Annotated in this window: 110 protein-coding genes, 1 tRNA gene and 1 riboswitch (2 of these 112 running past the window's edge); of the genes, 69 read left to right on the top strand and 42 right to left on the bottom strand. The window is 71.7% G+C overall.

Annotation, left to right across the window (positions count from 1 at the left end; translation table 11 throughout):
• From ACWCO8_RS27515 to ACWCO8_RS27500, 4 genes are all read left to right on the top strand, one after another.
• Positions 1-348, top strand: the 3' portion of a protein-coding gene (locus tag ACWCO8_RS27515; RefSeq protein WP_451034511.1) for a TetR/AcrR family transcriptional regulator. It extends 273 nt beyond the left edge of the window; the window shows 348 of its 621 coding nt (coding positions 274-621); its start codon lies beyond the left edge, outside the window; it ends in the stop codon at positions 346-348.
• Positions 349-409: 61 nt separating this feature from the next.
• The gene (locus tag ACWCO8_RS27510; RefSeq protein WP_451034510.1) at positions 410-856 is read left to right on the top strand and encodes a helix-turn-helix domain-containing protein; all 447 of its coding nucleotides are present in this window, start codon (positions 410-412) and stop codon (positions 854-856) included.
• Between the two features lie 29 nt (positions 857-885).
• Positions 886-1,467, top strand: coding sequence for a hypothetical protein (locus ACWCO8_RS27505; RefSeq protein ID WP_451034509.1), 582 nt, complete (start codon positions 886-888; stop codon positions 1,465-1,467).
• A gap of 86 nt (positions 1,468-1,553) precedes the next feature.
• Positions 1,554-1,895 (top strand): DUF2516 family protein, encoded by a 342-nt coding sequence (locus ACWCO8_RS27500; RefSeq protein WP_362007673.1) that lies wholly within the window; start codon positions 1,554-1,556, stop codon positions 1,893-1,895.
• A gap of 37 nt (positions 1,896-1,932) precedes the next feature.
• Here the strand turns inward: ACWCO8_RS27500 and ACWCO8_RS27495 are convergent, their stop codons facing one another.
• The 3 genes from ACWCO8_RS27495 to ACWCO8_RS27485 form a co-directional block, all read right to left on the bottom strand.
• Positions 1,933-3,204: a PP2C family protein-serine/threonine phosphatase gene (locus ACWCO8_RS27495; RefSeq protein ID WP_451034508.1), complete on the bottom strand. Its 1,272-nt coding sequence runs from the start codon at positions 3,202-3,204 to the stop codon at positions 1,933-1,935.
• A 322-nt stretch (positions 3,205-3,526) separates the two neighbouring features.
• Positions 3,527-4,594: an NlpC/P60 family protein gene (locus tag ACWCO8_RS27490; RefSeq protein ID WP_451034507.1), complete on the bottom strand. Its 1,068-nt coding sequence runs from the start codon at positions 4,592-4,594 to the stop codon at positions 3,527-3,529.
• 237 nt (positions 4,595-4,831) lie between these two features.
• Entirely contained in the window at positions 4,832-5,638 is an 807-nt protein-coding gene (locus tag ACWCO8_RS27485; protein ID WP_451034506.1) for a class I SAM-dependent methyltransferase, read from the bottom strand.
• 241 nt (positions 5,639-5,879) lie between these two features.
• Here ACWCO8_RS27485 and mshA point away from each other — a divergent pair, with 241 nt between their 5' ends.
• The 3 genes from mshA to ACWCO8_RS27470 all read left to right on the top strand — a co-directional run bounded on the left by mshA (position 5,880) and on the right by ACWCO8_RS27470 (position 9,514).
• Positions 5,880-7,223 (top strand): D-inositol-3-phosphate glycosyltransferase, encoded by a 1,344-nt coding sequence (gene mshA, locus ACWCO8_RS27480; protein ID WP_451034505.1) that lies wholly within the window; start codon positions 5,880-5,882, stop codon positions 7,221-7,223.
• The gene (locus ACWCO8_RS27475; RefSeq protein WP_451034504.1) at positions 7,216-7,722 is read left to right on the top strand and encodes a YbjN domain-containing protein; all 507 of its coding nucleotides are present in this window, start codon (positions 7,216-7,218) and stop codon (positions 7,720-7,722) included. The genes mshA and ACWCO8_RS27475 overlap by 8 nt, the downstream gene beginning before the upstream one ends.
• Before the next feature lie 121 nt (positions 7,723-7,843).
• Positions 7,844-9,514, top strand: coding sequence for a glycosyl hydrolase family 28-related protein (locus tag ACWCO8_RS27470; RefSeq protein WP_451034503.1), 1,671 nt, complete (start codon positions 7,844-7,846; stop codon positions 9,512-9,514).
• On the opposite strand, the gene ACWCO8_RS27465 is transcribed toward ACWCO8_RS27470, so the two are convergent.
• Positions 9,504-10,850, bottom strand: coding sequence for an MDR family MFS transporter (locus ACWCO8_RS27465; RefSeq protein ID WP_451034502.1), 1,347 nt, complete (start codon positions 10,848-10,850; stop codon positions 9,504-9,506). The genes ACWCO8_RS27470 and ACWCO8_RS27465 overlap by 11 nt on opposite strands.
• A 157-nt stretch (positions 10,851-11,007) precedes the next feature.
• Between ACWCO8_RS27465 and ACWCO8_RS27460 the strand changes: the two genes are divergently transcribed.
• The 4 genes from ACWCO8_RS27460 to ACWCO8_RS27445 all read left to right on the top strand — a co-directional run bounded on the left by ACWCO8_RS27460 (position 11,008) and on the right by ACWCO8_RS27445 (position 15,380).
• Positions 11,008-11,766, top strand: coding sequence for a phosphoglyceromutase (locus ACWCO8_RS27460; protein ID WP_362007654.1), 759 nt, complete (start codon positions 11,008-11,010; stop codon positions 11,764-11,766).
• A gap of 178 nt (positions 11,767-11,944) precedes the next feature.
• Entirely contained in the window at positions 11,945-14,173 is a 2,229-nt protein-coding gene (locus ACWCO8_RS27455; protein WP_451034501.1) for an FG-GAP-like repeat-containing protein, read from the top strand.
• Positions 14,174-14,466: 293 nt separating this feature from the next.
• Positions 14,467-14,847 carry a VOC family protein gene (locus ACWCO8_RS27450; protein ID WP_451034500.1) on the top strand — a complete coding sequence of 127 codons (381 nt, stop codon included), beginning with the start codon at positions 14,467-14,469 and terminating at the stop codon, positions 14,845-14,847.
• Between the two features lie 35 nt (positions 14,848-14,882).
• Positions 14,883-15,380 carry a GNAT family N-acetyltransferase gene (locus ACWCO8_RS27445; protein WP_451034499.1) on the top strand — a complete coding sequence of 166 codons (498 nt, stop codon included), beginning with the start codon at positions 14,883-14,885 and terminating at the stop codon, positions 15,378-15,380.
• Positions 15,381-15,461: 81 nt separating this feature from the next.
• Here the strand turns inward: ACWCO8_RS27445 and ACWCO8_RS27440 are convergent, their stop codons facing one another.
• Entirely contained in the window at positions 15,462-15,614 is a 153-nt protein-coding gene (locus ACWCO8_RS27440) for a hypothetical protein (RefSeq protein WP_362007645.1), read from the bottom strand.
• 113 nt (positions 15,615-15,727) lie between these two features.
• Complete coding sequence (gene phoU, locus ACWCO8_RS27435; RefSeq protein ID WP_362007643.1) at positions 15,728-16,408, bottom strand: phosphate signaling complex protein PhoU; 681 nt, start codon at positions 16,406-16,408, stop codon at positions 15,728-15,730.
• Positions 16,409-16,671: 263 nt separating this feature from the next.
• On the opposite strand from phoU, the gene ACWCO8_RS27430 reads away from it, so the two are divergent.
• Both ACWCO8_RS27430 and ACWCO8_RS27425 read left to right on the top strand, forming a co-directional pair.
• Positions 16,672-17,907: a sensor histidine kinase gene (locus ACWCO8_RS27430; protein WP_451034498.1), complete on the top strand. Its 1,236-nt coding sequence runs from the start codon at positions 16,672-16,674 to the stop codon at positions 17,905-17,907.
• Positions 17,904-18,584, top strand: a complete 681-nt coding sequence (locus tag ACWCO8_RS27425; protein WP_017242433.1) for a response regulator transcription factor — start codon at positions 17,904-17,906, stop codon at positions 18,582-18,584. Before ACWCO8_RS27430 ends, ACWCO8_RS27425 begins: the two co-directional genes overlap by 4 nt.
• A gap of 78 nt (positions 18,585-18,662) precedes the next feature.
• Here the strand turns inward: ACWCO8_RS27425 and ACWCO8_RS27420 are convergent, their stop codons facing one another.
• A complete protein-coding gene (locus ACWCO8_RS27420) occupies positions 18,663-19,343 on the bottom strand; it encodes a DUF461 domain-containing protein (protein WP_451034497.1) in 681 nt (226 codons plus the stop codon).
• Positions 19,344-20,039: 696 nt separating this feature from the next.
• Between ACWCO8_RS27420 and ACWCO8_RS27415 the strand changes: the two genes are divergently transcribed.
• The 6 genes from ACWCO8_RS27415 (at position 20,040) to ACWCO8_RS27390 (ending at position 26,479) form a co-directional block, all read left to right on the top strand.
• Complete coding sequence (locus tag ACWCO8_RS27415) at positions 20,040-20,522, top strand: CarD family transcriptional regulator (RefSeq protein WP_003953493.1); 483 nt, start codon at positions 20,040-20,042, stop codon at positions 20,520-20,522.
• Between the two features lie 391 nt (positions 20,523-20,913).
• The gene (gene ispD, locus ACWCO8_RS27410) at positions 20,914-21,663 is read left to right on the top strand and encodes a 2-C-methyl-D-erythritol 4-phosphate cytidylyltransferase (RefSeq protein ID WP_362007636.1); all 750 of its coding nucleotides are present in this window, start codon (positions 20,914-20,916) and stop codon (positions 21,661-21,663) included.
• Positions 21,653-22,156, top strand: coding sequence for a 2-C-methyl-D-erythritol 2,4-cyclodiphosphate synthase (gene ispF, locus ACWCO8_RS27405; protein WP_451034496.1), 504 nt, complete (start codon positions 21,653-21,655; stop codon positions 22,154-22,156). The genes ispD and ispF overlap by 11 nt, the downstream gene beginning before the upstream one ends.
• A gap of 121 nt (positions 22,157-22,277) precedes the next feature.
• The gene (gene cysS / locus ACWCO8_RS27400) at positions 22,278-23,675 is read left to right on the top strand and encodes a cysteine--tRNA ligase (protein WP_362007631.1); all 1,398 of its coding nucleotides are present in this window, start codon (positions 22,278-22,280) and stop codon (positions 23,673-23,675) included.
• A gap of 76 nt (positions 23,676-23,751) precedes the next feature.
• Positions 23,752-24,711, top strand: a complete 960-nt coding sequence (rlmB, locus tag ACWCO8_RS27395; RefSeq protein WP_362007628.1) for a 23S rRNA (guanosine(2251)-2'-O)-methyltransferase RlmB — start codon at positions 23,752-23,754, stop codon at positions 24,709-24,711.
• A gap of 187 nt (positions 24,712-24,898) precedes the next feature.
• Positions 24,899-26,479 (top strand): DoxX family membrane protein, encoded by a 1,581-nt coding sequence (locus ACWCO8_RS27390; protein WP_451034495.1) that lies wholly within the window; start codon positions 24,899-24,901, stop codon positions 26,477-26,479.
• A gap of 78 nt (positions 26,480-26,557) precedes the next feature.
• Here ACWCO8_RS27390 and ACWCO8_RS27385 read toward each other — a convergent pair whose 3' ends face one another.
• From ACWCO8_RS27385 to ACWCO8_RS27375, 3 genes are all read right to left on the bottom strand, one after another.
• Positions 26,558-27,277, bottom strand: coding sequence for a nucleotidyltransferase family protein (locus ACWCO8_RS27385; RefSeq protein WP_362007623.1), 720 nt, complete (start codon positions 27,275-27,277; stop codon positions 26,558-26,560).
• Positions 27,278-27,327: 50 nt separating this feature from the next.
• Positions 27,328-27,741: a hypothetical protein gene (locus ACWCO8_RS27380; protein ID WP_362007620.1), complete on the bottom strand. Its 414-nt coding sequence runs from the start codon at positions 27,739-27,741 to the stop codon at positions 27,328-27,330.
• A 203-nt stretch (positions 27,742-27,944) separates the two neighbouring features.
• Entirely contained in the window at positions 27,945-29,042 is a 1,098-nt protein-coding gene (locus tag ACWCO8_RS27375) for an ABC transporter ATP-binding protein (protein WP_362007617.1), read from the bottom strand.
• Positions 29,043-29,224: 182 nt separating this feature from the next.
• On the opposite strand from ACWCO8_RS27375, the gene ACWCO8_RS27370 reads away from it, so the two are divergent.
• Together ACWCO8_RS27370 and ACWCO8_RS27365 are read left to right on the top strand one after the other, a co-directional pair.
• Positions 29,225-29,298: transfer RNA gene (locus ACWCO8_RS27370), tRNA-Thr, on the top strand.
• A gap of 102 nt (positions 29,299-29,400) precedes the next feature.
• A complete protein-coding gene (locus ACWCO8_RS27365) occupies positions 29,401-29,871 on the top strand; it encodes a hypothetical protein (protein WP_451034494.1) in 471 nt (156 codons plus the stop codon).
• 169 nt (positions 29,872-30,040) lie between these two features.
• On the opposite strand, the gene ACWCO8_RS27360 is transcribed toward ACWCO8_RS27365, so the two are convergent.
• On the bottom strand, positions 30,041-30,433 hold the full coding sequence (locus ACWCO8_RS27360) for an SMI1/KNR4 family protein (RefSeq protein ID WP_451034493.1): 393 nt from the start codon (positions 30,431-30,433) through the stop codon (positions 30,041-30,043).
• Between the two features lie 158 nt (positions 30,434-30,591).
• On the opposite strand from ACWCO8_RS27360, the gene ACWCO8_RS27355 reads away from it, so the two are divergent.
• Positions 30,592-31,596 carry an HNH endonuclease gene (locus ACWCO8_RS27355; RefSeq protein ID WP_451034492.1) on the top strand — a complete coding sequence of 335 codons (1,005 nt, stop codon included), beginning with the start codon at positions 30,592-30,594 and terminating at the stop codon, positions 31,594-31,596.
• 21 nt (positions 31,597-31,617) lie between these two features.
• Here the strand turns inward: ACWCO8_RS27355 and ACWCO8_RS27350 are convergent, their stop codons facing one another.
• Positions 31,618-33,027: an NAD(P)/FAD-dependent oxidoreductase gene (locus tag ACWCO8_RS27350; RefSeq protein WP_451034491.1), complete on the bottom strand. Its 1,410-nt coding sequence runs from the start codon at positions 33,025-33,027 to the stop codon at positions 31,618-31,620.
• Between the two features lie 140 nt (positions 33,028-33,167).
• Between ACWCO8_RS27350 and ACWCO8_RS27345 the strand changes: the two genes are divergently transcribed.
• From ACWCO8_RS27345 to ACWCO8_RS27335, 3 genes are all read left to right on the top strand, one after another.
• The gene (locus tag ACWCO8_RS27345; RefSeq protein ID WP_451034490.1) at positions 33,168-33,857 is read left to right on the top strand and encodes a DsbA family protein; all 690 of its coding nucleotides are present in this window, start codon (positions 33,168-33,170) and stop codon (positions 33,855-33,857) included.
• Between the two features lie 52 nt (positions 33,858-33,909).
• Entirely contained in the window at positions 33,910-34,830 is a 921-nt protein-coding gene (locus tag ACWCO8_RS27340) for an aminoglycoside phosphotransferase family protein (protein WP_451034489.1), read from the top strand.
• Positions 34,831-34,920: 90 nt separating this feature from the next.
• Entirely contained in the window at positions 34,921-35,397 is a 477-nt protein-coding gene (locus tag ACWCO8_RS27335) for an N-acetyltransferase family protein (RefSeq protein WP_451034488.1), read from the top strand.
• A gap of 417 nt (positions 35,398-35,814) precedes the next feature.
• Here the strand turns inward: ACWCO8_RS27335 and ACWCO8_RS27330 are convergent, their stop codons facing one another.
• Both ACWCO8_RS27330 and ACWCO8_RS27325 read right to left on the bottom strand, forming a co-directional pair.
• A complete protein-coding gene (locus tag ACWCO8_RS27330) occupies positions 35,815-36,813 on the bottom strand; it encodes a zinc-binding dehydrogenase (protein ID WP_451034487.1) in 999 nt (332 codons plus the stop codon).
• A 56-nt stretch (positions 36,814-36,869) separates the two neighbouring features.
• Positions 36,870-38,036 carry an FAD-dependent oxidoreductase gene (locus ACWCO8_RS27325; RefSeq protein ID WP_451034486.1) on the bottom strand — a complete coding sequence of 389 codons (1,167 nt, stop codon included), beginning with the start codon at positions 38,034-38,036 and terminating at the stop codon, positions 36,870-36,872.
• Positions 38,037-38,145: 109 nt separating this feature from the next.
• On the opposite strand from ACWCO8_RS27325, the gene ACWCO8_RS27320 reads away from it, so the two are divergent.
• Entirely contained in the window at positions 38,146-38,823 is a 678-nt protein-coding gene (locus ACWCO8_RS27320) for a pentapeptide repeat-containing protein (RefSeq protein WP_451034485.1), read from the top strand.
• A 39-nt stretch (positions 38,824-38,862) separates the two neighbouring features.
• Here ACWCO8_RS27320 and ACWCO8_RS27315 read toward each other — a convergent pair whose 3' ends face one another.
• The 4 genes from ACWCO8_RS27315 to ACWCO8_RS27300 all read right to left on the bottom strand — a co-directional run bounded on the left by ACWCO8_RS27315 (position 38,863) and on the right by ACWCO8_RS27300 (position 42,478).
• The gene (locus ACWCO8_RS27315) at positions 38,863-39,363 is read right to left on the bottom strand and encodes a hypothetical protein (protein ID WP_362007896.1); all 501 of its coding nucleotides are present in this window, start codon (positions 39,361-39,363) and stop codon (positions 38,863-38,865) included.
• Positions 39,364-39,401: 38 nt separating this feature from the next.
• The gene (locus ACWCO8_RS27310) at positions 39,402-40,646 is read right to left on the bottom strand and encodes an FAD-dependent monooxygenase (protein WP_451034484.1); all 1,245 of its coding nucleotides are present in this window, start codon (positions 40,644-40,646) and stop codon (positions 39,402-39,404) included.
• A gap of 75 nt (positions 40,647-40,721) precedes the next feature.
• Positions 40,722-41,348 (bottom strand): response regulator, encoded by a 627-nt coding sequence (locus tag ACWCO8_RS27305; protein WP_451034483.1) that lies wholly within the window; start codon positions 41,346-41,348, stop codon positions 40,722-40,724.
• On the bottom strand, positions 41,345-42,478 hold the full coding sequence (locus ACWCO8_RS27300; protein ID WP_362007893.1) for a sensor histidine kinase: 1,134 nt from the start codon (positions 42,476-42,478) through the stop codon (positions 41,345-41,347). Before ACWCO8_RS27300 ends, ACWCO8_RS27305 begins: the two co-directional genes overlap by 4 nt.
• Before the next feature lie 373 nt (positions 42,479-42,851).
• On the opposite strand from ACWCO8_RS27300, the gene ACWCO8_RS27295 reads away from it, so the two are divergent.
• The gene (locus ACWCO8_RS27295) at positions 42,852-43,394 is read left to right on the top strand and encodes a GlcG/HbpS family heme-binding protein (RefSeq protein WP_451034482.1); all 543 of its coding nucleotides are present in this window, start codon (positions 42,852-42,854) and stop codon (positions 43,392-43,394) included.
• Positions 43,395-43,499: 105 nt separating this feature from the next.
• Complete coding sequence (locus tag ACWCO8_RS27290) at positions 43,500-44,930, top strand: M1 family metallopeptidase (protein ID WP_451034481.1); 1,431 nt, start codon at positions 43,500-43,502, stop codon at positions 44,928-44,930.
• A 9-nt stretch (positions 44,931-44,939) separates the two neighbouring features.
• On the opposite strand, the gene ACWCO8_RS27285 is transcribed toward ACWCO8_RS27290, so the two are convergent.
• Both ACWCO8_RS27285 and ACWCO8_RS27280 read right to left on the bottom strand, forming a co-directional pair.
• Positions 44,940-45,596, bottom strand: a complete 657-nt coding sequence (locus ACWCO8_RS27285; RefSeq protein WP_451034480.1) for a DUF4232 domain-containing protein — start codon at positions 45,594-45,596, stop codon at positions 44,940-44,942.
• Positions 45,597-45,868: 272 nt separating this feature from the next.
• Positions 45,869-46,444: a TerD family protein gene (locus ACWCO8_RS27280; RefSeq protein ID WP_451034479.1), complete on the bottom strand. Its 576-nt coding sequence runs from the start codon at positions 46,442-46,444 to the stop codon at positions 45,869-45,871.
• Positions 46,445-46,585: 141 nt separating this feature from the next.
• Between ACWCO8_RS27280 and arfB the strand changes: the two genes are divergently transcribed.
• Positions 46,586-47,014: an alternative ribosome rescue aminoacyl-tRNA hydrolase ArfB gene (gene arfB / locus ACWCO8_RS27275; protein WP_451034478.1), complete on the top strand. Its 429-nt coding sequence runs from the start codon at positions 46,586-46,588 to the stop codon at positions 47,012-47,014.
• 40 nt (positions 47,015-47,054) lie between these two features.
• Here arfB and ACWCO8_RS27270 read toward each other — a convergent pair whose 3' ends face one another.
• Complete coding sequence (locus tag ACWCO8_RS27270; protein ID WP_362007574.1) at positions 47,055-47,621, bottom strand: flavin reductase family protein; 567 nt, start codon at positions 47,619-47,621, stop codon at positions 47,055-47,057.
• 316 nt (positions 47,622-47,937) lie between these two features.
• Here ACWCO8_RS27270 and cdgB point away from each other — a divergent pair, with 316 nt between their 5' ends.
• Together cdgB and ACWCO8_RS27260 are read left to right on the top strand one after the other, a co-directional pair.
• The gene (gene cdgB, locus ACWCO8_RS27265) at positions 47,938-49,560 is read left to right on the top strand and encodes a diguanylate cyclase CdgB (protein ID WP_451034477.1); all 1,623 of its coding nucleotides are present in this window, start codon (positions 47,938-47,940) and stop codon (positions 49,558-49,560) included.
• A 108-nt stretch (positions 49,561-49,668) separates the two neighbouring features.
• Positions 49,669-50,676 (top strand): CBM35 domain-containing protein, encoded by a 1,008-nt coding sequence (locus ACWCO8_RS27260; protein WP_451034476.1) that lies wholly within the window; start codon positions 49,669-49,671, stop codon positions 50,674-50,676.
• A gap of 79 nt (positions 50,677-50,755) precedes the next feature.
• Here ACWCO8_RS27260 and ACWCO8_RS27255 read toward each other — a convergent pair whose 3' ends face one another.
• The 3 genes from ACWCO8_RS27255 to ACWCO8_RS27245 form a co-directional block, all read right to left on the bottom strand.
• A complete protein-coding gene (locus ACWCO8_RS27255) occupies positions 50,756-51,682 on the bottom strand; it encodes a 1-phosphofructokinase family hexose kinase (protein WP_451034475.1) in 927 nt (308 codons plus the stop codon).
• A 106-nt stretch (positions 51,683-51,788) separates the two neighbouring features.
• A complete protein-coding gene (gene nagA / locus ACWCO8_RS27250; protein ID WP_451034474.1) occupies positions 51,789-52,934 on the bottom strand; it encodes an N-acetylglucosamine-6-phosphate deacetylase in 1,146 nt (381 codons plus the stop codon).
• Positions 52,934-53,872, bottom strand: coding sequence for an ROK family protein (locus ACWCO8_RS27245; RefSeq protein ID WP_451034473.1), 939 nt, complete (start codon positions 53,870-53,872; stop codon positions 52,934-52,936). The genes nagA and ACWCO8_RS27245 overlap by 1 nt, the downstream gene beginning before the upstream one ends.
• A gap of 218 nt (positions 53,873-54,090) precedes the next feature.
• Here ACWCO8_RS27245 and ACWCO8_RS27240 point away from each other — a divergent pair, with 218 nt between their 5' ends.
• Genes ACWCO8_RS27240 through otsB form a run of 3 tightly spaced genes read left to right on the top strand, consistent with a single transcriptional unit; the run spans position 54,091 to position 56,522 of the window.
• Positions 54,091-55,362: an ABC transporter substrate-binding protein gene (locus ACWCO8_RS27240; protein WP_451034472.1), complete on the top strand. Its 1,272-nt coding sequence runs from the start codon at positions 54,091-54,093 to the stop codon at positions 55,360-55,362.
• A gap of 12 nt (positions 55,363-55,374) precedes the next feature.
• On the top strand, positions 55,375-55,647 hold the full coding sequence (locus tag ACWCO8_RS27235) for a DUF3263 domain-containing protein (RefSeq protein ID WP_451034471.1): 273 nt from the start codon (positions 55,375-55,377) through the stop codon (positions 55,645-55,647).
• Between the two features lie 23 nt (positions 55,648-55,670).
• Complete coding sequence (otsB, locus tag ACWCO8_RS27230) at positions 55,671-56,522, top strand: trehalose-phosphatase (protein ID WP_451034470.1); 852 nt, start codon at positions 55,671-55,673, stop codon at positions 56,520-56,522.
• 35 nt (positions 56,523-56,557) lie between these two features.
• Here the strand turns inward: otsB and ACWCO8_RS27225 are convergent, their stop codons facing one another.
• The 3 genes from ACWCO8_RS27225 to ACWCO8_RS27215 form a co-directional block, all read right to left on the bottom strand.
• On the bottom strand, positions 56,558-58,000 hold the full coding sequence (locus ACWCO8_RS27225) for an alpha,alpha-trehalose-phosphate synthase (UDP-forming) (RefSeq protein WP_451034469.1): 1,443 nt from the start codon (positions 57,998-58,000) through the stop codon (positions 56,558-56,560).
• Between the two features lie 77 nt (positions 58,001-58,077).
• Positions 58,078-59,904 (bottom strand): DUF11 domain-containing protein, encoded by a 1,827-nt coding sequence (locus tag ACWCO8_RS27220; RefSeq protein ID WP_451034468.1) that lies wholly within the window; start codon positions 59,902-59,904, stop codon positions 58,078-58,080.
• Positions 59,905-59,941: 37 nt separating this feature from the next.
• Positions 59,942-60,883, bottom strand: a complete 942-nt coding sequence (locus tag ACWCO8_RS27215) for a glucosyl-3-phosphoglycerate synthase (protein ID WP_362007544.1) — start codon at positions 60,881-60,883, stop codon at positions 59,942-59,944.
• Between the two features lie 120 nt (positions 60,884-61,003).
• Positions 61,004-61,163, top strand: a riboswitch (SAM riboswitch).
• Positions 61,164-61,180: 17 nt separating this feature from the next.
• Between ACWCO8_RS27215 and thrC the strand changes: the two genes are divergently transcribed.
• From thrC to ACWCO8_RS27180, 7 genes are all read left to right on the top strand, one after another.
• Positions 61,181-62,488 carry a threonine synthase gene (thrC, locus tag ACWCO8_RS27210; protein ID WP_451034467.1) on the top strand — a complete coding sequence of 436 codons (1,308 nt, stop codon included), beginning with the start codon at positions 61,181-61,183 and terminating at the stop codon, positions 62,486-62,488.
• Positions 62,489-62,522: 34 nt separating this feature from the next.
• Positions 62,523-62,801 carry a MoaD/ThiS family protein gene (locus ACWCO8_RS27205; protein WP_361960523.1) on the top strand — a complete coding sequence of 93 codons (279 nt, stop codon included), beginning with the start codon at positions 62,523-62,525 and terminating at the stop codon, positions 62,799-62,801.
• Between the two features lie 418 nt (positions 62,802-63,219).
• Positions 63,220-63,423, top strand: coding sequence for a cold-shock protein (locus ACWCO8_RS27200; protein WP_005315736.1), 204 nt, complete (start codon positions 63,220-63,222; stop codon positions 63,421-63,423).
• A gap of 323 nt (positions 63,424-63,746) precedes the next feature.
• Positions 63,747-65,375, top strand: a complete 1,629-nt coding sequence (gene groL / locus ACWCO8_RS27195; protein ID WP_362007539.1) for a chaperonin GroEL — start codon at positions 63,747-63,749, stop codon at positions 65,373-65,375.
• Positions 65,376-65,574: 199 nt separating this feature from the next.
• Positions 65,575-66,042, top strand: coding sequence for an SRPBCC family protein (locus ACWCO8_RS27190; protein WP_362007536.1), 468 nt, complete (start codon positions 65,575-65,577; stop codon positions 66,040-66,042).
• Positions 66,039-66,587, top strand: coding sequence for a GNAT family N-acetyltransferase (locus tag ACWCO8_RS27185; RefSeq protein ID WP_362007534.1), 549 nt, complete (start codon positions 66,039-66,041; stop codon positions 66,585-66,587). The genes ACWCO8_RS27190 and ACWCO8_RS27185 overlap by 4 nt, the downstream gene beginning before the upstream one ends.
• Positions 66,588-66,623: 36 nt before the next feature.
• Positions 66,624-67,547: a hypothetical protein gene (locus ACWCO8_RS27180; RefSeq protein WP_451034466.1), complete on the top strand. Its 924-nt coding sequence runs from the start codon at positions 66,624-66,626 to the stop codon at positions 67,545-67,547.
• On the opposite strand, the gene ACWCO8_RS27175 is transcribed toward ACWCO8_RS27180, so the two are convergent.
• Entirely contained in the window at positions 67,464-68,411 is a 948-nt protein-coding gene (locus tag ACWCO8_RS27175) for a helix-turn-helix domain-containing protein (RefSeq protein ID WP_451034465.1), read from the bottom strand. The genes ACWCO8_RS27180 and ACWCO8_RS27175 overlap by 84 nt on opposite strands.
• Positions 68,412-68,471: 60 nt before the next feature.
• Here ACWCO8_RS27175 and ACWCO8_RS27170 point away from each other — a divergent pair, with 60 nt between their 5' ends.
• Positions 68,472-68,930, top strand: a complete 459-nt coding sequence (locus ACWCO8_RS27170) for a DUF2000 family protein (protein WP_451034464.1) — start codon at positions 68,472-68,474, stop codon at positions 68,928-68,930.
• Here the strand turns inward: ACWCO8_RS27170 and ACWCO8_RS27165 are convergent.
• A complete protein-coding gene (locus ACWCO8_RS27165; protein ID WP_451034463.1) occupies positions 68,905-69,981 on the bottom strand; it encodes a GlxA family transcriptional regulator in 1,077 nt (358 codons plus the stop codon). The genes ACWCO8_RS27170 and ACWCO8_RS27165 overlap by 26 nt on opposite strands.
• Positions 69,982-70,123: 142 nt before the next feature.
• On the opposite strand from ACWCO8_RS27165, the gene ACWCO8_RS27160 reads away from it, so the two are divergent.
• On the top strand, positions 70,124-70,738 hold the full coding sequence (locus ACWCO8_RS27160) for a cysteine hydrolase family protein (protein WP_451034462.1): 615 nt from the start codon (positions 70,124-70,126) through the stop codon (positions 70,736-70,738).
• 20 nt (positions 70,739-70,758) lie between these two features.
• On the opposite strand, the gene ACWCO8_RS27155 is transcribed toward ACWCO8_RS27160, so the two are convergent.
• On the bottom strand, positions 70,759-71,355 hold the full coding sequence (locus ACWCO8_RS27155) for a hypothetical protein (protein ID WP_451034461.1): 597 nt from the start codon (positions 71,353-71,355) through the stop codon (positions 70,759-70,761).
• 135 nt (positions 71,356-71,490) lie between these two features.
• On the opposite strand from ACWCO8_RS27155, the gene ACWCO8_RS27150 reads away from it, so the two are divergent.
• Complete coding sequence (locus tag ACWCO8_RS27150; RefSeq protein ID WP_451034460.1) at positions 71,491-72,966, top strand: alpha/beta hydrolase; 1,476 nt, start codon at positions 71,491-71,493, stop codon at positions 72,964-72,966.
• 4 nt (positions 72,967-72,970) lie between these two features.
• Here ACWCO8_RS27150 and ACWCO8_RS27145 read toward each other — a convergent pair whose 3' ends face one another.
• The 4 genes from ACWCO8_RS27145 to ACWCO8_RS27130 form a co-directional block, all read right to left on the bottom strand.
• Positions 72,971-73,261: a deoxyxylulose-5-phosphate synthase gene (locus ACWCO8_RS27145; RefSeq protein WP_451034459.1), complete on the bottom strand. Its 291-nt coding sequence runs from the start codon at positions 73,259-73,261 to the stop codon at positions 72,971-72,973.
• 96 nt (positions 73,262-73,357) lie between these two features.
• Positions 73,358-74,842 (bottom strand): PTS transporter subunit EIIC, encoded by a 1,485-nt coding sequence (locus ACWCO8_RS27140; RefSeq protein ID WP_451034458.1) that lies wholly within the window; start codon positions 74,840-74,842, stop codon positions 73,358-73,360.
• Between the two features lie 42 nt (positions 74,843-74,884).
• Positions 74,885-75,817, bottom strand: a complete 933-nt coding sequence (gene murQ, locus ACWCO8_RS27135; protein ID WP_451034457.1) for an N-acetylmuramic acid 6-phosphate etherase — start codon at positions 75,815-75,817, stop codon at positions 74,885-74,887.
• Positions 75,818-75,852: 35 nt separating this feature from the next.
• A complete protein-coding gene (locus ACWCO8_RS27130; RefSeq protein ID WP_362007885.1) occupies positions 75,853-76,701 on the bottom strand; it encodes a MurR/RpiR family transcriptional regulator in 849 nt (282 codons plus the stop codon).
• 248 nt (positions 76,702-76,949) lie between these two features.
• Between ACWCO8_RS27130 and ACWCO8_RS27125 the strand changes: the two genes are divergently transcribed.
• Together ACWCO8_RS27125 and ACWCO8_RS27120 are read left to right on the top strand one after the other, a co-directional pair.
• Entirely contained in the window at positions 76,950-77,306 is a 357-nt protein-coding gene (locus tag ACWCO8_RS27125; RefSeq protein WP_451034456.1) for a hypothetical protein, read from the top strand.
• Positions 77,303-77,587 (top strand): DUF4031 domain-containing protein, encoded by a 285-nt coding sequence (locus ACWCO8_RS27120; protein ID WP_362007484.1) that lies wholly within the window; start codon positions 77,303-77,305, stop codon positions 77,585-77,587. The genes ACWCO8_RS27125 and ACWCO8_RS27120 overlap by 4 nt, the downstream gene beginning before the upstream one ends.
• 82 nt (positions 77,588-77,669) lie before the next feature.
• Here ACWCO8_RS27120 and ACWCO8_RS27115 read toward each other — a convergent pair whose 3' ends face one another.
• From ACWCO8_RS27115 to ACWCO8_RS27100, 4 genes are all read right to left on the bottom strand, one after another.
• Positions 77,670-78,701 carry a hypothetical protein gene (locus tag ACWCO8_RS27115; RefSeq protein ID WP_451034455.1) on the bottom strand — a complete coding sequence of 344 codons (1,032 nt, stop codon included), beginning with the start codon at positions 78,699-78,701 and terminating at the stop codon, positions 77,670-77,672.
• Positions 78,702-78,743: 42 nt separating this feature from the next.
• Entirely contained in the window at positions 78,744-79,955 is a 1,212-nt protein-coding gene (locus tag ACWCO8_RS27110; protein WP_451034575.1) for a Cmx/CmrA family chloramphenicol efflux MFS transporter, read from the bottom strand.
• A 213-nt stretch (positions 79,956-80,168) separates the two neighbouring features.
• On the bottom strand, positions 80,169-82,370 hold the full coding sequence (locus tag ACWCO8_RS27105) for an FG-GAP repeat domain-containing protein (protein WP_451034454.1): 2,202 nt from the start codon (positions 82,368-82,370) through the stop codon (positions 80,169-80,171).
• 185 nt (positions 82,371-82,555) lie between these two features.
• Complete coding sequence (locus ACWCO8_RS27100; RefSeq protein ID WP_451034453.1) at positions 82,556-83,206, bottom strand: HD domain-containing protein; 651 nt, start codon at positions 83,204-83,206, stop codon at positions 82,556-82,558.
• A 110-nt stretch (positions 83,207-83,316) separates the two neighbouring features.
• On the opposite strand from ACWCO8_RS27100, the gene ACWCO8_RS27095 reads away from it, so the two are divergent.
• The 19 genes from ACWCO8_RS27095 (at position 83,317) to ACWCO8_RS27005 (ending at position 103,490) form a co-directional block, all read left to right on the top strand.
• Positions 83,317-84,756, top strand: a complete 1,440-nt coding sequence (locus ACWCO8_RS27095; protein WP_451034452.1) for an MFS transporter — start codon at positions 83,317-83,319, stop codon at positions 84,754-84,756.
• Between the two features lie 82 nt (positions 84,757-84,838).
• Positions 84,839-86,047 (top strand): trans-sulfuration enzyme family protein, encoded by a 1,209-nt coding sequence (locus tag ACWCO8_RS27090; RefSeq protein ID WP_451034451.1) that lies wholly within the window; start codon positions 84,839-84,841, stop codon positions 86,045-86,047.
• 91 nt (positions 86,048-86,138) lie between these two features.
• Positions 86,139-86,654, top strand: a complete 516-nt coding sequence (locus ACWCO8_RS27085) for a MaoC family dehydratase (RefSeq protein ID WP_451034450.1) — start codon at positions 86,139-86,141, stop codon at positions 86,652-86,654.
• Between the two features lie 50 nt (positions 86,655-86,704).
• Positions 86,705-87,547 (top strand): class I SAM-dependent methyltransferase, encoded by an 843-nt coding sequence (locus tag ACWCO8_RS27080; protein WP_451034449.1) that lies wholly within the window; start codon positions 86,705-86,707, stop codon positions 87,545-87,547.
• Positions 87,544-88,587, top strand: coding sequence for a methyltransferase domain-containing protein (locus tag ACWCO8_RS27075; RefSeq protein WP_451034448.1), 1,044 nt, complete (start codon positions 87,544-87,546; stop codon positions 88,585-88,587). Before ACWCO8_RS27080 ends, ACWCO8_RS27075 begins: the two co-directional genes overlap by 4 nt.
• A 45-nt stretch (positions 88,588-88,632) precedes the next feature.
• Positions 88,633-89,526 (top strand): diiron oxygenase, encoded by an 894-nt coding sequence (locus ACWCO8_RS27070; protein ID WP_451034447.1) that lies wholly within the window; start codon positions 88,633-88,635, stop codon positions 89,524-89,526.
• A gap of 92 nt (positions 89,527-89,618) precedes the next feature.
• On the top strand, positions 89,619-90,485 hold the full coding sequence (locus tag ACWCO8_RS27065; protein WP_451034446.1) for a hypothetical protein: 867 nt from the start codon (positions 89,619-89,621) through the stop codon (positions 90,483-90,485).
• A gap of 1 nt (position 90,486) precedes the next feature.
• Entirely contained in the window at positions 90,487-90,921 is a 435-nt protein-coding gene (gene acpS, locus ACWCO8_RS27060) for a holo-ACP synthase (RefSeq protein WP_362007459.1), read from the top strand.
• Between the two features lie 13 nt (positions 90,922-90,934).
• Positions 90,935-91,180, top strand: a complete 246-nt coding sequence (locus tag ACWCO8_RS27055) for an acyl carrier protein (RefSeq protein ID WP_362007457.1) — start codon at positions 90,935-90,937, stop codon at positions 91,178-91,180.
• Positions 91,177-92,361: a methionine adenosyltransferase gene (gene metK / locus ACWCO8_RS27050; RefSeq protein ID WP_451034445.1), complete on the top strand. Its 1,185-nt coding sequence runs from the start codon at positions 91,177-91,179 to the stop codon at positions 92,359-92,361. The genes ACWCO8_RS27055 and metK overlap by 4 nt, the downstream gene beginning before the upstream one ends.
• Positions 92,362-92,364: 3 nt before the next feature.
• Positions 92,365-93,354 carry a carbohydrate kinase family protein gene (locus tag ACWCO8_RS27045; protein ID WP_451034444.1) on the top strand — a complete coding sequence of 330 codons (990 nt, stop codon included), beginning with the start codon at positions 92,365-92,367 and terminating at the stop codon, positions 93,352-93,354.
• Entirely contained in the window at positions 93,354-96,812 is a 3,459-nt protein-coding gene (gene metH / locus ACWCO8_RS27040) for a methionine synthase (RefSeq protein WP_451034443.1), read from the top strand. Before ACWCO8_RS27045 ends, metH begins: the two co-directional genes overlap by 1 nt.
• A 61-nt stretch (positions 96,813-96,873) precedes the next feature.
• Positions 96,874-98,274 (top strand): adenosylhomocysteinase, encoded by a 1,401-nt coding sequence (gene ahcY / locus ACWCO8_RS27035; RefSeq protein ID WP_451034442.1) that lies wholly within the window; start codon positions 96,874-96,876, stop codon positions 98,272-98,274.
• Positions 98,274-98,930: a maleylpyruvate isomerase family mycothiol-dependent enzyme gene (locus ACWCO8_RS27030; protein WP_451034441.1), complete on the top strand. Its 657-nt coding sequence runs from the start codon at positions 98,274-98,276 to the stop codon at positions 98,928-98,930. Before ahcY ends, ACWCO8_RS27030 begins: the two co-directional genes overlap by 1 nt.
• 87 nt (positions 98,931-99,017) lie before the next feature.
• Complete coding sequence (locus ACWCO8_RS27025; RefSeq protein ID WP_451034440.1) at positions 99,018-99,296, top strand: hypothetical protein; 279 nt, start codon at positions 99,018-99,020, stop codon at positions 99,294-99,296.
• Between the two features lie 58 nt (positions 99,297-99,354).
• Complete coding sequence (locus tag ACWCO8_RS27020) at positions 99,355-99,687, top strand: DUF2087 domain-containing protein (RefSeq protein ID WP_451034439.1); 333 nt, start codon at positions 99,355-99,357, stop codon at positions 99,685-99,687.
• Positions 99,684-100,307 (top strand): LysE/ArgO family amino acid transporter, encoded by a 624-nt coding sequence (locus ACWCO8_RS27015; protein ID WP_451034438.1) that lies wholly within the window; start codon positions 99,684-99,686, stop codon positions 100,305-100,307. The genes ACWCO8_RS27020 and ACWCO8_RS27015 overlap by 4 nt, the downstream gene beginning before the upstream one ends.
• Before the next feature lie 61 nt (positions 100,308-100,368).
• Positions 100,369-102,333 (top strand): WD40 repeat domain-containing serine/threonine protein kinase, encoded by a 1,965-nt coding sequence (locus tag ACWCO8_RS27010; protein ID WP_451034437.1) that lies wholly within the window; start codon positions 100,369-100,371, stop codon positions 102,331-102,333.
• Between the two features lie 116 nt (positions 102,334-102,449).
• Complete coding sequence (locus tag ACWCO8_RS27005) at positions 102,450-103,490, top strand: protein-glutamine glutaminase family protein (protein ID WP_451034436.1); 1,041 nt, start codon at positions 102,450-102,452, stop codon at positions 103,488-103,490.
• 16 nt (positions 103,491-103,506) lie between these two features.
• On the opposite strand, the gene ACWCO8_RS27000 is transcribed toward ACWCO8_RS27005, so the two are convergent.
• From ACWCO8_RS27000 to ACWCO8_RS26985, 4 genes are all read right to left on the bottom strand, one after another.
• Positions 103,507-103,791, bottom strand: a complete 285-nt coding sequence (locus ACWCO8_RS27000) for a hypothetical protein (RefSeq protein ID WP_451034435.1) — start codon at positions 103,789-103,791, stop codon at positions 103,507-103,509.
• A complete protein-coding gene (locus tag ACWCO8_RS26995) occupies positions 103,788-104,093 on the bottom strand; it encodes a hypothetical protein (protein WP_451034434.1) in 306 nt (101 codons plus the stop codon). Before ACWCO8_RS26995 ends, ACWCO8_RS27000 begins: the two co-directional genes overlap by 4 nt.
• Before the next feature lie 27 nt (positions 104,094-104,120).
• The gene (locus ACWCO8_RS26990; protein ID WP_451034433.1) at positions 104,121-104,957 is read right to left on the bottom strand and encodes a hypothetical protein; all 837 of its coding nucleotides are present in this window, start codon (positions 104,955-104,957) and stop codon (positions 104,121-104,123) included.
• A 115-nt stretch (positions 104,958-105,072) separates the two neighbouring features.
• A complete protein-coding gene (locus ACWCO8_RS26985) occupies positions 105,073-105,798 on the bottom strand; it encodes a PIG-L deacetylase family protein (RefSeq protein WP_451034432.1) in 726 nt (241 codons plus the stop codon).
• 144 nt (positions 105,799-105,942) lie between these two features.
• Here ACWCO8_RS26985 and asnB point away from each other — a divergent pair, with 144 nt between their 5' ends.
• The 4 genes from asnB to ACWCO8_RS26965 form a co-directional block, all read left to right on the top strand.
• Complete coding sequence (gene asnB / locus ACWCO8_RS26980) at positions 105,943-107,751, top strand: asparagine synthase (glutamine-hydrolyzing) (protein ID WP_451034431.1); 1,809 nt, start codon at positions 105,943-105,945, stop codon at positions 107,749-107,751.
• Complete coding sequence (locus tag ACWCO8_RS26975; RefSeq protein ID WP_451034430.1) at positions 107,748-108,683, top strand: PrpF domain-containing protein; 936 nt, start codon at positions 107,748-107,750, stop codon at positions 108,681-108,683. The genes asnB and ACWCO8_RS26975 overlap by 4 nt, the downstream gene beginning before the upstream one ends.
• Before the next feature lie 92 nt (positions 108,684-108,775).
• A complete protein-coding gene (locus ACWCO8_RS26970) occupies positions 108,776-109,522 on the top strand; it encodes an SDR family oxidoreductase (protein ID WP_451034429.1) in 747 nt (248 codons plus the stop codon).
• Positions 109,523-109,590: 68 nt separating this feature from the next.
• A protein-coding gene (locus ACWCO8_RS26965) for a class I tRNA ligase family protein (RefSeq protein WP_451034428.1) crosses the window boundary here: on the top strand, positions 109,591-110,307 show its 5' end (the start). 849 nt of this gene lie beyond the right edge of the window; 717 of the gene's 1,566 nt are visible here — the first part of the coding sequence; its start codon is at positions 109,591-109,593; its stop codon lies beyond the right edge, outside the window.

Raw genomic sequence — 110,307 nt, 5'->3', positions numbered from 1 at the left:
TACCGGCGCGGCTGCGACGCCCCCGACGCGCTGCCTCGCCTGTCACTGCAGATCACCCTGCTGGACATGGCCCTGCACGACCCGGACCTGGGCGCACAACTCGCCACGTCCGTCCGCGCGCAGGAGAGCCACCTGGCCGCACTGTTCGCCGGGCGCCCGCACAACGGCGGCGTCGTGACGCCCCACCAGTCCCACCTCCTGGCCACCGCCCTCAGGGCCCTGTTCGTCGGCCTCAGCCAGGGCGTCCTCCTCGGCCTCGCCGCCGGCGCGGACGAACAGTACTTCGCCACCGCAGCCCGCGCCTTGGCCTCCGACGCGTCCCTCGTCGAGCCCGACGGAGGCGTATGAAGCGCGACACTATTGCAAGCGGGTGCTTGCAATAGTTAGCGCGGGGTGGCATCTTCGCAGCATGGCATCACTCAACGTCGGCAATCTTGGCGAGTACCTCCGTGAGCAGCGGCGCACCGCGCAGCTGTCGTTGCGGCAGCTCGCGGAGGCCGCCGGGGTGTCCAATCCCTATCTGAGCCAGATCGAGCGCGGCCTGCGCAAGCCGAGCGCCGAGGTGTTGCAGCAGGTCGCCAAGGCGCTGCGGATCTCCGCCGAGACGCTGTACGTGCGGGCCGGGATCCTCGACGAGAAGGAGCGGGACGAGCTGGAGACGCGCGCCGTCATCCTGGCCGATCCCTCGATCAACGAGCGGCAGAAGCAGGTGCTGCTCCAGATCTACGACTCCTTCCGCAAGGAGAACGCCGCAGAGGCGGCGGAGGCCGCGGAGGCGGCCACCGATCAGGCGGTCGCCGGTCAGGTGGCCTCAGGGGACGACGCCGGTGCCGATGCCAAACCCACCGCGAGTTAGTACGTACACATTCCGGAGGACCACCCACCATGGCCATCATCGAAGAACTGCGTACCCCCCTCTACTTCGCCGCCGGCACCGCCGACCTCGCCGTCCAGCAGGCCAAGAAGGTCCCCGGCCTGATCGAGCAGATCGCCGCCGAGGCGCCCGCGCGCATCGACGCCGTGCGCAACACCGACCCCAAGGTCGTGCAGGAGAAGGTGACCGACCGGGCCAAGGAGGCCCAGGCCACCGTCCAGTCGAAGTTCGCCGAGGTCGTCGGCAACCTCGACACCGACCTGAAGAAGCTCGGCGAGACCGCCCAGGACCTCGCCCTGCGGGGCGTCGGCGTCGCCGCCGAGTACGCGGTCAAGGCGCGCGAGAAGTACGAGGAGATCGCCGAGCACGGCGAGGAGGCCGTCAAGGCCTGGCGCGGTGAGGTGGCCGAGGAGATCACCGAGATCGCCGTCGTCGTCGAGCCCGAGCCCGAGACGAAGGCCGAGACGAAGGCCGAGACGGAGACGAAGGCCGAGGTGCCGGCCCAGGACGCCGCCGCCAAGAAGGCCCCCGCGCGGAAGACCTCCGTCCGCAAGCCGGCCGCCAAGAAGACCGCCGGCGCCACGGAGAAGTAGGCCCGGGCACCAAACAGGGTGTCCGGTGCGTTGTACCGGGTACCTTGGCCGCGAGGCGGTTCATCCACTGACGAGGCGGTTCAGATATGTTGCGCGACGGATTCGACCTGGGTATCACGCTGGTGGTCGGGCTGTTCTTCCTCGTCTTCGCCGTCGTCACCTTCGTCTTCGCCGCGATGGCGCGCGAGGACGCCTACCGCGCGGCCGACAAGCAGACCAAGAAGTTCTGGCTGATCATCCTCGGCATCAACCTGGTGCTGAACCTGGTTCTGGACATGCTCTTCCTGCAGATCGCCGGTGTCATCGCCGCGATCGTCTTCATGGTCGACGTCCGGCCGGCCCTCAAGCAGGTCTCCGGCGGAGGCGGCGGGCGGCGCGGCGGGTCCAGCAGTGACGGGCCCTACGGGCCGTACAACGGCGGCCGGTAGCAGCCGGGAACGGAATGCGGAGCCAAAGGGTCCGGGGTCATCCCCGGGCCCTTTCCAGTGCCAGGACCGCCACGTCGTCCGTCAGCTCGCCGCCGTTCAGCGACCGCACCTCGGTCACCGCCGCCTCCAGCAGGTCCTCGCCCCGCAGGCCCTCCGCCAGCTGCCGGTTGATCATCTCGACCATCCCGTCCTGCCCGAGCCGCGGCGAGCCCGGGCCCGCCGAGCGGCCCTCGATCAGGCCGTCCGTGTACATCAGCAGGCTCCACGCCCCGCCCAGCTCCACCTGGCGGCGCGGCCAGCGGGCGCGCGGCAGCAGGCCGAGCGCCGGGCCGCCGTCCTCGTACGGCAGCAGCCGCGCCGGGCGGCCCCTGCGGGCGATCAGCGGTGCGGGGTGGCCGGCCAGGCAGAGGCCCGCCCGGCGGCCGTCCGGGGCGATGTCGACCGTGCAGAGCGTCGCGAAGATCTCCTCGCTCTCCCGCTCGTGCTCCAGGACCTGCTGGAGCGTGGAGAGCAGCTCGTCCCCGCACAGCCCCGCGAACGTCAGCGCCCGCCACGCGATGCGCAGCTCCACGCCGAGCGCGGCCTCGTCCGGGCCGTGCCCGCAGACGTCGCCGATCATCGCGTGGACCGTGCCGTCCGGCGTACGGACGGTGTCGTAGAAGTCGCCGCCGAGCAGGGCGCGGGAGCGGCCCGGCCGGTAGCGGGCGGCGAAGCGCAGGTCGGAGCCCTCCAGGAGCGGGGTGGGCAGCAGCCCGCGCTCCAGGCGGGCGTTCTCCTGGGCCCGCAGCCGCGACTCGGTCAGCTTCACCTGGACCGCGTCGGCGCGCTTGCGCTCGACCGCGTACCGGATCGCCCGGCTCAGCAGCCGGCCGTCGAGTTCCTCGCGGAAGAGGTGGTCCTGCGCCCCGACCCGTACCGCCTCCGCCGCCAGCTCCGCGTCGGCCGAGGCCGCGAGGGCCAGGACGGCGTGGCGCGGGGCGAGCCGCAGGATCTGGCGCAGGGGCGCGAGCGGGTCGTCACCGGACGCGCGGGGGCCGGGCAGGGCCAGGTCGACCAGGACGCAGTGGACGTCGTCGGTGAGCAGCCGCTCGGCCTCGGTCAGGTTGCGGGCGGTACGGATGCGGACGCGGGTCCCGTCCCGGTCGTCGAGCATCTCGGGTACGGCGAGGGCGCCCGCGGGGTCGTCCTCGACGACCAGCAGGGTGAGATCGGTGCCGGAGCCGGTGCCGGTCGCCGTGGTCGCAGCGGTGGCAACAGCGCCGGGCGCCGCCGCAGAGACGTTTCTCTGGCGCGGTACGGGTACGGACATCGGTCGCGGTTTCCTTCCCTCCCCCCGAGGGCGCGGCGGGGCGACGAACGACGTCCCGCCAGACGGGGACCATAGCGGTAGCGCACGGGGGAGCGGAATGGTGATCAGGGTACGAGCGCCGAAGAGCCGTTGGCATATGCCGCGCATGGGGAGGATGTTGCCCTCCGGGTCATGACGAACATCACGCCACCGAGGTGAGCGCGGTCACTCGGAGCGCGGCACTCCGCGCCCGTCGCTCCGGGCGGGTGACTTCGCGCCTGTCACCCCGAGCGCCCGTCACTCCGAGCACCCGTCACCCCGAGCGCCCGTCACCCCGAGCGCCTCACTCCGGGCGGACCACGCCCAGGATCTCCATCGAGCCCGCGCCGGCGAGTGTGACGTCCCGGCCCGGGCGCGGGGCGTGCACCATCGCGCCGTTTCCGACGTACATGCCGATGTGGCTGGCGTCCTTGAAGTAGACGATCAGGTCACCGGGGCGCATGTCCTTGATGTCCACCTTGGGCAGCAACCGCCACTGCTCCTGCGAGGTGCGCGGAATGTTCCGGCCGGCCGTGCCCCAGGCGCGCTGGGTCAGGCCCGAGCAGTCGTACGAGTCCGGGCCCTCGGCCCCCCAGACGTACGGCTTGCCGATCTGCGACGTCGCGAACTCCACCGCCCGCTTGCCCTGCGGTGTCGCCGTGGTGTTCAGGCCCTTGAGGACGCCGGTGTTCACCCAGGCGGTCTGCTGGCGGTACTGCTCCTGCTCCTCCAGGCGCCGCAGCCGCTCCAGCTCCTCGGCCGCCAGCGTGGACTCCAGCTTCTTCGCCGCGGCTATTTTGTCGTTGATGTCCTTCTTGGCCGCCGCCTGCTTGACGCGGTTGGCCTCCAGCTTGGTCCAGTTGGTGCCCGCGTCCTTGGCGTACACGGTCAACTGGGCCTGGGTCCGGACCATTTCGGCCAGCAGGTCCTTGGTGGCCTTCTGGCCCTCCTTGAACCGGCCGGCGTTGTCCAGGAAGAGCTGCGGGTCGTCGGTGAGGACGAACTGGGCGCCGTCGGGCAGACCGCCGTTGCGGTACTGGGCGCGGGCCGCGGCGCCCGCCTGGGCCTTGAGCGCGTCGACCTTCTCGTTGCCGGCCACGATCATCTGGGCCAGCCGCACGATCTCGGCGGACTGCTCCTTGGTCTGCTCCTCGGCGAGGTTGTACGCGTCGGTGGCGGCGGCCGCCTGCCGGTACAGGCCCTCGATCTCCTTGCGTACCTCTTCGAGGGTCTTCTTCGGCGCGGCGGGCGCGGTGGGCGTTCCTGGAGGCAGCGGAGCCGCCGAGGCTCCGACCGTCAGCGCGGGTGAGACGAGCACCGTCAGGGCGCAGACCACGGTGATCGCGGCGTTCACACAGCGGCGTCGGTTCACAAGCTCCCCCTCGTACGGCCCGCACCCGTAACTCGTATGTCGTACATCGCCAGTACATCGCGCAGCCGGTATCTGATTTACCGTCAGTAACTTGGTGGCGACCTTGGCGATAGTGCCACGCGTGACCTCAAAGCGACAGGGGATACCGGGCCCTGTCGGGTCACTCTCCCCCAGACGGGACGGGTGGGAAGGGAGTTGCGTTCCCGATCGACCAGGAATTCACCGGCAATTGGTCCTTCAGCGGGGCGCCAGTGCCTCCCAGCGGACCGTCACCTCGCCCTGGCGCCAGCGCCGGTGCCCGTCGGCCAGGGGCCAGTCCGCCGCCAGGTCGCGCGCGGCCCGGATCCAGCGCTGCCGCGCGCCCAGCGAGGCGTACGGGGCGGCGGCCGCCCACGCCCGGTCGAAGTCCCGCAGGAACGCGTGGACCGGCTCGCCCGGCACGTTGCGGTGGATCAGCGCCTTCGGCAGCCGTTCCGCCAGGTCGGAGGGGCGGTCGAGCGAGCCGAGCCGGGTCGCGAAGGTGACCGTCCTCGGCCCGGACCGGTCGAGCGCCACCCACACATGACGGCGCCCGATCTCGTCACAGGTCCCCTCGACGAGCAGCCCGCCGGGCGCGAGCCGCGCGCACAGCCGCGCCCACACCGCGGCGACCTCGTCCTCGTCGTACTGCCGCAGCACGTTCGCGGCCCGGATCAGCGCGACCTCGCCCGGCACCGGGACCTCGAAGCCGCCGTGCAGGAAGGTGAGGCCCGGGCGCTCGTACGGCTGGGCGGCGGCGACCCGGGCCGGCTCGATCTCGATGCCGACGACCTCGGTCCGCGGATCGGCCGTCCGCAGCCGCGTCAGGAGCTCCACGGCGGTCCAGGGGGCGGCCCCGTACCCCAGGTCGACGGCGACGGGGGGCTCGGCGGAGCGGCGCAGGGCAGCGCCGTGCGTGGCGGCGATCCAGCGGTCCATACGGCGCAGCCGGTTCGGGTTCGTGGTCCCGCGGGTGGCCGTGCCGACGGGGCGGGCTGCGGCGGGGCGGGTGGTGCGCGGGGCCATGGAACGAGGGTACGGGCCCGGTGCTGGGCGGCGGTGCCGCGAGGGCCGGTGGCGGGCGGGGATGCTACGCGGGCCGGTGGCGGGCGAGCCCGCGAGGACGGCACCGCGGCGGTGCCACGCCGTCCGGCAGGGCAATGAATTGGCAAAGAGGAAATGGATGGCGCGATTCCGGCGTTGTCGCCCGTGGAAGGTGCCGCGCGCGCCCCCCTTGTCGTGCCCACTCAGTGGAAGGACCGTCGACGTGAGCCAGTACGTGTCCCGGCTCGCCGGCTCCCTGGCGTCGCCGCCCCGGCTTCGGCTCCCCGGACGTCACCGGACCCCGCGCCGGGTGGCCATGCTCAGCGTCCACACCTCGCCCCTCCACCAGCCGGGCACCGGCGACGCCGGCGGCATGAACGTGTACATCGTGGAGCTGGCCAGGCGCCTCGCCGCGATCAACATCGAGGTCGAGATCTTCACCCGGGCCACCACCGGCGGCCTCGCCCCGGTCGTCGAGCTCGCGCCGGGTGTTCTCGTACGCCATGTGGACGCGGGGCCGTACGAGGGCCTCGCCAAGGAGGAGCTGCCGGCCCAGCTCTGCGCCTTCACGCACGGCGTGATGCAGGCCTGGGCGGGCCACCGCCCCGGCCACTACGACCTGGTCCACTCCCACTACTGGCTCTCCGGCCACGTCGGCTGGCTCGCCGCCGAGCGCTGGGGTGTCCCGCTCGTCCACGCCATGCACACCATGGCCAAGGTCAAGAACGCGGCGCTCGCGGAGGGCGACACGCCCGAGCCCTCGGCCCGGGTGATCGGCGAGACGCAGATCGTCGACGCCGCCGACCGGCTGATCGCCAACACCGCGGAGGAGGCCGACGAGCTCGTCCGCTTCTACGACGCGGACCCGGCGAAGGTCGCCGTCGTCCACCCCGGCGTGAACCTGGACCACTTCCGCCCGGCGGACGGCCGGGCCGCAGCCCGCGCCCGCCTCGGGCTGCCCCCCGACGCCTTCATCCCGGTCTTCGCGGGACGGATCCAGCCCCTGAAGGCCCCCGACATCCTGCTGCGGGCCGCGGCCCGGCTCCTGGACCGCGATCCCTCGCTGCGCTCGCGCATGGTCGTGCCGATCGTCGGTGGGCCCAGCGGCAGCGGCCTCGCCAAGCCGGAGGGGCTGCAGAAGCTCGCCGCCCGGCTCGGCATCGCGGACGTCGTCCGCTTCCACCCGCCGGTCGGCCAGGACCGCCTCGCGGACTGGTTCCGGGCGGCGTCGGTGCTGGTCATGCCGTCGTACAGCGAGTCCTTCGGCTTGGTCGCCATCGAGGCGCAGGCGGCCGGGACCCCGGTCGTCGCGGCGGCGGTCGGCGGCCTTCCGGTCGCCGTACGGGACGACGTCACCGGCTTCCTGGTCCAGGGTCACGACCCGGCCGACTACGCCCGCGCGCTCGGCCGCTTCCTCGCCGACCCGGCGCTGACCGACCGGATGGGCGCGGCGGCGGCCCGGCACGCCGAGTCCTTCGGCTGGGACACGGCGGCCTCGGGCACGGCGGACGTGTACACGGCGGCGATGCACGATCACCGCCGTCGCGTACGCTCGCACCATGGCTGAGCGGGCTGAGCAGGGCGAGGGCGCACGACGGGTCATCGAGGACACGTTCAAGGACGCGGAGCTGGAGTGGGAGTCGCCCGAGCCGGGCTCGTACGTCGTCAAACTCCCCGGCACGCGCAAGCTCTTCACGACGCTCTCCCTCCGGGTGGGCCGGCACTCCCTCTCGCTGAACGCCTTCGTCATCCGTCACCCCGACGAGAACGAGCCGGCCGTCCACCGCTGGCTCCTCGAGCGGAACCTCAAGCTGTACGGCGTGAGTTACGCGGTCGACGGCCTCGGCGACATCTATCTGACCGGCAAGCTTCCGCTGGCCGCCGTCACCCCGGAGGAGCTGGACCGGCTGCTCGGCTCGGTCCTCGAAGCGGCGGACGGATCCTTCAACACCCTTCTGGAGCTGGGTTTCGCGAGCGCGATCCGGCGTGAGTACGAGTGGCGGGTCTCGCGTGGCGAGTCGACCCGGAACCTCGACGCGTTCACTCACCTGACCAAGAAGTCCTGAGTGGCCCAGGGCTAGCCCAGGGCCCGCACGACCCCTTCCGTACCCACCCTGGGCCGTGCCATGCTCACCGCCAACGCAGATCTGAACATCGTTCAGATACATGAATCGTGAGGGTGGGCTCATGGGAATCAGCAGGAGACAGTTCGTGGGCGGCGCCGTGGCCGTCGGGGTGGCCGCGACGACGACGGGATTCACCCCGTCGCGCCCCGCGCCCGCACACCCCGCCCCCGCACGCACCGCCGCCCTCTGGCGCGAGTACGCCGACGCCCCCTACAGCCACCCCCAGATCCCCTACGTGGGCCGCGCGGGCGCCCGCAGGGGCGCCACCCGCCTTGACCGGCCGCCGGTCGTCGCCAACGTCCTCACCTACGGGGCCGTCCCCGACGGCTCCGCCGACTCGGCCGCGGCCATCAACCGGGCGCTCGCCGAGGCGGGGGAGCGCGGCGGCGGCACGGTGCTGATCCCGCCGGGGACGTACCGCATCGACGACTTCCTGCACATCGGCCACAGCGACGTGGTCCTGCGTGGCGCCGGCTCGGGCCGGACGAAGCTCGTCGCGACGAAGAACCTGACCGAGCTGATCGGTCCGTACGGTTCGCGCTACGGCGGCGACAAGTCCTCCTGGTCCTGGGCCGGTGGCCTGATCTGGCTCGCTCCGAAGGCCCGGCACGCCTCCCTCGTCGCGGCGATCCGCGCCAAGGCCTGGCCCTTCGAGGGCTGGACCGGCAACAAGCGCGACGAGTGGGAGACCCTGACCACCGTCCGCCCCGCGCGGCGCGGCGACTGGACGATCACGGTCGACGACCCGTCAGCCGTACGCCGGGGCCGGGTCGTTCTGCTCCGCCTCGCCGACGACGCCGGCCACACGCTCCTGGAGCACATGGCGGGCGGCGGCGCAGGGCCCGAGTCGTACCACTGGGACGACAAGACCAAGCTGACCTCGTACGTGCCCCACGAGTGGCCCGTCCGCGTGGTCTCCGTACGGGGCCGCAAGGTCACTCTGGAGCGCCCGCTCCCGCTCGACGTGCGCCCGGAGTGGGACCCGCGCCTGACGACGCTCGCGGAACCCCTGACCGGATCGGGCGTGGAGGGCCTCACCCTGGAGGCGGTCGAGACCCCGCAGTCGGCGCACCTCCTGGACAAGGGCTACAACGGCGTCACCTTCCAGTGCGCGTACGACTGCTGGGCCGACGACATCGTCGTACGGCACGTGGACAACGGCTTCGGTCTCGTCGCCGCCTCCGCCTGCACCCTGCGCCGCACCCGGGTCGAGGGGCGCGGCTCCCACCACCCGTACTTCTGCCGCGAGGGCGCGCACGACAACCTGATCGAGGACTTCCGCATCGCGGCCCGTACGGTCCCGGCGCCGGCGGGGACGCAGCTCCACGGCATCAACGTGGAGGGGCTCTCCAGCTACAACGTCTGGTCGCGCGGGGTGATGGAGATGGGCGCCTTCGACACGCACCGGGGCATGCCGTTCGCCAACGTACGGACGGAGATCACGGTCGAGAACAACGGCCGGCACGGCGGCGACGCCTCGGCGGGCCCGCTGTACGGCGCCCGGTTCACGCACTGGAACGTGACGGTGACCAACGGCCGGGCGGGCCTGGTCAAGATCGACACGATCGCGCCGTACAGCGCGACGGTGGGGATCAGCGAGGTCACGGAGTTCGACCAGATCGACGTACCGGACTTCACGGGCGAGCTCCACGCGCGCGTGGAGGCGTACGGGACTCCGGGGTCGGTCCGCCCCCGGAACCTGTACGAGGCGCAGCGGGAGCTCAGGCGCTGACGGAGGGGGAGACGGTACTGGTCTTCACGTCGGCCAGAGTGTCGACCGGACTGCCGGCGGTGTGGTCGGCCGGACCGTCGGCAGTGTGGTCGGCCGGACCGTCGGCCGCGACCGGTGCGTCGTCCTCGTCGAGGACCTTGCGGAGCCGGGTCATGTACCCGATCGCGGCGAGGGTTCCGATGACGCCCGTACCCATCCAGAGGAAGTCCGGTCCCGGCCCGTCGACGACCCAGCCGGCGAGGATCGGCGCGAGGAAGCCGGACAGCGCCCAGGACATGCCCATGACGCCCTGGTAGCGGCCGCGGGCGTGTTCGGGGGCGAGCTTGGCGGTGGCGGCGGCGTTCGTCGGGACGTGGACCATCTCGCCGATGGTCCACACGACGACGGTGACGGCGAAGACGAGCGGGGTGCCGGCCAGGGCGGTGGCGCCCGTACCGACGGCGAAGAGCAGCGAGGAGACGGTGAGCAGCATCGCCGGGGAGCGCTTGTCGGTCACCTTGTTGACGAGCAGCTGGAAGGCGACGATCACGACTCCGTTGACGGCGATGACGGCGCCGTACGCGGAGGGTTCGAGTCCCGTGGCCGCCATGGAGAGCGGCAGGCCGACCCAGGGGGCGGTGAAGACGAGGCAGATGAGGAGGTTGAGGAGGACGAGCGTACGGAACGGGGCGTCGCGCAGGACGTCGAGGACGCTGACGCGGTCCTTCTCGACGAGCTCGCCGGCCGGGTTGCGGCGGGCCTCGGGGCGGGTCTCGGGGAGGCGCAGGAAGACGATCAGGGCGCAGAGGGTGACCGCGACGGCCTCGATGACGAAGAGGGTGCGGTAGCCGAGGAAGATCGCGGCGCCACCGCCGAAGGCGGCGACGGCGAAGCCGAGGTTGAGGGCCCAGTAGTTGAGGGCGAAGGCGCGGCGGCGGTCGTGCTCGGGGACCATGTCGGTGATGGTCGCCTGGATGGACGGCCGGACGGCCTGCATGGAGATGCCCATGAGCAGGACCACGGCGGCGACGCCCCATGCGGTGGTGACCAGGGCGAGGGCGGCGGCGCAGGTGGCCGTCACCAGGTGCATGGTGACCATCGTGGGCCGGCGGCCCCACTTGTCGGTGAGGGTGCCGCCGAGCGGCGAACCGGCGACGCCGCCGAGGCCGTGCAGGGCGACGACGAGCCCGGCGAACCAGGCGGAGTGGCCGAGCTCCTGGGTCAGGTACAGCGACAGGAAGGTCAGGACGAAGGCGCCGGTCCGGTTGACGAGGGTGGAGAGCCAGAGCCACCAGAAACCGCGCGGGAGACCGGAGACGGTGGCGCGGGCTGATCGTCGAAACGAGTCGAAGGACATGTGTGGCGGGCTCCCCGTGCCTGTAAGTGTCGCTGTGCAGACACGTAACTTACGAGTCGGGCCTTCCCGGACGCCAGTGAATTGACGGCGACCGTCAACCGTCCACGGACTGTCCACGGTGCGCGTGGGGCCCCTGCCGTCGTTTAGGCTCGGACGCATGGCCGACGCACCGTACAAGCTGATCCTCCTCCGCCACGGCGAGAGCGAGTGGAACGCGAAGAACCTGTTCACCGGCTGGGTGGACGTCAACCTCACCGAGAAGGGCGAGAAGGAGGCGGTCCGCGGCGGTGAGCTGCTCAAGGACGCCGGCCTGCTGCCCGACGTACTGCACACCTCCCTCCAGAAGCGCGCCATCCGCACGGCGCAGCTGGCGCTGGAGTCCGCCGACCGCCACTGGATCCCGGTCCACCGCTCCTGGCGCCTGAACGAGCGGCACTACGGTGCGCTCCAGGGCAAGGACAAGGCGCAGACGCTCGCGGAGTTCGGCGAGGAGCAGTTCATGCTCTGGCGCCGCTCGTACGACACCCCGCCGCCGGCGCTCGAGGACGGCACGGAGTTCTCCCAGTCCGCGGACCCGCGCTACGCGACGATCCCGCCGGAGCTCCGCCCCCGCACGGAGTGCCTGAAGGACGTCGTCGACCGGATGCTCCCGTACTGGTACGACGGCATCGTCCCGGACCTCCTGGACGGCCACACGGTCCTGGTCGCGGCCCACGGCAACAGCCTCCGCGCCCTGGTCAAGCACCTGGACGGCATCTCGGACGAGGCCATCGCGGGCCTGAACATCCCGACGGGCATCCCGCTGGTCTACGAGCTGGACGAGAACTTCAAGCCCCTGAAGCCGGGCGGCACGTACCTCGACCCGGAGGCGGCGGCCGCGGCGATCGAGGCGGTCAAGAACCAGGGCAAGAAGTAGCCCCACGCATGAAGGAGCCCCCTCCCTGCCGGGTTCCGGCGGGGAGGGGGCTTTTTCATGCGGTGGGCCCGCCTGAGGGTCCGAGGGTCCGCCGAAGATCACGTACAACCATTCGAATCGATCATGGGTCTGATCGGGCACGGCATCGCCGTGTCCGATCTTCTCGTGGGGGTTCACCTTGCAGTTCCGTTCCACCGGTACGCGTCTCGCCACGTCCATCACCGCGGTCCTCGCCGTCACGGCGCTGGGCGCCGGCGCGCTGGCGACAGCGCCGACCGCGTTCGCGGCGGCCCCGGTTGCCGTGTCGGGCCCGGTCTCGGACGACCCGGCCGCCGCGCTTCCGGTCTACCCGAAGGGCAGCGACCTGGCTGGCGCGGGCCCCTCTGGCTTCCTCACGTACTCCTTCGCCCTGGACGGCAGCCGGGAGCTGGTCTGGACGCCGTACGACGACAGCGCTCCGACCCGGTTCCAGGATTCCGAGGACGGAGGTTGGTACGTGTCGGGCAGCGACATCGTCAGCCTCCACCGAGGGGCCGACGAGACGCGCGGGCTCACCCTGCGGAACATGGCCGATCCGGCCGCCGCGACCGTGGACTTCGACCTCGGCGCTCTGAACGCCCGCTCCGTGTCCGTGCTGAGCCCGACGAGCGTGCTCGCCCAGCTCACCAAGGAAGACGGCACGTCCGAGCTGCACATCGTGACCAAGGCCGGCGGCACGACGACCACCCGCAAGATCGAGGGTCTGCCCGCGGACGCCGACGAGTACTTCGGTCCTGGGCCCCTGGACGGCTCGGTCGTCGTCGGCTACGCGACGGGGCCGGCCGACAGCCGGACCGGCGGCCGGGCCGTGATCGACCTGGCGACCGCGACGGTGACGGAGACGTACTCTGCCACCGAGTCCTGGTACGCGTACCGCACCCTGGAGTTCTCCCCTTCGCACGTGTTCTGGTACGAGTACGAGGCCGGCACCGGGGGGATCATCCGGTCCGTCGACCGCAGGACGCGCGAGGTGAAGCGGACCGTCCTGGGGGCCCACACCGCCGAGTGGTACACCGCACTCGTGGGCGAGTGGCTGATCTACGGCAACCCCACCACGCGGGTCCGAGCCGTCTCCCTGACCACAGGCGAGATCCGCGACCTCCTGGATTCCGGCTCCGCGGCGGCGGCCGCGGGCAACGACACCGCGGTCGTGTACGGCAAGCACGCCGTCGACGGCGACGGCCTGTTCCGGATCACGGCCGCGCAGGACGGCACGCCGACGGTCACCAAGGTGGCCGCCACGGGCCAGGTGGCCGTGCCGCCCGCTCTGAAGATCGAGCAGGTCGACGTCCCCGACGTCGCTGAACTCGACAAGACCGGCGGCGAGGTGACGCTCGGCTGGACGCTCTCCCGGCCCGACGCCCGCCTGGACCTCACCCTCACGCACGTCGCCACGGGCAAGCAGTTCCGGACGACCGCCGACGCCCCGGCCACCGGCTCCCTGTTCACCTACACGTGGGACGGCACCATCGACGGCGTCGACGCGCCGAACGGCAGGTACGCGATCGAGGTCGAGGCGACGTCGCTCGACGGCGTCGGCGAGCCCGCCCGCCAGGGCTCGGAGATGACGGTCAGCCGCACGCCCAACCCCCACGACTACACCGACAACGGCTCCACCGACGTCCTCGCCCGCGACGCGGTCGGCGTGCTGTGGCGGGACGATCTGCGGGACCGGCCGGGGAGCGGGCAGGTCAAGCCCGCGCTGCGCAGCCGGGTCGGTGGGGGCTGGGAGATGTTCAAGCAGATCGAGGCCGTCGGCGACCTCGCCGGCGACCGGGCCGGCGACCTCGTGGCCATGGACGGCTCCGGTGTGCTCTGGCACTACCTCGGCAAGGGCGACGGCACCTTCGCGCCCCGCGCCAAGGTCGGCGGCGGCTGGGCCATCTACAACCAGCTGACCGGCGGCTCGGACCTCGACGGCGACGGCCGCACCGACCTGCTCGCCGCGGACACCGCCGGGACGCTCTGGTTCTACAAGGGCACGGGCTCCGCCGCCGCCCCCTTCGCCGCCCGCGTCAAGGCCGGCGGCGGCTGGGGCATCTACAACCAGCTCACCGCCGTCGGGAACATCGCCGGCTCCGCCGCCGGGGACCTGATCGCCCGCGACACCGCCGGCGTCCTCTGGCTCTACCAGGGCGACGGCCACGGCAACTTCGCCCCCCGCGTGCGGGTCGGCGGCGGCTGGGAGGTCTTCAGCCAGCTCGTCGGCGCGGGCGACCTCGACAACGACGGGCGCCCGGACCTCATCGCGTACGGAGCGGGCGGCACGTCCGTCTACCGCTCCACGGGCTCCGTCACCGCGCCCTTCACCCGTCAGGCGACGCCGCTGTACGCGGGCGAGGGCACCAAGTTCAACAACATCGCGTAGGACGGCGCGGAAGCGAACGCGCGACGCGCGCGGAATGGCCCCCTCCCCTCGGAGGGGGCCATTCCCCTTCCAAAAGCCCGTTGTTGCGGCGCGGACCATCGCGTAAGGTCACGTTCGTGATCACCGGATCGGCGACTCTTCGCCACACACGGATGGGTCAGCCGGTGGAAGGCTGATCCCGCAGCGGGGGTGCGTACGACACCCCCACCGTTCGGCACGTGGACCTCCTGGGCAGTGCGCCCCACCCGAGTCCACTCATCCCACCCTGCCGAACACAGCGAGGTCTTCCACCCATGGCAGTCAGCTTCAACCACACCATCATCGCGTCCAAGGACAGCACCGAGTCCGCCCGCTTCTTCCGCGAGCTGCTCGAACTCCCCGAGGCCCCGTCCTGGGGGCCGTTCGTCAACGTCCAGCTCGCCGACGGCGTCCTGATCCAGTTCGCCACGCCGCCCGGCGAGATCGAGATCCAGATGCAGCACTACGCGTTCCTGATCGACGACGAGCTCTTCGACCGCGCGTACCAGCGGCTCTGCGACGGTTCCGTCGAGCACTGGGCCGATCCGCAGATGCGGCTCCCCGGCGAGATCAACCACGGGCACGGCGGCCGAGGGGTGTACTTCAAGGACCCCGGCGGTCACGCGATCGAGCTGATCACCCGCCCGTATATCTAGAGCTCTCCGGAGATCCACTCGATAGCCTCCGTGCCATGCCCCACGACACCGCACTCCGGCCGGAGAACGTCCGGCTGGAGAAGATCACCCCCGCCAACGTCGACGCCGCGATCGCCCTGCGCGTCCATCCCCACCAGGAGAAGAACGTCGCCCCGGTCGCGCACTCGCTCGCGGAGGCGTACGCCTTCGGTGCGACCGCCTGGCCCCGGCTCATCCTGGACGGCGACGAGATCGTCGGCTTCCTGATGGCCTTCCTGGACATCCAGTGGGCCCCGGAGAAGGACCCGGACGACCGCCGCAGCGGACTCTGGCGGCTCAACATCGCCGCCGGCCGGCAGGGCAAGGGGTACGGGCGTTTCGCCGTCGAGGCCGTACGCGAGGAGATACGGCGGCGCGGCGACGGCGGGCCGCTGTCGATGTACGTGACCTGGGAGCCGGGCGACGACGGGCCCGAGGGGTTCTACCTCGGGCTCGGCTTCCGTCCGACGGGAGAGACCAGCGGCGCGCAGACCGTCGGCGTCCTCGACGTCTGAGATCTCCGACGCCATGGATCGCACGCGGCCCCGCCCGGATTCCTCCGGGCGGGGCCGCGCACGTTCGTCTGGCTCAGAGCCTCAGGAGCAGCCCCCGCACTGGCACGTCCCGCCGGACTGGCAGCCGCAGCCGCAGCCGGGTCCGCACGCGCAGCCGCTGAGGCCGAGAACGGGCAGGAGCACCGCGTCGTGCGGGATCGCCTGCTGGGTGTCGGTGGTGGCGCTATCAGCCATGGGGTCCCTCCTCGGAGGCGTACGTCGCCTCTCCCCATTGCATGCCCATCCCCCTGGGCGCATCAACGGCGCACAGGAGTGCGAACGCCACCCGTCCGGTCACCCCTCGCGGGCTACGCGCCCTCGACCGGGGCGTCCGACTGCTGCAGCTCGTCCGCGTGCTCGCCCGTCACCAGGTACACGACGCGCTTCGCCACCGACACCGCGTGGTCGGCGAACCGCTCGTAGTAGCGGCCAAGCAGCGTCACGTCGACGGCCGTCTCGATGCCGTGCTTCCAGCGGTCGTCGATCAGGTGCTGGAAGAGCGTCCGGTGCAGCAGGTCCATCTCGTCGTCGTCCTGCTCCAGCTGGAGCGCCAGGTCGACGTCCTTCGTGATGATGACCTCGGCCGCCTTCGCCATCAGGCGCTGCGCCAGCTGGCCCATCTCCAGGATGGTCGCGTGCAGGTCGCGCGGGACCGCGGAGTCCGGGAAGCGCAGCCGCGCCAGCTTCGCCACGTGCTGCGCCAGGTCGCCGGAGCGCTCCAGGTCGGCGCTCATGCGCAGCGACGTCACCACGATCCGCAGGTCCGTGGCCACCGGCTGCTGGCGGGCCAGCAGGGCTATGGCCCGGGCCTCCAGGTCGTGCTGCAGGTCGTCGACCTTCTGGTCCGCGGCGATCACGCTCTCCGCGAGCTTCAGGTCCGCGTCGAGCATCGCCGTGGTGGCGCGCCCGACCGCGGAGCCGACCAGGCGGGCCATCTCGACCAGGCCTTCGCCGATCGAGTCAAGTTCCTCGTGGTACGCGTCCCGCATCGATGTCCCTCTCTCACTGATGTCCGGGGTCCCCGTCGGGCTCGGACCCCCACGCTCCCACGTTCGGGCCCCTACGCGTCCGCAGTCTCCACCCGAAGTGAATGAGCTCTTTCGCCCCGGTGAACTCTGGGCGACGCGGGCCGCCTCTCCGTTCGGTCCAAATGAACCAGTACAGTCCCCACGGTGAACTCTGGGCGACGACTGTTCGAGCAGCCACTCGGACGGCTGGGAGAGAGTCTCTCGTGCCGCATAACCTTGAGGGCATGGACGTGAACGCGGCGGTCGCCGCATTGGCCGCGATCGCCGGGGTGTGCACCGGCGTGATCGCCATGCTGGCGTTCCGCTGGAGCGAGCGCGACCAGGCGCGACCCACCCGGACCTCCCTGCACACCGACGCCGTGCTCCCGCCCGGCGTCGACACCGTGCTCTCCGTGCTGCGCTCCTCCGCGGTCGTGCTCGACGAGAGCGACTCGGTGGTGAAGGCCAGCTCGGCGGCGTACGCCCTCGGTCTGGTCCGCGGCGGAAAGCTGGCCGTCGAGCCCATGCTCAACATGGCCCGCGACACCCGCCGCGACGGAGAGATACGGCAGGTCGAGCTCGACCTGCCCCGGCGCGGCACCGGACGCGGCGAGGCCCTCGCGGTCTCCGCCCGCGTCGCCCCGCTCGGCTCCCGCCTGGTGCTGCTCCTGGTCGAGGACCTGACCGAGGCCCGCCGTATCGAAGCGGTACGGCGCGACTTCGTCGCCAACGTGAGTCATGAGCTCAAGACTCCGACAGGAGCGCTCTCCCTGCTCTCCGAGGCCGTCATGGACGCCTCGGACGACCCCGAGGCGGTCACCCGCTTCGCCGGCCGCATGCAGATAGAGGCGACCCGCCTGACCAACCTCGTACAGGAACTCATCGACCTCTCCCGGGTGCAGAACGACGACCCGCTGGAGGACTCCGAGCCGGTACGGGTGGACGAACTGGTCGCCGAGGCGATCGACCGCTCCCGGCACACGGCCTCCACCAAGCAGATCACCATGGCTTCCGGCGGCACCGCCGACCTGCACGTCTGGGGCAGCCGCGGCCAGCTCGCCGCCGCCCTCGGCAACCTCGTCGAGAACGCCGTCAACTACTCCCCGGCCCGTACGAGGGTGGGCATCGCGGCCCGCCGCGTGGCCGCCCCCGGCGGCGACCTGATCGAGATAGCGGTGACCGACCAGGGCATCGGCATCTCCGAGAAGGACCGAGAGCGGGTCTTCGAGCGCTTCTACCGCGTCGACCCGGCCCGCTCCCGTGCCACCGGAGGTACGGGTCTCGGCCTCGCCATCGTCAAGCACGTGGCCGCCTCGCACGGCGGAGAGGTCACGGTCTGGAGCACCGAAGGCCAGGGCTCCACCTTCACCCTGCGGCTGCCCGAGGCGGGCGCCGTACGGGACCGCCGCTCCTCCGACTCCACCTCCCCCACCCCTGATCTCATGACCGAACCGCTCCCTGCCCCGGAGGTCCTTCCGTGACCCGAGTGCTTGTCGTCGAGGATGAGGAATCCTTCAGCGACGCCCTTTCGTACATGCTCCGCAAGGAAGGCTTCGAGGTCGCGGTCGCCGCGACCGGGCCCGACGGCCTCGACGAGTTCGAGCGCAACGGGGCGGACCTCGTCCTCCTCGACCTGATGCTGCCGGGCCTGCCCGGCACCGAGGTCTGCCGCCAGCTGCGCGGCCGCTCGAACGTCCCGGTCATCATGGTGACCGCCAAGGACAGCGAGATCGACAAGGTCGTCGGGCTGGAAATAGGAGCCGACGACTACGTGACCAAGCCCTTCTCCTCGCGGGAGCTCGTCGCCCGCATCCGCGCGGTCCTGCGCCGCCGCGGTGAGCCGGAGGAGGTCACCCCCGCCGCCCTGGAGGCCGGCCCGGTCCGGATGGACGTGGACCGCCACGTCGTGACGGTCTCCGGCGGCAAGGTCGACCTCCCGCTCAAGGAGTTCGACCTCCTGGAGATGCTGCTGCGCAACGCGGGCCGCGTGCTGACCCGTATGCAGCTGATCGACCGCGTCTGGGGCGCGGACTACGTGGGCGACACCAAGACCCTCGACGTCCACGTCAAGCGCCTCCGCGCCAAGATCGAGCCGGACCCGGGCGCCCCGCGCTACCTGGTGACGGTCCGAGGCCTGGGCTACAAGTTCGAGCCGTAAACCTTGCGTACAGCCGGAGGGGCGGGCCGCTGGAGTGATCCAGTGGCCCGCCCCTCCGGCGTACTCCGTACGTGTGGGTCAGTGGCCGGCCGAGTGGCTGGCCTCGCCCGACGGGGTGCCGGTGCCGGTCGGGGTCGCGGTGCCCGTCGGGGTGGCCGTGGAGCCGGGCTTCGCGCCGTGGCCCGCCTCGCCGGTCGGCGTCGCGGTGGCCGAACCGGTCGGCTTCGCGGCCGGGGGCTGCGGGATCTCGGTCGGGCCGTACTCCTTGAAGTAGCTGGTCGCCGGGACGACGAAGGCCTCCAGGGCCACGTCGCCGGTCTGGCTCAGCTTGAAGACGAGCTCCTGCGCGCCGCCGTCCTTCACGGCCTCGTGGCCGTTCTCGATCGTGGCGGAGGCGTTGCCCTTGCCACCGATGACGACCGAGCCGCCGGCGGCGATGGTGATCGGGCCCGAGCCCGTGGCGGGCTTGAGCTTCACCTGGCCGGAGGAGCCGGGCATGGTGATCGAGTCGAGCGTCTGCGGCGTGCTGCCGTTGTTGAACACCGTCGCCGAGACGACGGCGGGACCCGCCGCGCCGACGGTCGGCTGGGTGATCACCAGGGCGTTCTGGATCTTGACGTCTTCCACCGTGACGGCGGCGTTGTCCGGCCGGACGCCGAGGGTCTGCGCGTTGTTCCCGGCGCCACAGGCGGACAGCGAGGCGATCGAGATCACGATGGCGGTGGCGGCGAGGGCGCCGCGTCGAAGGCTGCGGCTCACGGCGGCGGCATCTCCTAGGACGTACGGAACAGCATGGACGAGTCGGCTGGAGTCGAGCTCAGGACCAACCGGCTAAGGGCGAGCTAAAGGTGCGTCAGCGGGCTTAGGTTACCGAGCCACCCTCTCCCACCCGCACCCGACCCGCCCCTTCAGGCCCCACCCCTCCCGCCACCCTCCCGCCGGCCCCCTCGGCACCCCTCCCCGCGAGCATCCCCGCGGCCGTCCCGAACCCGCTTCGCGATGGCCTGATCACGTCGCATTGACGCGCTGTTCACATAACCGACTTGATCAATTCGGCGATCGTCCTCGGATCGCGCGCGCATCGCGCTCGCATTCCACTGTCCGGCCCACGGAAAAACTCGGTTCACACCTGTGGGTGATCAATTCGAGATTCGGTCCGGGATGCATCCGCATGGGTGGCCGATCCTCGAACGGAGTACGTGAGGTTGTACGCTCCGAACCCCGCAAAACGGGGCATCCCGCCCCCTCCGGAGCCCCCCGGGCGGGCGTGACGCCCGCGTTTCTCTCCGTCCGCGCAGCCGCTCCGACCTGCGAATACCGCCCTCCGGAAGCCCTCCGCAGCACGTCCCCGTCGCTGTTGTCAAGCCCCGAGATATGCCCTGACCTGCGAAAACGCCATTCAGAAGAAGCCGTATCCGTGTTACCCTGGATAGCCACGGAAGGGGTACCTGTCACATGACGTTCAAGGTTGGCGACACCGTGGTCTATCCCCATCACGGGGCCGCGCTGATCGAGGCCATCGAAACTCGCCAGATCAAAGGCGTGGACAAGACCTACTTGGTGCTCAAGGTCGCCCAGGGCGACCTGACGGTTCGTGTGCCGGCGGACAATGCGGAGTTCGTCGGTGTTCGCGATGTAGTCGGTCAGGATGGGCTGGACCGGGTCTTCGAGGTGCTGCGCGCGCCGTACGCCGAGGAGCCCACGAACTGGTCCCGACGCTACAAGGCAAACCTCGAGAAGCTCGCCTCCGGCGATGTCATCAAGGTCGCCGAAGTGGTCCGCGACCTCTGGCGCCGGGAGCGCGAGCGCGGACTCTCCGCAGGTGAGAAGCGCATGCTCGCCAAGGCTCGGCAGATCCTGGTGAGCGAGCTGGCGCTCGCGGAGAACACGAACGAGGACAAGGCCGAGGCTCTCCTCGACGAGGTCCTCGCGTCCTGAATGAAGCGATGCCGCGGTGCCCGTTGGCGTGCTGTGTTTCACACAGCGCTGCCGCCGGGCGCTGCGGCATGTTTCGTCTCAGGAGCCACAAGCCCTGAGCGCCGGTGACGTCCACAGTGCCGATGACGTCCGCGGCGCCGGTGACGTCCGCGTCGTCGAGCAGCGGCGTACGAGGTGACGTCCGTCTCGTGACGCGTCCGTCCACGAAACTCCCGTATCCCCAGCCCCCTCGCGTCCCACGGACCTTGTGCCACGCGCCACGCCCCGACCGTCGTCACGGAAAGGGCCCGGTCAAGGCGGTGCGCCGGCACTCCCCCCAGCCGTCGGCCGGGGGCACCCCCAGGGCCATACCCATGTCCGCCGAGGAAACAAACCTGCCGGAGTGCAAGCGATGACTGACGAAACGCGTCCCACACGGACCGCCGTGGTGATCCCCGCGGCGGGCCGGGGCGTACGCCTCGGCCCGGGCGCCCCCAAGGCGCTCCGCGCGCTGAACGGCACCCCCATGCTCATCCACGCCGTCCGGGCGATGGCCGCCTCGCGCGCCGTCTCCCTCGTCGTCGTGGTCGCTCCTTCGGACGGCGCCGTCGAGGTCAAGAACCTCCTCGACGACCACGCGCTGCCCGAGCGCACCGACTACCTCGTCGTCCCCGGCGGTGACACCCGCCAGGAATCCGTACGCCTCGGTCTCGCGGCGCTCCCCGAGGGCGTCACCACCGTCCTCGTCCACGACGCGGCCCGCCCGCTCGTCCCCGTCGACACCGTCGACTCGGTCATCGAGGCCGTCCGCGACGGGGCCGTCGCCGTCGTCCCCGCCCTGCCGGTGGCCGACACCGTCAAGGAGGTCGAGCCCGCGGCGACGAAGGGCGACCCCGAGAGCGTCGTCGCGACCCCCGAGCGCTCCCGGCTGCGCGCCGTCCAGACCCCGCAGGGCTTCGACTACGAGACCCTCGTCAACGCGCACGCGACCGTCGCCCTCACCGGTGATGGCGCCACGGACGACGCCGGCATGGTCGAGCGGCTCGGCGCGCCCGTCGTGGTCGTGCCCGGCCACGAGGAGGCGTTCAAGGTGACCCGCCCGCTGGACCTCGTACTCGCCGAGGCCGTACTCGCCCGCCGGAGGGCCAACGATGGCTTCTGAGCCGCTGAACCCGCCCCTGATCCCGCGGACCGGCATCGGCACCGACGTCCACGCCTTCGAGAAGGGCCGCGAACTGTGGTGCGCCGGCCTCCTCTGGGAGGACGAGGAGTACGGGCTCGCCGGGCACTCCGACGGTGACGTCGCCGCCCACGCCGCCTGCGACGCGCTCTTCTCCGCCGCCGGCATCGGCGACCTCGGCGCCCACTTCGGCACCTCGCGCCCCGAGTGGTCGGGCGCCTCCGGCGTCACCCTCCTCACCGAGGCCGCCCGGATCGTCCGCGCCGAGGGGTACGAGATCGGCAACGTCGCCGTCCAGGTCATCGGCGTACGGCCCAAGGTCGGCAAGCGCCGCGACGAGGCGCAGAAGGCGCTGAGCGCGGCCGTCGGCGCCCCCGTCTCCGTCTCCGGCACCACGACGGACGGCCTCGGCCTCACCGGCCGCGCGGAGGGCCTGGCCGCCCTCGCGACCGCGCTGGTGTACCGCACCGCCTGACGTACGGCCTGACGTACGGCCCGACGTACCGCTGCCGTACCGCCTGACGTCCGACGAAAATCTCGCCCCGCGACCGGCAATCGGTCGCGGGGCACTACCACACGCCCACTACCCTGGAGTGGTGACTATTCGCCTGTACGACACCAGCGCCCGGCAGATCCGTGACTTCACCCCGCTCACACCGGGCACCGTCTCGATCTACCTCTGTGGTGCCACCGTGCAGGCCGCCCCGCACATCGGGCACATCCGGTCGGGCCTCAACTTCGACATCATGCGCCGCTGGTTCGAGTACCGCGGCTACGACGTCACGTTCGTCCGCAACGTCACCGACATCGACGACAAGATCATCGCCAAGGCCGCCGACCAGGGCCGCCCCTGGTGGTCCATCGGCTACGAGAACGAGCGCGCCTTCAACTCCGGCTACGACGCCCTCGGTTGCCTGCCGCCCACCTACGAGCCCCGCGCCACCGGCCATGTCACCGAGATGGTCGAGATGATGCGCGGGCTCATCGAGCGCGGGCACGCCTACGAGGCCGACGGCAGCGTGTACTTCAACGTCCGCTCGTACCCCGGCTATCTCCAGCTCTCCAACCAGGACATCGACGACCTGCGCCAGCCCGACGAGGGCGTCTCCGGCAAGCGGGACCCGCGCGACTTCGCCATGTGGAAGGCGACCAAGCCCGGCGAGCCCGACTGGGAGACGCCGTGGGGCCGCGGCCGGCCCGGCTGGCACCTGGAGTGCTCGGCGATGGCGCACAAGTACCTGGGCTCCGCCTTCGACATCCACGGCGGCGGCCTCGACCTGATCTTCCCGCACCACGAGAACGAGATCGCCCAGGCCAAGGCGTTCGGCGACGACTTCGCCTCGTACTGGGTGCACAACGCCTGGGTCACCATGAGCGGCGAGAAGATGTCGAAGTCGCTCGGCAACTCGGTGCTCGTCTCCGAGATGGTGAAGAACTGGCGCCCCATCGTCCTGCGCTACTACCTGGGCACCCCGCACTACCGCTCGATGATCGAGTACAGCGAGGAGTCGCTGCGCGAGGCCGAGGCCGCGTTCGCGCGCATCGAGGGATTCATCCAGCGCGTCACCGAGAAGGCGGGCAAGACCGTACCGCCCGCCCCCGAGGTGCCGCCCGCGTTCGCCGAGGCGATGGACGACGACCTGGGCGTCCCGCAGGCGCTCGCGATCATCCACACCACCGTCCGCCAGGGCAACAGCGCGCTCGCCGCCGACGACAAGGACGAGGCCATCGCCCGCCTGGCCGAGGTCCGTGCCATGCTCGGCGTCCTCGGCCTCGACCCCCTCGACCCGCACTGGGCCGAGGAGACCGACCGGGGCGAGGAGCTCCACGGCGTCGTCGACACCCTCGTACGCATGGTGCTCCAGCAGCGCGAGTCGGCCCGCGAGCGCAAGGACTGGGCCACCGCGGACGCGATCCGCGACCAGCTCGCCCAGTCCGGCCTCGCCATCGAGGACAGCCCCGAAGGCCCCCGCTGGACGCTGGGCAGCCGCTGATGATGTGCCGCGCGGGGAGCCGGGCGGCACACTTCACTTACAGACCTATGCACGCAACACCGAGGATTAGGTAGTCATGGCCGGGAACAGCCAACGCAGGAACCGCCGCACGTCCAACAAGAAGGGCGCGACGGTCGGCAGCGGTGGCCAGCGGCGCAAGGGCCTCGAGGGCAAGGGCCCCACGCCGAAGGCCGAGGACCGCAAGGGCCACAAGGCGTTCCGCGTCTCCAACGCCATCGCCCGACAGGCCGCCAAGCGCCGCCCCGCGCCCCGCCGCGGCGGCCCCAAGGGCACCTCGGAGATGGTCGTCGGCCGTAACCCGGTCTTCGAGGCGCTCCGCGACGGCGTGCCCGCGACCACGCTGTACGTCCAGCAGTTCATCGACAACGACGAGCGCGTCCGCGACGTGCTGAAGCTCGCCGGCGACCGGGGCAACATCCACCTGATGGAGGCCCCGCGCCAGGAGCTGGACCGGATGACGAACGGCCTGAACCACCAGGGCCTCGTCCTGCAGGTCCCGCCGTACGAGTACGCGCACCCCGAGGACCTCACGGCGGCCGCCTACGACGCTCACGAGGACCCGCTGATCGTGGCCCTCGACGGCGTCACCGACCCGCGCAACCTCGGCGCGATCGTCCGCTCCGTCTCCGCCTTCGGCGGTCACGGCGTGGTCGTCCCCGAGCGCCGCGCGGCCGGGATGACCGCGGGCGCCTGGAAGTCCTCGGCCGGCACCGCAGCCCGTACGCCGGTCTCCCGCGTCACCAACCTGACGCGCGCCCTGGAGGGCTTCCAGAAGGAGGGCCTCACGGTCGTCGGCCTCGCCGCCGACGGCGAGCACACGGTCGAGGACCTGGAGGCGCTGGACGGCCCGGTCGTCATCGTCATCGGCAGCGAGGGCAAGGGCCTCGGCCGCCTCGTCGGCGAGACCTGCGACTACCGCGTCCGCATCTCGATGCCCGGTGGCGCCGAGTCGCTGAACGCCGGTGTCGCCGCGGGCATCGTCCTCTACGAGGTCGCCCGCCGCCGCGCGAAGTGACGTCGGCACGGCACTCAGGGAAGGGCCCAGCTCGCTGAGCTGGGCCTTTCGCGTACGCCTTCCCGTAGCCGTCCCGTATCCCTCACGTACGTCTTCCCGTACACCGGTACGAATGGCGCGATCTTGACGGGTCTCGGACATTCCGAGCCCGTCAAGGCAGTGTCCAAACCCCCCGTCACTCGGTTAGATGAGTGTGGACACCAGAACGCCCCGGCCGGGGTTCGACGATCAGCCCGCGCTGAGCATGCTCAAGGTGGATTCCGATCCCGCGCAGGTCATCGTGAACCACGCCAGCTTCCGTGTGCGGCTCGCGCCGGCCCAGCAGCCGAAGTTCGCCGCCGCCTCTCGCGGTCCGGCCCTCGCCGGAGTGGCAGCAGCGGCGGGCGGGGCCGCCGGGCGCCGCCGCCCCGTCGTATGGACCGGCAAGTCCTCACCCGGGGCCACCGGACTGCTCCAGGCCGTCCGGGAGTCGTCGGTCTCCACTATGGAGCCCCCCGGGCACCTCGACGCGGGCGCCACGCAGGCCATCCCGCGGATCGACGACACGATGCCGACGCCCGTCGTCCCCGCCGACGCGCCGCTGCTGCCCCCGATGCGCCGCGCCGAAGGCGCCTTCGACCAGCCGTACGAGGCTCCGTACGAGCTGTCGCGCCAGGGCTCGTACGGAGATGCCGGGGGCGGGGACGGGGCGGACGGCGACGAGTTCGGCGCCCGCGCGTCGCAGCGCCACGGCGCCGACCCGGTCCGGCACGCCTACTACCCCGGGCGCCGGATGAACCTCGGCGTCGTCCTCCTCCCGCTCCGCGTCTTCCTCGGCTTCATCTCCATCTACGCGGGCATGGGCAAGCTCTGCGACCCCGTCTACTTCGACGGCGGCGAGCGCGGCTCCATGGTCAAGTGGCTCAACTCGCTGAACCCCTGGGCCCTCGCCGAACCGCTGCGGGACTTCGCCCTGCAGCACCCGGTCGGCGCCGGACTGACCGTCGCCTTCCTCCAGGTCGTCGTCGGCGTCCTCACCGTCCTCGGCCTCTGGCAGCGGGTCGGTGCCGTCATCGGCGCCCTGCTGTCGGCGGCCCTGCTCCTGACGGTCAGCTGGAAGACCGTCCCGGTCTACGACTCGGCCGACATCATCTTCCTGGCCGCCTGGTCCCCGCTGATCATCGCCGGCGCCCCCGTCTACTCCATCGACGGCCGCCTGGCCGGCGAGGCCTGGCGCACGCTCGGCCCGCGCTCGGAGCTGTGGGAGCTGCGCCGCCGGGTCCTGCGCCGCGGCGCGCTGGTCACCTCGGTCGTCGTCGGTCTGACGCTGCTCGTCGGCTCGGTGCTCGGCGGGGCGGTGCGGTCGGCGGAGATGGTCACCGTGCCCGGTCCGAACGACGACCCGATCAACCACCTGCCCGGCCGGACGCTCCCCGCGGAGCCCGGCGAGCGCACCCCGTCCCAGTCCGCCTCCACGCGGCCCAAGCCGTCGGCGACGCAGGGCGCGAGCGGGGAGAGCGAGAAGGACGAGACGGCCGAGCCGACCGAGTCCGCCCGCGAGACCGGCCGGGCGGAGGGGAGCCGGCCGACCTCGACGCAGGGCACCGGCACCCGTACCCCGACCCAGTCGAGGCCGGCGGCCCCGCCGTCGACCAGCTCGGGCCCGACGAGCTCGGGCGGCTCGAACGGCGGCAGCGGCGGCGGCACGGGCACGAGCGAGCCGACGAGCGGCTCGTCGTCGGGCGGCAGCGGGGGGAACAGGAACCCGATCGGCGGCTTGCTGGGCTGAGAGCAGGCGTACGCAGGACAAAGGGCGGCACCGCGAACAAAGGCGGTGCCGCCCTTCGGCGTACGTACTCAGGAGCTCTTACACGGCGCGCTGGGCGGCCAACTCCTTGGCGGCCTCGGTGAGGTCCTTGGCGGTGTCGATGGCGCGCCAGTAGGCCCCCTGGGGCAGCGGGAAGCCGGCGAGGCGGCGCTCGCGGGCGAGGCGGGGGAAGGTGGTGCGCTCGTGGTCGCCCCGGTCGGGGAGCAGCTCGGTGAACGCGGCGGAGAAGACGTACACGCCCGCGTTGATGAGGTACGGCGACGGCGGCGACTCGATGAAGTCGGTGATGTGCCCGAAGGTGTCCGTCTCGACGGCGCCCCACGGGATGCGGGGGCGGGCGAGGGCGAGGGTGGCGGTGGCGTCGCGTTCGGCGTGGAAGGCCGCCATCTCACGCAGGGAGAAGCGGGTCCAGATGTCGCCGTTGGTGGCGTACCAGGGCTGTGCGGGCTCGGGCAGGTGCGCGGCGGCGTACTTGAGGCCGCCGCCACGGCCGAGCGGCTCGGGTTCGACGACGGTCTTCACGCGCAGCGGAAGATCGGCGGAGGCGAGCCAGTCCTGGAGCACCTCGGCGAGATGGCCGCAGGACACGACGGCGTCGGTCACGCCCTCGGCGGCGAGCCAGGACAGCTGATGGCCGATGATCGGGGTCCCGGTGCCGGGGATCTCGACCATCGGCTTGGGGCGGTCGTCGGTGTACGGGCGCAGGCGCGAGCCCTGGCCGCCCGCCAGGACCACGGCCTGCGTCGGGGAGGTTTCCATACCGCGAACGATATGCGCACCGGATGAGGCAGCCGTTCAGCGTCGCGGCGTCAGCTCGCGTACATCACGCCGGTCGCGAACGAGGTGTCGCAGACCGGGCGGGAGTAGGACTGGGCGCGGGTGGGGCCGTAGTGGCGTACGGCGGCCTTGCCGAGGGCGCGGGCGATGGACATGCAGTGCTTGGCGAGGGAGGGCGTGTTCTCGATCTCGCGCTGGAGGTGCGTCAACGCGGTGCCGGGGTCCTTCTCCTGAAGCTCAGCGAGGAGGCGGTCGCGCAGAATATCCTGCGGGGCACGGGACTTGGCGGGGACGGAGACGTCCTCGGAGGATGCGGTGAGCATCTGGGTGTCGGAGCCCTTGCCGGCCCACGGGACGGCGGAGACCGCGAGCGTCCCGGAGAGCACCAGGACGACGGGCAGGACGAGGGCGAGAGAGCGGCCGATACGGCGGGCAGTGTGCGTCACGGAGGCGAGCGTAGCGGCCGGTGATGATATGGCGACATTTAGTCACTCTCGCGGGGGATGGTTCGAGGCGGCTTTTCGAATCGGGTGTTGACGAGGTGCCCGAATTGAGCGCTCTGCCGGGGTATTTGTCGACATACCCGATGACGACGCGAACGGCCCCGTATCTCCAGGAGATGCGGGGCCGTTGGGCGGTTCAGGTGGGGTCAGCCGGAGAGCCGCTCACCGGTGGAGGTGGAGAAGACGTGCAGCTCGTCCGGGCGCGGCACGACGTGGAGCGTGGAGCCCTTCTCCGGGACGGCGCGGCCGCCGACGCGGACGACCAGGTCCTTGTCCTCGCTGCCGACGCGGGCGGAGCCGTAGACGTAACCGTCGGCGCCGAGCTCCTCGACGACGTTGACGGAGACGGCCAGGCCTTCCTTGCTGGTGGCGCCCGAGACGTCGAAGTGCTCGGGGCGGATGCCGACCGTGACGGTCGTGTCGCCCTTGGCGGAGGCGGCGGAGAGCGCGTCGCGGGAGACCGGGACGATGCTGTTGCCGAACTTCACGCCGCCGTCGGTGATCGGGACCTCGACCAGGTTCATGGCGGGGGAGCCGATGAAGCCGGCGACGAAGAGGTTGGCCGGGCGGTCGTACATGTTGCGCGGCGAGTCGACCTGCTGGAGCAGACCGTCCTTGAGGACCGCGACGCGGTCGCCCATGGTGAGGGCCTCGACCTGGTCGTGGGTGACGTACACGGTGGTGATGCCGAGCCGACGCTGGAGGCTCGCGATCTGCGTACGGGTGGACACGCGGAGCTTGGCGTCGAGGTTCGACAGCGGCTCGTCCATGAGGAAGACCTGGGGCTCACGCACGATGGCGCGGCCCATCGCCACACGCTGCCGCTGACCGCCGGAGAGCGCCTTGGGCTTGCGGTCCAGGTACGGGGTGAGGTCGAGGATCTTGGCGGCCTCTTCGACCTTGGCGCGGATCTCGCTCTTGTTGACGCCGGCGATCTTGAGGGCGAAGCCCATGTTGTCGGCGACGGTCATGTGCGGGTAGAGCGCGTAGTTCTGGAACACCATGGCGATGTCCCGGTCCTTGGGCGGCAGGTGCGTGACGTCGCGGTCACCGATGCGGATGGAGCCGCCGTTGACGTCCTCGAGCCCGGCGAGCATGCGCAGGGAGGTGGACTTGCCGCAGCCGGAGGGCCCGACGAGGACGAGGAACTCGCCGTCCTCGATCTCGATCTCGAGCTGGTCGACGGCGGGCTTGTCGGAACCCGGGTAGAGCCGGGTCGCCTTGTCGAACGTGACAGAAGCCATGGTGGCGTGTCCCTTCACCGGCAGGAACGTGCCGGACGATCCGAGTAAAGGAAGGATTGAGGTCTAGTCCACCTAAGTGAACTGAAGGCGACGCTACCTGCCGTGGCGGCATCTGTCAGCACTCCGGCCCCGACGAGATTTCCGACCGGGCGGGGTCCCTGGTTGGTTACACTGCACTCGCTGCCTCCTTAGCTCAGCTGGCCAGAGCACCGCTCTTGTAAAGCGGGGGTCGTCGGTTCGAACCCGACAGGGGGCTCTTGGACGAAGGGCCGGCACGCGGGGGCATCTCCCTGGGGCCGGCCCTTCGGCATGATCGCGTCCCGTGCGACGTACGTGCCGGAAGGTGGGGGATCCAGCCATGGACAAGAACCCACCGCATCACGAGTTCCAGGTCGGCGACGTTCTACGGGTCAGCTGCCCGCCGGCTGAAGGCCGAGTGGCCGAGGTGTCTCGTTTCTACGCCTCGGTCGAGTGGCCATGGGCCGAGATCGATCAACAGTCTGAGGTCAGGTGGAACGGCCGCAGAGCCTTCGCGATGTCGCCCGACTCCCCGGAGTGGACCATGAGCCTGTTCAAGACCGATCCTGAGCCATGGAACCTGCACGTCGGTGACAGCTGCCTCGTAGGCATACCTGAGACGCTGGTGCGAATCGTCGATATCGGCCGCTACGACCCTCCACAGGATGTCGGGTGGCTTCCCCGCCCTCACACGATGCTGGTCGTAGTCCCTGTTGACTGCCCCGACGAGGCTCTCTCCGAGGACGACGGAGACACGATCGACCTCGAATCAGCGGCACCACTGACGTTCGAGCTTGTGTCTCGGAGCTGATCTGGAGCCGGCACTGCCAACGGCATCGGCCATGATTGGCCGTTGCGCCGTGAGCGTCCAACTGTGTGACAACGCTGACGAACAGCGGTGGACGAACGCGAACTCTGCGCCCCGCCAGCGCAGGTGAGACCAGGAGCGGTCAGCCATGGGCGGGCCATCTGTGGCTCGGTCACTCCGCGATTCGGGCGGCGGCCGTTTCCCATGGGGTTGGTTCTGCCGCTTCTTCGTCCTCGTCGGCGTCCTCTTGGTACCACCCGGTTCCGGTAAGCCAGATCTCGAGCCACTCGGACAGGCTCCCGGCGTCGACGAACCAGGCGGCGGCTCCGTCGTCCGTGAGGACGTTCGGATCGAAGAGGAGGACCGTGGCGGTTTCGCCGAGGCAGTCCACCGCGGCGTACATGCCGCAGCCCCAGTCGAGGATCGGCAGCAGGCCCGCCGGCCAGTACGGTGTCTCGCCATTGGCCGAGGCGGACCGTTCGGACTGGTACTCACTCAGGGCCGTGCGCCCCGGCCCGACCAGTGGGAGGAGCTGGTAGTCGGGGCCGTAGCCGCCGTTGGCCACCCTGCCTCGGCGGGAGTGAGCCTCGCCCGGAAGTTCCCCGACCGGCCACTGGACGATCTCTCCGAGCCGCTGCCCGACTACAGTCCGGAAGCCGCAGCAGCCACCAGTGCAGTCCGGTTTCCTGACGCCATGTACATGGCTGCGCCTACCCTTCCTGCATGCATAAAGGTGGGATCAGCCGGGACGGGGTCCTCAAGGCCGCAGCCGAGTATGACGAGTTGGGGCGCGACGCGTTCCTCTCCGCGTACGGGTACAAGCCTGCGACCGGGTACTTCCTCGTGCACGAGGGGCGGACGTACGACTCGAAGGCCATCGCCGGGGTGGCGCACAAGTTCGACCAGGGGCGGGCGTTGAGGTGGGACGAGCTGAGTGGGGGCCGGTCTCACGCCGTCAAGTGGCTTGCCCGGCTCGGCTTCGTGATTCGCTCGTCGAGGGATCCCGACTGGACGCGCGACGAGATCATCCTTGCCTGCGCTCTGGCGATGGACAACGGCTGGAAGCGGCTGGAGTACAACGACCAGCGCGTTGTCGAACTGTCTGCTCTCTTGCAGACCATGCCGATCCACCCCGAGGACGTGCGTACGGAGCGGTTCCGTAACCCCAACGGCGTCGCCCGCAAGACAGTCGACATCACCTCCCGGCACCCGGACTACCAAGGGAAGCCGACGAACGGCAACGCACTCGACGTCGACGTCATGAACGACTTCCTGGCGCGGCCGGCCGAGATGGCCGAGGTGGCGCGGCGCATCTGGCAGGGCCTCGCTTCGGGCGAGCTTCAGGATCTGCCCGCTGAGGCCGAGGACGAGGACGACGACTACAGCGCGCCCGAAGGCAAGTTGCTGATACGCCTCCACAGGAGCCGTGAGCGTGACAAGGCGCTGCGCAAGCGGAAGATCGATGCAGTGCTGCGCCAGGGGCGCCGGCTCGCCTGCGAGGCATGCGACTTCGACTTCGAAGCGACGTACGGCCCGCGCGGCGCCGGCTACATCGAGTGTCACCACGTCGTGCCGCTGCACGAGGCGGGCGAAGGGCGGACGAAGCTCAGTGACCTCGCTCTGATCTGCGCCAACTGCCATCGGATGATCCACCGCCGTGCGCCATGGCCCACACCCGGCGAGCTCCGACGTCTCATCGCGGTCCCCACCGTGCCGGATACGCCCTGACGCCTCCGCCCGCCCTCCGCGTCAGCGGCCCGACAGTCTGTTGGCCAGGGTGGCGATGCGGGACGTTGTTGCTGTGTGGGTGGTGGATTCGGTGTGGTCGGCGTGGCGGAAGGCTGCGTACATGGTTTGGACGCCCAGCCAGCGGAGGGGTTCCGGTTCCCATTTGCGGACCTTGTGGTTGACCCAGGGGAGGGCCGTCAGGTCGGTGGGGCCCGACTGGCCCGAGTCCTGTTGGATCAGGTCGCGCAGGGTGCGGGCCGCCAGGTTCGTCGTGGCGACGCCCGAGCCCACGTAGCCGCCCGCCCAGCCCAGGCCCGTCGAGCGGTCGAGGGTGACCGTCGCGCACCAGTCGCGGGGGACGCCCAGGACGCCCGACCAGGCGTGGTCGATGCCGATGCCCGTGAGGGACGGGAAGAAGCGGGTGAGGATGTCGCGCAGGGCCTCGATCGTCTCGGGCTGCGTGCGGCCGTCGTTGTCCGTTTTGGAGGCGTAGCGGTACGGGACGCCTCTGCCGCCCAGGGCGATGCGGCCGTCCGCCGTGCGCTGGGCGTACATGTACGCGTGCGCCATGTCGCCCAGGGTTTCGCCGCCCTGCCAGCCGATCTCCGCCCACTGGGCGTCGGTGAGCGGTTCCGTCGCGATCATCGAGGAGTTCATCGGGAGCCACGTGCGGCGCTGGCCCGCCAGGGAGGCCGTGAAGCCCTCCGTGCAGCGCAGGACGTACGGCGCGCGGACCGTGCCGTACGGGGTGATCGCGTGCTTCGGCTTGATCTCCGTGACCGGGGTCGACTCGTGGATCGTCACGCCGAGCGCCTCGACCGCCGCCGCGAGGCCCTTGACCAGCTTCACCGGGTGCAGGCTCGCGCCGTGCGGCGTCCAGGACGAGCCGACCGCGCCGGCGACCCGGATGCGGTCCGCCGTCTCCCGGGCGCCGTACAGCTCGCGCTCCTTCTCGCCGAACGCGATCTCCACCGCGTGGAAGGCCTTGAGGCGGCTGAGTTGGGCCGGCGAGTGCGCTACCTCCAGGACACCGCCCTGGTGGATGTCGGCGTCGATGTTCTCGGCCCTGCAGATTTCCATGACCTCTGTGACCGTGGCGTTCATCGCCTGCTGCAGGCGGACCGCCGCCTCGTGGCCGTGGAGCTTGGCGTAGCGGTCGCGGCCCGCGATGCCGTTGTAGAGCCAGCCGCCGTTGCGGCCGGAGGCGCCGTACCCGCAGAACTTGGCCTCCAGGACGGTGATGTTGAGGAACGGCACCGCCTTCTTCAGGTAGTACGCCGTCCACAGGCCGGTGTAGCCGCCGCCGACGATGCATACGTCCGCCGTGGCGTCCCCGGCCAGCGGCTCGCGCGGGGCGGGGGCGCCCTCCTGCGCGTACCAGAACGAGATGCCGCCGTTGATTGTGCTGTTGCCGCTGCTCCTGCTGACCATGGGCGGGAGGGTACTGGATGGGATGGGGGCCTTGGACCCTCGGATCAGGGTCTTTCGGCGTGGTGGGTGGGGTGCGGGGCGCGCCTAGGTTCGAGGGTGCGGATTTCGTTGCCGCCACGCCGTTCCGAAAGGACCCTTTCATGCCCGTACGCAGGACTGTTCGCGTCGCCGTGGCCCTGGCCGCGGCCGGGGCCGTCGCGCTGGCCGGGGCGGGATGTTCGTCCTCCGCCACGTCCGCGTCCGCGTCGGTCGCGGAGAACGGCGCCGAGCCCACGACCGTTGTCGGAGCAGGCCTGACGACCGTCGTCGAGGGGCCGAAGATCATCGTCGGGGAGGCGAAGGCGCCGCACACCGCGACCGTCTATCTCGACCCGCGCTGCAGCTACTGCGCCAAGTTCGAGGAGGGCGGCGCCGTGGCGCTCGCGCAGGCGGCGGCCGAGGGGAAGGTACGGATCGAGTACGTCGTCGCGTCCTTCCTCGACGCGCGCTCGGGCGGTACGGCCTCGGCGCGGGCGGCGAACGCGATGCGGGCGGCGGCGGAGGCCGGGAAGTTCGCCGAGTTCCAGGCCGCGCTGTTCGCGGGCGGCGGCGCGGAGGACCCGCTGAAGGTCGCGGACCGGGTGGACGGGCTGCGGAGCGCCGAGTTCGACCGGGCGGTACGGGAGGACACGTACCACGACTGGGTCGCCTCGGCGGAGAAGGCCTTCGAGGACTCGGGGGTCGGCGGCACGCCGACGGTGTTGCTCGACGGCCAGCAGGTGGGCGTGGGCGGCGACGCGCTGTACGACCAGGACGCGTTCGCGCGGGTGCTGCGGGACGCGGGTGTCTGAGGGCGGGCTTTACTCGGGTGTGCCTCCGCACGCGCGTGTGTAGCTTCGTCCTGTGATCGAGATTCCCGCCGAACTGGCAGCGTCCCAGGCGAAGTACAACGGGGAGGCCGGCCGCGCGTTCGTCGCGGCGCTGCCCGGGCGGGCGCGGGAGTTCCTCGACCGGTGGGGGCTGCGGGTGACCGGGCCCTCGATGTACGGGGTCGCCTCGCTGGTGCTGCCGGTGATCCGGAGCGCGGACGGTACGCGCGCGGCGCTGAAGATGCAGCTCCTCGACGAGGAGAGCGCGGGCGAGGCGGAGGCGCTGCGGATCTGGGACGGCGCCGGGGCCGTACGGCTCCTCGCGGAGGACACAGGGACCGGCACGATGCTGCTGGAGCGGCTCGACGAGGGCCGGCACCTGTCGACGCTGGGGGACGCGCGGGAGGCGGTACGGATCCTCGCGGAGCTGCTGGCCCGCCTGGTCGCCGTACCCGCGCCGGAGGGCCTGCGGGGGCTCGGGGAGATCGCGGCGCGGATGGTGGCGGACACCCCGGACGCGGCGGCCCGGCTCGGCGCGGAGGACGCGGCGCTGCTGCGGGACTGCGCGGCGGCGGTACGGGAGGTCATGGGCGAGCCGGGCGACCGGCTGCTCCACTGGGACCTGCACTACGACAACATCCTCGCGGCGGACCGCGAGCCGTGGCTGGCCATCGACCCGAAGCCGCTGGCCGGGGACCCGGGGTTCGATCTGCTTCCCGCGCTGACGGACCTCTGGGGCGAGGATGCCGACGAGGGCGCGGACCCGGCGGTCGTGACGCGGTGGCGGTTCGACCTGCTGACGGAGCGGCTCGGGCTCGATCGTGAGCGGGCGCTGGCGTGGACGCTGGGGCGGGTGCTGCAGAACGGGCTGTGGGACGTGGAGGACGGCGAGCCGGCCCTCGACCCGGACCAGGTCGTGATCGCCCGGAGCCTGATGACGGGTGGCGGGCGGTAGCCGGACGGGTGATGGCTGGACGGGTGGTAGCCGGACGGGTGGTAGCCGGACGGGTGGTACGAGCACGCTGACGCGGTGCAGGCTGGGGGCATGATTCGTACCGCCACACCTGCCGACGTGCCCGTGATCCACGCGATGGTCCGCGAACTCGCGGAGTACGAGAAGGCCTCGCACGAGGTCCGCGCGACCCCCGAGCAGCTCCACGAGGCCCTCTTCGGCGCGCAGCCGGCCGCCTACGCCCACATCGCGGAGTCCCCCGAGGGCGAACCGGTGGGCTTCGCCCTGTGGTTCCTCAACTTCTCGACCTGGCGCGGAGTCCACGGCATCTACCTGGAGGACCTGTACGTCCGCCCGTCGAGCCGCGGCGGCGGCCACGGGAAGGCCCTGCTGGCCGAGTTGGCCCGGATCTGCGTGGAGCGCGGGTACGAGCGCCTGGAGTGGTCGGTCCTGGACTGGAACGAGCCCGCCCTGGACTTCTACAAGTCGCTCGGCGCGGTGTCCATGGACGAGTGGACGGTGAACCGGCTCACGGACGACGCCCTCCACAGGCTGGGTACGGGCGGGTAGCGCTTTCGCGCCAACTGGCTTGCCTTTAAGGGGAGTTACGGGCCGTCGACGAGTAGCCTGGATCCATGCAACCTCATTGATCCGGGTGTATAGGGGGCCCGGCCCCGGCGGAGGCGAAGGGGGCCTCGCCGGGGCCGGTGTCCCCCTCCTCGTTCGGGGTGGTTTCCCTGCCACCTCGGCGGTGAGCTTCAGCTCGCCGTAGGCCCGGACGAGGAGGTTGCAAGATGGCCGCAAAGGATAAGGAGTCCTGGATCAAGGAGCTGGCCTCACGGTTCGCAGTCGCACTCGCAGTCAAGGCACTGTGGGCCGCGATCATGAGGCTGGCCCTCCGCGACGACGCCTGAGCAGCGCCCATCCGGCCGGTCCCCGGTACCCCTTGCCGAGGGCCGGCCGTCTCCGTCGGCGGCCTCCCCTCCGCTACGGGATGAGCACCACCTTCCCGATCGTCCCCCGGGTCTCCAGCGCCCGGTGGGCTTCCGGCGCGGCGGCCAGGGGGAAGGGGTGGACGGCCGGGCGGAGGGTGCCCTCGGTGGTCGCGGCGAGGGCGGCGCTTTCGAGGTTGCGGATGTCGCCGCCCGCCTTCTGGAGCATCGTCGGGCCGAGGACGGACTCCGAGGTGATGCCCCTGGCCGCGAGCTCCTCCTCCGTGAACGTGAGGGGTTCGCCGTCCTGGAGGCCCGTGCTGGACCAGCCGAAGACCACGTGGTGGCCGCCCTTGCCCAGGAGGTCGACCGCCGCGCGGCCCGTGTCGCCGCCGACCGAGTCGAAGACGACCGTCGCCGTCCTGTCGCCCAGGAACGCGCGGACCCGGTCCGGCCAGTCCGGGAGCTTGTAGTCGACGGCCAGGTCGGCGCCGTTCTCCTGGACCCGGGCCACCTTCTCCGGGCCGCCCGCGAGGCCGATGACCGTGGCGCCCGCGTTCTTCGCGTACTGGACGAGGAGGGTGCCGATGCCGCCCGCCGCCGCGGGGACGATCGCGATCGACTCCGGGCCGAGCTCCGTGAACTGGAGGATCCCGAGCGTTGTACGGCCCGTCCCGATCATCGCGACCGCCTCCGCCTCGCCCACGTGGTCCGCCAGGGCGTGCAGCTTCGCCGCGTCGACGACCGCCTTCTCCGCGTAGCCCCCGGGGGCCATGCCCAGGTGGGCCACCACGCGCCGGCCCAGCCACGACGGGTCCGTCCCCTCGCCCAGCGCGTCCACCGTGCCGGCCACCTCGCGGCCCGGGATCGTGGGCAGCTCGGCCGGGGCCGGGAAGGGGCCGGTGCCGCCCATGCGCAGGACCGTGTCCAGGAGGTGCACGCCCGCGGCGGCGACCGCGATCCGTACCTGGCCGGGGCCGGGGACCGGGTCCTGGACCTCCTCGTACGTGAGGTTCTCGGCCGGGCCGAAGGCGTGGAGTCGGATCGCGTGCATGGTGAACTCCCCGATTTTGGGTGGCTGGTGTGTGGCTACGCGTACAGCCTCTGACCTCAAGTGGACTTGAGGTCAAGCCTTCTCGTCCGCAGCGCCAGCGACACCGCCTCCACCGCGCTCGTGAACGACACCTCCGACAGCACCCCGGGCGCCGCCACCTCGTCCCCCACCAGGTACACCCCGTCGCCCCGGTCGATCGCCGGGCGGTCGCGCCAGGTCGTGCCCGGGCGGTCCACCGCCCCCGTACGGCCCCCGGAGACCGCCTCCCGGCGCCAGACCTCGCGCTCGCGCCAGCCCGGGAAGCCGAGGTCCAGCAGGCGCTCGGCATGCGCCACGCCGTCCGCTTTCGACGCCTCCGGTGCGATCGGGAACTGCGCCTGGATCAGCTGCTCGCCCGCCGGGGCGAGGGACGGGTCCTGCGCGGTGAAGCGTTCTATCCAGCCAGGCGCGTCCAGGTCCGAGACGATGAACGGGTCGCCCTTGCGGGTGCGCAGGGCCAGGTCGAGGAGGACCGTACGGCCGCTCTCCCCGCGCAGGCTCGCGTCCCCCAGCAGCCCCGAGGCCGCCGCCAGCGACGTCGCCACCACCACCGGGCCGTCGGCGACGGGCAGTTCGGTGAGGCGGGAGCTCGTCTCGATCCGTACGCCCAGCTCCCGGGCACGCGCCGCCAGCCGCTCGACCAGCTGGCCCCAGCCGCCGCGGACGTACGTCGCCTCCGGCGGCAGCGCGGCCGCCCGGTGCAGCCGCTCCTGCACGAACCGGGCCGAGAGCGCGCCGGGGTCGTGGTGGAACAGGGCGACCCCGCTGTACGCGGCGGCCTGAGCGGCCGCCTCGGGGCCGGCGACCCGCGTGGCCCAGGTGCGGAAGTCGGTGTCGACGGGGGCCTGTTCGGCCGTACGGAGCGTGTGGCGCAGGAAGCGGAGGGGCGGGGTGCGGCGCAGCGCGCCCGCGTGGTGGAAGCGGAAGCGGGCCGCCTCGCGCGGCGGCAGGGGCGCGAGCGGGCCGACGAGACCGCGCTGCGCGAGCCAGGTCCAGTGCGGGCCGCGGCGGTAGAGCGCGTGCGGCCCCTCGTTGGTGCGGTACGGGCCCTCGGCCGTCCGGGCCCGCCCGCCGAGCGTGGCGTGGGCCTCGTGGAGGGTGACCGTCGCGCCGGCCTCGGCGGCGGTGATCGCCGCGACGAGCCCGGCGAATCCGCCGCCGATGACGGTGATGGTGCGCTGCATCCCGTTGTTCTCCTTCTCCCTCGTGGTGTCGGTGGTACCGGGGAGACGCGCGGAGGGGCCGCGGATGTGACATCGGGCCGTTGTCAGTGGTGCCCGGCACCATGGATCCATGACGACGGGCAGGAAGAAGAAGATCGCGGCAGCGCGACGGGCGGAGGTGCGGCTGCCGCCGCTGGAGGCGTACGAGGGGGGAGAGCTCGCGCCGGACGGGGACTACGACGGGCTGGAGTTCCGGGGGCTCGATCTGGCGGGGCAGAGCGGGACCGGGGCGCGGTTCCTGGACTGTGCGGTGCGGGACTGCGCGCTGGACGAGACGCGGCTGCGCAGCGCGCGCTTCATGGACTCCGTCCTGAGCGGCATCCGGGGCGTCGGGACGGATCTGGCGGGGGCGTCGCTGCGCGACGTGGAGATCGTGGACGCGCGGCTCGGCGGGACGCAGCTGCACGGGTCGGTCCTGGAGCGGGTCCTGGTGCGGGGAGGGAAGATCGACTATCTGAATCTGCGCAAGGCGAAGCTGAAGGACGTCGTCTTCGACGGCTGCGTGCTCGCCGAGCCCGACTTCGGGGGTGCGGTCCTGGAGCGGGTCGAGTTCCGGGACTGCGTGGTCACGGGGGTGGACTTCAGCGGGGTCCGGATGACGGACGTCGACCTGCGGACGGTGCAGCGGATCGAGATCGCGCGGGGCGTGGACGCGCTCGCGGGGGCCGTGATCAGCACGGGGCAGCTGCTGGACCTCGCGCCGCTGTTCGCCGCCCAGTTGGGGGTGCGGGTGGAGGACCAGGGATGAGGGGGAGCGTTACGGGACGCGGGGTTACGGGACGCGACGTTACGGGACACGGGGGAAGCGGGCCTGGAGGTCCCAGATCACCGGGTTGTCGCCCAGGCCCTCGTGCATGTCGGTGAGGTCGGCGACCAGGTCGTGCAGGAAGTCGCGGGCCTCGCGGCGCAGCTCGCGGTGGCCGAAGGTGAGCGGGGGCTCGTCGCCCGGCATCCAGTCGGCCTCCACGTCCACCCAGCCGAAGCGGCGCTCGAAGAGCATCAGGTCCGAGGACTCGGTGAAGTCGAGCTCGGCGTACTGGCGCTTCGAGGAGCGGCTGCCGCGCGGGTCGCGGTCCAGCTGCTCGACGATGTCGCACAGCGCCCACGCGAAGTCGAGCACCGGCACCCATCCCCAGGCTGTGGACACCTCGCGGTCGGACTTGGGGTCGGCCAGGTACACGTCTCCGCAGAACAGGTCGTGGCGGAGCGCGTGGACGTCCGCGCGCCGGTAGTCGGTCTGCGGGGGGTCGGGGAAGCGACGCGAGAGGGAGTAGCCGATGTCGAGCACAGACGATGGTCCCACGCGCCGCGCCGAGTCCCTCCCCCTCAGCCTCGTGAGCGGGCGTGGAGGGTGCGGGCCAGGCGGGGGCCAAGCCAGCGCTTCAGGCGGCGGAGGGGTTCCAGGCCGTCCGCCGCGCGGTCGATCCGGTAGTAGAGCTGTGGCGGGATGTGCGGGAGCAGGGGCGAGTGGCGCTGGCCGAGCAGCGCGAACATCTGGCCCGGGGGCAGGCGCATGTAGCGCGGGAGGTTCTCGTACCAGCGTGCGCTGTAGCGGGCCGCGCTCTGCGCCGAGAGCAGCTCGGCGCGCCGCCGCCTGCCGTAGCGGGTGAGCGCGGCGTCGAGGGCGTCGCCCGGGGTACCGGCCCCGCCACCCGCCCCGCCCGTGCCCCGCAGCGCTTCGGCCAGCGCCAGGGCGTCCTCCAGGGCCAGCGTCGTGCCCGCGCCGATCGAGTAGTGGGTGGTGTGGGCGGCGTCGCCGAGGAGGACCAGGTTGCCGTGGTGCCAGGCGCGGGTCGTCAGGGTGCGGAAGTTCAGCCACTGCGCCGCGTCGTCCTCCTGCGCGCGGCCGATGAGCCGCTGCCCGTCCAGGAGGTCGTGGAACAGCTTCTCCAGCACGTTCAGGCTGTCCGCCTCGCCCATCCGGTCGAGCCCGAGGCCCGTCCACGTCTCCGGGGCGCACTCCACCACGCACGTCGACTGCTCGCCGCTGAACCCGTAGGCGTAGCACCAGATCCAGCCGTGCTCCGTCTCCTTGAAGGCGAAGCTGAAGGAGTCGAAGACCTTCGTCGTGCCGAGCCAGATGTAGTGGTTCCGGCCCGAGGCGATCTCGGCGCCGAAGTGCCCGGCGTACGCCTCGCGCAGCGCGCTGTTGACCCCGTCCGCCGCGACGACCAGGTCCGCGTCCGCCAGCTCCGGGGCGTCCGGGCCCGGGATCCCGTGCTCGAACTCGACCCGTACGCCCAGGGCCTCCGCCCGCTCCGCGAGGAGGTTGAGCATCCGGCGGCGGCCGATGCCGAAGCCCTCGTCGCCCCGGTGGACGGTCCGCTCGTCGCGGACGATCGCGACGCCGTCCGTCCAGGTCACCGAGGCCGCGCCGATCGCGTCCGCCGACTCCGGGTCGCCCGCCCGCAGCTTGTCGAGGAGACCGGCCCAGTAGGTCACGCCCCAGCCGTACGTGGAGCCGGCCGGGTTCCGTTCGTAGACGGTGATCTCGTGGGACGGGTCCTGCCGCTTCATCAGGATCGAGAAGTACAGGCCGCCGGGCCCACCGCCGACGCAGGCGATCTTCACGCGCGCTCCCACTCGACAACGCTCGACACAGCTCGACAACGCTCCATGACGGAGCGGCTACGCAGGGTAGCAGTCTCAGGGGAGGAGGCGCTGTTCCTTCGCCACGGCGACGGCGCCCGCACGTGTGTCCACGCCGAGCTTCGCGTAGATCCGTCCCAGGTGGGTCTTCACGGTCGCCTCGCTGATGAAGAGCGCGCGGGCGATCTCGCGGTTGCCGAGGCCGTGCGCGAGCTGGCCCAGGATGTCCCGCTCGCGGTCGGTCAGCGTGGGGCCCGCCGCGCCGCGCATCCGGTCCATGACCCGGCTGGCGACCGGCGGCGACAGGGTCGTACGGCCCTGGGCGGCGGAGTGGATCGCGGCGAACAGCTCCTCCGGGCGCTCCGCCTTCAGCAGGTACCCGGTCGCGCCCGCCTCGATGGCGCGGGTGACGTCGGCGTCCGTGTCGTACGTCGTGAGGACCAGGACGTGCACGCCGGAGCCCGCCCCCGCGATCCGGCGCGTCGCCTCCACGCCGTCGATCCCGGGGCCGAGCTGGAGGTCCATGAGGACGACGTCCGGGCGGAGCTTGGCGGCCATCGCGACCGCCTCCTCGCCGCTGCCCGCCTCGCCGACGACCTCGATGTCGTCGGCGCTGCCGAGCAGCGCGAGCAGCCCGGCGCGGACGACGGCGTGGTCGTCGCAGAGCAGGATCCGTACCGTCATGGACCGGCCTCCAGGGTCGTGGACAGGGGGATGGCGACGGAGAGGACCGTGCCCTCGCCGGGGGTGGACTCCACGGTCAGCGTGCCGCCGAGCTGCTGGGCCCGCACCCGCATCGCGGGCAGCCCGTGGCCGCGGACACCGCTCTGCGCGCGGTCCGGCGCCGGCGGTTCGAAGCCGCGCCCGTCGTCGGCGATGTCGAGGACGACCTGGTCGTCGAGGTAGGTCAGGGTCACGGCGGCGGACGTGGCGGAGGCGTGCTCGCGGACGTTGGCGAGCGCGCCCTGCGCGATGCGCAGCAGCGCGGACTGCACGCGCTCGGGCAGCGGGACCGGTACGCCGTCGACCCGGAAGGCGGCCGACTCGCGCCCCGCGACCGTGCGCAGCGCCTCCTGGAGGCCGCCGCCCTCGGCGAGGTCGGCGGGGGCGAGGTCGTGGACGAAGCGGCGGGCCTCGGCGAGGTTGCGTTCGGCGATGGACTCGGCCGTACGGACATGGCGGCGGGCGGTCGACGGGTCGCTGTCCCAGGTCCGCTCGGCCGCCTGGAGCAGCATCTGCTGGCTGGACAGGCCCTGCGCGAGGGTGTCGTGGATCTCCATCGAGAGCCGCTGGCGCTCGGCGAGGGTGCCCTCGCGGCGCTCGGTCGCGGCCAGCTCCCGCCGGGTGCGGATCAGGTCGTCGATCAGGGCGCGCTGCCGCTCCGCCTGCCGCTGCGCGTGGACGAAGACGGCGGTGGCGATCGCGGCGACGGCCGGCGGGGCGAAGACCAGGTTCGGGTCGAAGCCGTCGTCCGAGAGCTGGACCTGGGCGATCACCACGAACGCGGTGAGGAGGGCGACGAGGACGAGGGCGGCCCGGGGCGGGAGGGTGCGCAGCCCGGTGTAGAAGAGCGGCACCGCGCACCAGGCGAAGCTCGGCGCGAGGAGGACGAGGACCATCCAGACCGCCACGACCGTGAAGAGCCAGGCGATCCGGCGCGGGGTGGCGCGGGTGCCGAGCACGGGGCCGAGGAGGTAGAGCGCGGCGAGGGCGCCGGAGAGGGCGACGATCCAGGGGCTGCGGTCCTCCCACGGGTGCCGGAGGAGGAAGCGGACCAGGGAGGCGCCGAGGAGGAGGAAGAACGCGAGGTGCATGACCCGCGCCAGCCAGTACGCGTCCGGGTCGGACCGGTGGTCGTCGTCCGCGTCGGACCGGTGGCCGTCGTCGTCCGGGTCGGACCGGCGGCCGTCGTCCGGGGCCGGGTCGTGCGCCGTCACTCGAAACTCCTCTGACCTGGGGCTACGTACCCATCCTGGCCCAGGAGGACCAGAGGGCCATCAACCGATCGGCTGACACCCCCGTCGTCCATCATGCGCGACGGCGGCAGCCGGTCCGTGGACCGTACGGGCCCGGAAACGGCCGGAGGATCGATGGCAGAGCGAAGGAACCGCCGGCCCCCACCGGACGGTACCGACCGCCTCGACCACTGCCCACGCGATACCCCCGGCCTTTCCAGAGGAGCCCGCCATGAACAAGAAGATCGTCTTCGGTGCCGCCACCGCCGCCGTCGTCGCCGCCGGTACCTTCGGCGCCGTCTCCGCGAACGCCTCCGCCCCGGCCGCCGCGCCCGCCGCCGCCGTCAAGGCCGACGCGTCGAACCAGAACCTGCAGCAGTCCACGCACCTGACGATCGAGGCCGCCACCAAGGCCGCGCAGGCCACCCTGGACGCCGCCGAGGACGAGAACCAGCGCGTCTCGGTCGCCGTCGTCGACCGCAACGGCAACACCATCGTGACCCTCCGTGGCGACGGCGCCGGCCCGCAGTCCTACGAGTCGGCCGAGCGCAAGGCGTTCACGGCCGTCTCCTGGAACGCCCCGACCTCCGTGCTCGCCGGCCGCCTCGCCCAGGCCCCGAACCTGAAGGACATCCCCGGCACCCTGTTCCTCGGCGGCGGCGTCCCGGTCACCGCCAAGGGCGCCCCGATCGCCGGCATCGGTGTCGCCGGCGCCCCGAGCGGCGACCTGGACGAGAAGTTCGCGCAGGCCGGCGCCGCGGCGCTCGCCAAGTAGGACTCGGCATGTAAGGCTCGACTCGCGCTTGCGAGTCGTACGACAGGTGCCGCCCGGACCCCCGCCGGGCGGCACCTTCGCCGTACCCCCGCCTAAGATCGATTCGTGGACATACGCAGCCGAACCGCCCTGGCGACCGCCGTCGCCGGGCTGCTCGTGCTCGTCGGCTGCACCGGCGGCACGGTCGGCGCGAGCGGGAGCGGGAGCGGCGGCATCGACATCGGAGGGGTGCAGGGCACGCCCGGCGCGGCCGGGCTGCGCGACCCGTACTTCCCCAAGCTCGGCAACGGCGGCTACGACGTCAGCCACTACGCGCTCGACCTCCGCTACGACCCGAAGCGCGGCCGCCTCGACGCGACCGCCATGATCACGGCCCGCGCGACCCAGAACCTCAGCGCCTTCAACCTCGACCTCGCCGGGCTCACCGTCGACTCCGCCTCCGTCGACGACGCCCCGGCCGCCGTCAACCGCGCCGGGAACGAGCTGACGCTCCGGCCCCGCGTCGACATCGACAAGGGCGAGGAGTTCCGTACGAAGGTCACGTACTCCGGCGTACCCGAGACGATCACCGACCCGGACGGCTCGCGGGAGGGCTGGCTGCGGACCGCCGACGGCGCCCTCGCGCTGGGGCAGCCGACCGGCTCGATGGCCTGGTTCCCCGGCAACCACCACCCCTCCGACAAGGCGGCGTACGACATCACGCTCACCGTCCCGGCCGGCACGCAGGGCGTCGCCAACGGCGTACGGACCTCGGAGCGGACCGCGAACGGCAGGACCACGACGGTCTGGCACGTCGCCGAGCCGATGGCGAGCTACCTCGCGACCGTGGGCATCGGCACGTACACGACGAAGCTGTCGGCGACCCCGTCCGGGCTGCCCGTGCTCACCGCCGCCGACCCGACGGTCGCCGCGCGGAGCGAGAAGCTGCTGAACCGTATCCCCGAGCTCCTCGCCTGGCAGGAGAAGAACTTCGGCCCGTACCCCTTCTCCGCCGCCGGAGCCGTCGTCGAGCGGACCGGCGACGCGGGCTACGCCCTGGAGACCCAGACCCGGCCGGTCTTCCCGATGGACGCCTTCACGCCGGAGATCCTCGCGCACGAGCTGGCGCACCAGTGGTTCGGCAACTCGGTCACGCCCGAGACCTGGCAGGACATCTGGCTGAGCGAGGGCTTCGCGGTGTACGCGGAGTGGCTGTACGCGGAGGACTTCGAGGACGTCCCCGCGCGCACCAGCTTCGAGGCGGCGTTCGAGTCCGACGCCAACTGGGCCTTCCCGCCCGCCGAACCGCCCTCCGCCGAGAACCTCTTCGACCCGCCGATCTACCAGCGGGGCGCGATGGTCATCCACAAGATCCGGGAGCGGGTCAGCGACGAGACGTTCTCCGAGATCCTGGCCGGCTGGCCGGCGACCCGCCGTCACGCCAACGCCTCCACCGCCGACTTCACCGCCTACGTGGAGGACGTGGCGGGCGAAGACCTGGACGACGTGTGGGACGTGTGGCTGTACGGGGACGGGAAGCCGGCGCAGCCGGACTGAGCCCCGGGGCTACGACCCGCTCGCGCCCGACCGGAACAGGATGTCCTCGACCGTGCGCTGGTCGCGGTGCCAGTACGTGGTCTTGGGGTTGGGGCCGACGTTCCCCGAGCCGAGCTCCTTGGGGAACGAGACGTCGAGCATCGCCACGTCGTCGTTGCTGCCGAGGACGCGGTCCTGGTAGCCGATGGAGACCGCCTCCACGGCGACCGTCTGCTCACCGCCCTTGAAGAGGACCAGGCCCGCGTACGCCTTCTGCTTCGGCCCGATCGTGGCGATCGCCTTCGCCTTGGGCCCCGTCGGCGGGATCGGGCCGTCGATCGTGGCGCCGAAGCCGATGCGCGGGTAGTGGTAGAGGGTGCAGGGCTTGTCGGTGAAGTTGGTGGCCGTGATGAGCAGGTGCTGGCCCGAGTCCTGCCGCCAGGCGGAGGTGACGATCGACAGGTCGTTGTCGGTGCAGGCCTGGGCGGTCTTCGTACCGCCGTCACCCGGCTTGCTCGGCGGGGGAGCGGGCGTGGTGGGCGGTGTCGTGGTCGGCGGGGCGGCCGACGAGGGAGTGGCCGGCGGCGCGGCCGACGACGGAGTGGCGGACGCCGTGGGCTTGTCGGCGTCGGCGGGCGGGTCGTCGGACTGACAGGCCGTGGTCGTGAGGAGCGCGGCGGCGGCCACGAACCCGAGCGTGCAGGTCTTCCATCTGGCTGAGCGAGCAGTGCCCATGAGTAGCCCCCGTGTACGTCGCTTGGCTGGATCGTGTGCTCGACCGATCCTCTGCCCTGGCGGCATCGGGGGCATCCGTGGCCCGGGCGACCGTTACGGAGTCAGTACCAGAGGTCGACATTCCGCTCGCGGACGCGGGGCGGGGACGGTGCGCGGACAGGGGAGAGCCCCGGCGCGCCGTGCGCACCGGGGCTCCCTGGGTGATCGTCGGGTCGATCCGTACGTCAGAGGTTGACGCCGAAGTCGCGGGCGATGCCCTCGAGGCCGGAGGCGTAGCCCTGGCCGACCGCGCGGAACTTCCACTCCTGGCCGTTGCGGTACAGCTCGCCGAAGACCATGGCGGTCTCGACGGCGGCGTCCTCGGAGAGGTCGTAGCGGGCGATCTCGGCGCCGCCGGCCTGGTTGATGATGCGGATGTACGCGTTCCGCACCTGGCCGAAGTTCTGCGAGCGGTTGACCGCGTCGTAGATGGAGACCGGGAAGACGATCTTGTCGACGGTGGCCGGGAGGCCCGCGAGGTTGACGTTGATCTGCTCGTCGTCGCCACCGCCCTCGCCCGTGCGGTTGTCGCCGGTGTGGACGATGGTCTGGTCCGGCGTCGACTTGTTGTTGAAGAAGACGAAGTGCGCGTCGGAAGCGACCTTGCCGGCGCCGTCGACGCCGATGGCGGAGGCGTCGAGGTCGAAGTCGGTGCCGGTGGTGGTACGGACGTCCCAGCCGAGGCCCACGGTGACGGCGGTCAGGCCCGGAGCCTCCTTGGTCAGGGAGACGTTGCCGCCCTTGGACAGGCTTACAGCCATGGGAAGTCCCTTTCTTCGTGCTTCATGTGGTCCTGCGTTCGTCACCCGGGATAACGCGGACGATGCCCCGCCGGTTCCATGCTGCGGAATCCATACGAAAACAGGATGACGTGCGGGAGCCCGTCCGGGGAACATGGACGCATGTCCGGTCCCTATCTGATCCGCGGCTCCGTCTCGCTGCCCGAGGCCGAGCTCATGTGGCGTTTCTCGCGGTCGTCGGGGCCGGGTGGGCAGCACGTCAACACCAGCGACTCGCAGGTGGAGCTCCGCTTCGACCTGGCGTCGACCGAGGCGCTGCCCGAGGTCTGGAAGGCGCGCGCGCTCGAACGGCTCGCCTCGCGGCTCGTCGGTGGGGTGGTGACGGTCCGCGCGTCGGAGCACCGCTCGCAGTGGCGCAACCGCGAGACGGCGGCCGTCCGCCTGGCCGCGCTGCTCGCGGAGGCGACGGCCCCGCCGCCGAAGCCCCGGCGGGCGACGAAGATCCCGCGCGGGATCAACGAGCGCCGGCTCCGGGTGAAGAAGCAGCGCTCGGACACGAAGCGGGGCCGCCAGGGCCGCGACTGGGGGTGACCCCCACGCCCCCACGCCCCGGCGGAACGACTGCCCGGGGTCACCCCAGCCGGCGGTACTTCCCCCGGAAGTACGTGAGCGGGTTGTCCTCCGTCGCCGTCGGGACGTTCGCCGTGAGGACCCGGGCCACCACCAGGGTGTGGTCGCCCGCCACCACCCGGTTCTCCGTACGGCATTCGAGCGTCGCGAGCGCGCCCGCGAGCAGCGGGGCGCCACTCTCCTCGCCCCGGATCGTGGGGACGTCCGCGAAGAGCAGACGGTCGCTCACCCGGCCCTTCATCGCGAAGCGGCCCGCGATGTGGCGCTGCTGCTCGGAGAGGACCGAGACCGCCCACACCGGGACCTCGGCGAGCAGGTCGTCCATGCGGGAGCCGTTGCGCAGGCTCACCAGGACCAGCGGCGGGTCCAGGGAGACCGACATGAACGCGGTCGCCGTCATTCCGACGTCCTCACCGCGCGGGCCGTCGTCCGGATCGTGCGCCGTCACCAGGACCACGCCCGCCGCCAGGCGGGACATCGCCGCCCGGAACTCGTCGTTGCTCACCCCCTCAGCATGAGGGATCGCCAGATCCGAGGTGGGGGGCGGGGAAGGCGTCGTCGTCAGCACACCCGCACGCTAGCCCCGGCGCACGCCCCCCTACATCGGACCCCGGGACCAGGCCAAGCACCCCCGCCGGTCCTAGGACCATCGTCCCCGGGATCGTACGGCCGTGTTCGCTTTGCGTTCACGAAGGCGCGGAGGCGCGTTCCGGGCGCCTCCCGAGACTCCACACACCCCTTGTGACTTGAGTCACAGAGTGCAGTATTTGTTGACCCTGTGTACCGGGTGCACAGCTCGCTGTGATTCAGTGGCGGGGACAATGCAGCACGAGAGCCGATGAGAACCCCTGGAGTTGCTGTCGAGGTCTCGGGGAGAGCGAGCGATGGAGACCGAGTCGGAGCCGTACGTCCGTCTTGCGACCCTGCGGCAGCTGCATCAGGTCGTGGCCGACCTCAATACAGCCCGCAGCCTGGCGGACACTTTGCAGACCGTTGCCGACGGCATCGTCGCCGGTCTCAACTACGAGCTGGCCTGCGTCAACCTCGTCCGCCCCGACGGTGACCTGGTCGTCGCCGCCTTCGCCGGCAGCCCCGCAGCCGAAGCGCTGATCACCGGCCGGGTCGGCTCCCGCGCCTCCTGGGAACGCCGCCTCTCGATGGGCGTCGCCTGGGGTGACCTGCGGTTCATCCCGCACACCGAGGGCTGGGTCCTCATCGAGGACGACGTCCCGCAGTGGCACACCGAAGGCCCCGCCCCCCGCTTCGAGGACGAGTGGCACCCGCACGACCGCCTCTACGCCCCCATGTACGCCTCGGGCACCGGACGCGAACTGCTCGGAGTCATCTCCGTCGACCGGCCCCGCAACGGCCGGCACCCCGGACCCTGGGGCCAGGAAGCCCTGCAGATGTACGCCTCCCAGTCGGCGATTGCGATCAGCAACGCGCGGCTGCGAGCAAACATGCAGCGGGCCCTCGTCCGCCTGGAACGCGAGCAGCAGGCCCTGCGCGCCAGCGAAGAGTCGTTTCGGCAGGCCTTCGAGTACGCCCCCTCCGGCATGGCCATCGCCGAGATGGGCGGCGACCAGCACGGCCGCCTGCTGCGCACCAACGACGCCCTGTGCCGCCTGCTCGGCCGGCCCGCCTCCGTCATGCGCCGCTACTCCTTCGCCGACCTCGTCCACCCCGAGGACATAGGGCTTCTGCTGCGCACCTCCGCCGAGGGCGGCCGTGCCGAGCTCCGCCTCGGCCGCCGCGACGGCACGTACGTCTGGGTCTCCCTCCGCAACTCCGTCGTCGCCGACACCGCCGACGGCCCGCGCTTCCTCCTCACCCACGTCGAGGACATCGAGGAGCGCAAGCGCCACGAGCTCCAGCTCGCCCACCGCGCCTCGCACGACGCCCTCACCGGCCTGCCCAACAGCGCCGAGCTGCGCTCCCGGCTCAGCGCCCGGCTCTGCGAGCGCCCGCACGCGACGCCGGAGACCGACTTCGACACCCCGTACGGCAACGAGCACGGCTTCGGCTTCGACGCCGGGCCCGGCGCCGGCGGTCCCTACGACCACCACGTCCACACCGTCGCCCCGGCCGGCGGTGACCTCGACGACGGTACGAAGGGGCTCGCGGTCCTCTTCTGCGACCTCGACGGCTTCAAGTCGATCAACGACCGCTTCGGGCACCACACCGGCGACGCCGTCCTCATCGAGGTCGCCCGGCGGCTCACCACCGGCGTACGGGACGGGGACACCGTCGCCCGGCTCGGCGGAGACGAGTTCGTCGTCCTCGCCGACGGCCTCGGCGCGGCCGACGCGGCCGACCTGGCGGTGCGGCTGCGCAACGCGATCATTCCGCCGATCCGGGTCGACGGGCGGGCGGTCCGGGTCGGGGCGAGTTTCGGCATCGGCTGGGCCGAGTGCGGAATGACCGTCGAAGAGGTCCTGAACTCCGCCGACCAGCGGATGTACATCGAGAAGCGGTCCCGGGCCAAGGTCCACCGCCGCGCCGGATAGGGGTGCGCGGACCCCTCGCCTGTCAAGGTCCGGATCGCCGGGTTCCCCGTTCGGGGTAGGCTCGGCCGGTCGGCGACGGCTGGCGAGCATGGATAGGAGTGACCAGGGATGGCTGCCGGTAACGACGGCGCGAACACGCCCGAGGACGACGATCCGTTCGGCTACCTGTACGCGGACGGCCAGGCGGCAGGCGCCCAGCCGCCGGGTCAGGGCGGTGGCTACGGCTACCCCGGACCGGCCGCGCAGCCGGGCGTGCCCCGGACCTCGTACAACCAGGTCAGAACGGTCGGCGAGCGCCAGTACGGCGGTCAGCAGAGCTACGGCCAGGGTCCGCAGGGCGGCCCCGGCGGCTACCCGCCGCAGCCCGGGCAGCAGGTCCCGAACCAGCCCGGGTACGGCCAGCCGCACCCGCAGTACGCGGCGCCCGAGACGTACCCGGGCGGCCAGCAGACCCGTCAGTCGCCGATCCCGCACCAGCGCGGTGGCGGTGGCGGCGGTCGCGGACCGAACACCAAGGGTCTCCTCATCGGCGCGATCGCGGTCGTCGCGGTCGTCGTGATCGGCATCACGGCCGCCGTGATCAACAACTCCGGCGGCGACGACAGCAACGGCGGCACCGCGGGCGGCAAGCCGACCGGCGGGACCACCCAGAGCCAGGGCACGCCCTCCGGTGAGCCCAGCGTCAAGCCGTCGGAGGCCCCGCTGCCGCAGCAGGACGCGGCCACGCTCAAGCTGGGCGGCTCGGCGTATCTCGACAAGTCCATCAAGAACGCGCAGTCCTCCGGCGGCGCGTACGTGACCGGCTTCAACACGGTCGGCGCCTCCGCCACCTGGCAGACCGACGTCCCGGCGGCCGGCGACTACAAGATGGAAGTGCGTTACTCGATCCCCGCCAAGGACGCCAACGCCACCGTGACGGTCAACGGCAAGGCGAACACGAACCCGATGAACCTGAAGAACTTCATCGGCTCGTCGGACCCGAACCTGGAGAAGAACTGGCAGACCACGTGGTCCCAGGTCTCGCTCCAGAAGGGCAAGAACACGATCATGCTCTCCTGCGAGCAGGGGAACCAGTGCGACGTGGTCCTGGACTGGGTGAAGATCAGCACCCTCTGATCGGCAGACCTCGGAAAGCCCCGTGGGACCTCTCGGTTCCGCGGGGCTTTCTCGTTTCGGTGCCCCGCTTGGCGCTTGGTTACGCCGCCGCCGGCTGTTCCGTCACCGTCACGCGGGTGAGCAGGTCCTCGTACGCTGTGCGGTCGAACTCGCCCGCGACCGGGGCGAGGACCGTCGCCGCCGAGAGGGCCACCGCGCGGGCCAGTCGCTCCGGCCAGGGGAGTTTGTCGACCAGGCCCGAGAGAAGGCCCGCGACGGCCGAGTCGCCCGCGCCGGTCGGGTTGCCCTTCACGGCGGCCGGGGGGCTCGCGTGCCAGAAGCCGTCCGGCGTGGCGGCCAGCATGCCGTCCGGGCCCAGGGAGGAGACGACCGCGTGGGCGCCGCGGCGGCGGGCGTCGCGGGTGGCGCGGTGGGGTTCGCGGGAGCCGGTGAGCTGGGCGAGCTCGTCGGCGTTGGGCTTGACCACCTCGGGGCGGGCCGCGATGCCGCGCCGGAGGGGTTCGCCGCTGGTGTCGAGGAGGACGGGGACGCCGGCCGCGCGGGCGAGCCGGATCAGTTCCGCGTACGCGCCGACGTGGATGCCGGGCGGGAGGCTGCCACAGAGGGCCACGGCCTCGGCGTCGGCCAGGAGGGCGGAGTAGCGGGTGGTGAGGGCCGTCCACTCCGTGGGGGTCACCGTCGGGCCCGGCTCGTTCAGTTGGGTGGTGTCGCCCGTCGTGGCGTCGACGACCGCGACCGTACGGCGGGTGGCTCCGGCGGTCGGGACCAGGGCGTCGACCACGGGGCCGCCCGCCAGGTGGGTGCGGAGGATCTCGCCCGTCGAGCCGCCCGCGAAGCCCGTGGCGACCGTCTCGTGGCCCAGAGCGGCCAGGACGCGGGCGACGTTGAGGCCCTTGCCGCCGGGGCGTTCGATGACCTGGGTGACGCGGTGCGAGGCGTGCGGGACAAGGGCCGGGACGCGGTACGTGAGGTCCAGCGCCGTGTTGAGGGTGACCGTGAGAATCACCTGCCGTACCCCCGTACCTCGTCCCGAGTTCGCGCCCCGATCATGCCAAACAGAAGGCGGTTGGCCCAGTCCCCGGGCCAACCGCCTTGCGTCTGTCGGGGCGATATCAGGTCAGCTTGGGCTCAACCACCCAGGCACCCTTGCGCATCACGCCCTTGACGTCGAAGTCCGCGTCGAGCACGACCAGGTCGGCGTCCTTGCCGGGCTCCAGGGAGCCGACGCGGTCGTCGATGCCGAGGACCCGGGCCGGGTTGGCGGAGATGGCCTGGACGACGGACTCGACGGGCAGCTTGTCGACGGTCGCCGCGCGCTTGAACGCGCGGTCCAGGGTGAGGGTCGAGCCCGCGATGGAGCCGCCCTCGACGAGCCGCGCGACACCGTCCTTCACCTCGACGGCCAGCGGGCCGAGCGAGTAGAGGCCGTCGCCGAAACCGGCCGCGTCCATGGCGTCCGTGATGAACGCGACGCGCCGGGGCCCCGCGTGATGGAACGCCAGCTCCAGGGCGGCCGGGTGCAGATGGGTGCCGTCGTTGATGAGCTCGACGGTGATCCGCTCGTCCTCCAGGAGCGCGGCGATCGGGCCGGGGGTGCGGTGGCCGAGCGCGGGCATCGCGTTGTAGAGGTGGGTGGCCACGGTGGCGCCCGCGTCGATGGCCTCGACGGTCTGCTCGTACGTCGCGTCGGTGTGGCCGATCGCGGCGACGACGCCGTGCTCGGCGAGCAGGCGTACGGAGTCGATGCCGCCGGGGAGTTCGGTGGCGAGGGTGACCATCTTGGCCTGGCCGCGGGCGGCGTCGATCAGCTTGCGGACGTCGGCCGGGTCGGGGTCGCGCAGCAGCGTCTCGTCGTGCGCGCCCTTGCGGCAGGGGGCGATGAACGGGCCCTCGAAGTGGATGCCGGCGATGTCGCCCTGCTCGGCGAGTTCGGAGAGCAGTCCGGCGCGTCTGCCGAGGAAGTCCATCTCGCCGGTCACGAAGGAGGCGACGACGGTGGTCGTGCCGTGCAGCCGGTGGGTCTGGACACCGGTGAGGATCTCGTCGACGGTGCCGGAGGTGAAGGAGGCCCCGCCGCCGCCGTGGTTGTGCATGTCGACGAAGCCGGGGACGACCCAGTGGCCCGTGAGGTCGAGCGCCGGCGCGTCGGCGGGCGCGGAGCCCGCGATGCGACCGCCGTCGACGATCACCCGTCCGTTCTCGACGATGCCGGTCGGCAGCACCACACGGGCCCCGGCGAGAACTGTGGATACGGCCATCAGGCGGATACCTCCGAGTCGAGGGAGAGAAGGTCCCAGGCGAGGAGGCCCGCGCCCAGGCATCCGGCGGTGTCCCCGAGGGCTGCCGGTACGACGGCGGGCAGCTTCTGGAACGTGACGCGTTCCTCCACGGCGGCCCTCAGTGGTGTGAACAAGGTTTCCCCGGCCTCGGCGAGCCCGCCACCGATGATGAGCGTGCGGGGGTCCAGCAGGGTGAGCGCGGTGACCAGGCCGTCCGCGAGGGCGTCGACGGCCTCCTGCCAGACCTGGACGGCCCGGGGATCGCCGTCCGCGACCGCCTTGGCGCAGTCGGCGGCGTCCGCGTCCGGGTCGCCGGAGGCGGCGGCCCAGGCCTGGGAGACGGCGGAGGCGGAGGCGTACCGCTCCAGGCAGCCGCGCTGGCCGCAGCCGCACTCGGTGCCGCCGGGGCGGACGACGATGTGGCCGATCTCGCCCGCGTAGCCGTGGGCGCCGGCCTCGATGGCGCCGCCGATGCCGATGGCGCCCGCGATTCCGGTGCCCAGCGGCACGAAGAGGAAGCGGTCGGCGCCGTTGCCCGCGCCGATCCGGCCCTCGGCGAGGCCGCCGGTGCGGACGTCGTGGCCGAGGGCGACGGGGATGCCGTCGAGGCGCTCGCTGAGCAGGGCGCGCATCGGGACGTCGCGCCAGCCGAGGTTGGCGGCGTAGACGGCGATGCCGCGGGCGGCGTCGACGATGCCGGGGACGGCGACCCCGGCGGCCGCGGCGGGCTCGCCGTACTGGTCGAGGCCGTGGGCGCGCAGCTCGGCGGCGAAGTCGAGGATCGTCTCGACCACGGCGTCCGGGCCGCGCTCGCGCCCGGTGGCGCGCCGTGCCTCGTGGAGCAGGGTGCCGTCCGCCCCGACGAGGGCGGCCTTCATGCCGGTGCCGCCCACATCGAGGGCGATGACGTGTCTCACGGGAACAGTCTCGCCCGTTCCTGCCCGAAAGGTCTAGTCCACTGACCGATATTGTTGCGGTGGGATACAAATTCGAGTGATGACGCGTGCGACCAGCGGTGACGGCCTTCACAAGGTCTTCACCCGTAGGCCGAGGATCTACCCAAGTGGTGTAGACCTTATGCTTCCTCTCCTGTGAAAATCACAGCTCAACGACGAGCAGAGGGTGGGGCGACGCTGTGCAGCGGCGATTCATAGGACTGACCGCGACGATCGCCGCGCTGGGGCTGACCGCTGGTCTGTCCGGCTGTGGGCTCACCGAGAGCGCCGCCGGCGATGTGACCCTCAAGCTGGTCGCGGCCGATTACGACCTGAACGGCGGCGACAGCACCAAGAAGTACTGGGACGGGCTCACCGCCGCCTACGAGGCCGAGCACCCCGGCGTCCAGGTCGAGGTGCAGATCGAGTCCTGGAACGACGTCGACCGCAAGGTCGCCGAGATGGTCAAGGCCGGCCAGGCCCCCGACATCGCCCAGATCGGCGCCTACGCCGACTACGCGGCCGCGGGCCAGCTCTACTCCGCCGACGAGCTGCTCTCCATCCCCGTCCAGGCCAACTTCCTCGCCCCGCTCGTCGCGGCCGGCGAGAACAAGCGCACCCAGTACGGCCTGCCCTTCGCCGCCTCCACCCGGCTGCTCTTCTTCAACCAGGACCTCTTCGACAAGGCCGGCATCAGCGAGCCGCCGGCCAGCTGGGACGAGCTGGCCGCGGCCGCGAAGAAGCTGAAGGCCAAGGACGTGAAGTACCCCTTCGCGCTGCCGCTCGGCCCCGAAGAGGCGCAGGCCGAGACCATGATGTGGCTGCTCAGCGGCGGCGACGGCTACACCGACGGCTCCGACCGCTACCGCATCGACTCCGAGCAGAACGTCAAGACGTTCGAGTGGCTGAAGACCGAGCTGGTCCAGAAGGAGCTCACCGGTCCTGTCGCCCCCGGCAAGCTCAACCGCAAGGACGCCTTCGCCGCCTTCTCGCGCGGCGAGGTCGGCATGCTCAACGGCCACCCCTCGCTGATGCAGGAGGCTCAGAAGAAGGGCGTCAAGGTCGGCAAGGTCGCGCTGCCCGGCGCGGACGGCAAGTCCAAGGCGTCCATGGGCGTCGCCGACTGGATCATGGGTTTCAAGCAGAACGGCCACGGCCGGCAGATCGGCGACTTCCTCGACTTCGTCTTCAGCGACGAGAACGTGCTGAAGTTCGCCGGTGACAACGACCTGCTGCCGCCGACCGTGAGCGCGTACTCCCGGATGGAGAACGACCCGGAGCACAAGGACCTCCACGAGTTCCTCGCCGAGCTGCCGAACTCGCAGCTCCCGCCGGTCGGCAAGACCTCCTGGGCCCAGGTCAGCGACACCATCAAGCAGAACATCGGCAAGGCCGTCACCCCGGGCGGGAAGCCGGCCGAGGTGCTCGGCGGGATCGCCCGCAAGGCGACGGCGGCCGAGAGCGCGGAGTAATAGGTTGTTCGTATGACCGACGCGAGCGATCCCCGACCCGACGACGCCCCGAGCGGCGACACCGGGCTCGGGGAGCGTGAGCGGGCCGTGCTCGCGCTCGAACGCCGCTCCTGGCCGGGCCCCGGCGCCAAGGAGCGGGCCGTCCGTGAGCGGCTCGGCCTCTCCGCGACCCGCTACTACCAGCTCCTCAACGCCCTTCTCGACGACCCGCGCGCCCTCGCGCACGACCCGGTGACGGTCAACCGACTGCGCCGGGTCCGTGCGGAGAAGGAGCAGCGCCGCTGAGGCCGCGTCGGTAGGGTCGTCGTATGGTCAGCAGCCTTCCGCACCCGACCACATCCGCAGGCCGCGACGGTCTGGCCGCGCTTCTCGCGCGGCCGGAGAAGGCCGTCGTCGCCCTCGACTTCGACGGGACGCTCGCCGAGATCGTCCCCGACCCCGAACAGGCCCGCGCCCACCCCGGCGCCGTCCCCGCGCTCTCCGCCCTGGCCCCGCGGATCGCCTCGGTCGCCGTGGTGACCGGCCGCCCGGCGGGCGTGGCGGTCCGCTACGGCGGCTTCGCCGGCGTCCCCGGCCTGGAACACCTCGTCGTCCTCGGCCACTACGGCGCCGAGCGCTGGGACGCGGTCACCGGCACCGTCCAGGCCTCCGCCGTCCACCCGGGCGTGGCCGCGGTCCGGGCCGAGCTGCCCGGCGTCCTGGACGGCGTCGGCGCCTGGCCGGGCACCTGGATCGAGGAGAAGGGCCGCGCGGTCGCGGTCCACACCCGCCGTTCCACCGACCCCCAGGCGGCCTTCGAGGCCCTCAAGGCCCCGCTCGGCGACCTCGCCGCCCGCCACGGCCTGGTCCTCGAACCCGGCCGCATGGTCCTCGAACTGCGCCCGCCTGGCATGGACAAGGGCGTGGCGCTCGCGGAGTACGTACGCGAGGTGGGCGCAGGCTCCGTCCTCTACGCGGGCGACGACCTGGGCGACCTGCCGGCCTTCGCGGCGGTCGAGAAACTCCGCTCGGACGGCACCCCGGGCCTGCTCGTCTGCAGCGGCTCGACGGAGGTCCAGGAACTCTCCGACCGCGCCGACCTGTCGGTCTCGGGACCGGCGGGCGTGGTCCGCTTCCTGGCGGACCTGGCGGAGGCGGTACGGGAGGGCGCGGGCACCTGAGGGCCTGCGCCGGGCGGGTTCCTGGGGCTCAGGCCCTAGGAACCCGCCCGCAGCGCCTCCAGCTGCTCCAGGAACCACCGCTGCGGCGGCAGCGCCGTCGCGGCGGCGGCCAGGCGCTTCGTGCGGTCCGCGCGTTCGGCGGGGGGCATGGTCAGGGCGCGGTGGAGGGCGCGGGCGGTCTCCGAGATGTCGTACGGGTTGACCGTCAGGGCGTCCTCGTGGAGTTCCTCGTAGGCGCCCGCGCCCGTCGACAGGACCAGGGCGCAGCCGGCCTCCGAGACCACCGGGATCTCCTTCGCGACCAGGTTCATCCCGTCGCGGACCGGGTTGATCAGGGCCACGTCCGCGAGGCGGTACGCGGCGAGCGAGCGGGGGAAGTCGTCCCGTACCGACAGGAGTACCGGCTGCCAGTCGTCCGTGCCGAACTCCGTGTTGATCCGCTCCGCCAGCTCCGCGACCGACGCCGTGTACGCGCGGTAGACCTCCAGGTCCTGGCGGGAGGGGTACGCCGAGGCCATGTGGACGACCTTGCCGCGCCACTCCGGGTGCTCCTGGAGCAGCTCCCGGTACGCCAGCAGGCCGCGGACGATGTTCTTCGACAGCTCCGTGCGGTCCACCCGCACGATCGTCCTGCGGTCGCCGATCTCGGCCCGCAGCGCGGCCAGCCGGTCGTCGACCTCGGGGGTGTGGGCGAGGGACCGGAGGTCGTCGGCGTCCACGCCCAGCGGGAAGACGTGCACCCGGGTGCGCCGGGGCTCGCCGCCCGCCCTGCGGTGCTCCACCCCGCGCCAGGGGTCGTCGCTGCGCCAGAAGCCGTCGGCCTCGCCCGCCGGGCCGTGGATGTGCGCGCCGGTGATGAACGCCTGCGCCCATGCCCAGGTGTGGAAACCCAGCTCGTCCGCGCCGAGCATCCCCCAGAGCAGCTCCTCGCGGACGTCCTCCGGCAGCATCCGCATGTACTCCGGCAGCGCCCACGGCGTGTGCGTGAAGTGGCCGATCCGCAGGTCGGGGCGGAGCTCGCGCAGCTGCCCCGGGACCAGCGCCAGGTGGTAGTCCTGCACCAGGACCGCCGCGCCCTCGTCCGCCCGCGCCGCCAGCTCCTCGGCGAAGGCCCGGTTGTAGGCGCGGTACGACTCCCAGCGGCGGCGGAACTCCGCGTCGAAGACCGGCTCGCGCGGGATCTCGTACAGGTGGTGGTGGAGGAACCACAGGACCGAGTTCGCGATCCCGTTGTACGCGTCGGCGTACACCTCCGGGTCGATGTCCAGCATCCGCACGCCCGGCTCGGACTCCCCGCGCCTGACCGCCTCGCGGTCGCCCTCCCCCAGGGCCGCGCACACCCACACGCTGTCCTGGGAGGAGATCGCGCTCAGCCCCGAGACGAGACCGCCCCCGCCGCGCCGGGCACTGAGTGTGCCGTCGGCGGCGAGGGCGTACGAGACAGGACCCCGGTTGGACGCGACGAGCACAGAAGCCATGTGGCGAACCTAGCCCGTCACGTAAACGCTCAAACGTACGTATACGACTCTGGCGAATCCTCGCCCCTCGTCACGGCTCAGTGGTCGCGGCGTCCGCGCAGAGCCGCCTTCGCCACCAGACCGGTCGCGGCCAGGGCGAGGGCGAGGCCGCCGAGCAGCCAGAGCCGCTCACCGCTGGAGCCGGTCTCGGCCATCGAGCCGCCGGGACCGTGCGGGCCCTGCGGGATGTCCGGGCCGTCCGGGACGTGGGGGGTCGGGCGGGGCTGGTGGGTGGTCGGTGCGGGGGTCGGCGCCACCTCCGACTCCGTTGGGGTGGGATCCACCGGGGCCGACGGCTCCCGCTCCGGCTCCGGCTTCGACGGAGCCGGCTTCGGGCTCGGCCTCGGCGGATCCAGGACCGGGGTCACCGCGCACGCCGGGTCCTCACTGCCCTCGCCGCAGTTCGAGCGCGGGGACTCGACCTCGACGCTGTTGCGGAGCGTGCCGTCGCCGCGCACCGGGTCGTGGACCTTCACCGAGTACGTGACCGTCGCCGTCTGCCCGGCCGGGATGTCACCGACGTAGCCGATCTTCGGCGCGTCGTACGTGACCTTGCCGAGCGTCGCCTTCGCGTCGCCCAGGTAGGCGGCGTCGTCCAGGTTGCCGGTCAGGTCGTCGCTGAACTTGGCGTTCGGGTGGTCCAGCCGGCTGATGTTCTTCGCGGTGACCGTGTACGTCAGGGTGTCGCCCGGCCTCACCTTCGTCGGGCTCGCCGTCTTGGTGATCTCCAGGTCCGGCACCGGTACGGAGAAGGCCAGGCCCGAGGGCACGTACGTGTCGCCCGTCGTGGTGAACGTCAGCTCCGCCGACCGCGCGCCCACCGGGATCGCGCCGTCCGGGATGTCGAAGGCCTTGGCGTCGATGGAGAGGTTGTTCGTCAGCTTCGGCGCGACGGCGCCGTCGTCCTCGCCGACGAAGAAGTTGTCGGTGTTGCCCGTGTGCGCCTCGGTGACGTTCTTGCCGTCGACGAGGAAGGTGTCGCCGGGCGTGTTCCAGTCGCCCTCGTACGCCGTCACGCTCGCCCGCGCCTTGCCCGTCGTCCGGTGGAAGCCGTCCACGGTGACCGTGGTCGCGGGGGAGGTGGAGCGCTGCAGGACGTGCCCGCCGTAGACGTACACGTTGCGGCGGTCAGGGGCGTGGGTCGGGTCGGGGCCCGGGAACGCGTAGACGACCGTCAGGGACCAGCCCGCCACGCAGCCCTTGCCGTCCGGCGCCCAGATGCCGCCGACCGAGATCTGCGCGTCCGTGCCGGTCACGCCCTCGAACGCGGACGTCACGTCCGACTCGCCCGTGTAGTAGTGCGGGCCACGGGTGTCCGCCGGGTCCGTCACCAAGCTGTCGATCGAGACCGCCGTCTCAGGACCCGCCCCGACCCTGATGTGCGGCGCGGTCGTGGCGTGGTCGCCCGGCGAGGTCACCACATCGGCGCCGGAGATGTCGCAGCGCTTCAGCTGCGCCCCGCTCGGCCCCTTGTACGTGCCGTCGTTGCCGCCCCAGAACAGCCGGGCGTACGCGACCTTCGCCCCGGCCGGGACGACGACATGGCCGGTGCTGGAGCCGTAACCGGCGTCCATGGAGGCGGTGTTGATCCGCTTCATGGCGAAGGTGTTGTTGTTGTCGCGCCCCTGCCCTGAGGCGGCGCCGGCGCAGCGCGCGGCCAGGTCGGCGGGGGCCGTGGGGCAGCCCATGACCGTGTTGCCGATGGTCGTGAAGTCGCCGTACAGCGACTCGTCGTAGCGCTTGCCGAAGGGCTCCACCACGTCGGCCGCGGCGGGACCGGCCACGGCGAGGGAGAGCGAGCCGAGTGAGCCGGCGGCGAGGACGAGCGCCGCCGGCGACATGATCATCCGATTCTTGAACCGCATGAAACGGAAGATAGGCAAAAATCACCATCATTCGGCGTTACGCCACGCGGCGGTGCGCGTACTCCGCGATCTCCACCATCGGCGGCCGCTCCTCCGTGTCCACCGCGTACGTGTGCGGAGTGAAGCCCTCCTCGCCGCGCTCGAACTGGGTGAGCCGCGGCCGCACCAGATGGCCACGGGAGAGCCGCAGCTGCGCCGTCCGGTAGATCGCCGCCGCCATCCGGCCCAGCGCCTGCCCGTCCTGGTGCCGGTGCTTGCGGACCCCGACGTCCACCTGCGCGAGGGCGTCCAGACCGACCGTGTGCAGCGCGTCCACGAGCAGGCCCAGCTCCACTCCGTAACCGACCGGGAACGGCAGCCGTTCGAGCAGCGAACGGCGCGCCGCGTACTCGCCGCCCAGCGGCTGCACGAATCCGGCCAGCTGCGGCCAGTGCAGATTGAGCAGCGGCCGCGCCACCAGCTCCGTCACCCGACCACCCTGACCTGGGGTGTCGCCGAGCGGGCGGTCGTACATCGCCTTCACGAAGTCGACGTCCTGGTCGGTGAGCAGCGGGCCGACGATGCCGGTGACGAAGTCCGCGGAGAAGTCCCGCAGATCCGCGTCGACGAAGCAGACGATGTCCCCCTCGGTCACCATCAGTGACCGCCACAGCACCTCGCCCTTGCCGGGCACGGCGGGTATCCGGGGCAGGATCGCGTCCCGCGCCACCACCCGCGCCCCGGCCGCCGCCGCCACCTCCGCCGTACGGTCGGTGGAACCGGAGTCGATCACCACCAGTTCGTCCACGAGCGGAACGGCCTCGGTCATCAGCTCGCGCCGGATGACGGAGACGATCTCGCCGACCGTCGCCTCCTCGTTCAGCGCGGGCAGCACGACGCTGACCGTCGTCCCGTGCTTCGCCGCCAGGACGCGGTCGAGTCTTCGGTCCGCCACGGACCAGGACCGCCGACCCAGCCAGCGCTCCACTTCCTCCAGCACGTGATCTCCATCTCGCGGTTCGGACGGCAGGTCCAACCCTCCGGGCCTTCGGTTACAGTCTTGAACAACGCGGATGCCCGATGCATGTCGGGGTGCCACCCGCGTCACACAATCGAATACCGCTCATCCAGAGGGGCAGAGGGAAACGGCCCGTTGAAGCCCCGGCAACCCTCCAGTCGGTCACTCGTCCGCAGTCGTCAGCACTGCGCCCGCGAGGCTCCCGGCTAGGGAAGGTGCCAAATCCGTCTCATGGCGATGTTCGTCATGGGAAAGATGAGGAGAAAGGGCCTCGCCTCCATGGCTGTACAGACTGCTACCCCCGACACCACCGCCGCCGACACCGCTCGGACGGTCGATCTCGGTCCCGCTTCCGGCCTTTCCTGCCGGGAATGCGGCGAAGTCTTCGCACTCGGCCCGATCTTCGCCTGTGAGCTGTGTTTCGGCCCCCTCGAAGTCGCGTACGACCTTCCCGTCGGTGACCCCGAGGCGCTGCGCAAGCAGATCGAGGCCGGCCCCGCCAATATCTGGCGCTACGCCCCGCTGCTGCCCGTCCCCGCCGACGTCGCCGAGAAGCCGAACCTGAACCCGGGCTGGACCAAGCTCGTCCAGGCCGACAACCTCGCCGGCGAACTGGGCGTCGAGCCCGGCAAGCTCTTCGTCAAGGACGACTCGGGCAACCCGACGCACTCCTTCAAGGACCGCGTCGTCGCCCAGGCGCTCGAGGCCGCCCGCGCCTTCGGCTTCACCACGCTCTCCTGCTCCTCCACCGGCAACCTGGCCGGCGCCGTCGGCGCCGCCGCCGCCCGCGCCGGCTTCCGCTCCTGCGTCTTCATCCCGCACGACCTGGAGCAGGGCAAGGTCGTCATGGCCGCCGTCTACGGCGGAGAGCTCGTCGGCATCGAGGGCAACTACGACGACGTCAACCGCTTCTGCTCCGAGCTCATCGGCGACCCGCTGGGCGAGGGCTGGGGCTTCGTCAACGTCAACCTGCGGCCGTACTACGGCGAGGGCTCCAAGACGCTCGCGTACGAGATCTGCGAGCAGCTGGGCTGGGTCATCCCTGACCAGCTCGTCATCCCGATCGCCTCGGGATCGCAGCTCACCAAGATCGACAAGGGTCTGCAGGAGCTCATCAAGCTGGGCCTGGTCGAGGACAAGCCGTACAAGATCTTCGGCGCCCAGGCCGAGGGCTGCTCGCCGGTGTCCGCCGCCTTCAAGGCCGGTCACGACGTCGTACGGCCCCAGAAGCCCAACACCATCGCCAAGTCGCTCGCCATCGGCAACCCGGCCGACGGCCCGTACGTCCTCGACATCGCGCGCCGCACCGGCGGCGCCGTGGAGGACGTGAACGACGAGCAGGTCGTCGAGGCGATCAAGATCCTGGCCCGGACCGAGGGCATCTTCGCCGAGACGGCGGGCGGCGTGACGGTCGGCGTGACGAAGAAGCTGGTCGAGGCCGGCCTCATCGACCCGACCCTCACCACCGTCGTGCTCAACACCGGCGACGGCCTCAAGACCCTCGACGCGGTGGCCGACACCTCTCAGGCGACCGCCACCATCAAGCCGAGCCTGGACGCGTTCCGCGACGCCGGCCTGGCCCACTGACCCCCACTCGTCCGTTCACGGAAGGCAGCAGCACATGAGCGTCAAGGTCCGTATCCCCACCATCCTCCGTACCTACACGGGCGGCCAGGCCGAGGTTCCGGCGGAGGGCGCGACCCTGTCCGAGGTCATCTCCGACCTGGAGAAGAACCACGCGGGCATCGCCGCCCGCGTCCTGGACGACCAGGGCAAGCTGCGCCGCTTCGTGAACGTCTACGTGAACGACGACGACGTCCGCTTCGAGCAGGGCCTGGAGACGGCGACGCCGGACGGCGCGGGCGTCTCGATCATCCCGGCGGTCGCCGGCGGCTGCTGAGCCCACGGCCGAGCGCTCGCTTTACCCCGAGTAACCGAATTGCCCCCTCCGCGAGAGAAGCGGAGGGGGCAATTCTGCATGGTTGAACGCGGTAGAGTTGGGGAAGTCCCCCCGGCTTCACCCCGCTGCTCCGTGCCAGCCGCATATGAGAATGCGTCCGCACGCGACAAGAAGCAGCCAAAGTACGCGAACGATCTGTACCTTCTGCGCGCTTTGCCGGGCCCGACTTGCCCCGGAATTCATTCAATTCTCCGGAATTCTCCTTTACGGCGTGCCCAGAATTCTCGTCCGATTGACCTGTTGCAGAGGGCAGTTGGGCAGATACATTCAGCCGCGGTCGACGCGTTCCGGCGCAGGGTCTGACCCGGGTCCGCGAAGTGCGGGTCCCGCGCAAGGGCCAGTAATAGGGGAGTTAGGCATGGCTCAGGGCACCGTCAAGTGGTTCAACGCGGAGAAGGGCTACGGCTTCATCGCGGTCGACGGTGGTGCGGATGTATTCGTCCACTACAGCGCGATCCAGATGGACGGATACCGCACCCTCGAAGAGGGTCAGCGGGTCGAGTTCGAGATCTCGCAGGGCCAGAAGGGTCCGCAGGCGGACATGGTCAAGCTCGCCGTCTGAGCACGGCGCGATCGGCCACCACGTACGCACTCACGCGTTCTCACGCCGAGGGGTCCGCATCCTGACCGGGATGCGGACCCCTCGTGCGTGTGCGGGGTGTGTCGGTGGCCCCCGCTCGATCTGTGGGAGTCGCTTGCACTCGCATGGGCCGAGTGCTAATCATTGGCGTTAGCACTCTGAAGGTGAGAGTGCTTACGAGGATCGGGCAGACGAGGTCCGCGGCCAGGTGGGGCAAGGAACCGCCGGGTACGCAGGCCGTCCGTCGCGGGCGTCGGCGCGGTCCTGGAGCGTTATCCACCCCATGTCCGGGAGGACCACTTCACATGGCCAAGATCATCGCGTTCGACGAGGAGGCACGGCGCGGTCTCGAGCGCGGGATGAACCAGCTCGCCGACGCCGTCAAGGTCACCCTTGGCCCCAAGGGCCGGAACGTCGTCCTCGAGAAGAAGTGGGGCGCCCCCACGATCACCAACGATGGTGTCTCCATCGCCAAGGAGATCGAGCTCGAGGACCCGTACGAGAAGATCGGCGCCGAGCTGGTCAAGGAAGTCGCCAAGAAGACGGACGACGTCGCCGGTGACGGTACGACCACCGCGACCGTCCTCGCCCAGGCGCTCGTCCGCGAGGGCCTGCGCAACGTGGCGGCCGGCGCCAACCCGATGGCCCTCAAGCGCGGCATCGAGAAGGCCGTCGAGGCCGTCTCCGGCGCCCTGCTCGAGCAGGCGAAGGATGTCGAGACCAAGGAGCAGATCGCTTCCACGGCCTCCATCTCCGCCGCCGACACCCAGATCGGCGAGCTCATCGCCGAGGCGATGGACAAGGTCGGCAAGGAAGGCGTCATCACCGTCGAGGAGTCCCAGACCTTCGGTCTGGAGCTGGAGCTCACCGAGGGTATGCGCTTCGACAAGGGCTACATCTCGGCGTACTTCGCCACCGACATGGAGCGTATGGAGGCGTCCCTGGACGACCCGTACCTCCTGATCGTCAACTCCAAGATCTCCTCGGTCAAGGACCTGCTCCCGCTCCTGGAGAAGGTCATGCAGTCGGGCAAGCCGCTGCTGATCATCGCCGAGGACGTCGAGGGCGAGGCCCTGTCGACCCTGGTCGTCAACAAGATCCGCGGCACCTTCAAGTCCGTCGCGGTCAAGGCTCCGGGCTTCGGCGACCGTCGCAAGGCCATGCTGAACGACATCGCCATCCTCACGGGCGGCACGGTCATCTCCGAGGAGGTCGGCCTCAAGCTCGAGAACGCGGGCCTGGACCTGCTGGGCCGCGCCCGCAAGGTCGTCATCACCAAGGACGAGACCACGATCGTCGACGGTGCCGGTGACAGCGACCAGGTCGCCGGTCGCGTCAACCAGATCCGCGCCGAGATCGAGAACTCGGACAGCGACTACGACCGCGAGAAGCTGCAGGAGCGCCTGGCGAAGCTCGCCGGCGGTGTTGCGGTCATCAAGGCCGGTGCCGCGACCGAGGTCGAGCTCAAGGAGCGCAAGCACCGCATCGAGGACGCCGTTCGCAACGCGAAGGCGGCCGTCGAGGAGGGCATCGTCGCCGGTGGTGGCGTGGCCCTGCTCCAGGCCTCCAACGTCTTCGAGAAGCTCGAGGCGGACCTGACGGGCGACGAGGCCACCGGTGCCAACATCGTCAAGCTGGCGCTCGAGGCTCCGCTGAAGCAGATCGCCGTCAACGCCGGCCTCGAGGGCGGCGTCGTGGCGGAGAAGGTCCGCAACCTGCCCGTCGGCCACGGCCTGAACGCCGCGACCAACGAGTACGTGGACCTCATCGCCGAGGGCATCATCGACCCGGCGAAGGTGACGCGTTCCGCGCTGCAGAACGCGGCCTCCATCGCCGCGCTGTTCCTGACCACCGAGGCCGTCATCGCCGACAAGCCGGAGAAGGCCTCCGCGGCCGCTCCGGGCGGCATGCCGGGCGGTGACATGGACTTCTGAGCCTCGGCTCAGTAGCTCCTCGCTGTACGCGACTGAGGGCGGCACTCCCTGCTGGGGGTGCCGCCCTCGGGCGTTCGGGGTGATGCTGGTGGGGTGGGGGCGGCGCACGGGCTACGGAAGGTCCAGGGAAGGCCTACGGAAGGTCCAGGGAAGGCCTACGGAAGGTCTACGCAAGGCCTACGGAAGGTGGGAGCGAGCCATGATCACGCTGCTGACGACACCGACCGAGCGCGAGCTGGTGATCACCCGCACCTTCGACGCCCCGCCCGCCCGCGTCTGGGAGGCGTGGACCCGGCCCGAGCACGTCCGCCAGTGGTACGGCGTGGCCGCGATGCCCACGACCGTCTGCGACATCGACCTCCGGGTCGACGGCGCGTGGCGCTGGGGCCAGAAGGCGCCCGACGGCCGGGAGATCGTCTTCTCCGGAACGTACGAGGAGATCCTGCCGAACGAGCGCCTCGTCTACACCGAGGTCTTCGAGCTGATGCCGGGCCCGGCGGTGCACGTCACCCTCACCTTCGACGACACCCCCGACGGCGGCACGGCGCTCACGAGCACCTCGATCTGGCCGTCGACGGAGATCCGCGACCAGGCGCTCGCGACGGGCATGGAGGCCGGGATCAAGGAGGAGTACGACAGGCTCGCGGTGTACCTGGAGATGATGTGAGCCTGGACGTGCCGCGCCTCGACGCGGGGCCGTACGAGCTGCGGGCCTGGGAGCGGGCGGACCTGCCGCTCGTGGAGGAGGCGTCGACGGACCCGTACATCCCGCTGACGAACACGGTCCCGCCGGTGTACTCGGAGGGTGAGGGCGAGGCGTTCGTACGCCGGCAGTGGAGCCGCGCGGAGTCGGGCGCGGGCTACTCCTTCGTGGTCGTCCGCCGCCGCGACGCCCGCCCGGCGGGCATGATCGGCCTCTGGCTCCGCGACCTGCCGGAGGGCCGCGCGACCCTCGGCTACTGGATCGTCCCCTCCTGCCGGGGCGAGGGCGCCGCGGCGGCGGCGCTGACGACGGTGAGCGCCTGGGCGCAGGGCGAACTGGGTATCCCCCGGCTTCAGTTGCTCCTCGAACCGTGGAACGAGGCCTCGGTGAAGACGGCCGAGCGGGCCGGGTTCGTACGGGAGGGGCTGCTGCGGTCCTGGCAGGAAGTGGGCGGCGAGCGGCGGGACATGGTGATGTACGGGCGGGTGCGGGCGGGCCGCCCTGGGTAAGGGGAGGGGGGAACCGGACCCGCGGGGGTGGAGCCGATGCGTCGCTCGGAGTTACCGCACCTCTCCCACTACTGGGAGCTGTCAGGCCGTCAGGACGGTGTGGACCAGGTCGTACGGGTCGAGGGGAAGGTCCATGTCTACGAGAACTTCCCCGACTACCTCCTGACTGAGAGATTCGAAGGCCCTTACTTCTCCGTACGGACCCCGGGCCTCCGCGACGCCACGGGGGCGGTCGTCCCGTGCACCCCGGAGGCGTGCCGCCGCTGGGTGAACGCCGCCGTCGTCCACGTCAGGACCGTGGACGCGATCAGCGCCGAACTCCGCGCCGCGCACGCCCGGGTCGTCGCCCTCCCGTGGCGGAGGCCGCTGGCCCTGCGGCGCGCCCTCGACGCCTGGGAGGAGGCGCGGGGGCGGTACGAGCGGGTGCTCCAGGATGCCTTCGCGGCGTACGCGCCGGTCGGCGAGGAGATCCGTGCGGTGGTGCAGGCCGAGCAGGAGCGGGTGGCGGCGGAGATCCGCGAGCGGGAGCGGCTGAGGGCGGAGGAGCGCGGGCGGCGGGCGCGGCTCGCGGAGCGGGCGGTGTGGGGCTGGTGCGTGGTGGACGCCGGGGGCGGTCGGCGCACGGTGCACGTCTTCCGGCACGACGTCCGCAGCGTCGAGCTGCCGGCCGAGGCCCGGGGCGGGGACGGCGCGCGCGTCGACCTGGCGGGGCTGCGGCGGGCGCTCCTCGACCTGAACCTGCCCGACGTCGTCTGGGACCGCGCCGCGCTGCGGGAGGCACGGCGGGAGGTGGGCGTGGCGTTCCGGAACTGGTGGCAGGAGCTGTTCTACGAGAACTACCGCACCCTTACCGAGCCCCCGCCGCCCCCTTCTCCGTCACGCTGGAGCACGGGCGGGAGCGGGACGAGCGGGTCGGGCGGGTATAGCGGGGGTGGCTTCAGCTGCGCGAGCGGGTTCTGAGGGGCTACTGACTGGCCGGCTGGTGGCTGGTCGGCTACTGAACGGCCGGCTGGTGACGGGTCGGCTTGTGGCTGGTCGGCTTCTGGCGAAGCGTCCTGGGGTCGTGCCGACGTGGCGTTTGAAGTGGCGGGTCAGGTGCGACTGGTCGTAGAAGCCCGTCGCCGTGGCCACCTCCGCGACGGGACGGCCGGCGAGGAGCAGGCCGCGGGCCCGGGTGACGCGGCGGGACGTCACGTACTGGTGCGGGGCGATGCCGAAGGCCGTGGTGAACGCCCGTACCAGGTGGGTGGGGTGGGCGTGCAGGAGCCGCCCGGCCTCCTCCAGGCTCACGCCCTCCTCCAGCCGGGCGTCGAGCAGCTCCCGCAGGGTGTGCGCCACGCTTCGTGCGGCGACCGTGGGGGCGGGGGTGAGGCGGGGGCGCAGGTGGCCGCGGAGGCGTTCGGCGATCAGGGCCAGGCGGCTCTCCGCCTCCAGCTCGTCGCCCGGGTGCGCCAGCGTCGCGTGCAGCCGCGCGACCCGGGCGCGGAGCAGCGGGTCGGCGAGGTCGGGGCCGTCCACGGCCGGCCCGATGAAGCTCTCGTCCAGCTGGGTCAGGTCCAGGTAGAGCACGCGTTTACGGAAGCCGTGGTCGGTGGCGGGGGAGCCGTTGTGCGGGACCTGGGGCGGCAGCAGCGAGACCGTGTCGTGCGGGGTGCCGTGCTCGCGCCGGTCGAGGTCGTAGCGGACCGCGCCGTCGTCGACGATCAGGAGCGTCCAGGCGTCGTGGACGTGCATCGGGTACGCGTGCTCGGTGAAGTGGGCGTGGAAGACCTCGACGACCCCGGGGATCCGCGGGCGCCAAGCGGTCACCGTTTCACGCGTCACCTTGCCACCATGCCAAGAACGTACAAGAACGGCCCGAGGGCCGACGGGCAGTCTCAGAGCATGAACAGTGACACGAGCACCGACACGAGCACCGACACGAACCCGCCCGTACGGTTCGACAACAAGATCGCCGTGCTGCTGCGGGACGACCTGGAGACCTGGCAGCGGCTGAACGTCACCGCGTTCCTGGTCAGCGGCCTCGGCACGGAGCTCCCCGAGGTGATCGGCGAGCCGTACGCCGACGCCGACGACGTCCCGTATCTGCCGATGTTCCGGCAGCCGGTCCTCGTCTTCGAGGGCTCGAAGGAGACGCTGACCGCCGCGCACGCCCGCGTACTGTCGCGCGCCCTGCCCCACGCGGTCTTCACCGCCGACCTCTTCGCCACCGGCAACGACCGCGACAACCGGGCCGCGGTGCGCGCGGTGCCGACGGGCGGCCTCGACGTGGTCGGACTCGCCGTGTACGGCCCGCGGAACGCGGTCGACAAGGCGCTCAAGGGCGCGCGGATGCACCCGTAGGCTCCGGGTCCGTCCTCGGGTCCGTCCTCGGCTCCGTGCGGAAGCGGTGGCGGTATTCGGTCGGGGTGGTGTCGAGGCGGCGGCGGAAGGCGCGGATCAGGGTGTCGGTCGTGCCGAAGCCGCAGGTGGCCGCGATGCGTTCGAGGGTGCCGTCGGAGGTTTCGAGAGTGGCGCGGGCGCGTTCGACGCGGGCGGCCTCGATGTAGACGCCCGGGGTCATGCCGAGTTCGTCCTTGAAGATCCGGGTGAGCTGGCGGCTGCTGACGTTCGCGTACGCGGCGAGGTCGTCGACCGTGAGGGGTTCGGCGAGGTGGCGGGTGATGTGGTGGCGCAGGTCCTCGACGCGCCGGGTCGTGGAGACCGGTTCGAGCGGGACGCTGAACTGGCTCTGGCCGCTGGGGCGCTTGAGGTACATGACGAGCTGGCGGGCGACGCGCAGCGCGACGGTCTCGCCGAAGTCCTCGGCGACGAGGGCGAGCGAGAGGTCGAGGCAGGCGCTGATCCCGGCGCCGGTCCACACGTCGCCCTCGCGGATGAAGATCGGGTCGGCGTCGACCTCGACCAGCGGGTGTTCGGCGGCGAGTTGGCGCGCGGTCGACCAGTGGGTGGTGGCGCGCTTGCCGTCGAGCAGCCCGGCGGCGGCGAGGATGTGCGCGCCGACGCAGACGGAGGTGACGCGGCGGGTCCGGGCGGCGAGGGTACGGACACGGTCGACGACCGCGGGGTCGGCGAGGGCGTGCACGCGGCGCTGCCCGTCCGCGTCGGTCTGGACCTCGACGGAGCCGGGGACGAGGAGGGTGTCCGTCCTGAGGGCGGCCGCCTCGTCGAAGGTGACGTCGGGGAGGATCCGTACCCCCGCTGACGTCGTCACCGGGTCCATGGTCTCGGCGGCCAGGAGCACGCGGTAGCCGGCGGCGTCCTCCGTCTCGCGGCGCAGGAGCGCGAAGACCTCGGGCGGGCCGGTGACGTCGAGGAGGTCGACGCCGTCGAAGAGGACGATGACGATGAGGCGTTCCACCGGGCTCGGGCTGGGGCTCGGGTTGGGGCTCATGCGGGCGGGCTCCCTCGCGATGTCCGTATCTGCAAGTTGGGTGACATTGCCGACGCGTCGTGGTCGGCCATAGCGTTTCAGACGTAGCGAATGACACCGAACGAGGGGTACTTCGATGGGTACGACCACGACTCACGGGTCCATGACTCACGGGTCCACGACACTCCGCGAGCTGAACGGCTTCGACGACACGCCCGCGTCCCTCGCCGACGCGACGCTGATCCTCGTCGACTACCAGAACACGTACACGCGCGGCGTGATGGAGCTGGACGGCTGGCAGCCCGCGCTCGAAGCGGCGGCCGAGCTGCTCGGGCGGGCGCGCGAGGCGGGCGCGACGGTGATCCACGTCGTCAACGACGGCGGCGAGGGAACCCCGTACGACATCCGGGCCGAGATCGGCGCGATCCACCCGAGCGTGGCGCCCGTCGAGGGCGAGGCCGTCGTCGTGAAGCAGGTGCCGAACGCGTTCGTGAACACCGACCTGGCCGAGCATGTCGACGCGGCCGGTCACAAGGACGTCGTCATCGCCGGGTTCATGACGCACATGTGCGTGACGTTCACCGCCGAGGGCGCGTTCCTGCGCGGGAACCGCCCCACCGTCGTCGCCGACGCCTGCGCGACCCGACCCCTGCGTACGGGGGTCGCGGGGGTCGCGGGGGTCGCCACTGTCGCCGCCGAGCAGCTCCACCACAGCGCGCTCGCGACGATCGGCGACCTGTACGGGGTGGTGGTCGCGTCGGGGTCGGAGCTGGGCTGAGCTGAGAGCTTCGCCGAGGGTCAGCCAAAGATGAGGGTGCGCAGGGGCTTGCCGGTGCGGGGGTCGAGGTCGATGTAGTGGGTCCGGGCGTCGACGCCGACATCGCCGGTGACGATACGGATCCGGTCGGGGCCCGCCCAGGACGCCTCGGTGAGGCCGTACGAGGACACGTCGCCGTTGAAGAAGCCCACCTTCCAGCGGCGCGCGGTCGGGCCCCAGCCCTCGTCGACGTAGACCCACCACAGCGGGTCGATCATCGCCGAACCCTCCTCGACGACGAGGTGGCGGTCGGTGCGGCCGGGGGCCGCCCGGTCCATCGTCTCTGAGGTGGTCGAGGTCATGAGGAACATGACGGGCACGGTCAGGAGGAGAGCCAGTCCGGCGGCCGCGCCGACCAGGATGCGGACGACGAGGGAGCGTACGGCGAGCATCACGGCGGAGGTGAGCAGGCCCAGGACCAGCACGCCGAAGAGCATGGGGTGGTGGAACAGCCGGGCCACCAGGAGCAGTCCGCCGTCCTGGTCCGCCCACCAGCCGGCGGCCTGGGCCAGGACGAGGAGCCCGGCGGCGAGGAGCAGGCGGCGGGGGGTGTACCAGGGGCGCGGGGTGTCCGTCATGAGTGGGCGCTCCAGTGGGGTCGGCCGGGGGAGGAGGGTGATGAACCTCCCCCCGGGATACGGGGGTTGACCCCACCGGGGAGTCGGTTGCTCGCCGGATGGGGGCGGGGAGCCGTTTCCGCGAGGGTATGTCGCATGATCACACACAAGCGCGTCGCCCTGGTTCTCTCCGCCGCAGCCGTGGCGGCCTCGCTCTCGACGACAGGCCACGCGGCGGAAAGGTCGGCTCCTGCCGACCGACTCTCCTGGGCGGCGTGCGGCCCCGCGGGCCTCGGCCAGGAGTGCTCCACCCTCTCCGTACCGCAGGACTACGCCGACCCGGCCGGCCCCCGCCTCTCCCTCGCGGTCTCCCGGATCCGCAGCGACCGCCCCGAGGCACGGCGCGGGACGCTGGTCGTGATCCCGGGCGGGCCCGGCAGCTCGGGGGTGCAGCGGCTCTCGCAGAAGGGTGCGGCGCTGGTCGAGGAGCTGGACGGGGCGTACGACCTGGTGGCGTTCGACCCGCGCGGGGTCGGCGGGAGTTCGACGGCGAACTGCGGGCTCGACCCGGAGGACCGGCGGATGGTGACCCTGCGGTCGTGGCCGGCCGCGGACGGGTCGATCGACGAGAACGTCGAACGGTCACGGCGGACCGCCGAGGCCTGTCTGCGCAACGGCGGCGAGCGCCTGCGCAGCTTCACCACGGCGAACCAGGCCCGGGACCTGGACCGGTTCCGGCAGGCGCTCGGGGAGGAGAAGCTCTCGGCGTGGGGGGTGTCGTACGGGACGTACGTAGGGGCGGTGTACGCGACGAAGTACCCGCACCGCACGGACCGTTGGGTCCTGGACAGCAGCGCCGACCCGAACCCGGAGCGGGTCGCCCGGGGCTGGCTGGCGGACATGGCGAAGGGCGCGGAGGACCGCTTCCCGGACTTCGCGACGTGGGCGGCGGACCCGGCGCGAGGCGACTCGCGCCTGGCCGAACACCCTTCGGATGTACGCCCGTTGATCCTGGCCCTGGCGACTCACCTCGACAACGAGCCGAAGGAGTCGACGACGCCGGGTGTCCCGCTGACGGGCAACATTCTCCGGCAGGCGCTGCAGAACGCCCTCTACTCGGACACCGCGTTCGCGCCCTTCGCGGAACTGGTCCGGTCGGCCCAGGACCCGAAGAGCACGCCCGTCCTCCCCGCCCAGTCCTCCGCCGCGATGCCGGACTCGGACGCGGCGCTCAGCGTCGCCGTGATCTGCAACGACGTGAAGTGGCCGAGCTCGGTCCGCGCCCACGAGCGCGCCGTCGCCGTCGACCGCGCCCGCCACCCGCTGACGGCGGGCATGCCGGTCAACATGACCCCCTGCTCCTTCTGGAAGTCCCCGGCCGAGAAGCCGACCCGCATCACCGACCGCGGCCCCTCCAACATCCTCATGATCCAAAGCCTCCGCGACCCGTCCACCCCGCACACGAGCGGCCTGAAGATGCGCGAGGCCCTCGGCAATCGCGCCCGCCTGGTCACCGTCGACAAGGGCGGCCACGGCATGTACCTGAGCAACGGCAACACCTGCGGCAACACCACCGTGACGACGTTCCTGAAGACGGGGGAGCGGCCGACGGGGGATGCGTACTGCGGCTAGGGGGTCAGCGAGCGGGGCGCCGTGCCGCCAGCCAGGCGCGGGCCTCGCGGAGTTCGCGGGGGCGGTAACCCGGGCCGCCGCAGCAGCTCTTGTGGAAACCGACGCCCGCGTTCAGGAGCAGCGTGAGGGTCCGCCAGGCGGCCTTGTCACGGCGGGGCGGAGGGGCGAAGGCGGAACCGGCGTGGATCATCCGTCCCGCACACTGCGGACACCGCCGCTCACGCTCCTCGCCGTACGGCTGCTTGTACGAAGCGCGGCACGGCAGGCAGACGTAGGAGGTCTTGGCGTGTCCCATGGGGGCAGCGTAGGTCTGCGGGGCCGGGGCTGCCACGGAGTTTGGCCGCCCCCGGATTCGTGCCGGGGGCGGCCCTTTGTTTTGTACTTCCGTCGCTCAGACCTTCAGCGGCTGCGCTTCCGGGGTCGTCGTCGGGGGCGTGGGGCCGCCCGCAGCAGCCACCGGGGTTTCCGCCGGGGCTGTGTCTACGTTGTGTTCTTCCAGGAGGCGGGGGCTGAAGCCCCAGAAGTAGGTGGCTACGAAGCCGACCGCGTAGCCGGCCAGGAGGCCCGCTGCGTAGATCGCGATCGTTTCGCCCAGGCCCTTGTTGCCGTCGAGGAGGGGGAAGAGGGCCCAGCCCGAGGGGCCGATGGCGGTGGAGCCGACCTTGTCGCCCAGCATGTTGAAGAGGCCGATGAAGCCGGCGCCGAAGGCGCCGCCTACGCAGGCCGTGACGAAGGGGCGGCCCAGGGGGAGGGAGACGCCGTAGATCAGGGGTTCGCCCACGCCCAGGAAGCCGGCCGGGAGGGCGGACTTGATCGTGCGGCGGATGGAGCCGTTGCGGGGGAGCTTGACGTAGACCGCCATCGCTGCGCCGACCTGGCCCGCGCCCGCCATCGCCAGGATCGGGAGCAGGACCGTGAAGCCCTGCTGCTCGATCAGCGTCGTGTGGATCGGGATCAGGGCCTGGTGCAGGCCCAGCATCACCAGCGGCAGGAACAGACCGCCGAGGACGAAGCCCGCGCCCGCGCCGGCGTTGGCCAGCAGCCAGTTGGCGAAGTCGCCGATCGCCGTGGAGATCTCGCCCGCCACGAACATCAGGCCGAAGATCGTCACCAGGCCCGACACCAGGACCGTCAGCGTCGGCGTCACCAGGACGTCCAGCGACTCCGGGACCCAGCGGCGGCACCACTTCTCCACGTACACCGCCAGTACCGCCGCGCCCAGTGCGCCCAGTACGCCGCCCTGGCCCGGAGACAGGGACTGGCCGAACGCGTCGATCTTCGCCACCCCCGGGAAGACGATGATCGCCGCCACCGCGCCGCCCAGGATCGGCGTACCGCCGAACTCCTTCGCGGTGTTGAAGCCTACGAAGACCGCGATCAGGGCCATGAAGCCGCTGGCCATCGCCGCCAGGGCCGGCGTCACGCCCGGCAGCCAGCCCAGGTTGATCAGGAGGCCGTTCAGGCCCGCGATGATGCCGCAGCCGATCAGCGCCGGGATCAGGGGGACGAAGATGTTCGCGATCTTGCGGAGGAAGAGTTTGAAGGGGGTGGAGTTCCGCGCCTTCTGTGCTTCCTTGATCGCCTTGCCCCGCTCCGCCAGATCCGGTGCCTCCGGTGCCTTCGCCACCAGCGCCTCGAACTCTGGCGTCACCCGCGCGACCGTGCCCGGGCCGAGCACGATCTGGTACGTGTCGTCCTCCACCACGCCCATCACGGCCGGCAGCGCCCGCAGGGCGTCGTCCTGGACCAGGGAGCGGTCCCGCAGACCCAGCCGGAGCCGGGTCATGCAGTGAGCCACCGAGTCGATGTTCTCGGGGCCGCCGACGAGCGGGAGGATCGCGGCGGCGATGGCGCGGTTCTTGTCGTCTGTGCTCATGTGCGGTGGTGCCTTGCTGTGCGGGGGAGGGGGGAGCGGGTACTACGGGGTCAGGGCTGCTCGGAGGTGGCCCTTCGAGTCGCGGAGTCGCTGGTCGGCGGTCTTGGCATCGATGTCGGCCAGGATCATCAGGATCGCGGTCTTCACCTCGCCGTCCGCCTCGGCGAGCGCGCTCTCGATCTGCTCGTCCGGCGCGCCGGTGGCGAGCGAGACGATCCGGCGCGAGCGGGCCTGGAGCTTGTCGTTGGAGGCGCGGACGTCCACCATCAGGTTTCCGTACGTCTTGCCCAGCCGGATCATCGTGATCGTCGAGATCATGTTGAGGACCAGCTTCTGGGCCGTGCCCGCCTTCAAGCGCGTGGAGCCGGTGAGGAGTTCGGGGCCCGTGACGATCTCGATGCCGTGCTCGGCCGCCGCCGCCAGTCCGCTGTCCGCGTTGCAGGACAGCCCGATCGTCAACGCGCCCGCCGCTCGGGCGTGTTCGACGGCGCCGATGGCGTACGGGGTGCGGCCCGAGGCGGAGATCCCCACCACCGTGTCGTTCGGGGTGAGGCCGAGCTCGTCGAGGTCGGCTGCGGCGAGTTCGCGCGAGTCCTCCGCGCCCTCCACCGCCTTCACCATCGCCGACGGGCCGCCCGCGATCAGGCCGACGACCTCTGTCGGGTCGGTGTTGAAGGTGGGCGGGCACTCGCTGGCGTCGAGGACGCCGAGTCGGCCGGCCGTGCCCGCGCCCGCGTAGATCAGGCGGCCGCCGCGTGCCATACGGGCGGCGGTGGCGTCGATCGCGGCCGCGATCAGCGGCAGCCGCTCCGCGACGGCGGCCGGGACGGTCTGGTCCTCGGCGTTCATCGTGCGGGCGATCTCGAGCGTCGGGAGCTGGTCGATCTCCGCGAGCTCGGGACGGAACGCCTCGGTGGCGAGGGTGGCCAGCTGGGCGCGCAGTTCGGAGTACGTAGCTGAGGAAGCAGAAGACACGTGCGGCTCTTTCGGGGGCTCTGGCGGGGCTCTGGTCAGCGGGTGCGGGGGGAGTGGCGGTGGGCCAGGGCTTCGTACGAGGCCGCGAGGGCAGGGGCCGCCGTCTCGTACGTACGTTGGGTGACGCAGGTGAACAGGCAGTCCACGACCAGGAGTTGGCTGGTACGGGACGACATGGCCGCGGGGCGCAGTTCGCTCTCGCGGGCGGTGGAGGTGGTGAGGATGTGGTCGGCGTACTGCGTCACGGGACCGTCCGGGCGGCCGGTGATCGCGACCGTGGTGGCGCCGTGGTCGAAGGCGACGCGGAGGGGTTCTATGACGTCGCCGGTCGAACCGGAGTGCGTGATCGCGATGGCGACGTCGCCGGAGCGGAGCTGCACGGCGTTGGTCACGGCCAGGTGCGGGTCGCTGTGCGCGTGCGCGAGGAGGCCGATGCGGAGGAGCTTCTGGACGAGGTCCTGGGCGACGAGGCCGGAGGCGCCGACGCCGTACACGTCGATGCGGCGGGCGCCGGCGAGGGCGGCCACGGCCGCGCCGAGCTGGACGGTGTCCAGCCCCGCGGCGGTGTCGGCGAGGGTCTGCTGCTCGTCGTACGCGAGCTTGGCGACGACGTCCGCGATCGGGTCGTCCACGGCGATGTCGGCGGTGACCGCGGGCGCCCGGCCGGACTGCTGCTGCGCGGCGAGGCCGGCGAGGGCGAGGCGCAGGTCGCGGTAGCCGGGGTAGCCGAGGAGGCGGGCGGTGCGGACGACGGTCGCCTCGCTGGTGCCGGTGAGCTCGGCGAGGCCCGTGACGGTGAGGGCGGCGCAGCCGGCCGGGTCCCCGGCGACGGCCTCGGCGACGCGCTGCATCGAGCGGGTCATGGAGGGCGCGAGCGTCCGCACCTTGGCCGCGAGCGCGGCGGGAGCGGGCGGGGCGGCCTCGGTGGTCTGGCCGGGGCTGGGGGTGGACGCGGTGGAGGGCGGCCCTGAGGTCGGGGCCCCGGGCGCGGGCACCTGGCCGCTGAAACTTTCCTTCACGTCATTGGTCACACCTGAAAGATATTTTCGGGCGCGGGGGGCGTCAAGACCCCGAGGGTCCCGGATGCGGACGGGACCTTCGCCCCTGAGGCTTGTCGGGTGACAATGTGCGCATGGACGACATCGACCCTCTGGAGCAGGCCCTGCACGCCGCCCGCGCCCTGGTCCTCGCCGATCTCGCGGCGCGCGACGTGGCCGCCGCCGAGGTCGTGTCGATGGTCGAGGACGCCGTCACGCACCGCCGTTGGTGGGTCGAGCAGTGGCCCGAAGGCACCGAGTACGTCGCAGGGCTCGTCGCCCAGGACGTCCAGGACGCCCTCCTGGAACGGTACGGACGCTGGCCCCTCTGCCCCGTCTGCCCCACGGGCGACCCGCACGCCCTGGACGTCGAACCCGAACTCGGCCCCGACCCGCACTGGGTCTGCGGCAAGGCCGGCGTGGTCGTCGCCCCGGTGGGCGGACTGACGTGACCCTCTACATCGACCCGCCGACCTGGCCCGGCCACGGCCGCATGTGGTCCCACCTGGTCAGCGACGTCTCCCACGACGAACTCCACGCCTTCGCCGCCGCGATCGGCGCCCCGCCCCGCGCCTTCGAGCGCGACCACTACGACATCCCGTCCGACCGCTACGCGGACGCGGTGGCGGCGGGCGCGGTCGAGGTCGGCTCGAAGGAACTCGTACGCCTCATCACGGAGGCGGGGCTGCGCCGCCCGAAGGGGCGCCCGGAGGACTGGCCGGCGGAGGCCTGACGGGCCCGGCCCTGTACAGAGCCCTGCCCGGCCCCGTACAGAGCCGGGTCCGGACCCGCCCCGCCCCCGCCGGGGCTCGTACTCAGTAGGTGATCGCCGCGCCGTGCGTCGCCGTCAGTTCGTCCGTGGCGTGGCCGTCGTGGATCTTGACCGGATTGCCGTCGACGTTCCGTACCTTCAGCGTCGTACGGACCTGGCTGCAGCCGCCGAGCTGCGCGGTGGTGAGCGTGAGCGTGTTCGCCGCCGTCTGGTGGTGCTTGGCGTTGGAGATGTTCCAGCGCGCGACCGGACCCGTGATCGGGCCGCCGCACAGCGAGCCGTCGGGGTTGCGGGGCTGGGCCTCGACCCAGGTCTCGACGGTGGTGCCGGTGTAGGCGCTGGTCCCGCCGGAGCAGATCGAGGAGCCGGCCGCGCAGGTCGAGAGCGCGGCGTCCTGGTAGAGGGAGATGGTGGGGGCGCCCGTCGGGGTGACGGTGTAGCCGAGGGTGGTGGCAGTCGTGGCCCGGGCGACCGTGACGCCGGTCCCCTGGAGCAGGGTCCAGCGGGCGATGGTGGGGTAGTCGGCAGTGGTCTTGCGGGCCAGCTCGGCGCCGGCCGGCACGCGCATGGTGACGGTACGGCCGCCCTGGATGATCGAGGAGTACGAGACGACCGACAGGCGGCAGGTGTAGTCGCCGTCCGCGGGCGCGACGAACACCCAGCGCAGGGAGGCGGTCAGCGAGGCCTCGATCGACGGCACCAGGTTCGCCGCCCAGTAGGCCCCGCCCTCGGTGCCGGTCGGCAGCGCGGTCCCGTCCGCGTCGCGGCAGCGGATCGCGAAGGTGTTGCCGATGTTGTCACCGGCCGAGAGCGTGTCGACGGGGTCGACCAGGAAGTGCCGGGACCACAGGTACGACTTCTCCCCCGCGGCCGCGCTGAACGCGATCTCGGTGCCCGGCACGTCCTTGTACGTGTCGGCGTTCCGCGTCACCTCGTACGTGAAGTCCGCCGACGCGGCGGTGGCGGGCGCCGCGCCGGACACCGTTCCCGCGAGGGCGAACACGACCGCCCCCGCCGCTGCCCCGGCGGTCTTTCCCGCCGTCTTCGCCGCCGCCCACATCCTGTTGCGTATCACTGAGCTCCCCGGTCCCGTGTGCGTGGACCCCGTCGGTCGGGATCAGCGTGACGATACGCGGGACTTCTCCGGCTCCTGTGCGGAGGCGCCGAACACGACGCGGGAGGGGCGGGACTTGGTCAGCCGGAGCGAGAGGGCCACCGTGCCCAGGGCGACCACCGTCATCGCCGCGCCCGCCCAGGCCGTCGAGGCGAAGCCGAGGTTCGCGTCGATCGTGGTGCCGCCGAGCCAGGGGCCCGCCGTGTTGCCCAGGTTGAAGGCGGCCGTCGTCGTGGCGCCCGCGAGGGTCGGGGCGGCGCCGGCCACGTTGAACATGCGGGCGTTGAGGGCGGGGGCCGTGTAGAAGGCCGAGACGCCGAGCAGGAACGAGAGCGCGATCACCGCGACCGGGCTGGAGGCGAAGAGGGCCAGGGCGACCAGGAAGACCGTCGAGGCCGTGACGCCGCTGAGCAGGACCCCGAAGAGGTGCGCGTCCGCGACCCGGCCGCCGATCGTCGTACCGATCAGCGCGCCGATGCCGAAGAGGCCGAGGATCGCGGAGACCCAGCGCGCGTCGATCCCGGCCACGTCCGTGATGACCGGCGCGAGGTACGAGAACGCGCAGAAGACGCCGCCCGCCGCGAGCGCCGTGATCACGATCGACAGCAGTACCTGCCGGTCCCGGTAGATCGCCAGCTCCCCCTTGAGGCGCGGCTTCGTCTCCGGGAGCGGGATGTGCGGGATCCGGGTGACCACGCCCACCAGCGCGATCGCCGAGGCCACGCCGACCGCCCAGAACGCGGCCCGCCAGCCGAGGTGCTCGCCGAGGAAGGCGCCCGCCGGGACACCGAGGACGTTGGCGATGGAGAGGCCGCCGATCATGACCGCCATCGCGCGGGCCCGCGAACTCACCGGCACCATCGCGATGGCGACCGCCGCCCCGACCGCCCAGAAGCCGGCGCACGCGAGCGCGCTCAGGACCCGCGAGGCGAAGAGGACGGCGTAGTTCGGCGCGAGCGCGCCGGCGACCTGGCCGAGGCCGAAGACCGTGATCAGGGTCACGAGCGTCGTCTTGCGCGGGAGCCGGAGGGTCGCGACGGCGAGCAGCGGGGCGCCGACGACCATGCCGATCGCGAAGGCCGAGATGAGGAGTCCCGCCCGGGGTATGGACACGTTCATGTCGTCGGCGATGGGCGGCAGCAGCCCGGACAGCATGAATTCGCTGGTGCCGAGCGCGAAGACGGAGAGGCCGAGGATGTAGACGGCCAGCGGCATGCGGGTGGCGGCGGTGGGGGTGGGGGAGGACCCGGGGGAAGGCGCGGGGGAGGGGACGGCGGGCTCGGCGGGGGTTGACGGCATGACATGCGTCAACCCGCAGGTCACCCCTGTCATTCCCCGGGGGAGGAGTGTCTCGCGATACGGACGAAGACGCCGGCCCCGCCCCCGATGGGGGTGGGACCGGCGTCGTCGTGGTTCACCGGAGTCAGCTCAGAAGACGAGGTTGCCCGCGTCGCTCGCCCACGGCACGGAGGCCAACAGGCCGCCGCGCATCGGGGCGCGCCAGTCGCCCGTACCCCGGTAGAACTTCTGGCCCGACGGGCTCGTCGCCAGGAGGTCCGGGCGGCCGTCCCGGTCGCCGTCGCCGATGCCGACGAGCTGGCTGAACGCGCCCCAGCCCGCGCCGACCCTCGTACGCGCCGTGAAGGTGCCGTCGCCCTTGCCCAGGTACAGCCAGAGGACACCGGCCTTGTCCCGGGCGAAGAGGTCGCCCGCCGGTCCGCCCGCGATGTCGCCGACGGCCACGAGGTCGTTGTAGATCCCCCAGCCGCTGCCGATCTTCGTCCGCCCGGAGAACGGGGCGGTCGCGGAGCCGGTGCCCTTGTAGAGCCAGAGCGCGCCGGCCTTGTCGGTGGCGACGAGGTCGGGACGCCCGTCCCCGGTCAGGTCGCTGCCGGCCGCGATCTTGTCGTAGATCTGCCAGCCGGTGCCGACCTTCACGCGGGTGGCGAAGCCGCCCGTGCCGGTTCCCTGGTAGAGCCAGAGCAGACCGGCCTTGTCCCGGGCCACGAGGTCGCCGACGGCGGAGCCACCGAGGTTGCCCGTCGCCTCGATCTTGTCGTAGATGTTCCAGCCGCCGCCGAGCGACTGCCGCGCGTCGGCCGTCAGCTGGTTGAACTCCCGGTAGTAGGTGGTGTCGCTCCTCCAGAGCTTGCCCGAGGTGTCGCGGAAGAGGACGTCCGCGCTGCCGTTGTCGTCGAAGTCGTGCGGCACGGTCTTCCGGGCGACCTTGAAGCTGCCGGAGGCGGAGGTGGCCGGGCCGATGCCGTTGAGCGGCTCCACGGTCATGTGCCAGGTGTAGTCGCCGTTGTACGCGCTGGTGAAGGCCGCACCGATCTGGCCGTCCCAGTCGACCGTCACGCTCGGGGTGTACGGGTGGCTCCGGACGAACTCACGGGTCTGTCCGGTCCGGACGTGGCGCAGGGTGATCGTCGCCTCGACGCTGGTCCGGGAGACCTGCCAGGTGAAGCTCGCCCTTCCGCCGTTCTTGCCGAGGTCGACGGTGGCGGGGATGTCGTTGCCGCCGATGACGGCGTGGGTGGGCTCGCCGGTGCTCGCCACCAGGGTGACGACGGGAGCCGCGCCGGCCGCACCGCGCACGAGCTTGTAGAGGCCCTCGCCCTGGGCGACGGTGCCACCGCGTACGTAGAGGCCGTCGGGGGCGGTGGCGGACGAGGTCAGGTGGTCGAGGAGCTTGACCTTCGCGCCGGTCGCCGGGTCGTAGGCGGTGAGGGCGTACAGCGGGTTGACGTCGCCGTTGGAGATTCCGCCCGCCTCGCCGTACACGACCCAGCCGCCGACCAGGCCGATCTGGAGGTCGCTCGTCCAGGCCGTGTCGATCGGGATCACCTGGACCTTGTCCGCGGCGCGGTCCAGGAGGAACACCATCGGGCGTCCGGTCTCGTCGCCCTCGGTCCAGGCGACGTGCGTCTCGGAGACGGCGATGTCGCCACCCGCCGAGCCCGCGGTCCGGTCGTGGATCTCGTCGAGGGCGCCGGTGGCGAGGTCGAGCAGGCCCCACTTCTTCGCCGTGCCGTCGGTGAAGGTGACGAGCGCGTCCTCGGGCGTGCCCGGGGCGACGGCGATCTCGGTCGCACCGGCCGGGAGACCCGTCACGGTCACCGTGCCGCCCTCCGTGTCGTGCCGGTGCATCCGTACGGTCGTGCCGTCCGCGGACTTGGTGAACACCGCGTTGGCGGCCGAGCCGATGTACCTGGCGCCGCCGGCCGACGACCCCACGGGGACCTCGAGCACCGACATCGTGGTCAGGTTCCGGAGCGTGACCTTGTAGCTCCCCCCGGGGAAGACCAGGTAGTCCGTGGTCCGTGAGGAGCGCAGGAGCGTGCCCCAGTCGTAGGCCTGTGAGGGGCCACCGGTGTAGCGCGTCCAGCGCTTCTCCCAGGTGGTCCCGGTGCGCCCGAGGAAGCCGGTCAGGCCGGCGTCCATCAGCTTGGTGTCCTTCGGGAAGGGGACCGGCGTCGCCGGAGCGTCCGCCTTCGAGGCCACGCCGCCGTTCGCCGCGTCGGCGGCGGCCGCCGGGAGGGCGGTCAGCGTGCCCGCCCCGAGTGTGACGGCGAGAACGGTGGTGGCGGCGGCGAGGAGCCGACGCCGGGTCGAGCGAGCGTGGGGCACGTGCGGTTTCTCCCTCAGATGCGCAGAAGTGTGCGGGCGCACCAGGCGCCACCTGATGGGACTCACGAAACAGCGAATGGTTGCACGAAGATCGAAAACTCTCCGCCAGGCTTCCCAGCCGTCAGGCTTCCCAGTCGTCAGGCCTCCGAGCTGTCAGGCCTCCGAGCCGTCAGACCTCCCGGCCGTCAGGCCTCAAGCCCCGCCAGCTCCCCCTCCACGTTCCGTCGCGCCCGCGCCTCCCAGCGCGCCGCCCCGTACTCAGTACGGAACAGCCGTGGCAGGGCGAGGAGTTGGCGGAGGACAGCCGCGCGGCCCTGGCGGAAGGCGTCGTCCGGGACGAAGGCGTACTCCTCGCGGACCGCCCGCACATACCCCCCGTACGTACCCTCGTCCGTCGCCAGGATCGCCAGGTCCGCGTCGCACAGGATCTCGCCGTTGACGTCGCCTCCCGCCGGGTCGTGCGTCACCGTGAGGTGGACCAGGCGGGCCACCTCCGCGACCTCGTGCGCGCCCAGGCCGGCCTCCGTCAGGGCCTTCTCGGCCAGGGTCGCCGAGCGCTCCTCGTTCTCGGAGCGGTCCGGGCGGTAGACCGCGTCGTGGAACCAGGCCGCCAGCCTGATCAGCTCCAAGTCAGCGCCGTCGTGCGGCAGTTCGTCGATGCGGTCCAGGACCGCCCGCAGGTGGTCGACCGTGTGGTACCTGCGCTGCGGCTCCGACCAGCGCGCCAGCAGGTTCCTGCCGTACGGCTCCGGGGGCGGGCCTTCGTCGCCTCCCCGTGCCGCAAGCAGCGTCGAGGTCCAGCGTGCGAGGAGTGCGGGGTCCACGTCTGCGGTCATGGGGGGATCATCCCCCGGATCCGCTCCGTCTTACATACCCCCCATGGGTATGCTACGGTGCTCCGCGAAGGTACCCCCTAGGGGTATGCGTCGAGCGAAGGAGCAGGGCAATGTCAACCGTCAATCCCCGGCGCTGGTGGGCACTTGTCGTGCTCGCCGCCGCTCAGTTCATGGTCATCATGGACACCTCGATCATCGGCGTCGCGCTGCCCGAGATGCAGAAGGACCTGGGCTTCTCGCAGAGCGAGCTGCAGTGGATCTTCAACGCGTACGTGATCGTGTTCGGTGGGCTTCTGCTGCTCGGCGGGCGGCTCTCCGATCTCCTCGGTGCCCGCCGGATCTTCGTCACCGGCTGGGTGGTGATGATCGCCGGTTCGGTCCTCGCGGCCGCCGCGCAGACCGCCTGGGTCGAGATCGCCGGCCGTGCCGTCCAGGGCGTCGGCGGCGCGCTCATCGCGCCCTCCGCCATGACCCTGCTGATGATCCTCTTCATGCACGACCCGAAGGAGCTCGGCAAGGCGATGGCGCTCTACGGCGCCGCCGCCCCCGCCGGCGGTACCGCGGGCGTGTTCCTCGGCGGTGTCTTCACCGAGTGGATGAGCTGGCAGTGGGTCTTCATCATCTACATCCCCATCGGCCTCGCCACCCTCGCCGCCACCAAGGTCCTCCCGCCCGTCGAGTCCCGCCGCGGCTCCGTCGACGTCCTCGGCGCCGTCGCCGTCACCGCCGGTCTCGCGCTCGCCGTCTTCGCCGTCGTCCGCGCCCCCGAGGTCGGCTGGGGCTCCACCGGTACCGTTCTCCAGCTCGTCGGCGCAGCGGCCCTGCTCGTCCTCTTCTTCGTGATCCAGAAGTCCGTCCGCGAGCCGCTCATGCCGCTCGGCGTGTGGCGGATCCCGCGCCTCGGCTCGGCCAACCTGGCGATGACGCTGCTCGGCGCCGCGTGGATCCCGATGTGGTACTTCCTCAACCTCTACCTCCAGCAGGTCCTCGGCTACGGCGCCTTCGCCTCCGGCGCGGCCCTGCTCCCGATGACCGTCCTGCTGATGATCTTCATGACGGCCATCACCGCCCGCCTCATGGGCCGTTACGGTGCCAAGCCGCTGATCGCGGGCGGTCTGCTGGTCCTCGCGGCCGGGCTCGTCTGGCTCGCCGCCGTCCCGCCGACCGGCACCTTCCTCGTCGACGTCCTGCCCGCCTCGCTGGTCGCCGCGCTCGGCATGTCCCTCGCCTACATCCCGGCGATGATCGCCGCGATGTCCGGCGCCCCGCAGGAGCAGGCCGGTCTCGCCTCCGGCATCGTCAACACCACCTACAACGTCGGCTCCGCCCTCGGTCTCGCCGCGCTCACCGCCCTCGCCATGTCCCAGGGCGCGGACCAGCTCGGCGACCTCCCGGCCCTCACCGACGGCTTCTCCGCCGCCTTCATCGGCGCCGCCGTCATCGCCGCCGTCGGCGGTGTCGTCACCCTCCTCGTCATGAAGAGCGACAAGGCCCTCGCCGCCGGCGCCCCGGCCGAGTCCGCCCCCAGCGGCGACAAGGTCTCCGCCTGATACAGCGCTACGAAAAACACCTCCAGGGGCCGTCCGATCTCATCGGGCGGCCCCTTCCCCGTACCGGAAGGAAGCACCCGCCGTGCGCCACCACCACATCAGCACCCGCGCCGTCCACGTCGTCAACGACCCGCCCCCGCCCGGCAGTCGGCCCCTCTCCGTGCCGCTCGTGCAGTCCTCGGCCTTCGCCTTCGACTCCGCCGACGCGCTCGCCGAGGCCATGGCGGGGCCCGACGGGCCGTACGCGTACAGCAGGCGCGGCAATCCGACCGTACGGGCCCTGGAGCAGACCCTCGCCGGGCTCGAAGGCGGGGCCGGGGCGCTCGCCTTCGCGTCCGGCATGGGCGCGATCAGCGGGGTCCTCCTCGCCCTGCTGCGACCCGGCGACCGGGTGCTCGCGCAGCGCTGCCTGTACGGCGGGACGTACGCCGTCCTCTCCGATCTCTCCGACCGGTACGGGATCGAGGTCGCCTACGTCGACGGCGACGACCCGGGTGAGGTCGAGCGCCGGGCCGCCGACGGAAGGGTCCCCACGCTCCTCCTCCTGGAGACCATCGCCAACCCCACCGGCCAGGTCCCCGACCTGCCCGCGCTGCTCGCCGTCGCCCGTCGGCTCGGGATCACCTCCGTCGTCGACAACTCCCTCGCCTCGCCCGTCCTGTGCCGCCCCCTGGAGCTCGGCGCCGACGTCGTCGTCCACTCCACGACCAAGTACCTCTCCGGGCACTCCGACGTCCTCGGCGGCGCCGCCGTCTTCGCCGACGACGGGTTACGGCGCCGGATCTGGCCCCGTACCGTCGAACTGGGCGCCTGCGCGGACCCGTTCGCCGCCTGGCTCACCCTGCGCGGGATCCAGACGCTCCCGCTGCGGATACGCGAGACCTGCGCCAACGCCGCCGTGCTCGCCGAGCGGTTCGCCGCGCATCCGCGCGTCACGGCCGTCCACTACCCGTGGCTCCCGGGTCATCCCTCGTACGACACCGCGAGGAAGGTGCTCTCCGGGGGCGGCGGGCTGCTCTCCGTCGAGCTGGCCGGCGGGCGGGAGGCGGGCCGGGCCTTCATCGAGGGGGTACGGATCGCCCGGCTCGCGCTCTCCCTCGGCGGGGTCGAGAGCCTCGTCGCCCACCCCGCCTCCACCTCCCATCGCGAGCTGGACGCACGGGCGTTGGCGGCGGCCGGGATAGCGCCGGGGCTCGTACGGCTCTCCGTCGGGATCGAGGACGTCGAGGACCTGTGGGGGGACTTCGAGCGGGTTCTCGCTGAGCGGCCTGGACCGACGGGCCGACCCTAGAGCGCTTCTTTTGGGTTGACAAAAAGAACGAGCCATTCGTAAATTGGGTGTTGCCAGGGAACGATCTCTCCTAGGTCAAGGGGGAAGCGCGATGCGCTACTTCGAGGACTTCCGGCCCGGCGACGTCCATGAACTGGGCACCGTCACCGTCACGACGGACGAGGTGCTGGAGTTCGGCCGGCGCTTCGACCCGCAGCCCTTCCACACGGACGAGGAGCTCGCGAAGAACTCCTCGTTCGGGGGCCTGATCGCCAGCGGCTTCCACACCCAGGCGCTCTTCATGCGCCGTTACGTGGACGGACTGCTCGCCTACAGCGCCTGCCTGGGCTCGCCCGGCATCGACGAGGTCCGCTATCTGCGGCCCGTCCGCCCGGGCGACGTGCTCACCGCCCGCGTGGAGATCCTTGGCTCCACCCCGTCGCCGTTCAACCCCGCCACCGGCACCGTCAAGCCGCGGTGCACGCTCGTGGCCGCCGACGGGACGGCCGTGTTCAGCATGATCCTGCACAGTATCTTCCGGCGCCGTCCCGCCGGTGCCGAGGCCGCACGTCTGTCGTCGATGCCCGCGGCCGAGGATCCCGTCGCCTGTGCGCGCGTGAGTGCCTGAGCACGGCCGTCCGCATCCTCTCCCAACCGCCAAGTGAAGGGGGACCTCCTGTGGAGGCCGTATCCCGCACCGCCCAGTGGACCGCCGCCGCGCGCGCCCTGGAGACCGAGCGCGAGGACCGGCTCTTCGCCGATCCCTACGCGCGCACCGTCGCCGACCGGATCGGCTTCGAGCTCCTGGAGCGCTACGCCGGGGCCGGCACCGTGCCGTTCCTCGCCATCCGCACCACCTACCTGGACCGGGCCGTCGTCAAGGCGGTCGAGGAGCGCGGCATCCGCCAGGTCGTCTTCCTCGCCGCCGGCATGGACACCCGCTTCTTCCGGCTGCCCTGGCCCGACGGCGTCACCGTCTACGAACTCGACCGCCCCGCCCTCCTCGACGCCAAGGCGGACATGCTCGCCGACGAGCCGCTCCCGGCCGGACGCACCCGCGTCACCGTCCCCGTCGACCTGACCCAGGACTGGACGGGACCGCTGAAGGAGGCGGGCTGGAAGAGCGACGAGCCCGTCCTGTGGGTGGTCGAAGGGCTGCTGTTCTTCCTGCCCGAGCAGGCCGTACGGACCCTCATCTCGACGCTCTCCGCGCACGCCGCGCCCGGCTCCGTACTGCTCGGCGACGTCATCTCCCGCGCCGCCCTGGACAACCCGCTCTCCCGTCCCTTCCTCAACGCCCTGAAGGAGGACGGCAATCCCTGGCTCTTCGGCACCGAGGAGCCCGAGGCGCTGCTCACCGACTGCGGCTGGGACGTACGGGAGGTCAGGCAGCCCGGTGAGGAGGGCGCCGACTTCGGCCGCTGGCCCTACCGGGTCCCGGCTCGCACCGTCCCGCGCGTACCGCGGTCCTTCCTCTTCACCTGCGACCTTCCGACTCAGGGACAGGAGCAGGCCTCATGAGCGCCCACGACTTCCACCAGCAGGTCATCACCGACGCCGGCGCCGCCGTTCGCGGCCTGACCGTCGCCCTCGGCGAACGCCTCGGCCTCTACAAGGCCCTTGCCGCACACGGCCCGACGACCGCCGCCCGGCTCGCCGAGCGGACCGGCACCAACCCCCGCTACATCGAGGAGTGGCTGCACGCCCAGCTCTCCGCCGGGTACGTCGAGCGCCACCCGAGCGCCGGCACGTACACGCTCCCCGCCGACCATGTCGCCGTGCTCGCCGACCCGAAGGCCGTCACCTTCGCCGCCGGGTTCTTCACCGCCCTCAAGGCGCTGTACGCCACCGAGGACCTGCTCGTCGACGCGTACCGCACCGGCGACGGCGTCGGCTGGGCCGAGCACGACGCGGCCCTCGACACCGGCATGGGCTCCTTCTTCCAGCCGACGTACGAGCACAAGCTCGTCCCCGACTGGCTGCCGGCGCTGCACGGGGTCACCGAGAAGCTCGCGGGCGGCGGGACCGTCGCCGACGTCGGCTGCGGTGTCGGGCACACCACCCTCCTCATCGCCAAGGCCTTCCCCGCGGCGACCGTCCACGGCTTCGACTACTCCGAGGAGGCCGTCTCGATCGCCCGGCAGCTCGCCGAGGAGGCCGGCCTCTCCGACCGGGTCGTCTTCGAGGTCGCCGCCGCCGACGACTACCCGGGCTCCGGCTACGACCTGGTGACCTTCTTCAACGCCCTGCACGACATGGGCGACCCGGTCGCCGCCGCCCAGCACGTCCACAAGTCCCTCGACGGGGACGGCACCTGGATGCTCGTCGAGTCGAACGTCTCGCCCGCCGACATCGACACCCGTACCCCCGCCGCCCGCATGTTCATGGCCCTGTCCGCCGTGATGTGCCTGCCCGTGGCCGTCGCCCAGCGCGGCCCGCACGCGCTCGGCAACCACTCCGGCGAGACGGCCTTCCGCGCCATCGCCGAGGAGGCCGGCTTCACCCGCTGGCGGCGCGCCACCGAGACCCCGGTCAACGCGGTCTACGAAGTCCGGCCGTAACCGCACCGGACAAGGCCCACCCCCGACCCTCAGCGAGGAGTTCCCATGGGCGTCAGCGCCCCCCTGCCCGTCACCGACCGGTTCATGGAGGTCCTGGAGCGGCTCAGCTCCCGCTCCATCGAGGAGTACTACAACCCCTACCAGCAGTTCGACTGGCCGGACCGGCTGGAGGAGAAGCAGCTGTGGATGACCCCCGAGCTGCTCACCGTGTACGGCACCCCGCACTTCGACGAGCTGGGTGAGGCGACGATCCAGAGGCTGTCGAAGTGGGAGTCGATCAACTTCTACAGCCTCAACGTGCACGGCATCCGCGAGCTGCTCATCGAGGTCGTCGGCCGGATCCACATGCCCGGCTTCGAGGTGCCGTCCGACTTCTTCCACCACTTCATCGGTGAGGAGAACGAACACATGTGGTTCTTCGCCGAGTTCTGCCGGCGCTACGGCCACAAGATCTACGGCTCCACCGCCATGCGCGCCGACTCCGCGTGGGAGCCGGAGGTCGAGAACTTCCTCGTCTTCGCCCGCATCCTCTTCTTCGAGGAGCTGGTCGACCACTACAACACCCGGATGGCGCAGGACGAGTCCCTCTGCCACACCATCCGCGAGGTCAACCGCATCCACCACCAGGACGAGTCCCGCCACATCGCCTTCGGCCGCGAGCTCGTCTCGCTGCTCTTCACCCGGATGCGCGAGTCGGTCCCCGCGGCGCGGGTCGCGGAGGTCGAGGCGTACCTCAAGCGGTACGTCGTCTACAGCGTCAACTCCCTCTACAACCCGCACGTCTACCGCGACGCCGGCATCGCCGACCCGCTGGCCCTGCGCAACGCGCTGGTCGCCGACGAGCGCCGCCGCCCGTACGAGCGCAAGGCCATCCGCAAGCCGCTCGCCTTCTTCCTGAAGACCGGGATCTTCTCCGACGACACCCTGCCCGTCGTCTGAGGCCCAGGCATCCCAGGCCTCACAGCCATCGCCCAGGCCTCGCACGCATCCCAGACATCCCAAGGCCCTCCCACCCGAGAGGTGCACCGATCATGACCGTGACCGCCCCCGCGACCGCCGGGGAGACCAGGGGGCTTCCCTCCCTGGGCCCCGAGGCGACCGCCCTGCTGCGGCTCCTCGACGACACCTTCGAGAGCTGGGGCGTGGCCGCCGGCGCCCGCCCGATGACCATGCCCCCGCTCCTGCCGGTCGCCGACCTGGCCCGGCTCGACTACTACGACAACTTCCCCCACCAGGCCGTCGTCGCCGCCCCGCTCTCCCTGGAGCGCCGCGAGGCCTCCGGCATCTACTGCGACGACAACGGCTGCTTCCCGTGCGACGCGCTCCAGCCCGCCGCGCTCGGCCTGCCCTCGGCGTCCTGTTACGCCGTCTACCTGGACCACCAGGGCCGGCAGGTCGCCGACGACGCGCTGGTGACCGTCTGCTCCTGGTGCTTCCGCAAGGAGACCCACTACGAGGGCATGCGGCGCCAACTCGGCTTCCGTATGCGGGAGATCGTCGCCATCGGCTCGCGCGAGCACGCCGAGACGCACCTGTGCGACTTCACCGAGCGCATCCACGCCTTCGCGGCCGCGCTCGACCTGCCGCTGCGCAAGGAGGCCGCCTGCGACCCGTTCTTCGACAAGGGCGGCTCCAAGGCGGTGCTCGCCCGCCTCACGCCGGTGAAGCACGAGTTCCTGTACGAGGACCTGGCGATCGCCTCCGTCAACACGCACCGCAACTTCTTCGGCGACCGCTGCGCCATCACCCTGGAGTCGACCGGCGGCCCGGCGTTCACCAGCTGCGTCGCCTTCGGCCTCGAACGCTGGCTGTCCGCGCTGACCCGCCGCCACGGCGACTGGTCCACGGCCACCCGGGCCGTGGCGGAGGCACGTACCGCGGTCGGGCCGGTGAGCTGACGTGCCGGCCCGTCCCGTCGCCCCGCCGGCGGGCGGCCTGGCCCTGCCGAGCCTCGGCATGGACATCGTGTCCGTCACCCGCGTCCGCCGCCTGCTCGCCGAGTACGGCGAGACGTTCTTCGAGCGGATGCTCACCCCCGGCGAACTCGCCGACTGCCGCACCTCCTCCGGACTCGACGTACTGAGTCTGTGCGGGCGGATCGCGGCCAAGGAGGCGGCCTTCAAGACCCTCCGGGTCCGGGGCAGGTTCCTGCCCTGGACGGACATCGTCGTACGGCGCTCCGAAGGCGGCTGGCCGCTGGTGGAGCTGCGGCGGAGCGCCGCCGAGATGGCCGCCGAGACCGGCATCACCGAGATCACGGTGTCCATCAGCCACGACGTCGACTACGCGGTGGCGGTCGCCGCCCCGCTCATCGCAGCCCCCACCCACACCTAGAAGGAGAAGCACCATGTCCGACGGCCTGCAGCAGGTGAAGAACTGGATCCTGGACCGGCACCCCGAGCGGTCCGACATCGCCGACGACCTCGACCTGATCGAGAACCGGCTCATCGACTCGCTGTCCTTCGTCGAGTTCGTCTTCCTCCTGGAGCAGCAGTGCGGGAGGGCGATCCAGATGGAGACCCTGGAGGTCGACTCCATCCGTACCCTCGCCGCGATCGAGGAGCACTTCTTCAAGGCCCAGGTGAAGGCATGAGCAGCCGGCGGCTCTTCACCTCCGAGTCGGTGACCGAGGGCCACCCCGACAAGATCGCCGACCGGATCAGCGACACCATCCTGGACGCGCTCCTCACCGACGACCCGGACGCCCGGGTCGCGGTGGAGACCCTGCTCACCACGGGTCTCGTCCACATCGCGGGCGAGGTGACCACCACCGCGTACGCGCCGATCGCGAAGCTGGTGCGGGAGGCGATCCTCGACATCGGCTACGACTCGTCCATGAAGGGCTTCGACGGCGCCTCCTGCGGGGTCTCCGTCTCCATCGGCGCCCAGTCGCCCGACATCGCGCAGGGCGTGGACACCGGCGGGGCCGGCGACCAGGGCCTGATGTTCGGGTACGCCTGCGACGACACGGCCGAGCTGATGCCGCTGCCGATCGCCCTCGCCCACCGGCTCGCGCGCCGGCTCACGGCGGTCCGCAAGGACGGGACCGTTCCGTACCTGCGTCCTGACGGCAAGACGCAGGTCACCATCGAGTACGACGGGGACCGCCCGGTCCGGCTCGACACCGTCGTCGTCTCCTCGCAGCACGCGTCGGACATCAGCGTGGAGGGGCTGCTGACCCCGGACGTACGGGAGTTCGTCGTCGAGGCCGAGCTGAAGGCGCTCGCCGAGGAGGGCGTCAACCTGGAGTCCGACGGCTACCGGCTCCTGGTGAACCCGACCGGCCGGTTCGAGGTCGGCGGGCCGATGGGCGACGCGGGCCTCACCGGCCGCAAGATCATCATCGACACGTACGGCGGCATGGCCCGGCACGGCGGCGGCGCGTTCTCCGGCAAGGACCCGTCGAAGGTGGACCGCAGCGCCGCGTACGCGATGCGCTGGGTCGCCAAGAACGTCGTCGCGGCCGGACTCGCGCGCCGCTGCGAGGTGCAGGTGGCGTACGCGATCGGCAAGGCGGAGCCGGTCGGCCTGTTCGTGGAGACCTTCGGCACGGGCACGCTCCCGGACGCGGCGATCCAGGACGCGGTCAGCGAGGTCTTCGACCTGCGGCCGGCCGCGATCATCCGCGACCTGGACCTGAAGCGGCCGATCTACGCGACGACCTCGGCGTACGGGCACTTCGGGCGCGAGCTCCCCGAGTTCACCTGGGAGCGCGCGGACCGCGTGGAAGCGCTCAAGAAGGCCGCGGGTCTCGGGAAAGCCGCGGGGGTGTAGGGGATGCGGATCGCTGTCACGGGGTCCATCGCGACCGACCATCTGATGACCTTCCCCGGCTGGTTCAGCGAGCAGCTGCTCGCCGACCGGCTCGACCGGGTCTCCCTGTCGTTCCTCGCCGACAACCTGGAGGTCAGACGCGGCGGAGTGGCAGCGAACATCGCCTTCGGGCTCGGTGTCCTCGGGCTGCGCCCGGTCCTGGTGGGCGCGGTCGGCGCCGACTTCGAGCCGTACCGGGTCTGGCTGAAGGACCACGGGGTCGACACCGACTCGGTGCGGGTCAGCTCCGCCCTCCACACCGCCCGCTTCGTCTGTACCACCGACCGGGCGCAGAACCAGATCGCCACCTTCTACGCCGGAGCGATGGCCGAGGCCCGCGAGATCGATCTGCGGGAGGTCGTCGCCCGGACCGGGCGTCTGGATCTGGTCCTGGTCTCCCCGGACGACCCCGAGGCCATGCTCCGGCACACCCGCACCTGCCGCGAGCTCGGGATCCCGTTCGCCGCCGATCCGTCGCAGCAGCTGGCGCGGCTCGGCCGGGAGGAGGTGCGGGGGCTGGTGGAGGGCGCGCGGTGGCTGTTCACCAACGAGTACGAGACGGCCCTGCTGGGCGAGAAGGCGGGCTGGTCGGAGCCGGAGATCCTGCGCCGGGTCGGCGCCTGGGTCACCACGCACGGCGCGTCCGGCGTCCGGATCCGCCGCGAGGACGGGGACGGGGACGCCCTGTCCGTACCGGCGGTGGAGGTGCCCGGGGTGGTCGACCCGACCGGGGTCGGCGACGCGTTCCGGGCCGGGTTCCTCGCCGGCACGGCCTGGGGCGTGCCCGAGCGGTGCGCGGCGCAGCTGGGCTGCGCGGTGGCGGCGACCGTCCTCGACTACGTGGGGACGCAGGAGTACCGGCTGCACCGGGAGCCGCTCCTGGACCGGATCAGGACGACGTACGGGCTCGGCCGCACCGCCGAACTCCTGGTCCACCTGAGGGGGTTGTCGTGATGTCTTCCCTGCGGGCGGAGCTCGGGCGCCGGGTCGTCGTCGCCGACGGCGCCATGGGCACCATGCTCCAGGCCGCCGACCCGACGATGGACGACTTCACGGGCCTGGAGGGCTGCAACGAGGTCCTGAACGTGACCCGGCCCGACATCGTCGCCGCCGTCCACGACGCGTACTTCTCCGTGGGCGTGGACTGCGTGGAGACCAACACCTTCGGGGCGAACCTGGCCGCGCTCGCGGAGTACGGCGTCGAGGAACGGGTCTACGAACTGTCCGAGGCCGGTGCCAGGATCGCCCGTACCGCCGCCGACGCCCACACCGCGGCCGACGGCAGGCCCCGCTGGGTCCTCGGCTCCATGGGGCCGGGGACGAAGCTGCCGACCCTCGGCCACATCGCGTACGAGCCGCTGCGCGAGGCGTACCAGCAGAACGCCGAGGGGCTGATCCGGGGCGGCGCCGACGCCCTGCTGATCGAGACCTCGCAGGACCTGCTCCAGACGAAGGCGGCCGTCATCGGCGCCCGCCGGGCCCTGGAGTGGTGCGCGCTCGACCTGCCGCTGATCGTGCAGGTCACGGTGGAGACCACCGGGACGATGCTGCTGGGTTCCGAGATCGGGGCGGCGCTGACCGCCCTGGAGCCGCTCGGCATCGACATGATCGGCCTCAACTGCGCCACCGGACCAGCCGAGATGACCGAGCACCTGCGGTACCTGTCCCGGCACGCGGGCATCCCCGTCTCGGTGATGCCGAACGCGGGGCTCCCCGTGCTCACCTCCGACGGCGCCCACTACCCGCTCTCGCCGGCCGAACTAGCCGACGCGCAGGAGCGGTTCGTACGGGAGTGCGGCGCCGTGCTCGTCGGCGGCTGCTGCGGTACGACCCCGGAGCACCTGCGCGCGATCGTCGAGCGGGTGCGGGGCGCGGCCGTCCCGGCCCGTACCCCGGTCGCGGAGCCCGGCGCGTCCTCGCTCTACGGCCATGTGCCGTTCCGGCAGGACACCGCGTACCTGGCGATCGGGGAGCGGACCAACGCCAACGGCTCGAAGAAGTTCCGCGAGGCGATGCTGGAGGGCCGCTGGGACGACTGCGTCGAGATGGCGCGCGACCAGGTCCGCGAGGGCGCGCACATGCTCGACCTGTGCGTCGACTACGTGGGCCGGGACGGCGTGGCCGACATGGCCGAGCTGGCCGGCCGCTTCGCCACCGCCTCCACCCTGCCGATCGTCCTCGACTCGACCGAGGTCGCGGTGCTCCGCGCGGGCCTGGAGAAGCTCGGCGGGCGGGCCGTGATCAACTCCGTCAACTACGAGGACGGCGACGGGCCCGAGTCGCGGTTCGCGCAGGTCACGGCGCTCGCCAAGGAGCACGGGGCGGCGCTGATGGCGCTGACCATCGACGAGGCGGGGCAGGCGAGGACGGCCGAGGCGAAGGTCGCGATCGCCGAGCGGATCATCACCGAGCTGACCCGGACGTGGGGGTTCAGGGAGTCGGACCTGCTGATCGACTGTCTGACGTTCACGATCTGCACCGGCCAGGAGGAGTCCCGGCGCGACGGCGTCCACACCATCGAGGCCATCCGCGAACTCAAGCGCCGCCACCCGGACGTCCAGACGACCCTGGGGCTCTCCAACATCTCCTTCGGCCTCAACCCGGCCGCGCGGATCGTCCTCAACTCGGTCTTCCTCGACGAGTGCGTGAAGGCGGGCCTCGACTCGGCGATCGTGCACGCCTCGAAGATCCTGCCGATCGCGCGCCTGGAGCCGGAGCAGGTGGAGGTCGCGCTCGACCTGATCCACGACCGGCGCAGGGACGGCTACGACCCGCTGCAACGGCTCCTCGAACTCTTCGAGGGCGCGACGGCGAAGTCCCTGAAGGCCGGGAAGGCCGAGGAACTGCTCGCGCTGCCGCTGGAGGAGCGGCTGAAGCGCCGGATCGTGGACGGCGAGAAGAACGGCCTGGAGGCCGACCTGGACGCCGCTCTGGTGGAACGGCCGGCACTGGAGATCGTCAACGAGGTGCTGCTCGACGGCATGAAGACGGTCGGCGAGCTCTTCGGCTCGGGCCAGATGCAGCTGCCGTTCGTGCTCCAGTCGGCGGAGGTCATGAAGACGGCGGTGGCGTATCTCGAACCGCACATGGAGCGCTCCGACGAGGACGCGGACGGCAAGGGCACGATCGTCCTCGCCACCGTGCGCGGAGACGTCCACGACATCGGAAAGAACCTCGTCGACATCATCCTGTCCAACAACGGCTACGACGTGGTGAACCTGGGGATCAAGCAGCCGGTCTCGGCGATCCTGGAGGCCGCCGAGGAGCACCGCGCGGACGTCATCGGCATGTCGGGCCTGCTGGTGAAATCCACGGTGATCATGAAGGAGAACCTGGAGGAGCTGAACGGCCGCGGCCTCGCGTCAAAGTTCCCCGTGATCCTCGGCGGCGCGGCGCTGACCAGGGCGTACGTCGAACAGGACCTGCACGAGCTGTACGAGGGCGAGGTCCGCTACGCCCGCGACGCCTTCGAGGGCCTGCGCCTGATGGACGCGCTGATGGCGGTCAGGCGGGGCGTGCCCGGGGCCGTACTGCCGGCGCTGAAACAGCGCAGGGTGCCGAAGCGGGCCACGCCCGTGCTCGCCGTACGGGAGCCGGAGCCGGCCGGCCGCTCGGACGTGGCCGTCGACAACCCCGTACCGGAGCCGCCGTTCCTCGGCACGCGGGTCGTCACGGGCATCCCGCTCACCGCGTACGCGCCCTGGCTGGACGAGGGCGCCCTGTTCAAGGGCCAGTGGGGGCTGAAGGACCCCGCGACGATCGAGTCGGAGGGCCGGGCCCGATTGGCGGCTCTGCTGGACCGGGTCGAGCGGGAGGCCCTGACCGAAGCGGCCGTCGTGTACGGCTGGTTCCCCTGTGTGTCCAAGGGCGACGACCTGATCGTCCTGGACGAGGACGGAGGCGAGCGGACCCGCTTCTCCTTCCCCCGCCAACAGCGGGGCCGCCGCCTCTGCCTGGCCGACTTCTTCCGCGCCGAGGACTCCGGGGAGGTGGACGTGGTGGCCCTCCAGGTCGTCACGGTCGGCTCCCGGATCGGCGAGGAGACGGCCCGGCTCTTCGCCGCCGACGCCTACCGCGACTACCTCGAACTCCACGGCCTGTCCGTGCAGTTGGCGGAGGCCCTGGCCGAACACTGGCACGCGCGCGTGCGCGCCGAGTGGGGCATCGGCGGCGCGGACCCGAAGGCCATGGCCGGCATGTTCCGTACGGAGTACCAGGGCTGCCGCTACTCCCTCGGCTACCCCGCCTGCCCCGACCTGGAGGACCGGGCGAAGATCGCGGCGCTGCTGCGGCCCGAGCGGATCGGGGTCGAGCTGTCGGAGGAGTACCAGCTGCATCCGGAGCAGTCGACGGACGCGTTCGTGGTGCACCACCCGGAGGCGAGCTACTTCAACGCGGGCGGCAGACGCTGACGACGTCGACGACCCCACCCCCCTCTGTTTTCTCTCTTCTGACTTCGAGGAGTTCTGTTTCATGCCTGATTTCAAGGTCGCGGACCTGTCCCTGGCGGAGTTCGGCCGCAAGGAGATCACCCTCGCCGAGCACGAGATGCCCGGCCTGATGGCGATCCGCCGGGAGTTCGCCGCGAGCCGGCCGCTGGCCGGGGCGCGGATCACGGGCTCGCTGCACATGACCGTGCAGACGGCCGTCCTGATCGAGACGCTGGTCGCGCTCGGGGCCCGGGTCCGGTGGGTGTCCTGCAACATCTACTCGACCCAGGACCACGCGGCGGCGGCGATCGCGGCGGCCGGGATCCCGGTCTTCGCCTGGAAGGGCGAGACCCTCGAGGAGTACTGGTGGTGCACGGAACAGGCCCTGACCTGGCCGGACTCGCCGACCGGCGGCCCGAACATGATCCTGGACGACGGCGGTGACGCGACGCTGCTCGTCCACAAGGGTGTGGAGTACCAGAAGGCGGGCGAGGTCCCGGACCCGTCGACGGCCGAGAACGACGAACTGCGCGTGGTCCTCGATCTGTTGAAGAACACGAAGCTGGACTGGACGGCTCTGGCGGCCGGCATTCGCGGCGTGACGGAGGAGACCACGACGGGCGTCCACCGCCTGTACGAGATGCACAGGGCGGGCGGGCTCCTCTTCCCGGCGATCAACGTGAACGACGCCGTGACGAAGTCGAAGTTCGACAACAAGTACGGCTGCCGCCACTCGCTCATCGACGGCATCAACCGGGCGACGGACGTGCTGATCGGCGGCAAGACGGCGGTGGTCTGCGGGTACGGGGACGTGGGCAAGGGGTGCGCGGAGTCGCTGCGCGGCCAGGGCGCCCGCGTGATCGTCACCGAGATCGACCCGATCTGCGCGCTGCAGGCGGCGATGGACGGCTACCAGGTGACGACGCTGGAGGAGGTGCTGGAGACGGCGGACATCTTCGTCACCACCACGGGCAACAAGGACGTCGTCATGGCGTCGGACATCGCCCGCATGAAGCACCAGGCGATCGTCGGCAACATCGGTCACTTCGACAACGAGATCGACATGGCGGGGCTCGCCCGGATCCCCGGGATCGTGAAGGACGAGGTGAAGCCGCAGGTCCACACGTGGACGTTCCCGGACGGCAAGGTGGTGATCGTGCTCTCCGAGGGCCGCCTGCTGAACCTGGGCAACGCGACCGGCCACCCGTCCTTCGTGATGTCGAACTCGTTCGCGGACCAGACGCTGGCCCAGATCGAGCTCTTCACGAAGCCGGAGGAGTACCCGACGGATGTGTACGTCCTCCCCAAGCACCTGGACGAGAAGGTCGCCCGGCTCCACCTGGACGCGCTCGGCGTGCGGCTGACCGAGCTGCGCCCCGAGCAGGCGGCATACATCGGGGTGCCGGTGAGCGGCCCGTACAAGCCCGACCACTACCGCTACTGATGCGCGCCGACCCATGGCTCCCGGACCGGCTGCTGCGGACGGAACGGGACGCGCTGATGCCGCTGCTGCGCCGGACACCGGAGGAATCGTTCGAGCTGCGCACCGCCTGCCCGGGCTGGACCGCCCGGCAGGTCCTTGCACACTGTGCGGCGGCCCTGGTCCGGATCGTCGAGGGCCGCCTGGAGGAGGGCGTCTTCCTGCCGGAGTCCAACGCGGCCGACGTCGCCGAGCGGGAGGAGTGGCCGCCGGCCCGGATCCTCGACGAACTGGAGCGCGGCCTCACGGAGGCCGGCCCGGTGATCGCGGCGACGGAGGACGGCACGCTGGACGCCGTGGCGCTGGGGGAGTGGGTCCACGCCGGAGACGTACGGGAGGCCTTCGGCGAACCGGGCGCGTACGGCGGGGCGGCGAGCCTGGACCTGGCCCTCCCTCTGCTGGCGGTCACGAGCCGCCGCCGGGACACCCCCGCGCTCGTGGCCACCCTGACGGGCCGGGCCGAGCCGCTCGTCCTCGGCGGCCCGGTGGAGGGCCGCGCCCCGGCGCACTACTGGGGCGACGCGGCGACGCTCGTACGGATCTACTCGGGCCGCCCCCTGGTCGGCACGCGGTACGAGCTGACGGGCGCGACGGAGCAGGAGCTGCTGATCTACCGGTAGCCCTTTCGGCGCCGGTCACGATGCGGAGGGCGGCGGGTCCTGCTCGACTGAGGAGTACCCACGCCCACGCAGAACGGGAGCACCAGCATGCCGGTCATCGTCACGGTCGAGTTCCCGGGCGCCACGCAGCAGATGTACGAGCAGGTCAACGCCCAGATCGACGCGGCGCCCTGGTGGCCGGCCGACGGCTTCATCGCCCACGCGGCGGGCCCGGACGGCAGCGGCGGCTGGCGGGTCGTGGACTTCTGGGAGTCGCGGGAGTCGTTCGTCGCGTTCACGGAGAAGGCGATGCCGATCTTCCAGTCGGCGGGGATGCCGACGGCGATCCCGAAGGTCCAGGACGCGGTGAACGTGATCACGAGGTAGCGGCGGGCCCCGGAAAATCCATTGCCGGGCCGGGACGCCGGAGGCCACCCTTCACCGCATGACTTCCCATGCCTCCCCCTCCTCCCCCTCCGTGGGGGACCTGTTCTCCGCCGAAGGACGCCTGAAGGCGATCCCGCGCAAGGCCCCGCGTCGGGCGCAGCTCCTCGCGCACCTGGCGGAGACGCTCTTCGAGCCGTCGCGCGCGTACAGCGAGCGCGAGGTGAACGAGGCGCTGCTCACCGTCCACGAGGACTTCCCGGCGCTGCGCCGCTACCTCGTGACCGGCGGCGAACTCTCCCGTACGAGGGACGGCTCCGCCTATCGCCGGGCCCTCAAGCCCACCCAGCAGCAGGCCGGCTCCCCCGGAGGCACGATCCCCGCCGTGGCGTGAGCGCCGCGCTGGTGGCCGGCCTGCTGGCCGGCTACGGCATCGCCATCCCGGTCGGCGCGGTGGGCGCCTACCTGGTGGCGGTCACGGCACGCACGGGCTGGCGTACGGGAGCGGGCGCGGCCCTCGGGGTGGCGACCGCGGACGGCGTGTACGCCCTGGTGGCCGTCCTGGGCGGCTCGGCCCTGGTCCCCCTGCTCGCCCCGGTGACGACCCCGCTGCGCTGGGCGTCGGCGGTGGTCCTGGTAGCCCTGGCGGCGCGAGGGGCGTGGACGGCGGTACGGGCGTACGGGGCGCAGACCCAGGCGGCCGGCGCCGAGGAGCGGGGCCTGACCCCCCTCAGGGCGTACGCGACCTTCCTGGGGATCACGATCCTCAACCCGATGACCGTGATCTACTTCGCGGCCCTGATCCTGGCGACCGGCCCGGAGGGCCCGTCGACCTCCCTGGACCGTACGGTCTTCGTCCTGGCGGCCCTGGTCGCCTCCGCGAGCTGGCAACTCTTCCTGGCCTCCGGCGGCGCACTCCTCGGCCGCGGCCTGACGGGCCCGAGGGGCCGCCTGGCGACGGCGTTGGTGTCGAGCACGCTGATCGCGGGCCTGGCGGTGCACTTGGTGAGCTGACCGGATCAGGGCACCTCTGGAAGGATACCGTCGATATCCTTTTGCGTACGGGGGAGTTGGCATGCCGGGGGCTGCGGGTCAGCTGGTCAGCGGGCGCTATCGCCTGGTCGAGGCGGTCGGGCGCGGAGGCATGGGCCGGGTGTGGCGGGCCCGTGACGAGGTCCTCGACCGTGAGGTCGCGGTCAAGGAGGTCCTCTTCGAGGCCGTACCGCCCGAGCTGCGGGCCGAGTTGATCGCCCGTACGGAGCGGGAGGCGCGGACCGCGGCCCGGCTGCGGCATCCGGGGATCGTGACGGTCCACGACGTGACGGAGTACGAGGGCGCGCCCTGGATCGTCATGGAGTTCGTGGCGGGGCCTTCGTTGGCCGGGTTGCTCGCCCGTGAGGGCCGGCTGTCGTGGGAGCGCACGGCGGCGATCGCCGCGACGCTGGTGGACGCGCTGGGCCACGCGCACGCGGCCGGGGTCGTGCACCGGGATCTGAAGCCGGACAACGTGCTGCTTGCCGGCGGCGAGCGGCCGGTCATCACGGACTTCGGGATCGCCCGGGTCCTGGACTCCACGCAACAGCTGACCCGTACGAACACGGTCATCGGCACCCCGCAGTTCATGCCGCCGGAACAGCTTGAGGGCAAGCCGGTCGGGCCGCCGGCGGACATGTGGGCGCTGGGCGCGACCCTGTACGCGACGCTGGAGGGGCGCCCGCCCTTCGACGGGCCGTCGCTGACCGCGATCATCGTGGCCGTCCTCACCCAGCCGACGCCCCGGTCCGTGCACGCGGGCCCGCTGGCCGAGTTGCTGGCAGCGCTGATGGCGAAGTCGCCGGCCGAGCGACCCGACGCGGCGGCTACGGCGGAGTGGCTGGAGCGGCTGAAGAGGCCGCGTACGCGGGACGCCCCGAGAGTCGTCAACCGGACCCCGACCGTGCTGGACCAGCCGGTCGACGCGCCCGCCCGCGCTTCGGGGTCCACTCCCAGCCGTCGCAGGCTGCTGATCGGCGGGCTTGCGGTGGTCGTCGGTGTCGGCGGGCCCGCGATCGCGGAACTCGTGGACCGGGCCGGCGAGGGAGACGCGGGGAAGGACGGGAAGGGCGCCGAGGGGCCGTTCGCGACGACCCCGTCCCTCACCCTCGACGGCCCGGAGAAGCGGATCGAGTCGCTGGCCTACAGTCCCGACGGCAAGACGATCGCCGCAGGGGCGGCGGAAGGCACCATCTACCTCTGGACCAGCGCCGATTTCGCGACCGCCCCCGTGGCCGACACGCTCGACACGGGCAGCTACAAGGCCGGAGCAGTCGTCTTCAGCCCCGATGGAGCGACCCTTGCCTCCGCGGGCAACGACCGCACCATCCGGCTGTGGGACACGACCACTCGACGGGTGCGCGCGACACTCACGGTCCCGAAGGCACCGCTGCTTCCCGACAGCCTCGGCCAGTACGTGTCGACCCTCGCCTTCAGCCCGGACGGAGCCATGCTCGCCACCGGGGGAGGTGCCACGCGTGCGGTGTGGCTCTGGGACGTCCGTACCCGCGAGCTCGTCGCCACCCTCGACGGGCTCGACGGCGGCGGGGTGACGGCGCTGGCGTTCTCCTCCGACGGCAAGACCCTGGCCATCGGCACGTACGACGAAGGCGTCATGCTGTCGGATACGGTGCCGGGCAAGCCGCCGGTCGTTCTGCGCGATGCCCCGGAAGACAGGAACGGCTGGATGGAGGGGTTGGCGTTCAGCCCTGACGGCACGAAGCTGTACGGCCTCGCCGCCGCCGATCTCGAACAGTGGGACATCGCCACGCGCAAGCGCACCGCCTTCACGGGCTTCGGTCTGCTCGCCAGAGCCGTCGCGTTCAGCGGCGACGGAAGGGCGGCGGTCACCGCCGGCGACCGGCTCCAGCTGTGGGACCCCGTGAACCGCACCGAGCGGCAGACGATCAAGGAGGCGGCCAGGGCCGACGCGGTGGCCCTCAGCCCCGACGGCCGGACCATCGCCCTGGGCCGGGAGGGTGGCGTCGACCTCTACCGCCGCAGCTGACGCCCGCAGGAAGCCGGATTGCCCGCGGGTCTGCCCTCGCGGGCGGCGACACGCACCGCCGTGGGCGGTGAGGATGGTGAGGCCCCCTGTCGAAGGGGCGGAGGAAGGAGCGGTCGATGCGCAGGTCGGCTCGGAACGAGCGGCGCAAGCCGGGGACGGCGCCCGAGTCGTCGCGTGCCGCGGACCGCGCGGAGGCCGTGACCGCGGGGCCGGGGCTCCTCCAGCCCGGCCGTACCTCGGACCTGTCTCCGCTGCAGAGCAGTTGGGGGAACGCGGCGGTCACTGCGGCGGTCCAGCGCATGGAGGCGCCGCAGGGGCGCAAGCGCAGGGTGTCCCCGTCGGCGGAGGAGCAGGAGGAGCCGAAGCACCTGCGGGAGGCCGAGTCCTCCTCCGAGGACATGGAGTCCTCTTCCGAGGAGGAGTGGGAGGAGCAGTTCTCGGCGGAGTACGTCGAACTGCTCGGCAGGCAGCAGAGCAAGACCATGGGGCTCCTCGAGGAGATGGACGAGAAGGGCGCTCCCGAGCGCGTCGTGAGGGCCGCCGAGGACAAGCTGGAGATGATCAGCCTCCTCCGGAACCTGGCCCCCATGATGTCGGTGGAGACCGTGAACGAGGCCATCCGGCTCATCAGTGCGAAGCCCGACAGCCCTTCGAAGAAGAACTACCTGAGCAGGCTCGACGCGCAGCTCGGCTATCTCGCGCAGGAGTTCCCGTCCGAGGAGCTTCCGACGGAGGAGAACGTCCAGGCGCTCTGGTCCGAACTGCAGCCCGCCTTCGGCGGCGCAGGCGCCCAGGTGGGCGAGGACGGCTGTGAGGACCGGGCCCACGCGATCTGTCTGGCGTTCGCCGAGGCCTCGCCTGCGCTCGCCGCCCACCACCTCTCGAAGCACTGGGCCACCTCGTCGGGGGCCCGGCTGCACACGGATCACCAGTGGAACCACCACGTCGCGGCCTCGGTGACGACCGCGGACGGGGTGCTGGTCATCGACCCCGTCTTCTCCCGTTCGGGCCCGCTCACCTTGAGCGAGTGGGCCAGGCGCGTCCAGGTCGACGTGGACGCGGACGTCCATCAGACCGCCTGGGGATTCCTCGGCAAGCCGGGTCGGGACAACCGTCCGGACGCCAACAGCGCCGTGGAGTACATGGGCGGGGCCTGAGAATCCCCGTCGCTCCTCACCGCTTCCGCGCGTGCGAGGCCAGCAGGAGGGCGCCGCCGAGGGTGAGCGCGCCCGCTGCCATGACCCCGCCGCGGGAACGCCAGGACATGACGGACCAGCAGGACTGGGCGGACAGGAGCGAGCCGGCGCTCAGCCAGGAGCCGACCGAGGCCACGGACGCGGCCGAGCCGATCGAACCGATGGAGAGTGCCGAGCCCACGGAGCCGATGGACAGGACCGAGCCCACCGAGCCGATGGACAGGACGGAGTCCCGGGACCAGAGGGAGAGTGCGGCGGTCATTGCTTGTCGACGCGCTCGCACACCACGAAGCCGGGTTCGATCTCCGGGCACTCGAAGACCGGCTGATGGCTTCCCGCCGTCGTGGTCAGAGTCGTCGTTCCCGCGTCGTCGCCCTTGCCCGTGGGGTGGTACGCGAGCGAGAAGTGCTGGTCCGCATCGGGATACTTCTCGAGCAGGCCACGGAATTCCGCGAGCAGGCCGCCGAACTCCTCCGGGATGATGTCAGTCGTGTTGCGTTGCTCGGACGCTGTCATTTCTGCCTCGCCTGAGTGCGTCGCGCCGGCCCCCACCTCCAGCTTCACACGAGCCACGCGCATGCGCAGAGCGCGTCACGCGCGGCCCAGCGCCACCCGCAGCGTGATGCCGTGGCGGCTGCGCAGGCGCCGTACCTCCCAGACCGACAGCGCGGTCACCGACAGCGGGCCGCCGACCATGAACGCGTACAGCACCTCCGGAGGCGCGGCGATGTCCGGGCCGCTGAACAGCTGGAAGGCGAAGAGCGACCAGACGAGGAGCGGTGCGAGCAGCGCCGGAAGCAGCTGGTGCACGTCGGAGGCGCGGAAGCAGGTGGCGACGCAGGCGTAGGCGACGACGACCGTGTACGGGATCGAGACGATCAGGACGACGAGGGCCGCGAGCGCGCCGACGACCAGGACCAGGAACGACAGGATCGTGGAGATCCACCCGGGGCCGGTGATCGACTCGAAGAAGCCCTTCAGGTCCTCACCGTTGATCGTCTCGCCCTTCAGGGTCAGGAACGTCACCCACAGCGCGAACGGACCGAGGGCGAGCGCGAGGGCCGACAGGATCGGGGTGTGCAGCCGCGCCGCGAAGTGGCGGCGCCTGTCCCGGGTGCTCGCGGCGAGGAACACCATGATGCCGATGACGGTCCCGACCAGCAGGATCCCGCAGGCCAGCCCCAGTTCCAGGAGCTTGCCGAGCACGTAGTCCTCCCCGTCGCTGCTCAGGGGGTACGCCACGAACAGCCCGACGGCGGCGGCCAGTCCGAGCACCGTCCGGGCGAGCTGGATCCGGCTCATCAGACCGTCCTCGACGCGCGCCAGGCCGAACTCGTCACCGGGATTCCCCGCCGAGCCGGTCAGGAAGGCCCTCAGCGCCCCTCCGGCCGTACGCCGATCACCCGATATGTGTCGTGTCCCGCTCACCCGACATCCCCCCGCGGCACGTGTCTCCTCAAAACAACAGCGAGCACAATACCGGGCCGGTACAGCCGCTCTGTGTCCGAACGGGTCGGGTTGGCCTGGTCGTGGCCGCTGTCGCTCAGTCGATGCGGACGATCTGGAAGGCCTCCGCCGTCCGGCCCGGCGGCAGGCCTCCCGCCCTCGCGTGTTCGGCGAGCCAGGTCCGCAACAGGCCCGCCAGGTCGTCGAAATGGGCCGTCTGCGAGGTGTGGATGCGCAGGGCCTCCACCTTGCGGTCGAAGACCGTGGTGACGTCCACGTACTGATTGGGCGTCGGGCCCGTCATCAGCCACAGCTCGTGGACGGTCCACGGCTCCAGGCCCTCCTCCTTGAGGAGGGAGGGGTGCGCGAAGGGGTTGCGGGCCTCCGGGTAGACCGCGCGGAGGCCCGCGTCGCCGACCGCGCGGTGGTCCGGGTGGAGGTCCGCCGCGCGGGCCCAGTTGATCTCGGGGGAGGGGATGATCACCCGCTGCGGGCGCACCTCGCGGATGACCCGGCACAGGTCGCGGCGGAGCTCCACGCTCGGCTCCACGAAGCTGTCGGGGTAGCCGAAGAAGCGGACGTCCGCGACGCCGCTGAGCTTCGCGGAGTGGACCTGCTCGGCGCGGCGCAGGTCCGCCATCGCCTGGCGCGGGAGCCGTGCGTCGTAACCGCCCGCGTCGCCGTCCGTGACGATGCAGTACGTGACGCGGGTGCCGTGCTCGATCCACCGCATGACCGTGCCGCTGACGCAGAACTCGATGTCGTCCGGGTGCGCGGCGACCACCAGCAGGGACTCGGGGGGTGTGCGGTTGAAGTCCTCCATGGGGCCAGCGTGTTGGTGGGGGCGGGGGCGTCGCAAGGCCATGCCGTGGCGTGAACTGGACATGGCACTTACGCGCCATTCAAAAACTTGGTACGTTCAAATCAATGAGCGGGTAGGGAAACGGACGACCCGGAGGCGACCGACATGTGCAGGATCTTCGGCAACCTGGCAGCCGGTGCGGGGGGCGGTGGGGCAGCAGCCCGGCCCGACGCGGCCGAACTCGCCGCCGTCTCCGCGCGCCAGCGCCACGGCGGCCCCGACGAACACCACGTGCTCAGCGGGGCCGGCTGGTCGCTCGGCTGCGACCGGCTCGCCGTCACCGAGCCCTGCGGCGGACAGCAGCCGTACCGGCTACCGCACCTGCCCGGGATCCTCGCCGTCCTCAACGGTGAGCTCTACAACCACACCGAGCTCCGCCTGCACCTCGCCGCCCGGGGCCACCGCTTCCCCGACCGCTGCGACGGCACGGTGCTGCCCGCGCTCTACGCCGAGTACGGCCCCGCGTTCGCCGAGCACCTGGAGGGCATGTTCGCCGTCGCCGTCCTCGACCTCAGGCCCGGTCGGACCCAACTCGTCCTCGCCGTCGACGACATGGGCATGAAGCCGGTCCACTGGCACCACGACCCGGCGGACGGCACCACGCGGTTCGCCTCCGAGATCCCGGCCCTGCTCGCCTTCGAGGGCGTACGGATCGCCCCGCGCGAGGACTCCCTCGACACGGTCCTCGCCACCCGTACCTCCTTCTCGTCCCGGACCGCCCTCGACGGCATCGAGGTCCTCGCGCCGGGCGCCACCGCCGTCGTACGGCCGGGCTGCCGCCCGCTCGTACGGCGCCGGGCTCCGCACCGGGCCACCGCTGGGGATTCGAGCACGCAGGACGTGCTGCGGCGGGAGGTCCGCAGGCTCGCCGAGTCCGAGCTGCCCGTGTGCGCGATCACGAGCGGCGGGCTCGACTCGGGGCTCGTCACGGCCCTCGCCGCCGAGTACGCCCGCGAGACCGACGCGCCCCCGCTCCACACCTTCCACCTCACCTACCGCGGCCGCTGGCCCGACTCCGAGGCCGCCCACGCCCGCTCCGTCGCCCGCCGCGCGCGCACGGTCCACCACGAAGTCGCCCTCGACCCGGACGAGTTCGGCTCGCTCCTGACCCGTACGGTCCGCCATCTCGGGCAGCCCAACGCCGACCCGATCGCCCTCTCGACGTACGCCCTGTTCCGCGCCGTACGGGAGGCCGGCTTCACGGTCGCGCTCGCCGGGGACGGAGCGGACGAGCTGTTCGGCGGGTACGAACGGATGCGGACCGCCCTGGAGACGCCCGAGTGGGTCCCGGCCTACGTGGACGCGCTCTCGGCCGCGCCCCGGCTGCTGCGCGAGCACCTCTACACCCCCGCGTACCGCGCCTACATCGCCGAACACGGCTCCGCAGCCGACCGGATCGAGCAGGAGCTGCGCGCGTGCGGACCCGACCGGGCCACGGCGCTGACCGCCTTCGAGACGCGCTGGCGGCTCCCCGCGTACCACCTGCGGCGCGTCGACCACCTGTCGATGGCCTGGGCCGTGGAGACCCGGCTGCCGTTCTGCCAGCCCGGGGTCGTCGCGCACGCGCGCGCCCTGCCCCCGGGGGCGCTGCGCGGCAAGCGGGCGCTGTACGAGGCGGGGCGCGAGCTCCTGCCGCCGTCGGTGCTCGCCCGGCCCAAGCAGCCGTTCACGCTCCCCGTCGCGGCGATGCTGACCCCGGGCAGCCCGCTCCTCGACACGGTCCGCGAACTCCTCTCGCCGGCCCGGCTCGTCCTCGGCGGGAAGCTCCGCGCCGACCGCGTGCGGGGGCTCCTCGCCCGCCAGCTGGAACGCCCCAACCAGCGCGACGCCCAGGCACTTTGGGCCCTCGCGGTCCACGAGCTGTGGACGGACGTGGTCCAGGGCATGCGGATCCCGGTGGGCTGCGTGGCGTGAGCGACCGGAGTGCCTGCGGGCTCGTCGAGGTCGCCGTCGTGCGCGCCGAGGACGCGCCCGGGCCGACGCTCGTCGTCGAGGTGGAGCGCCTGCCACCGGGCGCGCTTGCGGTCACCCGCGAACTGGCCGCCCTGCGCGCGGCCCTGGCCCGCACGCCGTACGGGCGCGTGAACAAGATCGCGCTGTACGGACCGTCCGCCCGCCCGGGCGCCGACCTCGACTACCGCTTCGTGCAGGCCCTCCCGGGCGGCGCCTTCGACTTCCGTACCGGCTGCGGCCACTCGCTCCTCGCCTGCGTGGTGGCCGCCGCCCGCCCCGGCCCGGTCACGGTCCACGCGCTGACGACGGGCGACCTGGTCCGCTGCACCCCTGAACGGCCGGGGGAGACCACCCTCGCCTTCCTCCGCGCCCCCACCGCCCCCGGCACCCTCCCCACCGGCCGCCCGGTCGACGTCGTCCGTGTCCTCGGCGGGGTGCCCGTCTCCCTCGTCCGGTACGGGAACCCGTACGTCTTCGTGGACGCCCGGCACCTCGGCCTCCCGACCGGCCGCGCACTCTTCCGGGCCGGGGACGACGTCCGCCACGCCCTCCTCGCGCTGCGCGCCCATGCCGCCCGGCTCCTCGGGTACGACGAGGGTTCCGCGCTGCCCAAGGTCGCCGCGTTCGCGCCGCACCCCACCGGGATCGCCGTCCGCGCCCTCACCGTCGGCGGCTGGCACCCCCGCCTCGCGCTCACCGGGGCGGCCGCCCTCGCCGCCGCCGGGGCGCTGCCCGGAACCGTCGTACCCGACCTCGCCGGACGGCCCGTGCGGACCCCCGGCGGGCGGACCGTCAGCGTCTCCGCCGACGCCGACCACATCGCCGTACGGCACAAGCGGGCGACCGTGCTCGAACGGCTCGAACTGCCCTGGCGTATCCACGCAACGGCGTGAATGCGCACCCCTCTCACCGGGCCTGGGCCGCCTTTCCTCTGTCACGCTGAATGACGACCGGAAATCGGTATTCATGGGGAGAGCGGACCAGAATGAAATTCGAGAACCTGCGTGTCGTCGTGACCGGAGCCTCCCGCTATTTCGGCCGCGCCCTCGCCGTCGGATTCGCCCATCTCGGCGCCGAGGTCTATGTGTCGGCCCGAACCGTCGAGGCCGCCGAGCGCACCCGTACGGAAGTCATGGGATCCGCCCGCGATCGCATCCACGCCTTCGGCTGCGACCTGAGCCGGCCCGCCGAGATCCGGGAGTTCGCCGCCCAGGTCCGCGAGCGCACCGACCGCGTCGACCTGCTCGTCAACAACGGTGCCCGCTGGCTCGACGCCATCGACCTGGAGGCGGCCGGCGACGAGGAGATCGTCGAGACGATCGAGTCGACGGCGGGCGGCACGGTCCTGATGGTCAAGCACTTCCTGCCGCTGCTCCGCGGCTCGCACCGGCCCGACATCGTCAACATGGTGGCCGTCCGCGACGCCGAGGGCGCCTCGGCCGCCACCGGCGGCGCGCACGAGGCGTTCTGGGCGGCGAAGAGCGCGCAGGCGGGCTTCGCCGACATTCTCGCGCGCCGCCTGCGCCCCTCCGGCGTCCGCGTCTTCTCCCTCTATCCGCCCGATTTCTCCACCTCGGACCCGAGGTTCGCGGAATGGGAGGGAGTGACGTCGGCGGACGGAATCGGCCCCGACGAGAAGCTCACCACGCAGGCCCTTTTCGAATGCGTCGTGTACGCCGTCGAGCAGCCCCGCGACTGCTTCATCCGCTCCTTCCATTTCGAGCCCCGCTGAAACCCGCTGAACTCGCTGATCTTCGCTGAGCCTCGGAGCAGCACCCAGCAGCTCATCAAGGAGGTCCCATGACCACCCCCGTCTGGATCACCGCGACCCCTCCGGCCACCCACGGCGAACTGCACATCGGTCATCTCGCGGGGCCGTACGTCGCCGCCGACGTCCTCACCCGGTTCCTGCGCGCCGAGGGCGAGCCCGTGCGGTTCACCACCGGCACCGCCGACCACGCCAGCTCCGTCGAGGTCCGGGCGCTGCGGCTGCACCGCAAGCCCGAGGAGGTCGCGGAGGGCTACCGCGCCGCGATCACCGCCGACTGGCTGCGCTCCGGTGTGGAGTTCGACCACATCGTGCGGCCGCGCCGGGACCGGGGCTACGGACGCTGGGTGCAGGAGCTCTTCAGCAGGCTGTACGCGCAGGGGGTCATCGCGCCCCGCACGCGCCTGCTGCCCTACTGCGAGCCGTGCGAGCGGTGGCTGTACGGCGCCCACGTCACCGGCACCTGCCCGCACTGCGGCGCGGTCAGCGGCGGCGGGATGTGCCACGAGTGCGCGCGCCCCAACGACGGCGGCGACCTGATCGAGGCCCGCTGCTCGCTCTGCGAGACGCCCGCCCTGTCGCGCCGCTGCCGCCGGCTCTACGTCCCCCTCGAACCGTTCCGCGAGGCGCTCGCCGACTACTGGGCCACCGCCGGTCTCCCGCCCCGGCTCGCCGCGCTGTGCGAGTCGCTCGTGGAGGACGGGCTGCCGGACATCGCCGTCGGCCACCCGGCCGAGTGGGGGCTCCAG

This window comes from Streptomyces sp. NPDC001927 (assembly GCF_053594455.1).
The sequence above is the reverse complement of the archived record's forward strand: the minus strand, read 5'-3'. Positions and strand labels throughout refer to the sequence as shown.

Bases quoted from the DNA above. Each gene is read 5' to 3' on its own strand.
- groL (WP_362007539.1), top strand. From the start codon at position 63,747: ATGGCCAAGATCATCGCGTTCGACGAGGAGGCACGGCGCGGTCTCGAG.
- asnB (WP_451034431.1), top strand. From the start codon at position 105,943: ATGTGCAGGATCTTCGGCAACCTGGCAGCCGGTGCGGGGGGCGGTGGG.
- ACWCO8_RS27075 (WP_451034448.1), top strand. From the start codon at position 87,544: ATGAGCGCCCACGACTTCCACCAGCAGGTCATCACCGACGCCGGCGCC.
- ACWCO8_RS27440 (WP_362007645.1), bottom strand. From the start codon at position 15,614: ATGGCTGATAGCGCCACCACCGACACCCAGCAGGCGATCCCGCACGAC.
- ACWCO8_RS27180 (WP_451034466.1), top strand. From the start codon at position 66,624: ATGCGTCGCTCGGAGTTACCGCACCTCTCCCACTACTGGGAGCTGTCA.
- ahcY (WP_451034442.1), top strand. From the start codon at position 96,874: ATGCCTGATTTCAAGGTCGCGGACCTGTCCCTGGCGGAGTTCGGCCGC.
- ACWCO8_RS27335 (WP_451034488.1), top strand. From the start codon at position 34,921: ATGATTCGTACCGCCACACCTGCCGACGTGCCCGTGATCCACGCGATG.
- ACWCO8_RS27355 (WP_451034492.1), top strand. From the start codon at position 30,592: ATGCATAAAGGTGGGATCAGCCGGGACGGGGTCCTCAAGGCCGCAGCC.
- ACWCO8_RS27430 (WP_451034498.1), top strand. From the start codon at position 16,672: ATGGACGTGAACGCGGCGGTCGCCGCATTGGCCGCGATCGCCGGGGTG.
- ACWCO8_RS26985 (WP_451034432.1), bottom strand. From the start codon at position 105,798: ATGGAGGACTTCAACCGCACACCCCCCGAGTCCCTGCTGGTGGTCGCC.
- ACWCO8_RS27045 (WP_451034444.1), top strand. From the start codon at position 92,365: ATGCGGATCGCTGTCACGGGGTCCATCGCGACCGACCATCTGATGACC.
- arfB (WP_451034478.1), top strand. From the start codon at position 46,586: ATGTCCGGTCCCTATCTGATCCGCGGCTCCGTCTCGCTGCCCGAGGCC.
- ACWCO8_RS27450 (WP_451034500.1), top strand. From the start codon at position 14,467: ATGGCAGTCAGCTTCAACCACACCATCATCGCGTCCAAGGACAGCACC.
- ACWCO8_RS27460 (WP_362007654.1), top strand. From the start codon at position 11,008: ATGGCCGACGCACCGTACAAGCTGATCCTCCTCCGCCACGGCGAGAGC.
- ACWCO8_RS27170 (WP_451034464.1), top strand. From the start codon at position 68,472: ATGAACAGTGACACGAGCACCGACACGAGCACCGACACGAACCCGCCC.
- ACWCO8_RS27320 (WP_451034485.1), top strand. From the start codon at position 38,146: ATGACGACGGGCAGGAAGAAGAAGATCGCGGCAGCGCGACGGGCGGAG.
- ACWCO8_RS27025 (WP_451034440.1), top strand. From the start codon at position 99,018: ATGCCGGTCATCGTCACGGTCGAGTTCCCGGGCGCCACGCAGCAGATG.
- ispD (WP_362007636.1), top strand. From the start codon at position 20,914: ATGACTGACGAAACGCGTCCCACACGGACCGCCGTGGTGATCCCCGCG.
- ACWCO8_RS27095 (WP_451034452.1), top strand. From the start codon at position 83,317: ATGTCAACCGTCAATCCCCGGCGCTGGTGGGCACTTGTCGTGCTCGCC.
- ACWCO8_RS27150 (WP_451034460.1), top strand. From the start codon at position 71,491: ATGATCACACACAAGCGCGTCGCCCTGGTTCTCTCCGCCGCAGCCGTG.
- ACWCO8_RS27155 (WP_451034461.1), bottom strand. From the start codon at position 71,355: ATGACGGACACCCCGCGCCCCTGGTACACCCCCCGCCGCCTGCTCCTC.
- ACWCO8_RS27305 (WP_451034483.1), bottom strand. From the start codon at position 41,348: ATGACGGTACGGATCCTGCTCTGCGACGACCACGCCGTCGTCCGCGCC.
- ACWCO8_RS27330 (WP_451034487.1), bottom strand. From the start codon at position 36,813: ATGCACGCGATCCGACTCCACGCCTTCGGCCCGGCCGAGAACCTCACG.
- ACWCO8_RS27020 (WP_451034439.1), top strand. From the start codon at position 99,355: ATGACTTCCCATGCCTCCCCCTCCTCCCCCTCCGTGGGGGACCTGTTC.
- metK (WP_451034445.1), top strand. From the start codon at position 91,177: ATGAGCAGCCGGCGGCTCTTCACCTCCGAGTCGGTGACCGAGGGCCAC.
- ACWCO8_RS27030 (WP_451034441.1), top strand. From the start codon at position 98,274: ATGCGCGCCGACCCATGGCTCCCGGACCGGCTGCTGCGGACGGAACGG.
- ACWCO8_RS27005 (WP_451034436.1), top strand. From the start codon at position 102,450: ATGCGCAGGTCGGCTCGGAACGAGCGGCGCAAGCCGGGGACGGCGCCC.
- metH (WP_451034443.1), top strand. From the start codon at position 93,354: ATGTCTTCCCTGCGGGCGGAGCTCGGGCGCCGGGTCGTCGTCGCCGAC.
- ACWCO8_RS27485 (WP_451034506.1), bottom strand. From the start codon at position 5,638: ATGGCCCCGCGCACCACCCGCCCCGCCGCAGCCCGCCCCGTCGGCACG.
- ACWCO8_RS27100 (WP_451034453.1), bottom strand. From the start codon at position 83,206: ATGACCGCAGACGTGGACCCCGCACTCCTCGCACGCTGGACCTCGACG.
- ACWCO8_RS27085 (WP_451034450.1), top strand. From the start codon at position 86,139: ATGCGCTACTTCGAGGACTTCCGGCCCGGCGACGTCCATGAACTGGGC.
- phoU (WP_362007643.1), bottom strand. From the start codon at position 16,408: ATGCGGGACGCGTACCACGAGGAACTTGACTCGATCGGCGAAGGCCTG.
- ACWCO8_RS27055 (WP_362007457.1), top strand. From the start codon at position 90,935: ATGTCCGACGGCCTGCAGCAGGTGAAGAACTGGATCCTGGACCGGCAC.
- ACWCO8_RS27385 (WP_362007623.1), bottom strand. From the start codon at position 27,277: ATGGAAACCTCCCCGACGCAGGCCGTGGTCCTGGCGGGCGGCCAGGGC.
- ACWCO8_RS27125 (WP_451034456.1), top strand. From the start codon at position 76,950: ATGGACGACATCGACCCTCTGGAGCAGGCCCTGCACGCCGCCCGCGCC.
- ispF (WP_451034496.1), top strand. From the start codon at position 21,653: ATGGCTTCTGAGCCGCTGAACCCGCCCCTGATCCCGCGGACCGGCATC.
- ACWCO8_RS27495 (WP_451034508.1), bottom strand. From the start codon at position 3,204: ATGTCCGTACCCGTACCGCGCCAGAGAAACGTCTCTGCGGCGGCGCCC.
- ACWCO8_RS27205 (WP_361960523.1), top strand. From the start codon at position 62,523: ATGAGCGTCAAGGTCCGTATCCCCACCATCCTCCGTACCTACACGGGC.
- ACWCO8_RS27475 (WP_451034504.1), top strand. From the start codon at position 7,216: ATGGCTGAGCGGGCTGAGCAGGGCGAGGGCGCACGACGGGTCATCGAG.
- ACWCO8_RS27000 (WP_451034435.1), bottom strand. From the start codon at position 103,791: ATGACCGCCGCACTCTCCCTCTGGTCCCGGGACTCCGTCCTGTCCATC.
- ACWCO8_RS27140 (WP_451034458.1), bottom strand. From the start codon at position 74,842: ATGAGCACAGACGACAAGAACCGCGCCATCGCCGCCGCGATCCTCCCG.
- ACWCO8_RS27510 (WP_451034510.1), top strand. From the start codon at position 410: ATGGCATCACTCAACGTCGGCAATCTTGGCGAGTACCTCCGTGAGCAG.
- ACWCO8_RS27470 (WP_451034503.1), top strand. From the start codon at position 7,844: ATGGGAATCAGCAGGAGACAGTTCGTGGGCGGCGCCGTGGCCGTCGGG.
- ACWCO8_RS27505 (WP_451034509.1), top strand. From the start codon at position 886: ATGGCCATCATCGAAGAACTGCGTACCCCCCTCTACTTCGCCGCCGGC.
- ACWCO8_RS27375 (WP_362007617.1), bottom strand. From the start codon at position 29,042: ATGGCTTCTGTCACGTTCGACAAGGCGACCCGGCTCTACCCGGGTTCC.
- ACWCO8_RS27465 (WP_451034502.1), bottom strand. From the start codon at position 10,850: ATGTCCTTCGACTCGTTTCGACGATCAGCCCGCGCCACCGTCTCCGGT.
- ACWCO8_RS27365 (WP_451034494.1), top strand. From the start codon at position 29,401: ATGGACAAGAACCCACCGCATCACGAGTTCCAGGTCGGCGACGTTCTA.
- ACWCO8_RS27145 (WP_451034459.1), bottom strand. From the start codon at position 73,261: ATGGGACACGCCAAGACCTCCTACGTCTGCCTGCCGTGCCGCGCTTCG.
- otsB (WP_451034470.1), top strand. From the start codon at position 55,671: ATGGTCAGCAGCCTTCCGCACCCGACCACATCCGCAGGCCGCGACGGT.
- nagA (WP_451034474.1), bottom strand. From the start codon at position 52,934: ATGGCCGTATCCACAGTTCTCGCCGGGGCCCGTGTGGTGCTGCCGACC.
- ACWCO8_RS27325 (WP_451034486.1), bottom strand. From the start codon at position 38,036: ATGCAGCGCACCATCACCGTCATCGGCGGCGGATTCGCCGGGCTCGTC.
- ACWCO8_RS27200 (WP_005315736.1), top strand. From the start codon at position 63,220: ATGGCTCAGGGCACCGTCAAGTGGTTCAACGCGGAGAAGGGCTACGGC.
- ACWCO8_RS27070 (WP_451034447.1), top strand. From the start codon at position 88,633: ATGGGCGTCAGCGCCCCCCTGCCCGTCACCGACCGGTTCATGGAGGTC.
- ACWCO8_RS27235 (WP_451034471.1), top strand. From the start codon at position 55,375: ATGACCGACGCGAGCGATCCCCGACCCGACGACGCCCCGAGCGGCGAC.
- ACWCO8_RS27350 (WP_451034491.1), bottom strand. From the start codon at position 33,027: ATGGTCAGCAGGAGCAGCGGCAACAGCACAATCAACGGCGGCATCTCG.
- ACWCO8_RS27445 (WP_451034499.1), top strand. From the start codon at position 14,883: ATGCCCCACGACACCGCACTCCGGCCGGAGAACGTCCGGCTGGAGAAG.
- thrC (WP_451034467.1), top strand. From the start codon at position 61,181: ATGGCTGTACAGACTGCTACCCCCGACACCACCGCCGCCGACACCGCT.
- ACWCO8_RS27280 (WP_451034479.1), bottom strand. From the start codon at position 46,444: ATGGCTGTAAGCCTGTCCAAGGGCGGCAACGTCTCCCTGACCAAGGAG.
- ACWCO8_RS27345 (WP_451034490.1), top strand. From the start codon at position 33,168: ATGCCCGTACGCAGGACTGTTCGCGTCGCCGTGGCCCTGGCCGCGGCC.
- ACWCO8_RS27300 (WP_362007893.1), bottom strand. From the start codon at position 42,478: ATGCACCTCGCGTTCTTCCTCCTCCTCGGCGCCTCCCTGGTCCGCTTC.
- ACWCO8_RS27225 (WP_451034469.1), bottom strand. From the start codon at position 58,000: ATGGCTTCTGTGCTCGTCGCGTCCAACCGGGGTCCTGTCTCGTACGCC.
- ACWCO8_RS27295 (WP_451034482.1), top strand. From the start codon at position 42,852: ATGAACAAGAAGATCGTCTTCGGTGCCGCCACCGCCGCCGTCGTCGCC.
- ACWCO8_RS26970 (WP_451034429.1), top strand. From the start codon at position 108,776: ATGAAATTCGAGAACCTGCGTGTCGTCGTGACCGGAGCCTCCCGCTAT.
- ACWCO8_RS27415 (WP_003953493.1), top strand. From the start codon at position 20,040: ATGACGTTCAAGGTTGGCGACACCGTGGTCTATCCCCATCACGGGGCC.
- ACWCO8_RS27190 (WP_362007536.1), top strand. From the start codon at position 65,575: ATGATCACGCTGCTGACGACACCGACCGAGCGCGAGCTGGTGATCACC.
- ACWCO8_RS27065 (WP_451034446.1), top strand. From the start codon at position 89,619: ATGACCGTGACCGCCCCCGCGACCGCCGGGGAGACCAGGGGGCTTCCC.
- ACWCO8_RS27160 (WP_451034462.1), top strand. From the start codon at position 70,124: ATGACTCACGGGTCCACGACACTCCGCGAGCTGAACGGCTTCGACGAC.
- ACWCO8_RS27010 (WP_451034437.1), top strand. From the start codon at position 100,369: ATGCCGGGGGCTGCGGGTCAGCTGGTCAGCGGGCGCTATCGCCTGGTC.
- ACWCO8_RS27110 (WP_451034575.1), bottom strand. From the start codon at position 79,955: ATGCCGCTGGCCGTCTACATCCTCGGCCTCTCCGTCTTCGCGCTCGGC.
- cdgB (WP_451034477.1), top strand. From the start codon at position 47,938: ATGGAGACCGAGTCGGAGCCGTACGTCCGTCTTGCGACCCTGCGGCAG.
- ACWCO8_RS27390 (WP_451034495.1), top strand. From the start codon at position 24,899: ATGAGTGTGGACACCAGAACGCCCCGGCCGGGGTTCGACGATCAGCCC.
- ACWCO8_RS27260 (WP_451034476.1), top strand. From the start codon at position 49,669: ATGGCTGCCGGTAACGACGGCGCGAACACGCCCGAGGACGACGATCCG.
- ACWCO8_RS27500 (WP_362007673.1), top strand. From the start codon at position 1,554: ATGTTGCGCGACGGATTCGACCTGGGTATCACGCTGGTGGTCGGGCTG.
- ACWCO8_RS27220 (WP_451034468.1), bottom strand. From the start codon at position 59,904: ATGCGGTTCAAGAATCGGATGATCATGTCGCCGGCGGCGCTCGTCCTC.
- rlmB (WP_362007628.1), top strand. From the start codon at position 23,752: ATGGCCGGGAACAGCCAACGCAGGAACCGCCGCACGTCCAACAAGAAG.
- ACWCO8_RS27165 (WP_451034463.1), bottom strand. From the start codon at position 69,981: ATGAGCCCCAACCCGAGCCCCAGCCCGAGCCCGGTGGAACGCCTCATC.